This window comes from Archangium sp. Cb G35, from assembly GCF_001896145.1.
Taxonomy (GTDB): domain Bacteria; phylum Myxococcota; class Myxococcia; order Myxococcales; family Myxococcaceae; genus Archangium; species Archangium violaceum.
Map to the genome: position 1 here is coordinate 113,004 of NZ_MPOI01000005.1, position 114,309 is coordinate 227,312.

General features: G+C 69.2%; 96 protein-coding genes (2 of these 96 running past the window's edge). 42 read left to right on the top strand and 54 right to left on the bottom strand.

Going from position 1 to position 114,309, the window contains the following annotated elements; all coding sequences use genetic code 11:
- Positions 1-2,266, bottom strand: partial view of a hypothetical protein gene (locus tag BO221_RS16795; protein ID WP_073561483.1) — the 5' portion only. The gene continues 35 nt to the left of window position 1, outside the view; the window shows 2,266 of its 2,301 coding nt (coding positions 1-2,266); it begins with the start codon at positions 2,264-2,266; its stop codon lies off the left edge, out of view.
- 32 nt (positions 2,267-2,298) lie between these two features.
- Positions 2,299-4,116 (bottom strand): ATP-binding protein, encoded by a 1,818-nt coding sequence (locus BO221_RS16800; RefSeq protein ID WP_073561484.1) that lies wholly within the window; start codon positions 4,114-4,116, stop codon positions 2,299-2,301.
- 204 nt (positions 4,117-4,320) lie between these two features.
- On the opposite strand from BO221_RS16800, the gene BO221_RS16805 reads away from it, so the two are divergent.
- Positions 4,321-5,730, top strand: coding sequence for an NAD(P)/FAD-dependent oxidoreductase (locus BO221_RS16805; protein WP_073561485.1), 1,410 nt, complete (start codon positions 4,321-4,323; stop codon positions 5,728-5,730).
- Between the two features lie 22 nt (positions 5,731-5,752).
- Here the strand turns inward: BO221_RS16805 and BO221_RS16810 are convergent, their stop codons facing one another.
- The 6 genes from BO221_RS16810 to BO221_RS16835 form a co-directional block, all read right to left on the bottom strand.
- Positions 5,753-6,853: a citrate synthase gene (locus BO221_RS16810; RefSeq protein WP_073561486.1), complete on the bottom strand. Its 1,101-nt coding sequence runs from the start codon at positions 6,851-6,853 to the stop codon at positions 5,753-5,755.
- A gap of 135 nt (positions 6,854-6,988) precedes the next feature.
- Positions 6,989-7,903 carry a serine protease gene (locus tag BO221_RS16815; RefSeq protein ID WP_233166128.1) on the bottom strand — a complete coding sequence of 305 codons (915 nt, stop codon included), beginning with the start codon at positions 7,901-7,903 and terminating at the stop codon, positions 6,989-6,991.
- Between the two features lie 229 nt (positions 7,904-8,132).
- Positions 8,133-9,551: a hypothetical protein gene (locus tag BO221_RS16820; protein ID WP_073561488.1), complete on the bottom strand. Its 1,419-nt coding sequence runs from the start codon at positions 9,549-9,551 to the stop codon at positions 8,133-8,135.
- An 18-nt stretch (positions 9,552-9,569) separates the two neighbouring features.
- A complete protein-coding gene (locus BO221_RS16825; RefSeq protein ID WP_073561489.1) occupies positions 9,570-9,968 on the bottom strand; it encodes a hypothetical protein in 399 nt (132 codons plus the stop codon).
- Between the two features lie 40 nt (positions 9,969-10,008).
- Entirely contained in the window at positions 10,009-12,984 is a 2,976-nt protein-coding gene (locus BO221_RS16830; RefSeq protein ID WP_073561490.1) for a CHAT domain-containing protein, read from the bottom strand.
- A gap of 1 nt (position 12,985) precedes the next feature.
- Positions 12,986-13,507, bottom strand: a complete 522-nt coding sequence (locus BO221_RS16835) for an RNA polymerase sigma factor (protein ID WP_073561491.1) — start codon at positions 13,505-13,507, stop codon at positions 12,986-12,988.
- Between the two features lie 262 nt (positions 13,508-13,769).
- Between BO221_RS16835 and BO221_RS16840 the strand changes: the two genes are divergently transcribed.
- Genes BO221_RS16840 through BO221_RS16855 form a run of 4 tightly spaced genes read left to right on the top strand, consistent with a single transcriptional unit; the run spans position 13,770 to position 19,080 of the window.
- Positions 13,770-15,716 carry an SAVED domain-containing protein gene (locus BO221_RS16840; RefSeq protein ID WP_073561492.1) on the top strand — a complete coding sequence of 649 codons (1,947 nt, stop codon included), beginning with the start codon at positions 13,770-13,772 and terminating at the stop codon, positions 15,714-15,716.
- Between the two features lie 39 nt (positions 15,717-15,755).
- Positions 15,756-16,829, top strand: a complete 1,074-nt coding sequence (locus BO221_RS16845) for a nucleotidyltransferase (RefSeq protein WP_073561493.1) — start codon at positions 15,756-15,758, stop codon at positions 16,827-16,829.
- A gap of 5 nt (positions 16,830-16,834) precedes the next feature.
- Entirely contained in the window at positions 16,835-18,592 is a 1,758-nt protein-coding gene (locus tag BO221_RS16850) for a ThiF family adenylyltransferase (protein ID WP_073561494.1), read from the top strand.
- 5 nt (positions 18,593-18,597) lie between these two features.
- Positions 18,598-19,080 carry a Mov34/MPN/PAD-1 family protein gene (locus BO221_RS16855; RefSeq protein ID WP_233166053.1) on the top strand — a complete coding sequence of 161 codons (483 nt, stop codon included), beginning with the start codon at positions 18,598-18,600 and terminating at the stop codon, positions 19,078-19,080.
- A gap of 32 nt (positions 19,081-19,112) precedes the next feature.
- Here BO221_RS16855 and BO221_RS16860 read toward each other — a convergent pair whose 3' ends face one another.
- Entirely contained in the window at positions 19,113-20,396 is a 1,284-nt protein-coding gene (locus BO221_RS16860; RefSeq protein ID WP_073561495.1) for a DUF1444 family protein, read from the bottom strand.
- A 226-nt stretch (positions 20,397-20,622) separates the two neighbouring features.
- Here BO221_RS16860 and BO221_RS52580 point away from each other — a divergent pair, with 226 nt between their 5' ends.
- The 3 genes from BO221_RS52580 to BO221_RS16870 are packed head-to-tail and all read left to right on the top strand — an operon-like array spanning position 20,623 to position 22,617.
- Positions 20,623-21,237 (top strand): hypothetical protein, encoded by a 615-nt coding sequence (locus BO221_RS52580; protein WP_083681105.1) that lies wholly within the window; start codon positions 20,623-20,625, stop codon positions 21,235-21,237.
- A 13-nt stretch (positions 21,238-21,250) separates the two neighbouring features.
- A complete protein-coding gene (locus BO221_RS16865) occupies positions 21,251-21,865 on the top strand; it encodes a TIGR02269 family lipoprotein (RefSeq protein WP_255408474.1) in 615 nt (204 codons plus the stop codon).
- A 26-nt stretch (positions 21,866-21,891) separates the two neighbouring features.
- Complete coding sequence (locus BO221_RS16870; RefSeq protein WP_073561496.1) at positions 21,892-22,617, top strand: double-CXXCG motif protein; 726 nt, start codon at positions 21,892-21,894, stop codon at positions 22,615-22,617.
- Here the strand turns inward: BO221_RS16870 and yjjX are convergent.
- The gene (gene yjjX, locus BO221_RS16875; RefSeq protein ID WP_073561497.1) at positions 22,614-23,150 is read right to left on the bottom strand and encodes an inosine/xanthosine triphosphatase; all 537 of its coding nucleotides are present in this window, start codon (positions 23,148-23,150) and stop codon (positions 22,614-22,616) included. The two genes, BO221_RS16870 and yjjX, sit on opposite strands and share 4 nt — an antisense overlap.
- A gap of 114 nt (positions 23,151-23,264) precedes the next feature.
- Positions 23,265-24,284 (bottom strand): NAD-dependent epimerase/dehydratase family protein, encoded by a 1,020-nt coding sequence (locus tag BO221_RS16880; protein ID WP_073561498.1) that lies wholly within the window; start codon positions 24,282-24,284, stop codon positions 23,265-23,267.
- Between the two features lie 75 nt (positions 24,285-24,359).
- Here BO221_RS16880 and pcnB point away from each other — a divergent pair, with 75 nt between their 5' ends.
- Both pcnB and BO221_RS16890 read left to right on the top strand, forming a co-directional pair.
- Positions 24,360-26,042 carry a polynucleotide adenylyltransferase PcnB gene (gene pcnB / locus BO221_RS16885; protein WP_073561499.1) on the top strand — a complete coding sequence of 561 codons (1,683 nt, stop codon included), beginning with the start codon at positions 24,360-24,362 and terminating at the stop codon, positions 26,040-26,042.
- Positions 26,043-26,149: 107 nt separating this feature from the next.
- Positions 26,150-27,181: a hypothetical protein gene (locus tag BO221_RS16890; RefSeq protein WP_083681107.1), complete on the top strand. Its 1,032-nt coding sequence runs from the start codon at positions 26,150-26,152 to the stop codon at positions 27,179-27,181.
- A 21-nt stretch (positions 27,182-27,202) separates the two neighbouring features.
- Here the strand turns inward: BO221_RS16890 and BO221_RS16895 are convergent, their stop codons facing one another.
- Positions 27,203-28,417 carry a DNA polymerase IV gene (locus BO221_RS16895; protein ID WP_073561500.1) on the bottom strand — a complete coding sequence of 405 codons (1,215 nt, stop codon included), beginning with the start codon at positions 28,415-28,417 and terminating at the stop codon, positions 27,203-27,205.
- A gap of 39 nt (positions 28,418-28,456) precedes the next feature.
- Between BO221_RS16895 and BO221_RS16900 the strand changes: the two genes are divergently transcribed.
- Complete coding sequence (locus BO221_RS16900) at positions 28,457-28,870, top strand: secondary thiamine-phosphate synthase enzyme YjbQ (RefSeq protein ID WP_073561501.1); 414 nt, start codon at positions 28,457-28,459, stop codon at positions 28,868-28,870.
- A 12-nt stretch (positions 28,871-28,882) separates the two neighbouring features.
- On the opposite strand, the gene BO221_RS16905 is transcribed toward BO221_RS16900, so the two are convergent.
- Both BO221_RS16905 and BO221_RS16910 read right to left on the bottom strand, forming a co-directional pair.
- On the bottom strand, positions 28,883-29,857 hold the full coding sequence (locus tag BO221_RS16905) for an RluA family pseudouridine synthase (RefSeq protein WP_073561502.1): 975 nt from the start codon (positions 29,855-29,857) through the stop codon (positions 28,883-28,885).
- Positions 29,854-31,035 carry a serine/threonine-protein kinase gene (locus BO221_RS16910; protein ID WP_073561503.1) on the bottom strand — a complete coding sequence of 394 codons (1,182 nt, stop codon included), beginning with the start codon at positions 31,033-31,035 and terminating at the stop codon, positions 29,854-29,856. The genes BO221_RS16905 and BO221_RS16910 overlap by 4 nt, the downstream gene beginning before the upstream one ends.
- Before the next feature lie 275 nt (positions 31,036-31,310).
- Here BO221_RS16910 and BO221_RS16915 point away from each other — a divergent pair, with 275 nt between their 5' ends.
- From BO221_RS16915 to BO221_RS16945, 7 genes are all read left to right on the top strand, one after another.
- Positions 31,311-32,108 carry an isoprenyl transferase gene (locus BO221_RS16915; protein ID WP_073561504.1) on the top strand — a complete coding sequence of 266 codons (798 nt, stop codon included), beginning with the start codon at positions 31,311-31,313 and terminating at the stop codon, positions 32,106-32,108.
- Entirely contained in the window at positions 32,105-32,932 is an 828-nt protein-coding gene (locus BO221_RS16920; protein WP_073561505.1) for a phosphatidate cytidylyltransferase, read from the top strand. The genes BO221_RS16915 and BO221_RS16920 overlap by 4 nt, the downstream gene beginning before the upstream one ends.
- A gap of 82 nt (positions 32,933-33,014) precedes the next feature.
- Complete coding sequence (gene rseP / locus BO221_RS16925; RefSeq protein ID WP_073561506.1) at positions 33,015-34,646, top strand: RIP metalloprotease RseP; 1,632 nt, start codon at positions 33,015-33,017, stop codon at positions 34,644-34,646.
- 223 nt (positions 34,647-34,869) lie between these two features.
- The gene (locus BO221_RS16930) at positions 34,870-35,310 is read left to right on the top strand and encodes a septal ring lytic transglycosylase RlpA family protein (RefSeq protein WP_073561507.1); all 441 of its coding nucleotides are present in this window, start codon (positions 34,870-34,872) and stop codon (positions 35,308-35,310) included.
- A gap of 10 nt (positions 35,311-35,320) precedes the next feature.
- The gene (gene tsaB / locus BO221_RS16935) at positions 35,321-36,055 is read left to right on the top strand and encodes a tRNA (adenosine(37)-N6)-threonylcarbamoyltransferase complex dimerization subunit type 1 TsaB (RefSeq protein ID WP_073561508.1); all 735 of its coding nucleotides are present in this window, start codon (positions 35,321-35,323) and stop codon (positions 36,053-36,055) included.
- Positions 36,056-36,195: 140 nt separating this feature from the next.
- Entirely contained in the window at positions 36,196-38,466 is a 2,271-nt protein-coding gene (locus BO221_RS16940; protein ID WP_143195497.1) for a protein kinase, read from the top strand.
- 3 nt (positions 38,467-38,469) lie between these two features.
- Positions 38,470-40,656 carry a protein kinase gene (locus BO221_RS16945; RefSeq protein WP_143195498.1) on the top strand — a complete coding sequence of 729 codons (2,187 nt, stop codon included), beginning with the start codon at positions 38,470-38,472 and terminating at the stop codon, positions 40,654-40,656.
- 24 nt (positions 40,657-40,680) lie between these two features.
- Here BO221_RS16945 and BO221_RS16950 read toward each other — a convergent pair whose 3' ends face one another.
- Positions 40,681-41,742 carry a peptidylprolyl isomerase gene (locus tag BO221_RS16950; protein WP_233166057.1) on the bottom strand — a complete coding sequence of 354 codons (1,062 nt, stop codon included), beginning with the start codon at positions 41,740-41,742 and terminating at the stop codon, positions 40,681-40,683.
- 39 nt (positions 41,743-41,781) lie between these two features.
- Positions 41,782-42,981, bottom strand: coding sequence for a hypothetical protein (locus BO221_RS55470; RefSeq protein ID WP_073561511.1), 1,200 nt, complete (start codon positions 42,979-42,981; stop codon positions 41,782-41,784).
- Between the two features lie 346 nt (positions 42,982-43,327).
- On the opposite strand from BO221_RS55470, the gene BO221_RS16960 reads away from it, so the two are divergent.
- A complete protein-coding gene (locus BO221_RS16960) occupies positions 43,328-43,759 on the top strand; it encodes a hypothetical protein (protein WP_073561512.1) in 432 nt (143 codons plus the stop codon).
- Here the strand turns inward: BO221_RS16960 and BO221_RS16965 are convergent.
- The 4 genes from BO221_RS16965 to BO221_RS16980 form a co-directional block, all read right to left on the bottom strand.
- On the bottom strand, positions 43,713-44,726 hold the full coding sequence (locus tag BO221_RS16965) for a type VI immunity family protein (protein WP_083681162.1): 1,014 nt from the start codon (positions 44,724-44,726) through the stop codon (positions 43,713-43,715). The genes BO221_RS16960 and BO221_RS16965 overlap by 47 nt on opposite strands.
- Before the next feature lie 15 nt (positions 44,727-44,741).
- Positions 44,742-45,341, bottom strand: a complete 600-nt coding sequence (locus tag BO221_RS16970) for a hypothetical protein (RefSeq protein WP_083681108.1) — start codon at positions 45,339-45,341, stop codon at positions 44,742-44,744.
- Between the two features lie 233 nt (positions 45,342-45,574).
- Positions 45,575-47,473 (bottom strand): methyl-accepting chemotaxis protein, encoded by a 1,899-nt coding sequence (locus tag BO221_RS16975; protein ID WP_073561513.1) that lies wholly within the window; start codon positions 47,471-47,473, stop codon positions 45,575-45,577.
- A 4-nt stretch (positions 47,474-47,477) separates the two neighbouring features.
- The gene (locus tag BO221_RS16980; protein WP_233166059.1) at positions 47,478-48,023 is read right to left on the bottom strand and encodes a PDC sensor domain-containing protein; all 546 of its coding nucleotides are present in this window, start codon (positions 48,021-48,023) and stop codon (positions 47,478-47,480) included.
- 258 nt (positions 48,024-48,281) lie between these two features.
- Between BO221_RS16980 and BO221_RS16985 the strand changes: the two genes are divergently transcribed.
- The 5 genes from BO221_RS16985 to moaD all read left to right on the top strand — a co-directional run bounded on the left by BO221_RS16985 (position 48,282) and on the right by moaD (position 53,599).
- Entirely contained in the window at positions 48,282-49,307 is a 1,026-nt protein-coding gene (locus BO221_RS16985; RefSeq protein WP_073561515.1) for an aspartate-semialdehyde dehydrogenase, read from the top strand.
- A 128-nt stretch (positions 49,308-49,435) separates the two neighbouring features.
- Positions 49,436-50,347, top strand: coding sequence for an MXAN_2561 family MXYO-CTERM-anchored protein (locus tag BO221_RS54875; RefSeq protein WP_158079863.1), 912 nt, complete (start codon positions 49,436-49,438; stop codon positions 50,345-50,347).
- The gene (locus tag BO221_RS16995) at positions 50,344-51,069 is read left to right on the top strand and encodes an MXAN_2562 family outer membrane beta-barrel protein (RefSeq protein WP_073561517.1); all 726 of its coding nucleotides are present in this window, start codon (positions 50,344-50,346) and stop codon (positions 51,067-51,069) included. Before BO221_RS54875 ends, BO221_RS16995 begins: the two co-directional genes overlap by 4 nt.
- Before the next feature lie 7 nt (positions 51,070-51,076).
- The gene (locus BO221_RS17000) at positions 51,077-52,924 is read left to right on the top strand and encodes a PKD domain-containing protein (RefSeq protein ID WP_073561518.1); all 1,848 of its coding nucleotides are present in this window, start codon (positions 51,077-51,079) and stop codon (positions 52,922-52,924) included.
- Positions 52,925-52,930: 6 nt separating this feature from the next.
- The gene (moaD, locus tag BO221_RS57345) at positions 52,931-53,599 is read left to right on the top strand and encodes a molybdopterin converting factor subunit 1 (RefSeq protein WP_073561519.1); all 669 of its coding nucleotides are present in this window, start codon (positions 52,931-52,933) and stop codon (positions 53,597-53,599) included.
- A gap of 198 nt (positions 53,600-53,797) precedes the next feature.
- Here moaD and BO221_RS17010 read toward each other — a convergent pair whose 3' ends face one another.
- The 3 genes from BO221_RS17010 to BO221_RS17020 form a co-directional block, all read right to left on the bottom strand.
- The gene (locus BO221_RS17010; protein WP_073561520.1) at positions 53,798-54,463 is read right to left on the bottom strand and encodes a hypothetical protein; all 666 of its coding nucleotides are present in this window, start codon (positions 54,461-54,463) and stop codon (positions 53,798-53,800) included.
- Between the two features lie 112 nt (positions 54,464-54,575).
- Entirely contained in the window at positions 54,576-55,724 is a 1,149-nt protein-coding gene (locus BO221_RS17015; protein ID WP_083681109.1) for an RIP metalloprotease, read from the bottom strand.
- A gap of 16 nt (positions 55,725-55,740) precedes the next feature.
- On the bottom strand, positions 55,741-56,163 hold the full coding sequence (locus tag BO221_RS17020) for an NUDIX hydrolase (RefSeq protein ID WP_073561521.1): 423 nt from the start codon (positions 56,161-56,163) through the stop codon (positions 55,741-55,743).
- Positions 56,164-56,236: 73 nt separating this feature from the next.
- On the opposite strand from BO221_RS17020, the gene BO221_RS17025 reads away from it, so the two are divergent.
- On the top strand, positions 56,237-56,761 hold the full coding sequence (locus tag BO221_RS17025) for a hypothetical protein (RefSeq protein WP_233166061.1): 525 nt from the start codon (positions 56,237-56,239) through the stop codon (positions 56,759-56,761).
- On the opposite strand, the gene BO221_RS17030 is transcribed toward BO221_RS17025, so the two are convergent.
- From BO221_RS17030 to BO221_RS17045, 4 genes are all read right to left on the bottom strand, one after another.
- Positions 56,742-57,371, bottom strand: a complete 630-nt coding sequence (locus BO221_RS17030; RefSeq protein ID WP_073561523.1) for a hypothetical protein — start codon at positions 57,369-57,371, stop codon at positions 56,742-56,744. The genes BO221_RS17025 and BO221_RS17030 overlap by 20 nt on opposite strands.
- Positions 57,368-58,231 (bottom strand): ribonuclease HII, encoded by an 864-nt coding sequence (locus BO221_RS17035; protein ID WP_073561524.1) that lies wholly within the window; start codon positions 58,229-58,231, stop codon positions 57,368-57,370. Before BO221_RS17035 ends, BO221_RS17030 begins: the two co-directional genes overlap by 4 nt.
- 71 nt (positions 58,232-58,302) lie before the next feature.
- Positions 58,303-58,686, bottom strand: coding sequence for a hypothetical protein (locus BO221_RS17040; protein WP_073561525.1), 384 nt, complete (start codon positions 58,684-58,686; stop codon positions 58,303-58,305).
- A 44-nt stretch (positions 58,687-58,730) separates the two neighbouring features.
- Positions 58,731-60,185 carry a B-box zinc finger protein gene (locus BO221_RS17045; RefSeq protein ID WP_073561526.1) on the bottom strand — a complete coding sequence of 485 codons (1,455 nt, stop codon included), beginning with the start codon at positions 60,183-60,185 and terminating at the stop codon, positions 58,731-58,733.
- Between the two features lie 92 nt (positions 60,186-60,277).
- Between BO221_RS17045 and BO221_RS17050 the strand changes: the two genes are divergently transcribed.
- Positions 60,278-60,637, top strand: coding sequence for a hypothetical protein (locus BO221_RS17050; protein WP_073561527.1), 360 nt, complete (start codon positions 60,278-60,280; stop codon positions 60,635-60,637).
- Between the two features lie 34 nt (positions 60,638-60,671).
- Positions 60,672-61,025, top strand: a complete 354-nt coding sequence (locus BO221_RS17055; protein WP_073561528.1) for a hypothetical protein — start codon at positions 60,672-60,674, stop codon at positions 61,023-61,025.
- 15 nt (positions 61,026-61,040) lie between these two features.
- On the opposite strand, the gene BO221_RS17060 is transcribed toward BO221_RS17055, so the two are convergent.
- From BO221_RS17060 to BO221_RS17105, 10 genes are all read right to left on the bottom strand, one after another.
- Entirely contained in the window at positions 61,041-62,807 is a 1,767-nt protein-coding gene (locus tag BO221_RS17060; RefSeq protein ID WP_073561529.1) for a M61 family metallopeptidase, read from the bottom strand.
- Between the two features lie 73 nt (positions 62,808-62,880).
- Positions 62,881-64,287, bottom strand: a complete 1,407-nt coding sequence (locus BO221_RS17065) for an RsmB/NOP family class I SAM-dependent RNA methyltransferase (RefSeq protein ID WP_073561530.1) — start codon at positions 64,285-64,287, stop codon at positions 62,881-62,883.
- 138 nt (positions 64,288-64,425) lie between these two features.
- Positions 64,426-65,859, bottom strand: a complete 1,434-nt coding sequence (locus BO221_RS17070; RefSeq protein WP_073561531.1) for a metallophosphoesterase — start codon at positions 65,857-65,859, stop codon at positions 64,426-64,428.
- Between the two features lie 127 nt (positions 65,860-65,986).
- Positions 65,987-66,766 (bottom strand): DUF3396 domain-containing protein, encoded by a 780-nt coding sequence (locus BO221_RS17075; protein ID WP_233166068.1) that lies wholly within the window; start codon positions 66,764-66,766, stop codon positions 65,987-65,989.
- Between the two features lie 116 nt (positions 66,767-66,882).
- On the bottom strand, positions 66,883-67,665 hold the full coding sequence (locus BO221_RS17080) for a hypothetical protein (RefSeq protein WP_083681111.1): 783 nt from the start codon (positions 67,663-67,665) through the stop codon (positions 66,883-66,885).
- A 190-nt stretch (positions 67,666-67,855) separates the two neighbouring features.
- Positions 67,856-68,611, bottom strand: coding sequence for a hypothetical protein (locus BO221_RS17085; protein WP_073561532.1), 756 nt, complete (start codon positions 68,609-68,611; stop codon positions 67,856-67,858).
- Positions 68,608-69,318, bottom strand: a complete 711-nt coding sequence (locus tag BO221_RS17090) for a DUF4956 domain-containing protein (RefSeq protein WP_073561533.1) — start codon at positions 69,316-69,318, stop codon at positions 68,608-68,610. The genes BO221_RS17085 and BO221_RS17090 overlap by 4 nt, the downstream gene beginning before the upstream one ends.
- A gap of 16 nt (positions 69,319-69,334) precedes the next feature.
- Positions 69,335-71,041, bottom strand: coding sequence for a dTMP kinase (gene tmk, locus BO221_RS17095; protein ID WP_073561534.1), 1,707 nt, complete (start codon positions 71,039-71,041; stop codon positions 69,335-69,337).
- 6 nt (positions 71,042-71,047) lie between these two features.
- Positions 71,048-71,761, bottom strand: a complete 714-nt coding sequence (locus BO221_RS17100) for a VTC domain-containing protein (protein WP_073561535.1) — start codon at positions 71,759-71,761, stop codon at positions 71,048-71,050.
- A 17-nt stretch (positions 71,762-71,778) separates the two neighbouring features.
- Complete coding sequence (locus BO221_RS17105) at positions 71,779-73,017, bottom strand: hypothetical protein (RefSeq protein WP_073561536.1); 1,239 nt, start codon at positions 73,015-73,017, stop codon at positions 71,779-71,781.
- 521 nt (positions 73,018-73,538) lie between these two features.
- On the opposite strand from BO221_RS17105, the gene BO221_RS56210 reads away from it, so the two are divergent.
- Together BO221_RS56210 and BO221_RS17115 are read left to right on the top strand one after the other, a co-directional pair.
- Positions 73,539-74,222 carry a hypothetical protein gene (locus BO221_RS56210; RefSeq protein WP_233166070.1) on the top strand — a complete coding sequence of 228 codons (684 nt, stop codon included), beginning with the start codon at positions 73,539-73,541 and terminating at the stop codon, positions 74,220-74,222.
- Positions 74,219-75,007 (top strand): hypothetical protein, encoded by a 789-nt coding sequence (locus BO221_RS17115; protein WP_083681112.1) that lies wholly within the window; start codon positions 74,219-74,221, stop codon positions 75,005-75,007. Before BO221_RS56210 ends, BO221_RS17115 begins: the two co-directional genes overlap by 4 nt.
- 83 nt (positions 75,008-75,090) lie before the next feature.
- On the opposite strand, the gene BO221_RS17120 is transcribed toward BO221_RS17115, so the two are convergent.
- Complete coding sequence (locus BO221_RS17120; RefSeq protein ID WP_073561537.1) at positions 75,091-75,879, bottom strand: hypothetical protein; 789 nt, start codon at positions 75,877-75,879, stop codon at positions 75,091-75,093.
- Between the two features lie 117 nt (positions 75,880-75,996).
- Between BO221_RS17120 and BO221_RS17125 the strand changes: the two genes are divergently transcribed.
- Positions 75,997-78,342, top strand: coding sequence for a serine/threonine-protein kinase (locus BO221_RS17125; protein ID WP_073561538.1), 2,346 nt, complete (start codon positions 75,997-75,999; stop codon positions 78,340-78,342).
- 6 nt (positions 78,343-78,348) lie between these two features.
- Here BO221_RS17125 and BO221_RS17130 read toward each other — a convergent pair whose 3' ends face one another.
- Both BO221_RS17130 and moeB read right to left on the bottom strand, forming a co-directional pair.
- Positions 78,349-78,681: a rhodanese-like domain-containing protein gene (locus BO221_RS17130; RefSeq protein ID WP_073561539.1), complete on the bottom strand. Its 333-nt coding sequence runs from the start codon at positions 78,679-78,681 to the stop codon at positions 78,349-78,351.
- Positions 78,682-78,693: 12 nt separating this feature from the next.
- Complete coding sequence (gene moeB / locus BO221_RS17135; protein ID WP_073561540.1) at positions 78,694-79,854, bottom strand: molybdopterin-synthase adenylyltransferase MoeB; 1,161 nt, start codon at positions 79,852-79,854, stop codon at positions 78,694-78,696.
- Positions 79,855-80,055: 201 nt separating this feature from the next.
- Here moeB and BO221_RS17140 point away from each other — a divergent pair, with 201 nt between their 5' ends.
- Together BO221_RS17140 and BO221_RS52585 are read left to right on the top strand one after the other, a co-directional pair.
- On the top strand, positions 80,056-80,442 hold the full coding sequence (locus BO221_RS17140; RefSeq protein WP_073561541.1) for an iron-sulfur cluster assembly accessory protein: 387 nt from the start codon (positions 80,056-80,058) through the stop codon (positions 80,440-80,442).
- Between the two features lie 157 nt (positions 80,443-80,599).
- Positions 80,600-81,367 carry a hypothetical protein gene (locus BO221_RS52585; RefSeq protein ID WP_198956131.1) on the top strand — a complete coding sequence of 256 codons (768 nt, stop codon included), beginning with the start codon at positions 80,600-80,602 and terminating at the stop codon, positions 81,365-81,367.
- A gap of 159 nt (positions 81,368-81,526) precedes the next feature.
- Here BO221_RS52585 and BO221_RS17150 read toward each other — a convergent pair whose 3' ends face one another.
- The 4 genes from BO221_RS17150 to BO221_RS17165 form a co-directional block, all read right to left on the bottom strand.
- Positions 81,527-83,452, bottom strand: a complete 1,926-nt coding sequence (locus tag BO221_RS17150; RefSeq protein ID WP_143195500.1) for an ATP-binding protein — start codon at positions 83,450-83,452, stop codon at positions 81,527-81,529.
- A gap of 424 nt (positions 83,453-83,876) precedes the next feature.
- A complete protein-coding gene (locus BO221_RS17155) occupies positions 83,877-84,350 on the bottom strand; it encodes an acyl-CoA thioesterase (protein ID WP_073561844.1) in 474 nt (157 codons plus the stop codon).
- A gap of 64 nt (positions 84,351-84,414) precedes the next feature.
- Positions 84,415-85,185, bottom strand: coding sequence for a deoxynucleoside kinase (locus BO221_RS17160; protein WP_073561543.1), 771 nt, complete (start codon positions 85,183-85,185; stop codon positions 84,415-84,417).
- A 13-nt stretch (positions 85,186-85,198) separates the two neighbouring features.
- A complete protein-coding gene (locus BO221_RS17165) occupies positions 85,199-86,020 on the bottom strand; it encodes a glycerophosphodiester phosphodiesterase (RefSeq protein ID WP_073561544.1) in 822 nt (273 codons plus the stop codon).
- A gap of 133 nt (positions 86,021-86,153) precedes the next feature.
- Between BO221_RS17165 and BO221_RS53775 the strand changes: the two genes are divergently transcribed.
- The 3 genes from BO221_RS53775 to BO221_RS17180 all read left to right on the top strand — a co-directional run bounded on the left by BO221_RS53775 (position 86,154) and on the right by BO221_RS17180 (position 90,587).
- Positions 86,154-87,224, top strand: a complete 1,071-nt coding sequence (locus BO221_RS53775) for a hypothetical protein (RefSeq protein WP_073561545.1) — start codon at positions 86,154-86,156, stop codon at positions 87,222-87,224.
- A gap of 54 nt (positions 87,225-87,278) precedes the next feature.
- The gene (locus BO221_RS17175; protein ID WP_369865049.1) at positions 87,279-89,627 is read left to right on the top strand and encodes a serine/threonine-protein kinase; all 2,349 of its coding nucleotides are present in this window, start codon (positions 87,279-87,281) and stop codon (positions 89,625-89,627) included.
- 156 nt (positions 89,628-89,783) lie between these two features.
- Positions 89,784-90,587 carry a hypothetical protein gene (locus tag BO221_RS17180; RefSeq protein ID WP_233166072.1) on the top strand — a complete coding sequence of 268 codons (804 nt, stop codon included), beginning with the start codon at positions 89,784-89,786 and terminating at the stop codon, positions 90,585-90,587.
- A 20-nt stretch (positions 90,588-90,607) separates the two neighbouring features.
- Here BO221_RS17180 and BO221_RS17185 read toward each other — a convergent pair whose 3' ends face one another.
- Positions 90,608-91,858: a hypothetical protein gene (locus BO221_RS17185; protein WP_073561547.1), complete on the bottom strand. Its 1,251-nt coding sequence runs from the start codon at positions 91,856-91,858 to the stop codon at positions 90,608-90,610.
- A 99-nt stretch (positions 91,859-91,957) separates the two neighbouring features.
- A complete protein-coding gene (locus tag BO221_RS17190) occupies positions 91,958-93,553 on the bottom strand; it encodes a hypothetical protein (protein ID WP_073561548.1) in 1,596 nt (531 codons plus the stop codon).
- A gap of 153 nt (positions 93,554-93,706) precedes the next feature.
- Between BO221_RS17190 and BO221_RS17195 the strand changes: the two genes are divergently transcribed.
- On the top strand, positions 93,707-94,075 hold the full coding sequence (locus BO221_RS17195; protein ID WP_073561549.1) for a hypothetical protein: 369 nt from the start codon (positions 93,707-93,709) through the stop codon (positions 94,073-94,075).
- Here BO221_RS17195 and BO221_RS17200 read toward each other — a convergent pair.
- The 3 genes from BO221_RS17200 to nadA form a co-directional block, all read right to left on the bottom strand.
- Positions 94,068-94,811, bottom strand: a complete 744-nt coding sequence (locus tag BO221_RS17200; RefSeq protein WP_073561846.1) for a class I SAM-dependent methyltransferase — start codon at positions 94,809-94,811, stop codon at positions 94,068-94,070. The two genes, BO221_RS17195 and BO221_RS17200, sit on opposite strands and share 8 nt — an antisense overlap.
- Before the next feature lie 53 nt (positions 94,812-94,864).
- Entirely contained in the window at positions 94,865-95,446 is a 582-nt protein-coding gene (locus tag BO221_RS17205; RefSeq protein ID WP_073561550.1) for a hypothetical protein, read from the bottom strand.
- A gap of 100 nt (positions 95,447-95,546) precedes the next feature.
- Positions 95,547-96,479: a quinolinate synthase NadA gene (gene nadA, locus BO221_RS17210; RefSeq protein ID WP_073561551.1), complete on the bottom strand. Its 933-nt coding sequence runs from the start codon at positions 96,477-96,479 to the stop codon at positions 95,547-95,549.
- Positions 96,480-96,852: 373 nt separating this feature from the next.
- On the opposite strand from nadA, the gene BO221_RS17215 reads away from it, so the two are divergent.
- From BO221_RS17215 to BO221_RS17230, 4 genes are all read left to right on the top strand, one after another.
- Positions 96,853-99,273, top strand: coding sequence for a response regulator transcription factor (locus BO221_RS17215; RefSeq protein ID WP_073561552.1), 2,421 nt, complete (start codon positions 96,853-96,855; stop codon positions 99,271-99,273).
- A complete protein-coding gene (locus tag BO221_RS17220) occupies positions 99,270-100,061 on the top strand; it encodes a class I SAM-dependent methyltransferase (RefSeq protein ID WP_233166074.1) in 792 nt (263 codons plus the stop codon). Before BO221_RS17215 ends, BO221_RS17220 begins: the two co-directional genes overlap by 4 nt.
- Positions 100,062-100,084: 23 nt before the next feature.
- The gene (locus tag BO221_RS17225; protein WP_073561554.1) at positions 100,085-102,985 is read left to right on the top strand and encodes an ATP-binding protein; all 2,901 of its coding nucleotides are present in this window, start codon (positions 100,085-100,087) and stop codon (positions 102,983-102,985) included.
- Positions 102,986-103,086: 101 nt separating this feature from the next.
- Positions 103,087-104,481 carry a peptide MFS transporter gene (locus BO221_RS17230; protein ID WP_073561555.1) on the top strand — a complete coding sequence of 465 codons (1,395 nt, stop codon included), beginning with the start codon at positions 103,087-103,089 and terminating at the stop codon, positions 104,479-104,481.
- 207 nt (positions 104,482-104,688) lie between these two features.
- Here the strand turns inward: BO221_RS17230 and BO221_RS17235 are convergent, their stop codons facing one another.
- Both BO221_RS17235 and BO221_RS17240 read right to left on the bottom strand, forming a co-directional pair.
- A complete protein-coding gene (locus BO221_RS17235; protein WP_073561556.1) occupies positions 104,689-106,149 on the bottom strand; it encodes a POT family MFS transporter in 1,461 nt (486 codons plus the stop codon).
- A 69-nt stretch (positions 106,150-106,218) separates the two neighbouring features.
- The gene (locus BO221_RS17240; protein WP_073561557.1) at positions 106,219-107,103 is read right to left on the bottom strand and encodes a hypothetical protein; all 885 of its coding nucleotides are present in this window, start codon (positions 107,101-107,103) and stop codon (positions 106,219-106,221) included.
- A gap of 298 nt (positions 107,104-107,401) precedes the next feature.
- On the opposite strand from BO221_RS17240, the gene BO221_RS17245 reads away from it, so the two are divergent.
- Positions 107,402-108,904 carry an IS1182 family transposase gene (locus BO221_RS17245; RefSeq protein ID WP_083681114.1) on the top strand — a complete coding sequence of 501 codons (1,503 nt, stop codon included), beginning with the start codon at positions 107,402-107,404 and terminating at the stop codon, positions 108,902-108,904.
- A 110-nt stretch (positions 108,905-109,014) separates the two neighbouring features.
- On the opposite strand, the gene BO221_RS17250 is transcribed toward BO221_RS17245, so the two are convergent.
- Positions 109,015-109,818 carry a hypothetical protein gene (locus BO221_RS17250; protein ID WP_073561558.1) on the bottom strand — a complete coding sequence of 268 codons (804 nt, stop codon included), beginning with the start codon at positions 109,816-109,818 and terminating at the stop codon, positions 109,015-109,017.
- Positions 109,819-110,013: 195 nt separating this feature from the next.
- On the opposite strand from BO221_RS17250, the gene BO221_RS17255 reads away from it, so the two are divergent.
- Complete coding sequence (locus tag BO221_RS17255; RefSeq protein ID WP_083681115.1) at positions 110,014-111,300, top strand: patatin-like phospholipase family protein; 1,287 nt, start codon at positions 110,014-110,016, stop codon at positions 111,298-111,300.
- Positions 111,301-111,330: 30 nt separating this feature from the next.
- On the opposite strand, the gene BO221_RS17260 is transcribed toward BO221_RS17255, so the two are convergent.
- Complete coding sequence (locus tag BO221_RS17260; protein WP_233166076.1) at positions 111,331-114,162, bottom strand: TonB-dependent receptor; 2,832 nt, start codon at positions 114,160-114,162, stop codon at positions 111,331-111,333.
- 125 nt (positions 114,163-114,287) lie between these two features.
- Positions 114,288-114,309 carry the final stretch of a hypothetical protein gene (locus BO221_RS17265; protein WP_073561560.1) on the bottom strand. Its footprint extends 665 nt past the window's final position, so only the last 22 of its 687 coding nucleotides appear in the window; its start codon lies off the right edge, out of view; the stop codon is at positions 114,288-114,290.

Sequence of the window (114,309 nt, forward strand, 5' to 3'; positions counted from 1 at the left end):
GCTGTGCCTCCGCCTCCTGTTCCCGCCCCAGCTTCTCCAGCAGCGTGGGCCACAACACCGGATGCGGCAGTCCCTCCGCGCACCCGCGCAGGCCCGCCTCGATCTCTCCCAGGTCCGCCTCCGGCGGTACGGCCAGCAGCGCGAAGAACCCGGGCACTTCCTCACCCCCCGGGGTCATCAGCCGGTACGTGTCCGAGGTGCGCACCGACAGGCGTGCCCCGCATGCCGCCAGCGTCTCGTACATCCGCTCGATGGCCTCATCGCCCGGGCCCACGCCGTCCAGCGCGAAGACGCTGTACCTGCCCGGCCGGAGCACCTCCACGACGGGGTACAGCCAGGAGTGCTCCTCTTCCTCCCCTTCGGCGGGACCCTCGTTGAGCGGCGTGGCGTCGAAGACCACGGTGTCCCCCACGTGCTGGGCGGAATCCGGCATGGCGATGGAGACCACGCGTGCGGTGACGGGGCCGGTGCGCCGCGCCCACACCTCCGTGAAGGTTCCGTCCGGCTCGGTGTAGCGCAGCCGGCACGCCTCCCACTCCTCCTCCACCGGGCCCGAGTCCTCTTTCAGCTTGAACCCGAGCCGTGCGGCGGACGCGCGCACCACGTCCCAGCGCCCGAGCAGGGTGGCCACGAGCATCCGGTCCCAATCGTGCGGCCCGGGCTCCGTCCAGCGGGCCACGGCGTCGTCCAGCCGCGCCAGGGCTCGCTCCCGCTCGCCCGTGTCGCGCTCCAACGCCGCGAGTGTCAGGGTGGTCCCGCGCAGCTCCGGGTCGAGCTCCAGCATCGCGCGCAGCGGGGCCTTGGCGGCCGCTTTCTCTCCCGACTCGAGCGCGGCCCGGGCCCGCAGCCGGTACGCCTCCACGCGAAGGGGCGTGTCTCCGGACGCGTTCAGCACCGAGTCGATCAGGGCATGCAGTTCCGTGAATCGCCGCCGCTCGAGCAGGTTCATGCCGAGCTCCCGCACGATATCGGGAGTGGGGTGCGCGTCCGCGTCCAGCAGCGAGCGCAGCGCCACCTCCGCCTCTTCGCCGCGGCCCAGTTGCTCCAGCGCCTTCGCCTGGGCTCGCACGAGCGTTGCCCGCTCCCCGGGCCAGCGTGTCCGTGCCGCGTCGAGCAGCCGGAGCACGTCCTCGGGGCCCTTCTCCGCCTGTTCGAGCAGCGCCGCGGCTGACTCTGGCGGCTCGGGCGGACGCTCGGACGTGAGGGCCTCGGCCCGCGCCCGGAGACGGCGCAGCGTCTCGTCCGCGCCCAGGGGTTTGCGCAGCCGGGGCACGAGCGCCTCGAGCCTCGCGCATGCGTGCAATGCGGATTGCGGCTGGCCTCGCTTCAGTGCGGCCTCGGCGCGCTGCTCCTCGATGCGGACCGCTCCGCGGATGGTTCCCGTGCTCGCGAGCCGCCCGGCGAGCTCCAGCAGTGTGCGCTCCAGGTTCGCGTCGTTGCCGATGGCTCCGGCCTTCATCAGCTGGACGAGGGCGTCCGCCCAGTTGCCGTAGTGGCCAGGCGTGGCACGCACCGCGGACAGGGCGGGCAGGACCTCGAGCGCCTCGGAGGTGCGCCCCATGCGCGCGAGCACCCGCGCTTGCAGGATGCGCGCTTCCATTCGGGTGTGGTCGGACAGGGTGCTTTCCTCGCACGCCTCCGCCGCCGCGAGCGCTTCCGGCAACCGGCCCAGCGCGAGGAGCACGTCGGTGCGCTCGCCCAGGAGGTATTTGCGCTTGTGACCCTGGCCGGCCGCCACCAGGGCGGCTTCCTGCTTCTCGAGCCACGCGAGTGCCTCCTCGAAGCGCTCCTCGTCCATCAAGCCCAGGAAGTACTCGGTGGAGAGGCACGTGAAGCACGGCCAGGTGGCGTCGATACGCGAGAGTGTCTCGAGGACGACCGCCTTGCGCTCGGAGGCCCAGCCCGGGCCGTCCGCGCGCCCATAGCAACCGGCCACGTCCTGGGTGGCGCAGACGCTCTGGGGGCACTCGCGCGTCTCCTCGCGGTGGGCGAACTCCAGGAGCGAGATGGACTCGGAGAGCCACTCTCCCGGCTCGGAGCGGTGGAAGATGCGGCTCTGCAGGTTCCAGTGCCGGAAGAAGACCTCCAGCCACGGGCTCTTCGCCTGGCGGGCGAGCGCGAGCGCTTCGGGGAAGAGCGCGTCCGCCTGGGTATGGGCGTCCTCGGTGACGACGGTGGGCAGCCGGTCGATGAGCTCGGCGAGGCGGGTATTTCCCAGGCGGCGTGCTTCGGCTTCGGCTTCGTTCACCCACTTCCAGATGTCCATGACGGGTGTGTTTCCTCGTGAAGGGGGATGGGTCAGGCGGAAGGCGGGAGCAGCGCGCACAGGGCCGCGGAGATGCCTTCCAGGGCGGAGGCCACGCTCGGTGCGCCGGCGCGCTCATCGCGGTGGGAGAGGAGCGTGCACAGGCCCGAGAGCAGCCGCGCGGCCGAGCGTGCCCGGTCCTCGGGGGCCGCGAGCAGCGCTTGCAGCGTGGGGGCGTCCACGTTGAGGTAGAGGCGCGCCTGGGCGCGGGAGGAGATGGTGGCGGTGAAGCCGCGCGCCAGGGACAGCACCGCGGCGCCGATGCGCTTGTCCGCCGCGTCCGCCTCGAGCCGGGCCTTCAGCTCGGCCTCGCGGTCCGGCACCAGCACCAGCGGCAGGGCGGGCGGGGAGAAGCGGCTCGGCACCAGCTCCACGCCGTCCTCCGCGAAGAGGGCGCGCAGCCGCTCCTCCTGGGCGGGCTCCAGTTGCACGCGGGGGAAGAGGGCCGCGTTGCCCTCGCGCGTGCCGAGCTGCAGCACGGGCAGCCCCTGCCGCTCGGCCCACCTCCGGGTGAAGGGCAGCGCGGCGTAGCGGCCCGAGTCCACCACGGGCACGCCGAGCGCGCGGCAGAGCACCTCCTCGGGCCCTCCGCTCTCTCCGGTGGAGGCGTGCAGCCTGCCTCCGCTGCGCCGTCGCACGGCGGGCAGGGTGAGGTCACCCTCGGTGGTGGGCACCTTGAGCGCGTCCGCGAGCAGGGTGAAGAGCCGCTCGTCGCACAGGGCCGCGCCGAGCAGGGCCTCGTTGTGGCGCTGGAGCAGCCGCCGCCAGGTGGGCTCGTCCTCGCGGGCCAGCCGCGACAGCCCGTCGATGAGGCACTCGCGCACCTGCTCCGACGTCACGTCGAAGGCCGCGTCGCGCTGGACGTCCTCGCGGCTCGCCGTGGGGGTGAGTGCGTCCGCTTCGAGCACGCCCCCCACGAAGCCGGCCCACTCCGGGAGCAGCTCGCGCGCGTCGCGGCTCACCAGCATGCCGCGTACGAAGATGGAGAGGTTGCGGTTGTCGGAGGTGCCGAACGTGGCGCCGTCCTGCAGCCACAGCAGGCCGCTCGCACTGCCTCCGTTGCCGGGGGCCATGGGCAGCGTGCACAGCGGCTCGAAGCGCTGTTCGAAGCGCGCGGCGAAGGTCCGCTCGAGCGAGCGCCGGCGCAGGGGCGAGTGGGCCTCCGTGTCGCGCCACGGCGGCGGAGGGCGGTTGATGGCGGGCCGCTCCGGGCCGCTCACGTGGATGGCCATGGGCAGCAGGCAGCAGTAGCGCCGCAGCAGCGCCTCCAGCGCGGGAGCGTCACACAGGGGCCGGAAGCGCTCGGAGAGCTGGAGCACCACGCGCGTGCCCACCTCCTGGGCGGCGTGCGGGGCCACCGTGTAGCGCTCGCCCCCGGCGCTGGAGAAGTGCCAGCCTTCCTGGGGCGTCTGGAAGGAGGTGGTGTAGAGGTCCACCCGCGTGCTGACCACGTAGGCGGAGAGGAAGCCGATGCCGAACTGGCCGATGAGCCCCGCGTCCGCGCCCGCGGCCCGGAGGCGCCCGGTGTAGCCCGCGCCCACCGTGGCCAGGTAGCGGTCGATCTCCTCGCGGGTGAGTCCCGCTCCGTTGTCCACGATGGACAGCGTGCCCGCGGCCGCGTCCGGCACCACGAGGATGCGGCCCTCGGGGGCGGACGTGTCCTCCAGACGGCGCCGCGTGCAGCTGTCGTGCGCGTTCTGCACGAGCTCACGGACCACCACCTCGGGGGTGGAGTACATGTTGTTGGCCAGCACCCGCATCAAGCCACCCAGGTCCACCTGGGTGCGCACCAACTCGGCAACAGGACTCACGCGCTCTCCGGCAAAAAACGGAGCCCGCACGGTAAGCGAGCCCGGCGGGGAAGGGGAACGCACGCGGAGGAAGGCACCTCCCGTTGGCGATCCGCGCCCCATGGACGCGGCGGGCCGGCCCGCCTGACGGATGCCTCCAGGTCCATATTCTCCGACACGTGCCCACACGTCTGGAGATGGGAAAGGAGACTACGCTGCGCCCCCATGAGCACTTCGAATCCGCCATCCTCCGTGCCCGCGGGGTCGCACGCCATCGTCTATGGCGGCAGCATCGCCGGGTTGATGTCCGCGGGCGTCCTGTCCCGCCACTTCGAGCGCGTCACCCTGGTGGAGCGGGATGTATTCCCGGACGGGCCGATGCCGCGCAAGGGCGTCCCCCAGGCGCAGCACATCCATGGTCTGCTCACGCGGGGAATGGACATCCTCGCTGGCGTCCTGCCGGGCATCCGGGAGGACCTGGTGGCCGCCGGAGGGGAGTTCCTGGACGGGGTCGAGACCGTCGCCTCGTTCGGGGGCGGGAGCTGGCGCCCACGATTTCGCTGTGGCGTGAGCGCCGCCTCCGTGAGCCGGTTGTTGCTCGAGTGGGCGATTCGCCAGCGTCTGCGGGCCCTCGCGAACGTGCGCATCCTCGATGGCCGGGAAGCGGTGGGCTGGAAGGCGAGCGATGACCGGACGCGCATCACGGGACTCCAGCTCCAGGCGCCGGGCGGCGGTCAGGAGGAGACGCTCGAGGCCGAGCTGGTGGTGGACACCAGCGGCCGTGGTTCGCGCATGCCCCAGTGGCTGGAGGCGCTGGGTTACCCTCGTGTGGAGGAGACGCGCATCCGCGTGGACGTGGGTTACGCCACCCGTCTCTTCCGCAAGCCGCCGGGCTTCGAGCCGGGATGGCGCTCCCTGGTGCTCGCGCCCAGGCTGCCGGAGGAAAGGCGGCTCGGAATCGTCCAGGAGATTGAAAACAGACAGTGGCTGGTGACGCTGGGAGGCTGGCTGGGCGATGCGCCCGCGACGGCGGATGAGGCGGTGTTCCTCGAGTTCGCCCGGAGCCTGCCCCAACCGCACCTGTACGAGGCCATCAAGAACGCCGAGCCGCTCGGGCCCGTCCACATCTACCGCTTCCCGCACCACCAGCGCCGCCACTACGAGCGCATGCCCCGCTTCCCCGAGGGGCTCGCGGTGGTGGGTGATGCCTTCTGCTCGTTCAACCCCACCTACGGCCAGGGGATGAGCACGGGCGCCATGCAGGCCGAGGCGCTCGGAGAGAGCTTGCGCCAGGGCCTGCGCGGGGCCTCCGATCGCTACCGCCGCCGGGCAGGAGAGATCCTCCAGGGGCCCTGGGCCCTCGCGACGGCCGGAGACCTGGCCTTCCCCGAGGTGGAGGGCAAGCGCCCGCCCGGGTTCGCACTGATGACCTGGTACGGCAACCGCTTCCAACAGCTCGCGGGCTACGACGAGGAGGCGCTGACGACCTTCCTGCGGGTGCAACACATGCTCGAGTCACCCGCCGCCATGTTCTCTCCACGCATGGTGCTCAAGGTGCTCACCGTCCAGCCCGGCAAGGCCGCTCGGACCCCGGGGCCACCGCTGCTCGCCGCTCCCACCTCGCGAGCAGCCTGAGCGAGGCGGGGGCGGAGAGGCCTCATCCCGGCATCGGCCCCACGTAGCGTGAGGCGGGCCGGATGAGCCGTCCCGTCGCCCGCTGCTCGGAGATGTGCCCGAGCCACCCGGCGACGCGGCCACAGGCGAAGGTGGGCGAGAACATCGTGCGGTCGAGGCCCACCGCGTCGAGCAGCACGGCGGTGTAGAACTCCACGTTCGCGCGCAGGGGGCGGTCCGGGTAGCGCTGGCGCAGGAGGTCCTCGGCCGCGCGCTCCACCGCCCGTGCGAGGGCGAGCCGCTCGGTCCGCAGCCCCCCGCGCTCGAGCCGCTCGAGGGCCCGCTCCAGCACCGCCGCGCGGGGATCCCTCACGCGGTAGATGCGATGGCCCATGCCCATGATGCGGCGCCCGGCGCGCAGTTCCTCCTCGAGCCAGGACGTGGCCCGCTCCGGACGGGCAATGCCGTCGAGCATGTCCAGCACCGGCCCGGGTGCGCCGCCGTGCAGCGGCCCCTTCAACGCGCCGATGGCGCCCACCACCGCCGATACGGCGTCCGAGCCCGTCGAGGCAATCACTCGCGCGGTGAACGTGGAGGCATTGAGCCCGTGGTCGGAGACGGTGACCAGATAGGCGTCGAGCCCGGCGGCTCGCTCGGGATGGAGCTCACCGGTCACCATGCGCAGCAGGTCCGCCGCGTGGGACAGCGCCGGGTCCGGCGGCACCGGCGCCAGCCCGCGTCCGCGCCGCGCCCACGCTCCCGCGAACACGGCGAGGGCTCCCGTCAACAGGAGGTTCGTCGCCAGGTCCCCCTCGGAGCTCTCCGGCACGTGGGCCGCCGCGGCCCGCAGTGCGTCCATGCCGTCCTTCGCCGAGAGCGCATCTCCCAACCCGCCGAGCAGCCCGAAGGCGCGTACCCGTGCCTCGCCCAGCGCCGCCTGGAGCGAGTCCGGGAGCGCCTGCTTCGCGTAGGGTGCCCAGAGCCGTGCGCACACGTCCTCGAACGAGCTGGCTCCGGCGAGAGACTCCACATCACCGCCGGCAATCACCAGCCGCCCGCGCTCACCGTCCACTTCACTCAATCGGGTCTCGGCCACCACCACGCCTTCGAGTCCCGCCTGCACAGCCGTTTGCGTCGTGCCCATGTTCGTGCCCTCCGACGCAAGCTGTAATGAGCCGCCCACGGGTCCAAAAGTGGATTCGACAATCGACATGTTCCGGCACGGAGCGGCCCGGGGGTCCTCGCCAGCAGGCAATTCCCCATCCCCCAGCCCGTGAAGCTACAAGCTGCTGCTGTTGAGCTGAATCTGTTGCTTGATCCAAGGGATGTAGTTGGAGACCCGCGTGTAGATGCCGGGCAACCCCGGCCTCGCACAGCCAACGCCGAAGCTCGTGATGCCCTGGAGCACGTATCGGCCGTCGGCCCGCTTCATGACCAGCGGCCCGCCGCTGTCACCCTGGCACGAGTCCTTGCCTCCTTCACGATACCCAGCCCCGAGCATGGCATTCGCGTCGATGCTGATTCCCTGAGACCTGTACATATTGGCCACTTCCGCGGTGTTGATTTTGGGGACCCCCACCTGCATCAAGATGTCGGACGTATCGTATCCCCCCTCCCGCGTCAGACCCCAGCCCGCGGCGGTCATCATCGTGCCGTCTGGAACCGAAGAACCAGCGGCCGGGAGACAAACGGGTGTCGTCGTGAATCCAGACGCGAGTTGAAGGCTCAGATTGGGGCGCATGCCCAGGGAGTCGCCGCAACTCCCGGCAACGGGCTGGTTGAAGTTGATGGGCTTCTCGAGCTTGAGGATGGCGATATCGTTCATGGTCGTGTCCGGGTCGTAGCCCGGGTGATAGACCGAGCGCACCACGCGGACAGAGGTCTGCCCGGACTCAGGCCTGCTCAAGGCATGAGCCCCCGCAGTCACGGTGGCGCCGGAAAGGCCATCGTAGACACAATGAGCAGCCGTGAGGACGATATCGCTCTCCTCCCTGGCGCCGACCCTCACGAGAGAGCCACCACAAAAGTGGCTTCCATAAGACTGAATGCTGACAATCCAAGGGTGGGAGTGAGGACGGGCCTCAACCCCTCCCACTATCTCCTGGCCCATGCGGTCCACCGCATCGGCCTGGTCCAGGTCCATCTCCGGACCACCACACCCCAGCAGACCGACCGCGACGACCACTCCACTCACGAAGCGCAAGGCGTCCTCCTGTTTCAAGTGACGCGGACAATAGCAATCCGCACGCCACGTCCATCCGGAAGGCCGTCGAGGGAAGAACCTGCGCGTATCGGCGCGACAGCACGCTGTTGACACGTCATGACGTGTCAGCGGAGGTGACTCGGACTCCAGGTGTGCTGTCGCATGGACCCGGGCCTGGGGAGGGGAGGGTCCTCGGATACCTCCTCCTCCGGATTCACGCCTACCGCCGTGCGCGGTTCGAGATGGGCAGACGCACCGCCGGGTCTCCCAGCAGCACGAAGCCGGACAGGTCATGGCGTGCCATCCACAGGAGCGCGCGGTGCATCGCCTCGGGAGGGGGTTGCGTTCCCTCGAACCTGACCGCTTCGTCCTGGTGGTAGAGCAGGGCCAGTCTCGCATCGACCGTGGTGGTGGCACTGCTCAGCACGTGCAGGGCCACGCCCGCCCGGCGGTGTCTCACCATATCACCCATCACGTTGGCGAAGCGTGCCGCGTGATTCTGCCCGGTGGGCTCGTGGAAGGAGTATGTCCAGGCGAGGTCCACATGGCCGATCACCGCCAGCGGCCCCTCGGGATTGGCGAGCGCCGCCTGGGGGAGTGCCGCGACGAAGGGCCGCCCGTCCACGGGAGCCGAGGCCCGAATGGACTCGAGCTCTCTTTCCGCGCCCATGCCCCCGAGCCGTTCGAGCCATGGCGCGTACATGCTGCGCGCCGGAGTGCCCGCGCTGAAGCAGGCGAAGGAGAACCAGAGACCTCCCGGCATGAAGGAGCGCTGGGTGACATCGTCGAGCGTCAATGACCCGCCATTGCCCAGATCCATGGCTCCCTGGACCTGGCGCTGCTCCGTCGAGGAACGCCAACCACCGTGCGGGGCTCCGAGTCCATGGCTGAGTGTCAGGAGCGCGCCGGGGGTACGCTTCGCCGCGTGGGCGAAGAACTGCTGGGCCGTCCAGTCCTCCGACGTGCCCAACTCCAGCACCTCGCCCGCTGGGAGACTCCCTCGCTGGTGCGACCGATGGCAGGTCTGCAGGCTCGGGCACATCAGCAACTCATAGCCCATGTCCGTGGCGGGGGTCCGGTCATGCACGGTGAAGAAGATCGCCCGGGCCAGTTCCGCGCGAGGCGGCTCACGCTCGAACCGCAGCACCTTGTCCACATACGCGTCCAGGTCGGCGTCCCTCGCGAAGCCGAGCCGCCCCACGAAGCGGTCCACCGCCAGGTGCTGCTGGAGCTCGAACGAGACCTCATCCGCATCCCCCAGCAGGAGCAGGTAATGGGGCTGCTCTTCGTGCGGTATCTTCAGCAGCTTGCCGCGGAAATCCTCGGCGTCGCCCGCGGTCATTCCCGGTGCGATCCTGAAGACCTGGACCTCGTCTGGTTTCAGGTGCTGCTGCTCCGCCCTCCATTGGATCAGTGGCGCCGCATGCTTCAGCAACTCCTCTCCCCTGGGGCCCTCGGGCGCAACGACAGCCCAGCCCTGCTCGCGGAGATCGTTCCAGTCGCCATGCAGGTCATACAGGTGCTGCGGCTTCACCAGGGGCTGAGGCTGCGGCTCGCGGAGCACGGAGGCCAGCTCGAGTCCGTCGGGCAGCGCTGGACGGTGATCGTCAGCGCGAGAGAGCAGCAGATGAAGATGCACGGATGCCTCCAGGGGTCATCAGCTGCGGACGGGCTTGTTGCCCTTGCCGCTCTTGTCGCTGACGCGGGTACTGGTGGTCGTGGGGGTGGGGGCCTTGTCGCCCTTTATGCCGACGGGAGTGTCGCTGCTGGTGGGCGGCTTGTCGCCACCCGTCTTCGTCTCGAAGGGCGGTAGGCCGAAGGTCACGACGGCTCCTTCGCGCTCCACCTGGGCGAGGAATCGCTCCTGCTCGTCCGTCGTGGAGCCCCGGACCTGGAACACGTATCGCGGGGCCGGCTCGACGACGCCATAGGCGAGGAAGGCACCGTTCTCTTTTTTCACCACGTACACGTGGCGGCCCTTCGCGGGCTTGCCCTCGAAGAACGGAGTGCCGTCCCAGCTCGAGAAATCCAGAATCGAAGAAGCTCCTCCAGGCATATCGTCTCCTTGTCGTGCTCGGGGTTGCATTCAGGGTGGGTCACTCGAAGAGAAGGACGCTGTCCAGCCACGCGGGCTTGTTCGGGCGAGCGCGCCATTCGACACGTTCGTCGCGCAGGGCCGCTGCCGGCGAAGCGCCCTGGCGGATCCGCCCGCGGACCGCATTGAAGAACTCGGAGGCTTCCTGGTCGAGAATGGGCCAGGTCGCGGCGAGGACGGCTCGCGCACCCGCTTCGAGCAGGGCATTGGGGAGGCTGACCGGCTCGTGGAGCACCGGCGCGGTGTGGCCCCCGTGACATGCGGCGAGCACCACCAGCGGAGCGCCTTTCAGCTTCGCCCGGCGCAACTGTCGCACCCAGAGTTCGTCCGTTCCGGGATTGCCATGCTCCCGCGACAGCACCAGATAGGCGGCATCCGAAACCGGGCTCACCCTGCCATGTGTCGCCAGGTCGATCTCCGTGGCCGTCGCCATGTCGCGCAGCACCTGGCTGGGCGTTGCCAGGGCACCCTCGAGGAGGCGTGGCTCCTCGTCCGGGCCGAACTCGGCGTTCCAGTTCAGCTTCTCCAGCTTCCGCTCCGGGTCGTACTCCACGTTCTTCACCACCAGATGGATGGATTTGCCCGTCTGTGGCCGGGGTGCTTCGCGCCGTGTGCGGTAGCTCCAGGCGATATCGGGGGGAAGCAGTCCGCTGCGTCCCTGCAGTGGAGGCCGGGCCAGCACCTCCACCTTGTCGCAGGACCTGAGCGCCGCCAGCGCCTCTCCCGGAAGGAAGTTCGTCAGCTCCATGGGCAGTGGCTTGGTTCGAGCCCCGTCGTAGTACCCCCGCAGCGCACCGTCATCGCCGCGAACCACGAGCAGGCTTCGCTCACTGTCCGCAGTGATGGCAAGTACGCAGCGCTCGGGCGGCTGCAGTCCGAGCTCCTCGCCGAAGAGCTTCAAGGAGTTGTCGAAATCGTGCCCCTTGGCTGCGTCCAGGATGAGCGAGGTGTAGCTGTACGTCCGGGCGTGCTGGGCATTTTCGTCCTGGGGGCCGGCCTTCTCCGCCTCACGGATGGCGTCCCGGAGCAGTCCCTGGCCCTTCGCTCGCTCCTGCTCTACGTAAAAGCGGCCCTGGTAGTGCAAGGCCAGGGCGAATTCTCCCTTCCGCAGCGTCCCCGCCTCGGCGATTGCCTGGTCCATCAGCTCCTCGTCTCCGAGGCTCCGGCGTTGCCGGGCGATGTCAGACAGGGCTCCGGCGCCGTCCAGGGTGAGTGGCAATCCCGTGGCGCGCGCCCGGTCTATCTCCTGGCGGGCGCGGTCAAAGTCCAGCGCATGCAATTCCAGGTGCGCCAGACTCTGGTGGATGTAGCGCTCCTGGGGCGCGTCTCCCCGGATGCGTTCGAGCGATTCGTGGAGATAGGCGCGCGCGACGGGCACGTCGTTGCGCAGTCGGGCGGCCTTCGCCAGCATTTCCAGGAACTGGAGTTCCCTGCCACGCAGGCCATATCGCCGGGCGAGGACCCAGCCTTGTCGGGCATGCCGCTGCACCTCGTCCGGCAGGAGGAGCCTCGCATACAAATAGGCGAGGTCCAGCTCCAGCTCCACGCAGCGGTAGGTGACGCGGGTGTCCTCGCACAGCCGCCGCGCGTGCTGCAGTTTCCCCTCGGCGCTCCAGAAGTCGCCGCCAGCGATGAGCGCGTCCGCGCGCTTCTGGGTGGCGAGTACCTCGAACCAGGGATCCTGGCTGGTACGAGCGAGCGCCTCGAAGTCGTCCAGGTGCTCACTCACCAGGCCCGTGTGAAGGATCGCTCCGAGCGCGAGATCGTCCTCGCCCGAGCGGAGGACCTTGGAGAGGAAGGCGCGGGCCTGGGGATCCGTGCGGAAGACAGGGCGCAGCCGGGCATACTCACGCGCGAGCGGACCCCGGCGGGAGAAGTCGCGCCGGGAGATGCGGTCCACATACTGTTGGAGGACTTGCCCACCCGCCTCGGAATCGAGCTGCTCCGCCAAGGGCAACAGCAGACGGACCTCCTCGCGGGAGGTCCGGGTCCGCACCGCGTCGTAGAAGTACAGTCGAAGGATCGGCGAGCCCACCACGGGCGAGTCCTCGGGCAGGCGGCCCGAGACGACCAGTGACTCACCCGCTTCACGCATGGCCCGCCACCGGGTCTCCATCGCGCGCGCGCTGAGGACGAGCTGCCCGGCCCACGTCCCCGCTTCCCGAGCCCTGTCCTCCTGCTCCGTCCGCGCGAGATCCTGGAACTCTCGCGCGGCCAGCAACCGCAGCCCGAGCGCCTCGAAGGCGAGGGCCCGATTCCAGCGAGCCTGGGGATGCTCAGGGAAGTCCGCGAGGAGCCGTTCCAGTTGATTCAGCGCCACCTCATGGTTTCCGGCGGCGAGCTGTGTGGCGGCGAGATCATTCCGCACGTTGGGTGAGCGGAAATCCAACTTCGGCTGTTGCTGCTCCCGGTCCTTCTCCAGCAGGGCGAGTGCTTCCTGGGGCCGGTTCCATGCCACGTAGGCCGCGGCCAGTCCCAGGAGATCGTCCTGGTCCCGGAGCAGGCGGAAATCCGCGTCAGGTGGCTCTTTCTGGGCGTGTGCATCACCCATGGATTGGGGGGCCCGGGGGCGGTAGCGGTCCGCGCGTGGGTCGCTCATCCGGGGCGTGGTGAGTGCGCGGCCGTTGGGATTCCACGCGAGTTCCGAGGGCCCTGGCTTCGGGGCGACGGGCGAGCGCGAGGTGAGAACGAAGAGGGTCACCAGGATACAGGCCACGGCTCCTATCGCGACGAGGTGCCAGCGCGCGGGAGGCCGACGACGCGAGGCCGTGGCGGTGGAGGGCGGCTGCCCGTGTGGCTCCCGTTGTTCCGGCGGTCTCGCCACGTACCGCGCCGCGAGGCGTTCCAGCACGAGCAGGTTCGATAGTTGCACCTGACATCGTTGGCAGCCCGGCAGGTGCGCGCGGAAGGCCTCGGCCTCCTGCGGAGAGAGCTCACCATCCGCGAACAGCTCGATCTGGTCACAAGGAGCGGGCATGTCAGTGATCTCCAGGGCCGAGGATGGGCGCGAGCATCTTCATGAGCTTCTTCCGGGCGTCGCTCAGGCGTTTGCCCACCGTACTCGTGGTGGTGTTCTGGGCCTGGGCAATCTCGTGATAGCGGAGGCCGGCGGCACGCAGCTCGACGGTCGCGCGCAGGGTTGGACTCAGCTTCTTCATCAGTACGGCGAAGTCCTCGTCCGAGATGGTGTCGGAGAGTGGCTTCGGCTCCGATTCCTGTCCCATGGTCATCCTCTCCAGTGTCGGGTCCTGGGCCCCCTGCTTCTCGGTCGTCTGCCTGCGGCATTGATCGACGAAGCAGTTCGTCATCGTGGTGATGAGCCAGGCCTCGCAGAGGTTCTCCGAAGGCAGCGACTCCACCTTCGCGAGCGCCTTGAGGAATCGTGCGATGGCTTCCTGCACGAGATCCTCCGCATCCGTCCGGTTCTTGCTGAGGTGGAAGGCCTTGTTCAGCAGCCAGGGACGGAGCCTCACGATGAAGGGCTCGAGCCGATGGTCCACGCTCCTCCTCGTTGTGCTGGTTGGGTCGGCCATCTCGCGTTCGCTCAATCCTTAGAACGGGGGGCGGGCACTTTATTACCTGGGATTTTCTTCCGTGGGTAAGTCATCGGAATCACTGGGGTTTCCTCGCGAGGAACGTGAGTGCGGCAGGTGCCAGGTAACAAATTTCGCGTGCTCCGTATGGATGGATGGCTGACGAAAAATAATTGCTCCTCTCCTGCGTCAGGTTGGAGCACTGACCATCCCAAGAAGAGTTGTATTCATGAACTCACCCCTGGAACCGCTGGAAGTCATCCTGAGGTTCTTCCGTACGAAGAGCGACGCTCCTTCACGTGCTTTCTCCTGGACCGAGGAGGCGTACTACGTCGAGCACGATGGTGGAGATGGGGCTGTTGTGCGATTTCCCTGGCACGAGCCCCGGCTCCGGCCGGCGCTCGAGGCGCTCGACGGAGCCGAGCCCAGCCCGGAGGTACTCGAATGGCTCGGCGCGCAGCTCCGTGAGTTTCTCCGGCCCACGAACTGGGCACGTGATGCACACATCATCGAGACCGCCCTGAGCGAAGGGCGGCCCGTCCATCTCACCATCCGCTCCAATGCGGATGAACTGTATTACCTCCCTTGGGAGCTGTTGCCGTTGAGCTCCAAGAGGCGGTTCGCGGGTCTGGAGGACTGCCTGCTCCGCTATGACGTTCCGGCCAAGCATTCCCCGGTGAAGGCCCCCTTCCCGGGACGTATCCTGTTCGCCTACGCCTCTGGCGGAAGGGGTGTGCCCGCTGCTGCCCACCTCGCCGCCATTGAGGGCGCCTGTAGAAAAGCGGGTGTTCCCTTCGACCGCGAGCGGGACGTGCTCCACGAGGTATCGCGCAAGTCTCTGGCAGAGAAGCTGGATGAGACGGACCGGCCGGTCACCGCCCTTCACTTGCTCTGCCATGGTTCACAGGTGGGCGAAACGGCCTATGGGCTCTCGCTGGGGCCGGTGGACTCGGTGGGTGTTCCCGATCCGCTCTCCGCGGTGGAACTCCGGGACGTGCTCTTTTCACGTGCCCGTCAACTGCGCCTCGTGACCCTCTGTGCATGCCAGGGGGGCGATGCGGGCACCCCCGCGCACCCGCTGGGAAGTGTCGCGCGGATGTTCCACGAGCAGGGCGTTCCGGCCGTGATTGCCTCGAGAATGCCACTGTCGTGTGAGGGCTCTGTCCTCCTCACGGAGGCGCTCTACGGGGAGCTGTTCTCCGAGCGAGGCAGCCTGCGCACGGCGCTCTCCGCCGCCCGGCGGCGGCTCAAGGAGGAGTTGCGTTCCAGGGACTGGCTCTCCCTCCAGTTCTACGCGCGCGCGGGTGACGTCGCGGCGCTCTATCCGTTCAGGCCACCCCCGTCTCTTCCCGCTGACAAGCCAGGCCGGGAGCTCGTCCTCATCCGCCACGAGGCCTACAAGAAGGTCATCGAGGAGCCCGAGTCCTTCGCTGATCCAGCCTTCCTCGCAGGCCGGCGGCCCAGGTGGGTGGAGCTCGACCAGACCCAGGCGCTCGAACAGCGCGAATGGGAATGGAAGAACCTCGAAGCCGAGGTGAAGCGGCTGGCCTCTCCGGAGGGGGAGCTCCGGCGTGCCTTCTCGGAACGGGAGACCGACGTCGTGTACTACGGTTTTCCCCACGTGCCATTGGCCGTCCTCGCGGGCTACCTGTCGAAGAAGCGTCCCGTGCAGGTGTTGGAGTGCCTCTCGGATCGTTTCTCCTGGGACACGGGAGCGAGCGGCCCTCATCCTCCGCTGGAAGTCGATGAGGTGCAGCGTCGGGAGACCGGCTCCTTCGCGCGGCTGCGCTTCTCCGTGTCCGTTCCCGTCGGAATCGAGGACTGTCGGCAGGTGCTCCCCGATGAGGACGTGAAGCTGGAGCTCCACTTCCGGGTGCCATCCCCGAAGCGGGACAGCGTGCGGCGGGAAGAGCAGCTCGCTGACTACGTGCAGATCATCCGGAACACGCTCAATCAATACATCTTGAGCAATGCCACCTCATTCGAGGGCATTCACATCTTCGCCGCCGTGCCCGTCAGCCTCGCCTTCCACCTGGGACGAGAGCTGGCCGCGACGAGCTGGATGCCGAAGTGCTTTGTCTACAACTACGGCTTGCAGGAGTCGCCCCGGTACAAGTGGCGGCTGGGCTTGCACGATGCCGAACGCGGACGGCGCTCCATCAAGATTTTCAAATAGGCCAACCATCCATCCCCATTTCAGGAGGCAGAGCGAGACATGGCTGACGTCCAGACGCAGATCGTTCAGTTCGACGAGAAGATCCGACTGAGCTGGAACAATGAGGAAAAGACACTGCGTGAGAAGCGCAAGATCATCCTGGAGCGGCTGCGGGCCCAGTTCGACGCGATGCGGGAGGCAGGCGCGAAGATCCCGTCATTCAGTGACTTCAACCAGGGCAGCTACAAGATGGATACGGGCATCCATCCCGCGAAGGGTGACTACGACATCGACGTAGGGCTCCAGTTCAACTGCGCCCGCTCGGAGTACCCGAACCCCGTCACCCTGAAGGGCCTGGTGGCGGATGCATTGGAGGGACACACCCACCTGGGCACGGAGATCAAGCTCTCCTGCGTCACGGTCAAGTACATGGTCGATGGCGTGCAGGCCTACCACGTCGATCTCGCCATCTACACCTACGAGGATCCCAGGAGCGCCACGAAGCGCCTCTTCCTCGCGAAGGGCAAGCGCGGCTCGGGCGAGGATGATCGCTGGTGGGAGGAGTCGGATCCACAGGGACTCATCAACTGGGTCGAGGGACGCTTCCAGGACCCGGATCAGGAGAAGCAGTTCCTGCGGGTGATCCGCTGCCTGAAGCGCTGGAAGTCGGAGAAGTTCAAGACGGACGGCAACAATGCTCCCTCGGGCATCGGGCTGACGGTGGCCGCGGGCCAGTGGTTCCGGCCGCAGGTCTACCGTGACGCCTTCGCCGCGACGACCACCTTCGATGATCTCAAGGCGATGAAGGCCCTCGTTGACGTGATGATCTCCCGCTTCGTGCAGATTGGCTGGAAGCAGGAGGACGGCTCTGCCCTCTACCGCCTCTCGGTGCCGGTCCCGGTGGCTCCCGGTACGGACATCTTCGAGAGGATGACGGACGGCCAGATGACGACCTTCCGCAAGCACCTCCTCCAACTCCAGGACCGCCTGGACGAGGTGACGAACGAGCCCGACCCCGTTCGTGCCTGTCAGCTGATGCGGAAGGATTTTGGTGACGACTTCCCCATTCCCGAAAAGAACGTCACCGGACAGATCGGTGGTCGTGCCATCGCCTCCAGGGGAGTGTCGGCCTGAGCCTCATGTCCACGGCCCCGGTCTCGTCTTCCGCATTGCCGCACCTGGAACTCCTCGAGCGCCTGGCCCGCAGCGGGCTGCTCGAGGACTGCCAGCCGCCGATTTGGCTTCCCTCGATGGGCACCCCCTCGCCGAGGTCCGCGGTCGCCACGATCTCGGGGGGCATGTCGATCGGCGGGCATGTCTTCAAGTTGCGCGTCAAGCTCCCGAGTGCGCTGTCGCTGTACCTGCCCGAGGTCATCGTGGAGAGCGAGACTCCCCGGCTCGAGCTTCCGCACCTGCTCGGGGAGCGCAGGCTCTGCTTCGAGGCTGGAGCGAACCTGCTCGATCGGCGTGAGCCCTGGGCCATCCTGCGGGAGTCCATCCTGTACGCGCGGAAGATGTTGGAAGAGATGCTCGCTGGCAATCGCGCGCGGGAATTCGTCCAGGAAGCAGTGGCGTATTGGAGGTCGCTGGCGGAGGAGAGCATCGATTGCGTCGTTGCCGCGAGTGAGCACCCTCATCGCACCATGGCTCTCTTTGGTGGAGGGCGGTTGTGCGCTGTCGCGGATGACCCCAGCCGCTATGTCCAGTCACTGCCAGGGCGAAGCGCGGCGGGGCTGTGGCAGAAGAGCGCCATCTACCTTCCTTTGGATCCTGCCGCTGTCGATTCCTCCTTCACGCCGGGAAAGCTGAAGACGCCCGATGGTCTCCGGACGTATATCCGCGCGTTGCCCGAAGAGGATCGTCGCGCGCTCTCGCTGCTGCTGACGTCCTGCGAGGGCCAGGAGGAGTTCCTGGTGCTCGGGCTGCGGCGGCCGCACGGTGAGCGCGCGCTCCTCGGAGCCAGGCTCGTTGGAATCCAAGGAGGCCACCCGCTCGAGCATGCGCATGCCCAGGCTTGGGTCGAGCCCATCGATCTCTTGCGGCGGGACCACGCCTACCTGGCACCCCGGGGGGGAGCAGGGACCGAACTCCAGGGGCGTCGCGTGCTCCTGGCCGGATGTGGGGCGGTGGGTGGTTATCTCGCGCTCGCCCTGGCCCGGGCGGGAGTGGGAGGGCTCTCCCTGGTGGATCCCGACAGCTTCGAACTCGAGAATACCTACAGGCACGTCTGCGGGATGGCTTGGAGCGATCATCCGAAGGTCCTGGGACTCAAGGCCGAGATCGAGCGCGCCATCCCCTACATTTCCGTGAACGCCCATGAACAGCGAATCGAAGACCTGCTCACGCAGAATCCCTCCATGCTGCGCGAGCACGATCTGATCATCTCCGCTCTGGGTCATCCCACGTTCGAGTTGGAACTGAACGAGTGGATCTGGTCGCAGTCGGCACATCCTCCCGCCCTCTTCGCATGGTTGGAGCCCCTTGGCCTCGGTGGACATGTTCTCCTCACCCATGCTGGCGGCGCGGAAGGGCCGGTGCGCGGATGTCTGGAGTGTCTCCATCACCGTCCCATCGAAGGGGGTGCCCTCAAGAACCGCGCGGCCTTCGCGAAGGCCGATGCCATCTACACCCGTGACACACTGGGTTGTGGCAGCCGGTACCTGCCGTTCGCGGATCTCGATGCCCAACGTACCGCCGAGTTGGCTGCCCGCCTCGCGTTGAGAGCACTCCGGAGGGAGGTCACCGAGTCACCGCTGCTCTCCTGGAAGGGGGAACGCCAGCCCTTCGAGGCCGCAGGCTACTCCGTCACGGAGCGGTATGCCGCGGATCCAGGTCAGCTCGAAGCCCAGCGGCTCTCGTACATCCGGGACGACTGTCCCGTGTGTGCCAGGGGATGACAGTCATGGAGGGGCTGCTGCTGCGCCGTGCCCGAGGGGCCGTGGTGAAGGTCGATTCCACGGCGCTCGCACGGATGCTCGAGTACCGGCAGGAGGGCGAGAACCAGGACGAGGCCGGGGGGGTGCTGCTCGGCCGGCATATCGTGGGCTGCCGTGACGTGGTGGTCGACGAGGTGACGTGTCCGATGCCAGGAGACCTCAGGATGCTCACGGCATTCCATCGAGACCGTGAGCGCCACCAACAGGTCATCGACGAACGCTGGAGGGATTCGCAGGGCACGTGTTTGTACCTGGGAGAGTGGCACACCCACCCGGAGCCCTATCCGATGCCGTCCCTCGTGGACGTGGTGGATTGGTGTCGCCGCCTTCGTCAGGACCAATTCCATGGGGAATCGCTCTTCTTCATCATCGTGGGCATCCGGGAGGTGTGCATCTGGGAGGGATTCCGGGACTCGCTCGAACTCGTCCAGTTGCGGCCTGTCGGGTAGGGGGCGTGGGACCCTGAGCGGGTTGCTCGTCGCTACTCGAGGGCCGCGGCGCGCAGGTGCTCGAACATCTCGGGTGTGGGCCAGGCGGTGGGCCGGTAGCGGCGCGGCGACAGCGTGGGCTCGGCCACGAGCCGGTCTCCGACGATCCGCCGCACCTCCTCCCAGGGCACCAGCAGCACGTGCTCCTTCGTCTCCGGCAGCGCGATGAGGTCCACCTCGGGCAGCAGATCCCCCGGCCCCTGCTCGTCGCTCCAGACACAATAGGTGAACGTCTCCGGACTCCCCTTGGGGCTCGCGAGCATCACGTTGGCCACGAAGTAGCCTCCCTCTTCCTCTCCGCCCTTGGACTGATCCAACTGCCGCTTCTGGGCCGAGTACTCGCAGGCGGCGAGCAGCCGATGCCCCCGGCGCACCCGGTACGCCAGCTCATCCTCTTGAGGCCGCGCGTAGGGCACCACGCGCATCGCCTCGTCTACCGTGTAGAGCGCGGGGGAGGTCGCCCGGGCCGAGGCCTGGTACTCGCGCTCGGCGCTCTCGCACAGCCGCGCCACCGTCTCCGAGTGCGCGTCCCCCGCGATCCAAAGCGTGCCCCGGTCGGGCACGATGGCGATGGGCCGTCCCTCCACCTTCTTCTCGAAGGACGAGAGGAAGCCCGGCCGCAGCAGCCAGGAGCTCTCGTGGAACTGGTCGGACTCGATGCTCCAGATGGGACCGGGGTGGCGCTCGTATAGCTCGGTCGACAGAGGCACGAAGCGGGCGAGGTTGGCGTGCGCCGCGGCGAGCACCTCCTCGAAGGACACCCCCCAGGACTCGAGCTCCTCCTGCTGCAGGTAGGCCGCCCGGTCTTCGTAGTCGATGGAGATCAGCTCCCGGAGGAAGGGCAGCACTTCATGGCCCACCATCGCGTGCCCGGGCCGCGCCAGCTCCAGGCCCTGCCCGAAGGTGAGGGGGCGCAACACGGGACGCAGCCGGGGCCGGGCTTCCTCCCAGCTCAGGCGTGTCTTCTCCTCCGTCTGGCTGAGCGCAGTCAGGAAATGCTCGATGGCCTGCTCGCGCGCCTCGGGAGACAGCTCGCGCGTGTCGGCGTGGAGCCGGTGGAGGAAGAGCGACACCTCGCGCCCGGAGATGACAGCACGCAGGCCGAAGTCCTGCTCGTGGCGGGTTACGGACTGGGTTGTCTCCCGCGCGCTGAGCCGCTGCTCCACGTGCGCGAGGAAGAATTCACGCGGGTCCGTCGCGGGAGTGCTCGTGCCTGTCGATGCCGCCGGGTCCGGCGAGGAAGACTTGCGTCCGAACCATCTGCTCCAGAAGCTCATGGGACGTGCATCCTAGGCCGGAACCACCCTGGCCTCGCCGGGTGCGCCGCCCCATGCGGACAGCACCCGTCCAGCCAGCACCGTACGGAGGGCGAAACGGCCGGACCCAGTGACATTCGCAGCCTCTTGTTGAAAAATTGAATCCAGCTTGGCCGGTTTCGCGAGAAAATCCAGTCTCGCCTTCTGAACCGGGCTCCTGGAGGACTGGCACATGCGGCATCATCCGATGAGTTTCCCTCTCCCTTTCTTGTTGCTCGGCTCGTTGCTGGTGGCCTGTGGCGCCACGCCTCACGAAGAGCCAGGCCTGGAGTCGGCGGAGTCCTCGGGCGAGATCGGGTCGGCCCTATGCTCGGGCTCGGCGGTGTCTGTCCTGACGCTCGGGGGAATCAGCACCTACAACGGAGAGATGGCCGGGAGCGGAAACTGGCAGATCACCGCGCCCGCCAACGGCGTGCGCCTGGAGTACTTCATCGACAACGTCCAGCAGTCCATCGAGGACCGCCCCGGTTCCTCGGGCAGCTGGTACTTCAGCCGGGCGGGGGTGCCCTGCGGCACGCACACCTTCCAGGTGCGCGCCTATCCCATGGTCATCGACAGCTCGGGCAACCGCACCGTCTGTTTGACCAGTGGCCCCAGGTCGCTCACCCAGAGCGTGACAGAGTCATGTCCTCCCCCGCTGGGTTGCAACGCGGACAACATCTGCAACCTCTCCTGTTCGTTCGATCAGGACTGCTATGTCTGCGTTCAAGGCGCGTTCTGCACCAACGACAGTCAGTGCGGCCGTAAGGGGGTGTGCCTCAGGAGCAGTAAGTCCTGCATGTGTGTGATAGAGGATCTCTAAAGCACCGGACGACATCAGTGCGTGTGAGGAGCCTGACTCCGACCAGTGCGTCGTGCTGGCATGTGATGGTGAGGTCGGGGAGTGTGGCGTCTTCGGTTGCGAGGACGTGGACCCGCAGGCGGTGGTACGCACGCCTCTGGCTCATGGTGCGGAATTGGCGAGGGGCGGCCCCTATCGTTCGCTCGTGCGCAACCCAGGCATTTCTCGCAACTGGAGGCGCACGGGGCTTCGAGAAGGGGTGCAGCCACGCATGACCTTCCACTTCCGCTACCGCGACGGGTTTCTGCCGGCCTTCCCGCGGCTCGAGGGAAGGCTGATCAAACATCATCTGTTTCCCCATGCCTCGGATCTCTCGGTCTGGTTCAGAGCGCAGGGCATCAATCCTCACGATTGGACGATGGTCATCCCGGCGCATGTGCATCTGCGCGTCCACAGGGCTGGTGCGCGCGGTAGCCTGTGGAATCAAGCCTGGCGTGACTTCAAGAACGCCAACCAGGGCCGAGCGGTGCCGCGTGAAGAGTTGCTGGCCAAGGCCTTCGAGTTGGCCTATCGCTTCGATATCGTCGGGCCGATCGTGCCCTACGGGCACACGCTCGTAGAGCCCGGGCCTCAGTTGTTCGCGCCATGAGGGCCGGGCGAGGTGAAGAGAACCCCGTGAAGTTCTATCGGATTCAGGAAGATGAATCGTCGCAGTACACGGGCAACCTGAATGCCGTGCACAAGTGGATGCTGCCTGGCATCCAGCCTTGTTCCGGCTGTGGCCTCGGGGGAAGGAGTTCGTCAGCGCAGTATCCCTGCGTGGACCTCTCTCACCTGCCAGAGGTGGAGCAGAAGAAGCTGTCCGATCCCTGGCCTGTTCCTCGAGAGGAGTTCGTTCGCCTTCGCGAGTTGGTGCGCCCACTGGCCCCCCCGGACGCTGAATTGTTGCCGGTGACGGCATTCGGTCCGTTGACGGGGACGGCCACCGGACGCTTCGGTCAGCTCTTCATGCAGAACCCCTGGTCGCTCTGCCTGCGCCGCGAGGCGCTGGAGAAACTGCAAGCGGCCGGGGTGCGTGGCCTCCAGGGTTGTCTGCTCAACGTGCGTTTCCGGCAGAAGAGCCATCCCGAGTTGCTGGACCTTCAGCTCGCGCGGCGGGGCCAGTTCCATCCCGACGCCCTGCCGCGGGACCGCGAGCCTCCCTGCCCAACGTGTGGCGAGGACAAGGGATACAGCCTCCCTCAGCCGCCCATCCTCGCCGCCATCTCTCTTCCCGAGGACCTGGATGTGTTCCGGCTGGCCGACTGGTCCTCACTCATCATCGCCAGTGAACGCATGGTGGACGCGGTCAGGCGGCTGGAGCTGGACGGAGTGGTGTTCCAGGCGTTGGAGGTTCGCTAACCAGGAATTGGAGCAGGGTAGAGCTCCGGGTGCAGGAAGGGCATCAGCGCGCAGGCGAGTGGTCCCTGCCACATCTCGGCCCGCGTGAAGAGGCCGTTGGTCAGGATTCCCACCGCTCCCTGCTGCTTCTTGCTCTCGTTCCGGCCGGTGACCTCGTCCATCACCCGGCTGAGTTCCTCGCCTCGCAGTACCCGGGCCACCACCGCTGGCGGCAGGGGGAAGCGTACTCCCCAGGTGAGGTTCTCCCGGCCCCCGGTATCCACCACGGCCACGCAGTTGATGAGGTTTCCCTCCTCGTCCACGCCCCCCTCGAAGCCCACGCTCATTCGCGCTCCTGGGACCGCCGCGAGCGCCGCTCGGGCACGGTTGCGCGCTCCCGTCTCCGTCTGGTCCGGGCCAATGGGTTGCTCGGGCACTCCACTGGGGACCTCGACCGCGGCCACCGTGCAGCCGGGGAAGGCCCGTTCACAGATGGTTTTCGCGGCGGACGTCTTGGCCGGGTTCGTCGAGCCTACGGCAATGGTGAAGGACATGGGACTCGGTTCTCCACAGAGGGGAATACGGGGACGGGCACCCTCACCCCGTCCCTCTCCCGGGGGGAGAGGGGTTATTGGCTGGAGGGAGAGTGAGGGGCGGATGGGCGGGTTTCATCCCACGACGCCTCGGGGCTTCAGCGGGCGGTCCCTCGGGAGCATTCCTTCCTCCTGGAACCACCTCAGTGCTTCGCGGATACCGAGCCGTACCGGCCTCGGCTGATACCCCAGCTCCCGCATCGCCTTCGCCGAGGACTGGTACGCCGGCAATGGCAGCGCCTGCAGGAACGCCGTGTTCACGTATTTGAAAAGGTCCGGTGACCATCGGCCCACCCTGTCCCCCAGCCGTCCCACCGCCTGCACCACCCCGTCCGGCAGCGGAATCCTCGGTGGCGGAACTCCCGCCTCCTCCGCGCAGAGGGTCAGCAGCTCCCGGTAGGTGAGGTTCTCTCCCCCCAGGATGTAGCGCTCTCCCGGTCGGCCCTTTTCCATGATGAGCTTCAGCCCTCGTGCCACGTCCTGCGCGTTCACCACGTTGATGCCGCCGCTCGGGTACGCCACCCCCAGCCCCTTCGCCGCCAGCAGCAGCAACTCCCCCGTCGAGGGCCTCACGTCGTAGGGGCCCAGCACGAAGCTCGGATTGCCCGCCAGCACCTCCAGGCCCCTCCCCGACGCCTCCAGCGCCAGCCGCTCCGCTTCCCGCTTGGACTCGTGATACGGGTTGTCCCCCACGTAGTTGTACGCGCTGTCCTCGGTCGCCGGCTCGGCCAGCGTCCCATGGCCGACCGCCGCCACGCTCGACACCACCACGACCCGCCGCACGCCGGCCGCCAGTGCCACCTCCAGAACGTTCTTCGTCCCCAGGGCGTTGGTGCGGGAGACGTCCTCCCGCGTAAAGGGATCGAACCGGACGATGCCCGCGACGTGGTAGACCTGATTTACCCCTTTCAGCGCCCCCCGGAGCGAATCTGCATCCAGTACGTCGCCGAGCACCTCGTCATAGCGCAGCCCGCGCAGCCCCCGGCGGTCACTCCGCTCCCGGACGAGCAGGCGGGGGTGCTCCCCCTGCTCACACAGCAGGTGGGCGAGGTTGGCCCCGATCAGCCCCGTCGCTCCCGTCAACAATGTCTTCATGCGCTACTCCCTTCCGGGGCGGATGCGGTATAGGTCGCCCCTTAGAGGCGCCCCCGACTGGGCGTCAACCGCGAGATGACGCGAGACTCCACTGAAACACCGCCCGCCGGCGGACCGACGCTCCAGCCTGCGCCCGATGACGCGCGCGAGGTTGCTGCCTCCGAGGCCGGGTCCCTGGACCCCCTCGAGGTGCTGCCGGTCCCCGAAGCCGCGGAGGAGAACCCCATAGCCATGTCCGCTTTCACGGAGACTCTTTCCGAGGACACCCTCCCCGAAACCGATTTCCTCGCCCAGGCCACCCCCTCAGGCCGGCCCGCGGAGATCGATCCCGAGAAGCTCGACCCGGATGCCCTCAAAGTCATCCACCGCCTCCTGTCCCATGGCCACCAGGCCTACTTCGTGGGCGGCTGCGTGCGGGACCTGATGCTGGGCCGTAAGCCCAAGGACTTCGATATCGCCACCAGCGCCCACCCGGGCGAGGTGCGCGCCATCTTCCGCAACTGCCGCCTCATCGGCCGCCGTTTCCGGCTCGCCCACATCTACTTCAAGGGAGGGAAGATCATCGAGGTCTCCACCTTCCGCGCCAACCCCACCGAGCTCGACGCCTCCAACGGCGTGACCGCGGCCGATACCGGCGCCGAGAACGGCGAGGAGGAGGGCTCCGAGGCCGAGGAGTCGCAGGATCTCCTCATCACCCACGACAACGTCTTCGGGACCGCCGAGCAGGATGCGCGCCGCCGCGACTTCACCATGAACGGCCTGTTCTACGACGTCGCCGAGGGCCAGGTGATCGACTACGTGCGGGGCCGGCGCGACATCGACGAGCGCTACATCCGGACCATCGGCGACCCCGAAATCCGCATGCGCGAGGACCCCGTCCGCATCCTCCGCGCCGTGCGCTTCGCCGCCAAGCTGGGCCTGGACATCGAGTCGCGCACCTACGCCGCCATGGAGGGCGCCGTCGAGGATCTCCCCCGCTGCGCCCCCGCGCGCCTGCTGGAGGAGACCTTCCGCCTCATCCGCGGGGGCGTGGCCGCGCCCACCCTGCGGCTGCTCGCCGCGCTGGACGCGCTCAAGGTGCTGCTGCCGCCCGTGGCCGCGTACTTCAAGGAGAACGGCCGCCGCGGCCGGGACACCTTCTACTCCTTCGCCGAGGCGCTCGACCGGCGCGTCTCCTCCGGCGAGCCGCTGGATGACGCCATCCTGCTCGCCGCGCTGCTCGTCCCCATCGCCCAGACGTCCCCCGTCGTGGAGAGCCAGGATCCGGCGGAGCGTCCCTCCGTGGCCCAGGCCATCGAGGACCTGCTCGCCGAGTTCGTCCAGAGCGCGCGTCTGCCACGCCGCATCGCCGAGCGCTGCCGGCTGCTGCTCATCGCCCAGCGCACCCTGACGGGGGAGCGCCGCCGCCGCACCGGTGCCTTCCGCCGCCACCCGCTCTTCAACGACGCGCTCATCGTCTTCGAGATCTCCGTGGAGGCCACCGGCCAGCACCGCGAGGCGCTCGAGGCGTGGAAGCGGGGCGAGTTGCCTCCCCTCAAGTCCGCCGAGGGCGCCACCGAGGGCGGCGAGGCCCCGCGCAAGCGCCGCCGCCGCCGCCGTCGCGGTGGGCGCAAGACCGGGGCGGGGGAGGGTGCTTCCGCCACCGGGGCGCCCGTGAGCCCGGGTGGAGAGGCCGCGGAGCCGGGTGACGACTCCGAGGGGGACGACGCCGATTCCGGCGCGGACTCCGACGGTGATTCCGAGTCCGACGAGGGTTGACCCCCGGCCAGAAGGGCCTGTCGGCAGTGTGGGGCTGAACGATCGGCCGAGCGGGCCCCCCATGGCTTTCTTGCGGGCAAGCGGAGGTCTGACCACCTTTGCTCCCAATGGGCCGGAGCGCCTTCACAAAGGCGGTGCTGTTCATCGTGGCACTCGGGGCGCTCCCCTCCGGCGCGCAGATCCTGGAGCTGTCTCGGCCGCTCGCTCCCCCTCCAAGCATGCCGGAGCGTCCCGCCTTCGAGGAGCTGCTCTTCTCCTTCGCGGATCCGGATCGGGCCCTGCAGGGGGGCTTCCTCGTTCCCTCGCTCTCCCTCGCCGTGCGCTCGCGGGCCTGGGCATTCATGCCGTCGCGGAAGTACGAGCAGCGGGATGCCCTGGACACGCTTTCGCAGCCCGCGCAGGACCTGACCCTGTCCGAGCTGCCAGCGGGACGGCGCCTCGCCTCCCTGCTCGCCCTGGGCCCCGATGGGGAGCAGGTCCGGATTCGTGACCTGGGTCACCGGCTGGGCGGGCCGGACAGCCCGCTGCAGAAGGGTTTCCAATCGGCGCTCGACTCCCTGCACATCCCCAAGCCCGCGGCGCTGGTCTCCGCGGGCGTGGCGGCGCTCGGGCTCGTGTACCAGTTCGGTACCGTCCAGGTGAACGGCCTCGGGATTCCCACCTCGGCGAGCGCCACCATGCTCGGGGGGAAGCTGAACGCGTCCTTCCACCTGCACTCCGAGGCCCGGTTCCAGAACGCGCGCGCGGACACGTCCGTGCGCTTCCGGTTGCCGGAGCTGCCGCTGCCCGTCATCCGCTTCGAGCAGATTGAAGTGGGCGGCGCGGTCGCGCGCACCCCCGAGCGGATCCTGCTCGACACGCGATGGATCACCCTGCGCAGCCGGGTGTCCTGGCTCGAGATGTCCATGGGCGTCCACTCCAGCTTCGCCGAGCCGCAGCTCTGGACGGACTTCGAGACGAGTGTGCAGCGCGAGCGCTTCAGCGTCCGGGCCGTGTTCAGCCGTCAGTGGGAGACGGCGCGCTTCCGCTCCCTGGCCACGGCTACGCTGCGCACGGGCCCCGTGTTGTCCGGGCTCTTCATGGGCCTGCAGGACAACACGACGCGCACTTTCGGCCTGGTCGGCATGGGCTCGTTCTGAGCCCTCCTGAAGCGCGGGGGCTCAGTGGGGGCGCTTCGGCTTCTGGGGACGCGTGGGATCCGGCTCGACTTCCTCGTTGCCCGCGATGTCCGCCGTCGTCACCGCCTTGTTGCCGAAGCGCTCGGCGATCCGGTCCAGCGCGGCGTTCAACTTGTCGCTCTTCCTCGGCTTCTCCGGCTCGGAGAAGAGCCCCAGCTGTCTCGTCTCGCCTCCGTCCATTCCCAGCTCCTGCACCGAGACGCCCGTCAGGCGCACCGATTTGTCGTCGTGCGCTTTCTCCAGCAGTTCCTTCGCCACCCGGTAGAGCGTCTGCCCGTCATCCGTTGGAGAGGGCAGGGTGGTCCGCCGGGTGAGGAGCGTGAAGTCCGAGTACTTCAGCTTGAGCTGCACCACCCGGCCCTTCACGCCCGCGCGCCGCAGCCGGCGCGCCACCCGCAGCGCCTGCGAGTGCACGTGCGGGCTCAGGGCCTCCATGCCCGTCAGGTCCTCGTCGAAGGTGTCCTCGGCGCCCACGCTCTTGGCCTCGCGGTCCGGCACCACCTCGCGGGGATCGATTCCCTGTGCCAGTTCCCACAGCTGGCGTCCGCTCGTGCCCCACCGGGCCTCCATCCACGCCACGTCCCGCTTCGCCACGTCGCCGATCGTCTCCAGCCCCGAGCGCTTCAGCGCCTCCTCCGTCTTGGGCCCCACCCCCCACAGCCGCCCCACCGGCAGCCCCGCGAGGAATGCCACCGTCTCCTCCGCTCGCACCTCCCGCTGGCCGTTCGGTTTCGCCACGTCCGAGGCGATCTTCGCCACGAACTTCACCGCCGCGATTCCCGCCGACGACGGCAGGCCCGTCTCCGACGCGATCTCCTTGCGGATCCGCCTCGCCATGTCCGCCGGCGCCCCGAACAGCCCCACCGACGCCGTCACGTCCAGGAAGGCCTCGTCCAGCGACAGCGGCTCGATGAGCGGCGTGTACCGCTCGAAGATGGAGAACACCTGCTCGCTCGCCTCGCTGTACGCGTTGAAGCGCGGCTTCACCACGATCGCGTGCGGCGCCATCTTCATCGCCCTCGCCATGGGCATCGCGCTGCGCACCCCGTACTTGCGCACCTCGTACGAGGCCGCCACCACCACCCCGCGCCGCACGTCCCCGCCGACGATCAGCGGCTTGCCCCGCAGCTCCGGGTTGTCCCGCTGCTCCACGGACGCATAGAAGGCGTCCATGTCCACGTGGATGATGGCCCTCATCGGATTCACTGTATCGGCCCCCTCTGACGCTCAATCCCCATGAAGACCCTCACCGAATACCTCACCTTCCAGACCCGTGAACGCCGGGAGCTCGTTCGCATCACCGGCTCCGTCGCCGAGCTCGTCCGCAAGAGCGGCATCCAGGAGGGCATGGTGCTCGTTTCGGCCATGCACATCACCGCCGGTGTCTTCGTCAACGATGATGAGTCCGGTCTCCACGAGGACATCTGGGAGTGGTTGCAGACACTCGCCCCCCAGGGCCCCGACTACCGCCACCACCGCACCGGCGAGGACAACGGTGATGCCCACCTGAAGTCCCTCCTCATCCACCACCAGGTCATCCTCCCCGTCACCGCCGGGAAGCTGGACCTCGGGCCCTGGCAACAGGTGTTCTACGCCGAGTTCGACGGTCAGCGCAGGAAACGGCTCGTCATCAAAGTGATGGGCGAGTAGGGCGCGCGGGGTTCAACCCCGGGTCCGGGCACCCTCACCCCGTCCCTCTCCCGAGGGGAGAGGGATTTGATGGTTCCTGAGAACCTCGAGGAGCTCCTGGGGGAGGGGGCTTTCCACTCGCACCTGCTGCTTCGTGATGGGGTGGGTGACGCCCAGTGCCTTCGCGTGCAGGAAGAAGCGGCTCAGGCCTGGCTCTTCTCTTCCTCCGTAGAGGGTGTCTCCCACGATGGGCGCTCCCACCGCCGCCAGGTGGGCTCGAACCTGGTGCAGCACCCCCGTGTGGATCCGCACCTCCACCAGGCTGTACTCCCCCGCGCGCTCCAGCACCCGGAACTCCGAGCTCGCCTCCCGCGCTCCCTCGCCCCCGTCCAGCGCCGGCTCCACCCGGTCCGGGTGTCTCGGGTGGTGACGCAGCGGCAGATCGATTTCTCCCTCGTCCGCCAGCGGCCCCGTCACCAGCGCCCAGTAGCGCTTGTCCACCTCGCGCCCGCCGAATGCCTCGCGCACCGCGGTCCACGCCTCGCGCGTGCGCGCCGCCACCATCACCCCGGATGTCTCGATGTCCAGCCGGTGGCACAACCCGCCCTCACGCTCGTCCTCCGAGGCCTCCGCGCACTCGGGATGCCTCGCCACCAGCGCGTTGGCCACCGTGCCCGTTTCCCCCGGCTGCAACGGGTGCGAGGGCTTGCCCGCGGGCTTGTCCACGAACACCAGCGCCTCGTCCGCGTGCAGCACCGCCAGCGGCGCCTCCGGCTCCGGCACCACCTCGCGCCGCTCCTCCGGCACCACCACGGTGATCCGCTGCCCTACCGCCACCAGCAGCCCCTTCTTCGCCGGCCGGCCTCCCACCTTCACCGCGCCCGCGTCGAACAGCCGCTTCAGCTTCGCTCTCGACAGCCCCAGCGCCTCTCCGATGAAGAGGTCCACCCGCTGTCCCGCCTTGCCTTCCTCCACCACCAGCGTGTGCGTCGTCCCGGTCTCGTTCACTCGGACAGTGCCTCGTACACTTCCTCCGCCGTCTGGAGCCGGTCGTCCGGCTCCTTCCGGATGAGGCGATGCGCCACCCGCGCCAGCTGGGGATCTCCCCACTGGTTGATGGCCAGCACGGGCGGGGGCTCGGTTTCCAACACCTTGTGCCACAAGTCGACCGGCGACTTCGCGTCAAAAGGCGGCCGGCCCGTCATCAACTCGTAGAGGATGACGCCCAGGCTGTAGAGGTCCGCCCGTCCATCCAGCGGCTCCCCGAGAATCTGCTCCGGCGGCATGTAGCGGAACGTCCCCACCATCCTCCCGTCCAGCGTCATCCCCGCGTCGTCCGCCAGGAACTTCGCCAGGCCGAAGTCCATCAGCCGCACCTGCCGGTCCTCGTCCACCATGATGTTGGACGGCTTCAGGTCCCGGTGCACCAGCCCGTGCGCATGGATGTACGCCAGCGCTTCGCACACCTGGAGCAGCGCGTCCTTCAGCCGGCCCACCCGCTCCGGCCGGTTCAGCGCCTCCAGCTTCGCCGCCGACTCCCGCTTCACCGGCACCGGCTCCGGCGCCCCCACGTCGTAGGGCAGCTCGAACTCCAGCGGATCCACCTCCTCCGAGTCCGAGCCCAGCCACGGCTCCATCGGCACCGGCAGCCGCGCCGCCGAGCCGGACGTGCCAAAGCGCATCCCCCCCGAGCCGCCCGAGGCCATCTCCTCACTCGGGGCCTCCTCGGCGAAGGCCGACAGGTCGAACAGCCCGCCGTCACCGTCCTCCGAGTTCGCCTCCCGGCTCGCCGAGGCCGGAGCCTGGGGGCGCCGGAACGAGCCCGAACCCGAGCCCGGGAAAGACCCTGACGAGCCGCTCGAGGGCGACACCATCTGGTCACCCCGCAGCGACAGGTAGTCGCGCAGCGTCAGCCCCTCGATGAGCTCCATCACCAGGTAGGGCGAGCTCTGGTACACCCCGGTGTCGTACACCTTCACCACGTTGGGATGGGCCAGGTCCTCCAGGGCCTCGAACTCGCGCACCAGCCGCTTCGCCGCCCGCGAGTCCATGGCCGGTCCGCCCGACAGCAGCTTCAGGGCCACCGCCTCGTTCGACCTGTCATCCAGGGCCCGGTAGACGGTCCCGATTCCACCACTTCCGAGCGTCTCGAGGACGCGATAGGGACCGATGACTTTGGGACGCATCAAGTCATCGATCCTAGATACCCTGTCGGGTCAGGGTCAAACGCCCGCCTGGAGGAGATGGGTGTTGGATGACCGTCACCCCAGCATTCCATCTCCTCATGGGGCCCGGTAGCCAGGGTAGGGTAGGTCCGGCACTCACTGACATCCGGGGGAGTTGCCGCGGGGCGGGTCCGTGCCATTCCACCCCGGGCCGCGACCGCTCGGGCCGGTGGTGCGACCACTCCTGCACACGCCCGTGGACGTGGAGGGGTGGTGCCTCTACATTGCGCAGCCTCATGGAACGCCCTGTGTCACCTCCCTCTGTGGCTGCTCTCGAGCGACTCGTCCAGGAACGGCCCCTGCCGCGCCATGTGGGTATCATCATGGATGGCAACGGCCGCTGGGCGGAGATGCGCGGCCTGCCCCGGGAGGAGGGCCATCGCGAGGGCTCCAACAGTGTGCGCGAGGTGACCCGCTGCGCCCGGCGCGTGGGCGTCCAGGCCCTCACCCTCTACGCCTTCTCCTCGCAGAACTGGGCCCGCCCCGCCGAGGAGGTGGCCGCCCTCATGGACCTGCTGCGCGAGTACCTCGAGAGCGAGCGCACGGAAATCCTGGAGAACGGCATCCGCCTCAACGCCATTGGCGAGGTGGAGAAGCTGCCGCGCTTCGTGAAGGAGCCGCTGGACCGGCTGCGGGCGGACTCGGCGGACAACAAGGGCATGGTGCTGACGCTGGCGCTGTCCTATGGCGGACGCGAGGAGCTGGCCCATGCGGCGCGCCGCATGGCCGAGGCCGCCTGCAAGGGCGAGCTGACGCCGGCGCAACTGGACACCCAGACCTTCGAGTCCTACCTCTGGACGAACGGGCTGCCACCGCTGGACCTGGTGGTGCGCACCAGTGGTGAGCAGCGCATCTCCAACTTCCTGCTCTGGCAGCTGGCGTACGCGGAACTGTGTTTCAGCGACGTCCTCTGGCCGGACTTCAGGACCGAGGCCTTCCTGCGCTGCCTGGCTCAATACCAGCAACGCGAGCGGCGCTTCGGTCTCACCTCCGCGCAAGTGAAGCGAGAGGACTCCCACCGGGCCAAGGCGTGAACGAGAAGAACAAGAACCTCGTCATCCGGACTGTATCGGCGCTCACCCTGCTGCCGCTGGTCATCTTCCTGTTGTTCAAGGGAGGTCTCTACAGCGCGGCACTGCTGAGCGTCGCCGCCGCCATTTGCGCCAGTGAGTACTACCTCATCACCCAGAAGACGCTCTCTCCGGCGGCCTGGGTGGGGATCGTGCTCGCGGGCCTGTTGCCCGCCCTGACGTTGAAGGATCCGGAGCGCACCGGGGCGGGGGCCTTCTGGATCCTCGCCTTCTATTTGTTCTTCGCCTTCACCTACCACCTCATCCGGGGCCCCCTTCAGGACGCGCCCACGCGGGTGGCCCACCTGGTGACGGGCATGTTGTACGGCTCGGTGGGGCTCACCGCCGTGGCCGCCCTGCGGTTGATGCCGGACGGGATGGCGTGGTCCATCTCCGCGCTCGTCATCACCTGGGCCAACGATACCTCCGCCTACTTCGCCGGCCGCTTCCTGGGCCGCCACAAGCTCTACCCCGAGGTGAGCCCCAACAAGACCTGGGAGGGCTTCTTCGGCGGCATGGTGGGCTCGGTGGTGGGCATGTTCATCACCCGGGGCTTCTTCTATCCCATGCTCACGGTGACGGACTGTCTGGTGCTGGGAATCCTGGGCGGCATCCTGGGTCCCATCGGGGACCTGTGCGAGTCCATGCTCAAGCGGGCCTACGGGGTGAAGGATTCCGGTGTGGCCATCCCGGGGCACGGCGGCATCCTGGACCGGATCGACGCGCTGCTCTTCAACGCGCCGCTGGTGTTCGTCTACGTGACCTTCGTGCGCGGGCTGCTTCCGTAGCGGCCGCCGATTGTCCGGTTGGCAGGACTCCGGGCCGCGATGCGCATTGTCGGGCATGAGTCCCACGGTTAGTGTTGGCACCATGCTTCAAGGTCCCGGTCTGTTCATCGTCCTGCTCGGCGTGCTCATCACCGTCCATGAGCTGGGCCACTTCCTCGTGGCCAAGGCCTGCGGGGTGAAGGTCATCCGTTTCTCCATCGGGTTCGGGCCGAAGCTGTTCGGCTTCACCAAGGGGGAGACGGAGTATCAGGTGGCCCTGCTTCCCCTGGGCGGCTACGTGAAGATGGCCGGGGACACCCCCCACGAGGAGCTGAGCCCCGAGGACGCCCAGCGCGGCTTCCTCAACGCCGCGCCGTGGAAGCGCGCCCTCATCGTGGTGGCCGGGCCCGTCTTCAATCTGGTCTTCCCCGTCCTCATCTACTTCTTCGTCTTCTTCGGGCCGCACGAGACCATCTCCACCCGGGTGGGGTACGTGGATCCCGCCATGCCCGCGGCCGCCGCCGGCATCCGGCCCGGAGACCGCATCGTCGCGGTGGATGGCGACAAGGTGCGGACCTTCGAGGAGATGCGCGAGGCCTTCGTCGGCCGCTTCGACCGCTCCATCCCCATCACCATCGAGCGCGATGGCAAGCAGCAGATCGTCAACGTGACGCCCAACCGCATCGTCGAGTCCTCTCCGGTGGACTCGGTGGAGCGGGGGCAGATTGGCGTGGCGCACACCAACCGGCCCGCCGTGGTGGGCGTGCCCCCGGGCTCGCCGGCCGCGCAGGCCGGGCTGAAGACCTTCGACCGCGTCCTGTCCATCAACGGGGTGGCCGTCCCCGACGAGGCCGCGCTCAACGAGCAGTTGGCGAAGATGGAGGGGACGCTGGAGCTCACCGTGCAGCGGTTGGCGCCGGTGCCGGCCGGTGTGGTGACGGGGTACTCGCCCTCCGTGCACAAGGTGACGGTGCAGAAGCAGCCGGGTGCCGAGGGCTTCGCCGCCCTGGGGGCCCAGGCCGCGGACATTTACGTGGGCTCCGTGTTCCCGGGCAGCCCGGCGGAGAAGGCCGGCCTGCGGGTGGGAGATCAGCTCGTCTCCTTCAACGGTGAGCCGCTCAATTCGTTCAACGTCCTGGCCGGCAAGCTCAGCACCCTGAAGGAGCAGTCCTTCCAGCTCGGCTGGCGCTCGGCGGACGGCCAGGTGCGCACGGAAAAGATTGCCCAGGCCTCCCACACCAGTAAGGACGAGATGGGCCAGGAGTCCTCCCGGCTCGAGCTGGGCCTGCGTCCCTGGCTGCCCTCGTCGGCGGAGCTGCTGCCCACGGACAAGGTGACGGTGACGCTCGGGGTGGGCGAGGCGCTTCGCGAGGCCGCCACCGTGGTGCCCAAGATCGTCGGGCAGATGGTGAAGGTGATTGGCGGGCTCGTCACCGGCCAGGTGTCGCACAAGACGCTGGGCGGGCCGGTGATGATGTACCAGCTGGCCTCCAAGAGCGTGGACCAGGGGTTGGACTACTTCCTCAACCTGATGGCCATCATCTCCATCAACCTGGGCGTGATGAACCTGCTGCCCATCCCCATCCTCGATGGCTTCCACCTGCTGTCCGCCTTCTGGGAAGGCATCCGCCGCCGCCCCATTCCGGTGCGCGTGCGCGAGGTGGCCAACGTCGTTGGCCTCGTGCTGCTGATGGCGCTGATGGGCATGGCGTTGATCAACGACATCACCCGCTGAGTCCCTTCAGGTATGTCCGCGACAGGTGCCCCGGAGAAAAAGCGCTGACGACGTGGCTATTTCCCCTCGCCCTCCGGGAGAGGGACGGGGTGAGGGTGCCACGCATCCCGGGTTGAACCCCTTGTCCCCAAATGGGCCATGGGTTGGAGAACGGGGACAGATACCCTCACCCTGACCCTCTCCCGAGGGGAGAGGGGATATTGAACGGGATTGGTGAGGTGCGATGCGGCGACTGCTCGTGGGTTTGACGGTGGGGTTGGGGTTGCTGGCGGGCTGTGCGCCTCGTGCCACCCGGCCCACGGCCGAGGAGAAGCCGGACCGGGAGGAGGCTCGGCCGGAGAAGCCGCCCCCGGCTCGCGGCTGGCTGGAGGAGGGGCTCGCCTCGTACTACGGCCCGGGCTTCGCCGGCCGGCCCACCGCCAGCGGCGAGAAGTTCAACCCCCAGAAGCTCACCGCCGCTCACAAGAAGCTGCCCTTCGGCACGTGCCTCCGGGTGGTGAACATGGAGAACGGGCGCTCGGTGGAGGTGCGCGTCAACGACCGGGGGCCCTTCGTCAAAGGGCGCGTGGTGGATGTGTCGACCGCCGCGGCGAAGCAGCTCGGCATGATGGAGAAGGGGCTGGCCCGGGTTCGCCTCTACCGCTGCGCGGACAAGACCGGGTAGAAGCCTCCCCATGTTCCTCGCGCTCGATACCTCCACCCTCACGTTGTCGCTGGCCCTCGTGGAGCGGGAAGGGGAGGGGGTGCGTGTCCTCGAGCACCTGGTGGTGGGCCCTCCGAAGAAGCAGAGCGAGGTGCTCCCCGGCGTCGTCGGCGAGTTGCTCGCCCGGCACGGCGTGACGCTGAAGTCCCTGGAGGGCATGGCCATCGGTCTCGGCCCGGGCTCCTTCACCGGCCTGCGCATCGGCCTGTCCTGCGTGAAGGGGCTGGCGTACGCGGCGGGCCTCAAGGTGGCCGGGGCTTCCTCGCTCGCGGCCGTGGCCCTGGAAGGCCCCGAGGGTCCGCCCCTCTTCGCCCTCGCGGTGGCGCGCAAGGATGACCTCTACCTGGGGCCCTACCGGCGCGTGGGCCAGCGGGTGGAGGCCCTGGGGCCCGAGGAGGCGATGAGCCCGGAGGAGGTGGCCGCGCGCATGGCCGCCGAGCCCGAGGCGCTCGCGCTGGGCCCCGCACTGCCCGAGTACCGCGCGGCCCTGGAGGCCCAGGGCGTGGCGCCCTCGCGGTTGCTGAGCGCTCCCTTCTTCCCCTCGGCGGTGGCGCTGGCCTCGCTGGTGCGCTTCCCCGAGACGCAGACCCTGGAGGCGCTCTTCGCCCTGGAGCCGCACTACGTCCGCGCCTCCGAGCCCGAGCGCAACCCCAAGTTCCCTCCGCTGCCCGGGCCTCCGCCCACCGCGCGCCTCAAGGAGGACTGAGGGTGTACCCGAGGGGAGCCACCGCGCCGCCGGGTTAGACTGTCCCGGCCGTGAGTGCCCCTGCCCCCCGTTCCGTCTCCGACGCGTCTCCGCTCTCCCACTGTCCGCTCTGTGAAGGCGAGCTGGCGGAAGGGCGATGCGTGCGTTGCAGTGCCGCGGCCATGCCCGGAGGCTACCGGGTGCTGCGCCTCCTCTCCCAGAGTCCCCATGGGCGGCTCTACGCCGCTCGGGCGCCCGATGGCGGACAGGTGGCCCTCAAGGAGCTCGTCTTCTCGCTGGTGCCCGAGGCGCGGCAACTCGAGGACTTCGAGCGCGAGGCCCGCCTGTTGCGCCAGGTCTCCCATCCGCGCATCCCCCGCTTCGTGGACTCCTTCCAGGCGGGGAGCGGCGTCCACACGCGCCTCTACCTCGCCCAGGAGCTCATCCAGGGCACCTCCCTGCGCGACCTGCTCCACAAGCGCCGCCTGCGTGATGAAGAAGCCCTCGAGGTGGCCCGGCAGGTGCTCGATGTCCTGCGCTACCTGCACGAGCTGTCGCCGCGCATCGTCCACCGCGACGTGAAGCCCGCCAACCTCGTGCGCCGCGAGGATGGGGCCGTGTTCCTCGTGGACTTCGGCGCCGCGCGGGACCTCTTCGGCTCGGGCACGGCCGGCGCCACCATGGTGGGCACGTTCGGGTACATGCCCCCGGAGCAGCTCGGTGGGACGCTCGACGAGACGTGTGACCTCTACGCGCTGGGCGCCTCGTTGCTGCACCTGCTCAGCGGCAGGTCGCCCGAGGAGATGCTCGCGTCGGACCTCTCGCTGGACGTCGCGGCCCATGCCTTCGTCTCTCCGCGCATGGAGCGCTTCCTCCTCAAGCTCATCGCACGCGACCCGGCCCAACGCTTCCGCTCCGCGCTCGACGCGCAGCTCGCGTTGGAGTCCTCCTCGGGTGACAACCAGCCGGTGTCCCTCTGGCGCCGTGCCGCCATCCCGGTGGCCGTGCTGGGCGCCGTGGTGGGAATCGCCGCGTGGGCCGTGCTTCCGTCCTCCAGGACTCCCGAGCCCGCTCCCCAGCCGGAGGTGACCCCCGCGGTGACCGGGCCCGCCGAGGTGGAGGTGCCCCTTCCTCCTCCGTGGGAGCCACACCTGCCCCTGCTGCCGGACTTTCCTCCGCACGCACGCTGGCGCTTCGACGAGGACGACCCCGTGCTGCGCAAGACGCAGGGCGAGAACCCCGCCCTGACGCGCCTGGCGCGCGATGACCTGCGGCGCTTCGATCTCGTCACGCCCAGGGGCATGCGGGACACCGGCCTGCGGGGCAGCGCGCTCCGGCTCGGGCCTCAATCCCCGGTGGAGGTGGTCCGGGACTCCACGAACGCGAGCGCCGGGCAGCCCACCGTCCTGGAGGGACTCGAGGAGGGCTCGCTCTCCGTCTGGTTGCGGCGTGACGCCTTGCTGGACACGCTGGGAACGGTGGTTGCCTCGAAGAGTGCCTCCGGCGAAGAGAGCCCCGTGGGCGCCCACCTCGCGCTCGTCGTCAACGGCGGGCACCTGCGGTTCAGCGCCGAGGGCTCCCGGTGGCTCGAGCCACGCGTGCGGCTCGCCCCGGACGTCTTCCACCACGTCGTGGCCACCTGGGGGAGGGACGGGACGCGCCTGTACATCGGTGGCAGGCTCGTGGCCGAGGAGCCCACACCCGTCCTCGCTTCCCGCCAGGGACAGACGCTCTGGCTCGGCGGGAGCTCGACGGAGCCGGACGCGGCCGCGTTGCCGCGGGTGACCCTCGATGACCTGACCCTCTACCGCGGCGTGCTGCCCGAGGAGGCGGTGACGGCGCTCGCGGCCCTGGAGGAGGGCAGGCCCGGCGCGGCGGGCGAGTACACCCCGGGGCCGCCGCTCTTCTTCGAGGACTTCTCCCGTGGGCTCCGCCGGTGGGAGCCGCGGCCGCTCCCACAGCGCGTGGTGCAGGAGTACAAGTTCGTCGAGGAGGAGGGGAATCCCCGCCTGGCGCTCTTCCAGGCGGGTCCTGGAAAAGAGCGGGGCATCTTCCTGCTGACGCGGCCCCGGGATCACGGCATCTACCGGGCGAGCCGCTTGTGGCTCGAGCTGGACGTGAAGCTGACGCGCGGCGTGCCGGGGGCGGGCCTGGCCCTGGGGATGGAGTTCCATATGGAGTCCGTCGCTGGGACGAAGAGCCTCTTCGTGGAGCTCGGCTCCGTGCCGGAGGCATCCGTCTTCGGTGGCGGCGCCGCCACGCACTTCGTGCCGGTCCGTCCCGGCCAGTGGCAGCACGTGAAGGTGGAGCTCAGTGAGCTGCTCGCGCCGTTCAAGGCCGGGCCCATCCGGGCCGTGAAGAACATCGCGATCCTCGGGTATGGCGCGGAGGTCGAGGGCGCCATCGACAATATCTCCCTGGTGGAGGAGTAGGGCGTGAGCGCTCCCGTTGGTATGGCCCCTGGCTCGTGTGTGGCGTGTGCCCGTCCCTGCGCGGAGCCTCGCTGCTCCTTCTGTGGTGCCGCGCGGGCTCCGGGCGGGCTGCGGGTGCAGCGGGTCCTCTCGCAGAGTGTCCATGGCCGGTTGTACCTGGCGCTCGATGCCGGGGGCCGCTCCGTGGCCATCAAGGAGCTCGTTTTCGCGCACGCGCCGGACGCGGAGAAGGTGGAGGCCTTCGAGCGCGAGTCCCGCCTGCTCGAGGCGCTCTCCCATCCGAACATCCCCCGGCTCCACGCCTCCTTCACCGAGGGCGAGGGCGCCCAGGCCCGCTTCTACCTGGTGCAGGACTACGTCTCCGGCGAGTCGCTGGCGGCACGTCTGGAGCACCACCGTTTCGACGAGGCCGAGGCGCGGAAGATCGCCCGAGAGGTGCTGCGGATCCTCGGCTTCCTGCACTCGCGCCAGCCGCCCGTGCTGCACCGCGACGTCAAGCCGGCCAACCTCATCCGGCGCGAGGACGGCCACATCGTGCTGGTGGACTTCGGCTCGGCGCGGGCGCTCCGCGACGGCCGCACGCACGAGGCCACGCTCAACGGTACCTTCGGTTACATGGCTCCGGAGCAGCTCGGGGGCAGCGTCTCACCGGCGAGCGATTTGTATGCACTGGGGGCCTCGTTGCTGCACCTGCTCGGCCGGCGTCCTCCGGAGACGCTGCTCAGCGGAGACTGGGAGCTGGCCTTCACGCGGGAGATCCACGTGTCCGCGCGGTTCCAGGCCTTCCTCCGGAAGCTCGTGGCGCGCAGGCCCGAGGACCGTTTTCCCAGCGCCGCGGATGCTCTGCTGGCGCTCGATGCGCCTCCGCCGAGGACCGCGTCCCGTTGGCCCCTGGCCGCCGCCGGAGCCGCGCTGGCCGTGGGCGCCGTGGCCTTCGTGTCGGCGAAACGCGAGCCCGCGCCAGCCCCTCCCGTGGTGGCCGCGCCGCCGGAGCCGCCAAGGCCCGTGGAACCGCCCACTCCCTCGGAGCCCGGCGAGCCGGCGGTGCGGGAATCAGCGCCTCCCGGGATTCCGGCCGGGAAGGTGCTGGCCCACTGGTCCTTCGAGGACTCCGACAGGGCGCTCCTGTTCAAGAGCGCGGAGAAGGGGCCCGCGTTGAGGCCGTCGGAGGTGGACCCGATTCCAGGCGTGCGGGGACGGGCCGTGCTGCTGGGGGGCAAGGGCTCGCTCGAGGTGGTGCGGGAAGAAGGGCGCCCGGAGTTCGCGATTCCGTCCGAGGGGGCGCTGTCCCTGTTGCTCAGCCGCGAGAGGCCGGGGGCCGGTCCCGTGCTGGCGGCGTACGCGGGCATCCAGCGCACGCTCCAGCTCCGGCTGGACGAGTCGGGACGGCTGAAGTTCGGGGTGGGCCCGCGCGAGCTGGTGTCTCCCGAGCCCCTGGAGTTGGGCCGCTTCATGTACGTCGCGCTGGAGTGGGGCTCCACCGGCATGCGCCTCTGGCTGGATGGGAAGCCCGTGGCGGAGGACGTGGCGCCCGTGCCGGGGGGCGGGCTCGGTGAGGGACTCCGCATTGGCTGGGATGCCCTGGTTCCCGGAGAGCTGGCTCCGGCGATGGCCATGGATGATGTGCGGCTGCGTGCCGGCCCCCTGCCGTCCGAGACCTGGCACCGTGAGGCCGTGGACCTCGCGCGGGGCGGCCGCATCTACTCTCCCTCTCGCTCGACCTCCCCGGAGTTGGCCCGGCCGAGCCGGTCGCTCGATATTCCTTCCGTGGCGCTGCGGATGGAGACACCCGGAGACATCGAGCTCACCCCGCGTGAGCTGGCGGTGGAGAGCGCGTCCGCCTGCCTTCAGGGCGCGCGGCTCGCGCTGGAGGGGGTGGACGCCGTCACGGACGAGAAGGTGCATCTCTCCGTGTTCTTCTCCTTCAGAGCCTCCATGCGGTGCGGCTTGAGCATCCCGCTCTTCCTGGAGGAGAAGGCGGGGAGGCCGGCGAGAAACGCGCATCTCTCCTTCCACCTGAATCGCGGTGGGGCTGCGTCGCTGCTCGTCCGCCAGGAGTTCACCTTGTCCAAGGGCGAACGGTACTGCGTGCTGGGGATCGGGCGCTCCTCCTCGCCCCTCGCGAAGTTCCGGATCGACTGGGAGACGCGCAGCGTGAGGCGCATCTCCGTGGCGCCGAGGAAGCAGTGAACGGCCCGGAGGGAGCCGCGGAACTCAGGCGCCCTCGATTTGAATCTTCGCCTGACGCATGACGTGGTCGACGGCCATGAGGTGCCAGGCCACCTGATCGATCCGGGCCAGGTTGCGCGGCTCGGCGCGCAGGGCCGCCGCCATCTCCTCCATCGTCAGCCCGCCCGCGTTGGCCTGGTCCCGGAGGACCTTCTCCACCACCTGCGGCGTGAGGGTCAGGCCATCGCGCTTGCAGATGGCGCCCAGGGCGAGGCTGATGCGCAGCCGGTGCTCCACCTCGGCGCGGGTGTCCGCGTCCTTCAGCCACGCGTTGAGCGACTCCTCGCGCTCCGGGCCGTTGAACTGGAGCTCGCCGGCGGAGCGGCCCTCGCTGGCGCTCCAACGGCGGCGGATCTCCTCGTCCACCAGCGCCGTGGGAATCTCCACGTGGGTGCGCGCGGCCAGCTGGTTGAGCACCTCCTGCTGGGCCTGCACCAGGAGCAGCTGCGCGGCCTCGTCCTCCATCTGCCGCACGATGTCGCGCATGGCCTCCTGCAGCGTGTGGCCCCGGCCGAAGGCCAGCAGGAAGTCCTCGCTCTCGAAGCCGGGGTACTTCAGCTCGCGCGCGGCCTGCACCTGGACGACGAAGCGGGCCGGCGTGCCGCGCAGCGACTCGACGGGGTACTCCGCGGGCAGGGTGACCTCCACCACCACCCCGCCACCGGGCGAGCGGCCGACGAGTGCCTCATACAGGCCGGGCAGCATCGGATCCGGTTGCACGGGGAGCCAGACGTCGGTGTGCAGGCTGAAGGGGATGAGGTGGCCCTGGGAGTAGCCCGCGATGTTGAGGAGGACCTCGTCTCCCCAGGCGATCTGCTCGGTGGGGTAGCGGTAGTGCTCGGTGGCGTGGGGCCGCGCCAGCTCCAGGAAGCGCTCCTGGACCTGGTCGGCGGTGAAGCCCTGGGGGGCGGGGAGGGTGACGGACAGCCCCTCCAGGGAGGGGGCCTCCACCTGGGGCAACACCACGGGGTGACTCCGCTCGTCCCGCCAGGTGGGCGAGATCCGGGGCAATCCGAACGACTGGGAACTGGAAGCGTGGGAGCTCATGGTGCGTGCCTCTGCAAGGTGGAGACCAGGGGGAGACGACTACCAGCCGCTGAAGAAGTTCTTGATGCCCTCGCCGACCTTCTTGGCGCCCTCCTTGATGCCCTCGCCGACCTTCTTGGCGCCCTCCTTGATGGTGTCGAAGTTCTCGACGACCGTGCCGGCCACGGAGGAAGCGGTGGAGATGGCCGCGCCCACCTGCGAGACGATGGGGATGTTGGTGGCGGCCGCGATGGAGCCGGCGGCGGTGATGCCGGACGTCACCTTGGAGGCGATGCTCGCGTTGGGATCGGCGATCGTCTTGGCGGCCATGGCGGTGTCGAGGGCGGCGATGCCGATGTTGACGCCCGGGGCGAACCGGCCCGCGGCCTTGGCCGCCGTGCTCGCGCCCTTGGCGCCCAGCTTCGCCACGGACTCGGCGCCCTTGGCGGCGTCGGCGATGGCATCCCCCGTCTTGAAGGCGTTCTTCGCCGCGTCCTTCAGGCCGTGGGCGCCGCTCGCGGCGGCCTGCTGGCCCGCCTTGGCGATGCCACCCTCGAGCTTCCCAGCCAGCTTCTCGCCACCGACGGCGCGGAGCGCATCCGCGGCGCCCTGCTTCAGGGTGGTGCCGAAGTTGGCCCCGGCGCCCTTGGACTTCGCGAGCTCGCCCAGCACGTCGATGTCACGCAGCGGATTGCCGGAGAGCACGGACTCGGCGACCTTGCTGGCGATGTTTTCGGCCACCGGGCCGCTGGCCCCGAGGGCCGCCTGGGCGGCGCCCTTCAGGTTCTGGAACTCCTTGCCGGACTGGATCATGGCGGCCACGTCGAGCCCGCCCCTGACGGTGTTCAGCACGCTCTTGCCCAGCATGAGGCCGCTGTCGACGGCCTGGCTGGTGTCACCGCTCTTGATTGCGTTGGCGAGGCCCGCGGAATTGGCGCCGATGCCAGCGACACCGGCGGCGAGGCCACCGCCCGTCTTCAGCTTGCCGAACGCGCCGGCGGCGCCATTGGCGTGAGCGGCGTCGGTGGCGTTCTGCACGTACTTGCCGAGCAGGTTCTGCTTGGCGGCGGCGGCCGACGTCTTGGCGGCGGGCTCCAGGGTGTCCTGCGCGTGGAGCGGAGCGATGGAGGCGCTCTTGGGCGTGGTGAAGTGGGGCGCCGAGTTCGTCCGGGTCAGGGCCGACCTCTCGGTGGCGCCGAGCGCGGGGGCCGAGTTCGAGCGTTGCAGCGAGGGGTGGTTGTTGGCGACGGGCGTGGTCATGGGAGGCTCCTGCGGGAGTCGGGTTCGGGTGGCGCGGCGGCTTTCGCCGTGGATGTGCGCCATCCAGAGCAGGAGGTGTGCCAGGGCCCACGCGGCCCCACGGGGACGAGCGAAAGGCCCGTTTTCCCTTGGGAAACGCTCGCGAGCAGGGAAGTCCGCGAGGGATTCCGGGGGCCGGGCTGATGACCTGCCCCTGGTGACTCCCGTTTCACCTGGTGACTGCTGTCACCAGCCGGAGGAACCAGGAGCGCCGCGGATGCGGCTTGGGGCTAATCTCCTGGCTCGTTCCTCAGGAGACTCGACATGGAAGCGCATCAAGCTCCGACGCGGGCTTCGTTGTCCCCCCATGCTGCTGCGAGCGGCCTGTGTACTTCTGGTGATCGGCGCTCTGCTGCCCACGTTGGGGGTCATCTCATTCGTCTGGAACGAGCACATCGAGTTGACGCGTCTTGGCCGCTCCACCGGCGAGTTGTTCCGGGCACTCTTCTACCTGCCGGGACCGCTCACCCTGATGCTCGTGCCCTTCCTCTGGGCGCGGCGGCGCTGGGCGTGGTGGGGCTCGCTTCTCCTGCTCCCCCTGCATGGCCTCGGGCCCTTGGCGGACTTGGCGACACTTCGCCATGGCCTGCACGGGGGTGAGGTCTTCATGTTGATGCAGGGATTGGCGGCGTTCGGTGGAAGCCTCGTGGTGGGCCTCATGCTGTGGTCAGCCCGTGACGTGTTGCAGCGGCTCAGTCGAGGAAGCGCCTCCACCAACGCCGCAACTCCTCTTCGATAGAAGGGTCCGTGAAGTGGGTGAGGCGCCAGGGGAATGGCTCCAGCCAGGGCTCCAGTACCTTCGCGAACTCCCGGTACGCAGGAAGCTCCTGGCCTCGAGCCAGGTCACCGGCTTCGGGGTAGGGTCCTATCGATACGACGACGCGCTCCTCTCCCATGTCCTGCACGTTGGTCGCGGGACTCTGGAGCCGGGCTCGGAGACTCGAGGCGCCTCCCAGCTCCTTCAGCACCGGATGCCCAAGGAAGTTCAGCCAGTGGATGCCATCCACCCTGGCGCCCAGGTTGTCGTGGATGCTGGCGTTGCGGATGTCGAAGCCGGGGTGACGGAAGATCACCGGGCGAAGCCGGTCCAACTGCTCGTCCACGGGGTACCAGCTGGAGAGCGCGAGGCCAGCATGTCCCGAGGCGAAGGGCAGCCGTGAGGCCATGTCGAGTGCCAGCGCGCGAACGGTGCCCGCACCACGCTCCTCGAGATACTCCGTCGGCAGGGTGACCTGGAGCACACTCACGCTGTGGGGGGGCGGCTCGCGCCAGGGGATCCGCGCGTGATAGCTGAAGGCGTAGCCGCGATCGCCATCGGCGTAGATGCTGAAATGTGGCTCCGCACCTTCCTTCTCGGGATGGAAGGCCTCGTCGGGCGTGTAGTCGTCGAAGTACCTGCGCTCCTTGGGCCGCAGGATCTCCCGGATGAGCTCCCAACCCTGCTCGCTCAGTTCGCGTGGCTCCCAGTAGCAGCAGGTGTAGCGAGAGAGGGCTTCGGGGTGTCCTTCCACGGCGCGGAGATAGCTGTCGAGCGCGTGGGACACGTCCGCTGCGATCTGGAAGTGGTCAAAAGGGACGAAGAAGACGATACGGACCAGGTCACGGATGAGGAGCCGGTCCTCGATGCGCTCGATGGCGCCCGTCTCACGCGTCCATGCCTTGGTCCTGACCGGGCCCGAGAGCCTGATGCGAGGGGAGGGGTTCATGAGCATCGGCGGGCGCTACCGGCGATCAACGCCAAACTGAGGGGTGACGAGAGCGGGTTTGCACTGGCCACCGAGGCTTTCATACGACTTCATCTGTCTCACGGCTTCAGCGTTCCAGGGGTTGCCCACCGCGTAGCCACAAGGGAACTTGAGGTCGTAGATGCACTGAATCCGGGTGGCGTTGCGGGTGAAGTGGATGACGATATCGGGCCGGAGCGAGCCGGTACGCCTGTCGGTGAGCAGCACTTCATTCGTGAGCTCGTCCTTCCGGTAGCGCGGCTCCACGGCGAAGTTGTCGGGAAACTTCTCCGCGAGCCGCCGCTGAATACACTCGAAGGCGACCGCGTGCTTCAGCTTCCCGAGGTGTCGTGCCCAGGAGGGGGCGAGCTTGTCCTTGACGGTGGGCTCCTTCTCGCACTCCGAGTCGGGCAGGGTGCGATCCTTGCCGAAGAGCTCCTCATCCACCTGTTTGTTGGCCGCTTGGACGCATTCCTTCAACACACCCTCGACGACGCCTTTCTGGGCTTCATCGAGGAACCTGGTGACGTGGATGAATCCCTGGAGGACTTCGGCGGCCTGGACGGCTTTCTCGAACACCTGTCCGGCCCGGGACACCGCCGGCGCGAGGATCTCTCCAGTGCTCGCGTTGACCGGGGCCGCGCAGGCAGCACCGCATGACTGGTTGAACTGAGCTCGGGTGCCCGTGTGTTGCCCACCCCCATGGAGCCGGGGATGGACCATGGTGCAGGAGAGGCAGAGGAGCGCTGCCACCGGGACGGTGGCGAGGAGCCGCGAGACCGAGACCCGCCGCGCCCCGCGAGAGCTAGTGTGAGGAGAGGACATACGCACTACGCCCGGTAGGTGCGCGCCACGGACTCCATGCGCTCGGCCGCCTCGCGCAGGCTGCTCGTGGCCCGCGTGGTGGACTGCACTCCCTGCATCGTCTCCTCCATCAGCGACGACAGGTCCGACACCGCGGTGAAGATCTGCGTGATGCCCGCGTTCTGCTGGCTCACCGCCACGGCGATCTGCCGCGCCGCTCCCGCGTTGTCCTTCACGATCGACGTCAGCTCCCGGAGGCTCTCGCCGCTGGCCTTGATCTGCGACAGCCCGCCCTGCATCTGCTGCTGTCCCTTCTCCGTCATCGTCACCGTGTCCTGGATGGACTTGCCGATATCGTCCAGCAGCTCGCGCACCCGGTCCGTCGACTCGATGGACTGGTCCGCCAGGGCGCGGATTTCACGCGCCACCACGCCGAAGCCCTTGCCGTGCTCGCCCGAGCGCACCGCCTCGATGGCGGCGTTGAGCGCCAGCATGTTCGATTGGTCCGCCAGATCCTTCACCGTCTGGGCGATCTCTCCAATCTGCTGCGTGCGGTTGCCCAGCAGCAGGATGGTGCTGGCCAGGCGCCCCACCTTCTCGTGCAGCTCCTGCAGCCCCTCGATGCTCGCCCCCAGCGTCTCCTCGCCCAGGCGGCCCACCTCTTCCGCCCGCTCCGTCACCTGGAGCACCGCCCGCGAGCGCTCCTCCGCCATCTTCGATGTCTGTTGAATCTCCTGCGCGGTGACCTGCGTCTCCTGGATGGCCGCCGCCTGGCGCGAGAGGTTGCGCTCCTGGTGCTCGGCCGCCTTGCTCAGCTCCGCCACGGCGCCGGTGAGCACGCGCGTGCCCTGCTGCAGGCCCACCGTCGTCTGGCGCAGCTGCTCCATCATCCGCGAGAAGGCGTGGGCCAGCTCTCCCACCTCGTCCCGGCTGTTCACCTCCACGTGGTGCGAGAGGTCTCCCTCCTCGAGCACGTGCGTCACCGCCTCGCTCAGCGCGGAGATGGGCCGGGCGATGCCGCGCGCCAGCCACCACGCGCCCACGATGACCAGCGCCAGGAAGAACCCCATCATCCCGAGCGCCATCAGGGCCGCCTGCACCAGGGGGGCATAGGCCTCCCGCGCGTCCAGGGTGGCCACGAAGTGCCAGCCGTCCCCCACGTCCCGCACGTCCGTGCCGTTGATGGCCTCCTGGGACACGGGCGCCGCCGGGGGCTCCACATCCGGCGGACGTGAGTTGAAGAGCACCGTGCCATCCTCGCGCCGCACCTCCAGGGCGAAGCTCTCCTGGGCGCGTTCGTTGGCCCGCTTCATCGAGGCCTTCACCACGTCCCGCACCTGGCTCCAGTCATACGCGGCCAGCAGCACGCCGATGCGGGCCCCACTGGCCGGGCTCTTCACCGGCGCGGCCAGCGGCAGCACCCGCTTGCCAAAGACAGGGTCCTTCTCCCGCCCGAGCGCATCGGCGGTGAAGCGCCCCTCGAGCGCCGCCCGGTACCACTCCGACTCACGCACCTCGCGCTCGTGGCCCTGGTAGCCCTTGAGCAGCTCCTTCGAGCTCGCCGATACGGCGCGGCCCTGCTCGTCGAAGAGCACGAAGCCGCTGATGGAGGCGTGGTTCTTCGCCAGCCCCGCCAGCACCGCGTCGCTCTTGTCGAAGGTGTCGAAGAGCAACGCACCCCGCAGGATGGTGTCCTCGGACCAGCCGCGGACGTTGGCCTCGCGCTCGGCGAGGATCCGCTCCACCAGATCCTTGAGGCCCTCGGCCTCGGCCTTCAACGTGGCGTCGATCTGCTTGCCCAACGTGCGCCGGGTGATGGAGAGGCCCGACATCGTCACGGACAGGATGGCGAACGCCGAGAGCAACGCCACGGACAGGGTGATGCGGGCGCGCAGCTTGAGGCCACCCAGAAAGGGGAGAGTCATGATGTCAGAGCTCGAGCAGGGAGATGGAGACGGTGAGGGCGCCGATGACGCGGGCGCCATCCTTCACCGGTACGGACACCTGGACGACATAGGACTGGGAGGACTCGTCGAAGAAGGGTTTCTCGCGCAGCTCCCCGCCCCGGCCTCCCTTGAAGGACTCGCGCCACTTGGGCTCGTCACCCTGCCAGTAATCGGACGTGCGCCGCGTGGCGCCCACCAGCGCGCCCTGGTTGTCCATGACGAAGGCCTCGGCCACCTTCCGGCCCAGCTGCGCCCGGTGACGCTCGAGCGTCCGCGCGCACGGGCTGCCCAGCAACTGGCGCTTGAGAGGCGTGAGGGCCGGCGTCGCGCGCCACTCCTCATCCCACTGCCGGATGTTCTCCAGGGACACGCGCCGCGCGTTCTGCCGCTTCACCTCGCGCACCACCGTTGGATCCGTGGCCATGCGCCGCAGCTCCGGCATCAGCCCGTCCACCTTCTTCAATTGCGCCGCGCCGTCCGGCGGCACGTTCGCGAGCAGCAACAACGGCACGAGGGTCCACATCGACATGTCCCTCCAGTCTACCGGATGGGAACGCGTGGACCGGTCCGCGCCCGGGCCCCTGCTTCCCCTCCATGCGGACATGGCGGGAGGGCCTCCAGGCGGGCGGCCTCACTCGTCGTCGACTACGAGTCGTGTCGGTTTTTGTCCTACCCCGGTCGTAGTCAACGACGAGTGCGGGACTCGAAGGGGGCGTCATGCGTGCGTCTGCCCGAGGGGCAAGCACGGTCCGTGCGCCGGGCGAGGGGCTGGGGTAAAGGGGCCGCCATGAACGAGAATCTGCGAATCGCCGTGGTGGGCGCCACGGGCGTGGTGGGCACCGAGGTGCTCTCCACCCTCCTGCTGCGGGACTTCCCCGCCGAGCAGCTCACCGTGCTGGGCTCGGAGCGCTCCGAGGGCGAGGAGCTGGCGTACGGCGAGGAGACGCTGGAGGTGGAGACCGTGTCCGCCGAGACGCTCCGGGGCATCGGCCTGGTGCTGCTCGCCACTCCAGCGGACGCCTCGCGCACCCTGGCCCCCATGGCCCAGGCCGCGGGCGCCTGGGTGGTGGACGCGAGCTCCGCCTTCCGCGCCGAGGGCGCCGTCCCGCTGGTGCTCCCCGGCTTCAACTCCGAGGCGTTGGGCTCCTTCAAGGGCCGCATCGTGTCGCTGCCCTCGGCGGTGACGACGGCGGTGGCCAACATCGTGGAGCCGCTGCGCCAGGCCTTTGGCGTGGCCCAGGTGCAGGTGACGGCCCTCATGGGCGTGTCCTCCTCGGGCCAGCGGGGCCTCAAGGAGCTGGAGCAGCAGACGTCGGCGCTCCTGTCCGGCCGCGAGCCCGAGGCGCACGTCTTCCCCCACCGCGTGGGCTTCAACCTGGTGCCCCAGGTGGGCCCCTTCCTGGCCAACTCGCCCTGGACGGAGGAGGAGGCCGGCTGGACGCTGGAGTGCGCCCGGCTCTTCGCCAGCAAGGGCGAGGTGCCCGTGGTGGCCGGCACCGCCGTCCAGGTGCCCACCTTCTTCGGCCATGGGCTCAGCCTCCACGTGCGGCTGAAGAAGCCCGCACCGGTGGACCAGGCGCGCGCCGCCCTCAAGGGCTCGCCCGCGCTCAAGCTGTTGGATTCACCCACCGAGAAGGTCTACCCCCTGCCCAGCCTCGTCACCGCGGACCCCACCATCCATGTGGGCCGCCTGCGCTCCTTCCCCCAGGCCCCCGAGTGGCTCACCCTCTTCGCCACCGTGGACAACGCCGGCCGGGGTGCCGCCCTCAACCTGGTGGAGGCCGGTCTGCGGCTCGCCGGGTCCGACTCCTGACAATTTGGCAACGCCACCGGGCCGCTCCTGCCCATTTGACCGGGGGAGGGGGGCCCGTCCCCTACGTAACCCCTGGGAGGAGGGCCGGGTTTCTCCTGGCCTCGGGCTTGCTACCCTCCTTCCCGCCCATGCGTAACCTCCTCTTCTCCGCAGCGGTCCTCCTGTCGTCCGCGGCGTTTGGACAGTTCGGGACCCAGGTCCAGGTCACGGTCCAGTCCACGGCCAATTCGGACACCCTGAGCGTCGGTCCGAGCCAATGTGGCGGGTCGAGCTCCTTCAACTGGCGGGTGACCGGCACGCCCTGTGCCGATCTCTCCCTGTGGATCACCACCGACGAGGACTGCCGGGATTCGTCCTCCGCGCAGACGTCGGGGTCCACCCGCGGCCTGCCCTCGATTCCGCTCAGCACCATCACCTCGTCGGGTGGCGGCGCGACGGCGACCTTCCCGGTGGCCAACCTGCCCATCTTCTCCTCCACCACCACGGATGCTGGGACGGTGGCGTGCGGCGATCCGGGCGTCGAGTCCGCGATGCTGCTGTGCGCGGCGACGAAGACGTACGATGGGTTGGGCTCGTGCAGCTCCAACGTGGTGAAGGCGGCGACGCCGCTGGAGATCACCTACGACACGAAGAGCCCGGATGCGCCCTCCATCTCGGAGGTGGCCTCGCTGGACAAGGCGCTGCGGGTGGAGGTGGATGCGCCGGAGGACGCCATCCAGGTGGAGGTGGTGGCGCTGCGGGAGGGGGTCAGGGTCTCCAGCGAGAAGCAGGGCGTGAACGTGGGAGCGGTGCGGGTGAAGAACCTGCAGAACGATGTGACGTACCAGGTCGAGGCCTATGCCATCGACGTGGCGGGCAACCAGAGCCCGGCGTCGGCCACGGGGGAGGGCACGCCCACCCGGACGTATGGCTTCTATGATCGGTACCGTGATGCGGGCGGCGAGGAGACGGGGTGCGGTGCCACGGGCGGAGGTTTCGCGGGCGGAGGCATGTTGGCCGCCCTGGGGTTCTGGCTGTTCTCAAGGAGAAATCGTTCATGACTCGAGCAGTGGCCCTCGGCATCGCGGTGGTGCTCACCGCGCTTCCAGGCGAGGCGCAGGAGACGTCCGATGTGCCCACCCAGTCGCCACGCAGCGGTGCCGTGGAGTTCCGGCTCGGAGGCTACAAGCCGCAGCTCGACGCGGAGGAGGCCCTGGAGGACGGGGAGCGGCCGTATTCGCAGACGTTCGGCGGCTCCAACATGCTGCTCTTCGAGATGGAGATGCAGCGCTTCTTCTACCAGGACATCGGCACGGCGGGCGTGAGCGTGTCGCTGGGGTACGCGGAGAAGTATGCCGCCGCCCAGACGGAGGGGGGCGCGGAGACCGCGGATCGCACGGGCTTGCATGTGCTGCCCATCCGCGTGCGGGCCCTCTACAAGTTCGACTACCCCGCGTTCCACTGGGGCATTCCGCTGGTGCCCTACATCAAGCCCGGTCTCGTCCTCATGCCGTGGTGGTCCACCAAGGGCGGGGAGATTGAAACGCCGGAGGAAGGTGGCACGGGCAAGGGCATGAGGTTCGGCTGGGAGGTGGTGGGTGGCATCGCCTTCATGCTGGACGTGCTGGAGCCTCGGCTGGCGCGCGACTTCGACTCGGACCTCGGGGTGAATCACAGCTATCTCTTCGCCGAGTACACGTACGCGAAAGTGAACAACTTTGGCGGCAAGGGGTTCGATCTCTCCGACGGGTACTGGATGTTCGGACTGGCGCTGGATTACTAGGCCGTCCATGAAAGCGCATGTGCGAGCCTTTCCTCGAGCCCTGACAGTCCTCGCGGTGGTGGCCGTGGCCCTGGTGGGTCCCGGCTGCCGGAGGGCGGTGAAACCGGAGGCGGGGGGAGATCGCACGGTGGAGGCCGGCGTGCCGGTGGGCTTCGGCTCCGAGGCCCGGGGCGCGCCGGAAGTGACGTGGGACTTCGGAGACGGCTCGCCGCCCCAGCCGGGTGCGCGGGTGTCCCATGCCTTCCCGCGTGCGGGCAGCTTCCAGGTGCGCGCGCTGGAGAAGGACGAGGTGCTGGCCAGTGCCACGGTGACGGTGGTGCCGCGGCCGGTGCTGCGCGCCATGCCCGCCGACGTGGAGGTGGCTGTCTTCTTCCCCCAGCTGCGTGGAAACGTGGAGCCGCTGGTGGGCTTCTTCGCGCGGATGCTGGGCCAGGCGCAGACGCGGCAGGCGCTGGAGGACGCGCCGCTGCTGTCGCTGGTGCTGCGCGAGCTGCGGGGCGAGCCCCGGCTGGTGGACCCGGAGGAGGGCGTGGGGTTCTTCTCGCTGCCGGGCTTCGAGGGCACCGTGGCGCTGCTGGGCGTGACGGACAGCGAGGCCGCGCTGGAGGCGGTGGTGGATGAATTGCGCGCTGGAGGCGCGCGCGTCGTGGGGCGGGAGGCCGGGGGCGCCGTGCGCTTCGAGCGCGAGAGCGGGACGCAGATGCTGCTCTTCGCGGACCGGGGCTACCTGTACCTGGTGGTGCCGGACTCGCCGGAGGAGGAGGGCGGGGACGAGGAGGAACAGGCGAGCGGGCGCATCGAGAAGGTGCTGGCCCAGGAGGGCGGGACGGGGGCGGCGGAGGTGGAGCCGATCCGGGCGCGGATTACGGGAATGAGCGGACCGGGGCTGTCCGAGCAGCCGCTGCTCACCGAGCTGAGGCCGAAGGTGGGGGCGGGCAACGTGCACCTCTTCGCGCGGGCGGAGGAGGGGGAGGAGTCCGAGGGCATCCGGGGCCTCTGGGCGGCGCTGCGGGTGGAGGAGGGAAAGGCGGAGCTGGAGGGCTGGGTGGCCTCGGACAAGTCGCTGTTCGCGGGCAAGAGCGGGCCGGGCTCGGAGCTGCTGGGCAAGGCGCCCGCGGGCCCCATCGCCGCGCTGATGGTGTCCATGCCGCCGGAGGAGATGACCAAGCTCGTCTTCGGCGCGCCCGGCTCGGAGCGCCGCGAGCGGACGCTGCTGCGGCTGAAGGATCAGGGCTTCGACGCGGCCGGCACGGATGAGCTGCTGGGTGCGCTGCGCGGAGACATGACGCTGCTGGCGTACTTCGACGCGGTGGCCTTCTACCGCAACTTCTTCCTGGGCAACCGGCGGCCGGAGCCGCGCGGCACGTTGCTCTTCCAGGCGGGGCTCGTGCGCGCCGAGCCCGTGCTGGAGTGGCTCACCGGGCGGCTGAAGGAGCGTGGACAGCCCTACGAGGTATTGAAGGGCGCGGACGCCACGCGCCTGCGCACGCGGGTGATGGATCAGCCGGTGGAGTTCACCGTGTCGGCGGACCGGCTGTCGGTGAATGGCGGCGAGTCGCTGGGAGCGAGGCCCTCGGGGGACCTGGGCGTGGCCCTGCGCGAGCGTTACGGGGGCAATGCCTTCGAGCCGGGCCACGTGTCGGCCATGGTGGACGTGGGCCGGCTGCGCGCCGAGCTGGATGCTCCGAAGGAAGTGCCCGGTGTGTCGCCGCAGCAGTTGCCCGTGGCGCGCTCGCTGGTGGGCACGCTGATGGATCAGCTGCCGCCCGTGGAGAATGTCTTCATCGACTTCGCACCCGAGGAGGGCGGCGGCCGTTTCCGGGCGAGCGCCGTGCTCCGGGAGCGGAGCAGGTAGGGAGCCGTGTCCAACACCATCACCGTCCTGTATTTCGCCGCGGCGCGCGAGCGCGTGGGTCTGCCGCGTGAGCCGCTGGAGTTGCCCTCGGGAGCGCGCGTGGAGGATGTGCTGCGCCTGCTCGCCACGCGTCACCCGGCGCTGGCGCCCCTGCTGCCGCACCTGCGGGTGGCGGTGAACCAGGAGTTCTCCAGCGCGGAGACCGAGGTTCCCGCGGGAGCGGAGCTGGCCCTCATTCCACCGGTGGCGGGAGGCAGTGGTGGCCTGTTCCGCGTGGTGGACCGGCCGCTGAGGCTGGAGGAGGTGGTGGAGGCGGTGTCCGGCGAGGCGTATGGCGGGCTCGTGACCTTCTCGGGTTCGGTGCGGAACCAGACGCGGGGCAGGCGCGTGCTGAGGCTGGAGTACGAGGCCTATCCGCCCATGGCGGAGAAGAAGCTGGCGGAGATTGGCGCCGAGGTGGCGGGGAAGTTCAACGGGACGCGGCTGGCGATCGTGCACCGGGTGGGGACGTTGAAGCCGGGCGAGCTGGCCGTGGTCATCGCCGCGGCGGCGCCGCACCGGAAGGAGGCGTTCCTCGGGTGCGAGCACGCCATCGAGCGGCTCAAGCAGGACGTCCCCATCTGGAAGAAGGAGTTCTTCGAGGATGGAGAGGTCTGGGTGGGCCTGGGGCCCTGAGCCTCTTCAACACCCCCCAATATCCCCTCTCCCCTCGGGAGAGGGTCAGGGTGAGGGTTCCCGGGCCCGTTCTCCAACCCGTGGACCCCAGTGGGGACAACGGGTTCAACCCGTGATGCGTGGCACCCTCACCCCGTCCCTCTCCCGGAGGGCGAGGGGAGATGGGCGCGTTGTCAGCGCGGTACTCAGGGGCACACTTCAGTGGACGCCGAGGTTGGCGGGCAGTGTCTTCACGCCCGCATCGGGCTTCTGTGCGTCCGGCGAGATGGGCCGGGCGGGCTGGTCCACTCCGAGCCGCTTGCGCTCGGCCTCCTCGCGCTCACGTGCCGCCTTGAGGGCGCGGGCGTTGGACTCGGCCATCTTCTCGGCAGACGGCCCCGCGAAGAGGAAACCCACCGGCAGGCTGAGGAAGAGGGCGGCACCCATCGCCACCCAGCCGAGGTCACGCAGCCGCACGCTCGCCTCGCGCTTGCCCGCGACGGAGTGGGTGAGGTGCAGGGCGAGCTCCCCCTCGCGCAGGCGCAACCGGTCGTCCCGCACGAGCTCCACCGAGATGCGGTCCCCGTTCCGTTGCATCTCCGCCTCCGGCACGGGGCGGAAGGCATCGCCGCGCCGGCTGCGCTCGACGCGCGAGGCGGGAGGCACGAAGACGCGGTAACCCTTCTCGGTGCGCTCGGCGAGCAGGAAGGGCTCCTCCGGCAGGGTGAAGCCGTAGAGGGGCAGGGCCGTCTTCTCATCCTGCGCGGCCAGCACTTGCGTCTGCTCGGGGGCGAAGCTCCACACCTCGTTGCGGGTGGTGCCCCAGAAGAGCTCGCAGAACAGGCCGTCGTGCTTCGCCTCGGTGCTCTTCGCCTCGGTGCTCATGGGAGGGCGAGCATAGGGCCTTCCCGGAGCCTTGGCGCCTCCTTCAGACGGGCGAGCGTCGTCCGGGGGGCACTTCCGGCCGGGCGGACAGCGGCGGGCCGGGCGTGGACACTCATTCGCCGAGCCCGCCCGCTCGCAGAGGCAGGCCGCCGTCGGAGGCCGCCGGAGCGGGCACGGTCGCCGCCGCCGGGCTCGTGGAACCGGCGTCGGGCAGGGCCACGGAGGCGGTGCGGGAGCGCCGGATGTGCTGGCGCAGGTCCGCGAGCGCCACCGTCAGCACCACGCCCAGCAGCACGAGGAAGCCCATCGCATGCACCACCGTCTCCACGCGCGGTGGCACCTTGCGGCGGCTCACCGTCTCGATGAGGACGAAGAGCATCCGTCCCCCATCCAGCGAGGGCAGGGGCAGCAGGTGGAAGAGGGCGAGCGCCACCGAGAGGCTCACCATCACGCGCAGGAAGGAGCCCAGGCCACTGCCCGCCGCGCCCGAGGACTGCTTCACGAGGCCCACGGGGTTGGCGTTCGCCATGCTCCGCCGTCCCTGGAGCAGGCCGCCGAGCATCCGTGAGCCCTCGGTCACCAGGTTGCCCGTGTGGGCCACGGCCTGCAGCAGCGCCTGGCCCGGGCCGTGGACGCGGTACACGTACTGCTGGCTCACCCCGATGCGGCCCTCGCCCCGCTCGTCCGGACGCGGGCGCACCGTCACCTCGCGCGGCTCGCCCTGACGCTCGACGCCCAGCTTCAGCTCGCGGCCCGTGTTCTGGGCGATGAGCTCCACGAAGCCGCTCCAGTTCTCCAGCGGCTGGCCCTCCACGCTGACGAGCCTGTCCCCTGGCAGCAACTGGGCGCGCGCGGCCTCGGAGCCGGGGGTGATGGTGCCCACCGTGAGGGGCACCACCACGTGCGTGCCCGAGGTGTAGAGCGCGAGGAGGACGCCCAGGGCGAACAGCCAGTTGGCCAGCGGCCCCGCCAGCAGCACCAGCAGCCGCTTCAAGGGGCGTTGGGCGGAGAAGTTCGTGGGATCCGCCGCGTCCACTCCTGGCTCGTGGGGGTTCATCCCATGGATGCGGGTGGAGCCCCCGAGCGGGACGGCACCCAGGACGAACTCGATGCCTCGGAACTTCCAGGTGAAGACGGCCGGGCCGAAACCGAGCGTGTACCGGTCCACCCGGACGCCGAGCAGCCGGGCGGCCACGAGGTGTCCCAGCTCGTGCAGCGCGACGAGGAAGCCGAGGGTGAAGAGGAGAGGGAGATAGTGCATCCGGGAGTGCCGTGCCTCAGAGCTTCCGCCGCTGGCCCGTCCGCTTGTAGGCCAGGTAGTCGGCGAGGATGGTGCCGTGGTCGAAACACAGATCCGCGGGCAGGCCATCCACGGGGAAGGCCCGGGCCTCGGCGGCGTCGTCCGAGCCCGTGGGCTCTCCCTGGGCCCGGCACAGGTAGACGGTGGAGGCGGTGTGCTTGCGCGGATCCCTCGACGGGTCCGAGTAGGTGAAGAACTGCTCCACGACCTCCACGTCCAGGCCGGTTTCCTCCTTGGCCTCCCGCGCCGCGGCGAGGTCGAACCGCTCGCCCTCGTCCACGAAGCCGCCGGGCAGGGCCCAACCGAGGGGCGGGTTCTTGCGGCGGATGAGTACGAGGCGCTCCCCCGGCAGCTCGATGATGCAATCCACCGTGGGGATGGGGTTCTTGTACGTGGCCATGGAGCGGGCAGTCTAGCCGCTGGTCCCGCCATTGCACCCTGCACGTGTGCGCTGGCTGAGCTAGCCTGCACGCGTGGCCGCTACCCGACTGTTCCGTCCGCTCCTGATGTCCGCCCTGGCGCTCGCCTCTGGCCTGGGCTGCACCAACGCCTACCTCCAGAACGAGGGCCCCTATGAGTTCACGGCCACGGAGGTGATCCGCGACGACTGCGGACTGCTCTCCGCGTCCTCGGTGCAGGACAGCTGGGACACGGGCGAGCTCATCATCACCGGTGAAGTGGTCCGCATGAACTACGAGCTGATGGACATGCAGCTCATCGGCGCCTTCCTGGAGGGAGGTTTGACGGAGGACGATGGCTTCATGCTCGACGGCAGCGTGGCCAATGCGCCGCTGACGGCCAAGGGGACGCAGTGCACGGTGGAGCAGGTGGCGGTGCACCTGGAGGGCACGACCCGGTGCGCCACGCAGTTCGACGGCGTGCTGCGCGTGCGCTACGAGCCGCGGATCGAGCAGCCCCAGTGCGCCTGCCAGGTGTGGATGAGCTATCGGGCCGTTCAGAACGGCCGCCCCTGCAACTTCACCGCTCCAGGTGGGTGATGCCCGCCTCGAGCAGCGCGGCCACGCCTCGCCGGGCCACGTGCACCACCTTGTGCTTATGGGGCGTGCCCGGCTGCGTGTAGTGGCTGCTCACCTTGTGGTGCAGCTCCGTGGCGCCCCAGACGAGCACCAGGTCTCCCCACTCCAAATCACTCTGTGCCTTCACCGCCGTGCGCCGCTCGGTGCCGTCCACCATGCGCAGCTCGATGCGTCCGCCGAGCTTGTCCTCCAGCTCCTCGCGCACCGCCGGCGAGCCGCCCACCACCACCACCCGGCTCACCCCATGGCGCTCACACGCCTCCAGGAAGGCCGTCTCCGCGCGCCGGTTGTTCGAGCCTCCGCAGTGCTCACAGTGGCTGCGCGGCTCCACCAGCAGCGGTTCCCGGCCACTCGCCCGCGCCACCTGCTGGCACGCCGCCGCCGCGCACACCCGGTAGAAGCGCTCCGCCAGCACCTGCTCGGCCCTCGGTAGTTTGGGCTCGCTGATGCGCACCTTGCGCGCGCTCGTGAGCCCCACTTCCTCCAGCGTGGCCCGGGCTCGGGCGCGTGACTCAGATGAGGTGATGCCCCGTTCGCCCAGCCATCCGTCGATGTCCTTGTCCGCGCTCACCGCTCACTGTTCTCCGAGAAGAGATCACCCTGGATGGGCCCCGCCACCTGCACGGTCACGCTGAGCCCGAGCACCTCCCGCACCGGTCCGAAGCTGCGGCGGTGGATGGGGAGCACCCCCTTCTCCCGGATGCACTGCACGTGCTCGGCCGTCGGATAGCCCTTGTGATCGGCCAGCCCATATCCCGGGTACTGCACGTCCAAATCCCGCATCAGCCGGTCCCGCGTCGTCTTCGCCAGCACCGACGCCGCGGCGATGCTCAGCGAGAGCGAGTCTCCCTTGATGATGCCGCGCTGGGGCAGGGTGCACTCGGGAATCGTGAAGGCGTCCAGCAGCACGTAGTCCGGTTGGATGCCCAGCCCCTGCACCGCCCGGTGCATGGCCAGCAGACTCGCCCGGCGGATGTTGATCCGATCGATCTCCTCCGAATCCGCCAGGCCCACCGCCCACGCCACCGCCTCCCGCTTGATGGACTCGGCCAGCTCATCGCGGCGCGCCTCGTCGGCGATCTTCTTCGAGTCGTCCAACCCCTCCAGCTTCCAGCCCCTGGGCAGGATGGCCGCCGCGGCGACGACCGGGCCAGCGAGCGGGCCTCGGCCCGCCTCGTCCACCCCGGCGATGTGGGTGTGGCCCTGCTCCCACAGCTCGTTCTCGAAGCGCAGCAGGTGGCGCAGGCGCTGGCCCTCGGCGCGGTTCTTCCCCTTCTGGCCTCGAATGCGGCGGGCGAGTGCCTTCGCCCCCTGGCGTGGATCCGCGTCCAGCGCCTCCAGAAAGCCCGTGGGCACGGCGCGGGACTGGGTCACGAAGCGCTCGGTCAGCTCCGTCAAGGAGCACCGGAGGAGGTCTTCCACACTCGACATGGCGCCCTCAACCTAGCGAGTCGGGACGCGCGGGACAAACGCCGAGTGAGGAGGCAGCCGCCCGGAGGCGCTTACGGGTTGAGTTGGAGCTGTACCGAGGTGGGCTCGGGGTGGCAGTGGCACTCGTCGCACGTCCAGGCCACCTCGGCCGGGGTGCTCACCTTCGAGCCCGCGGTGGCCGTCAGCCGCACCGGGCCCTCTCCGATGTCCTCGTTCACCGCCGTGGTGACGCCCCGGTCCCCCGTGGTGCCGGTGATGGTGCGACCCGTGACCACGTGGGTGGCCGTCACGATGGCGTCCGGTACTGGAGTTCCCTGTGCGTTCACCACCTCCACCCGCAGTGTGATGAGTTTCTCGGTGCAGGGGTCTCCCTGCCGGTTCACCCGCAGGCCCCCGTCACACGACACGAGGGGTGCGAGTCCCAGCAGAAGCAGCAGTTGGCGTGCCCGAAGCATGCGGAGGGATTGCGCACGGCCCCTCCCCGAGGCAACGCCGGATGTCAGCTGGTGGGCGGAAGGCGGCCCTGGGCGAAGCGGGAAGCCTCCGTATCCGGGTACCGGTCAACGATGTACCGGTAGACATCCTCGGCGCGCATCTGCTCCTGCATGCGCTCACTCAGCACACGGGCCAGCAGGACGAGGGCGCGCGGGGCCAGTGGATCATCCGGCGCCGAGTCCGCCACGGACTCCAACGCCCGCACCGCCAGGCCGTTGTCCCCTTGCGCGGCCGACGCCTGCCCGACGAAGAGGTGCACCGCCGGAGGAATGCGGGCCTTCGGCAGGAAGCTCAGCGCGGTGTAGAGCGCGAGCGCCTGGGGGACGTCGCGAGCCTGGACCGCCGTGGAGAGCTCCCGTAGCCGGACCTCGGGGTCGGGGAGGGCTGCTTCCTCCGGGGTGGGGGCCGGGAGCGAGCTGGGGTCCGCGCGCAACGTGGTCCTCGGCGTGGCCTCCGCCGGTATCACCGGGGCGAGGTAGTCTCTCGGAGCACCGTACTCGAGGGCATCTCCGCGCGTGTGGATGAGCAGCCCGAGCACCCGGGCCATCGCGAAGACCACCAGACACTCGAGCGCCTGGGCGAGCCAGCGCGAGATGATGAGCTCGAAGGGGATTTCCCGCAGGCTGGAGCTGACGACGCGGACGGCGAAGTAGACGAAGCCCAGGATGAACAGGGTGACCACGGCCACTGCGTAGTCCCGGCCGAGGCGGAGCATGCCGCGCACGGCCGCCACCGGGTTGATCGTGTCCAGGAGGCTGTTGCTCGTCACCGCCATCATCAGCGCCATGGGCAGGTAGGTGAGGCTGGCGAGCCCCAGTGCCCACGCGAGGGGATCTTCGAGGAGCCGCTCGGTGGGGAGCGAGTGGAACCTGCCGGTCATGTAGAACATCGAATCGCTCAGCAGGCGATCCAGGTACTCGGAGACGTCCCAGCCCCCGGCGAACGCGAGGTAGAGCAGGAAGGTGAGCCACACCACGCTGGTGGCCAGCAGGCCCCGCAGCGCGGGGAGGAGCCAGTCGTTGAAGATGTCGCCGTAGTCCGGGACGGGCACCTCGTTCTCGCCGCGCACGCTGGCGCGCATGATGGAGAAGAAGGCACCCCAGAAGAGGCCGGCGCCGATCGCCGCGGGAGCCAGCCGCGCCACGATGAGCGTGACCTGCGTCATGAAATCGACGAAGGCCATGACGGCCCCGAGCCCCGCCGCCACCATCAGCCCTTGCCTGGTGAAGGGATAGCGCCACACCTGGCGCAGCCGCTCCGGGACGGAGGCCAGCTCCGCGCGGTGCACGAGGATCGTGTCGGCCCGGCCACCGCACGCGCGGCAGAAGAGCAGGTCCACCGTCTGCATGCGCCGGGCCTCCACGCACTCGGGGCAGAGCGGGGCCGCACAGTCGGTACAACGCCAGCCGGCGGTGGCGGTGGGGTGACGTTTGCAGCGGGCGAGGCGTCTGGGCGGCATGGCGCTCCTCTGGAGCGGGAGCCTATCCGGTCGGCTGGCGGGGGTGTACCGGCTGGGGGGCGTGCACCGGCTCGTGTAGACTCCGCTCCACGATGTCCGAGAACACCACGGAAGAACTGGTCGAAGACCCCGATTCCGACTCCGATTCAGATTCCGATTCCGACTCCGAGAACCAGGACTCGACGGCGCGTATCCTGGTGCACGCGTTCGTGTTGGGCGCGCTCGCCGTGTTGGCGATGGCCGTCTCGAGTACCCCCTCCAACCCCGGGTCCATGCTGCCCCTGGGTGGTCTGGTCGATTTGGTGGTGTGGATCGGCTTCGCGGTGTACGCGCTGATCTCCAGCATCGGGATCAGCTGCTGGCGCAGTTGGGGCGCCTTCGTCGGCGTGCATGTGGCGGCGGGGGTGCTCGCGCTCCCCGCGGCGGGCTTCCTGCTCGCGCTGTTTGCCTAGCCTTCTGCGCGTCGGTGGTAGACTCCGCTCCACGATGTCCGAGAACACCACGAAAGAACTGGCCGGAGACTCCGACTCCCATTCCGAGAATCAGGACCTGAAGGAGCGTGTCCTGGTGCATCGGGTGCTGTGGGCCGTGGTCCTCATGTTGGCGGTGATCGCTTCGTTCTCGCTCCGGTCCACGGGGGGAGCCACGATCGACCTGAATGGGGTGGCCTTGGCGCTGATGTGGTGCTGCGTCGCGGCGTACATGGGACTCTCCAGCCGCGGCCTCCGCAGCGAGAGCATGTCCAGCCTTCTCAAGACGCACGGACTGGCGTTGGTGCTCGCGGTCCCCGCGGGGCTCGTCCTGGTCATCCTGGTGTCCTTTCTGCTGGGCGGGTTCTAGGCGGCGTCCCGTCAGCTACCCGGGCTCCTCCCAGGGGGCGCCGAGCCAGGCCTGATAGGCGGCCTTCTGCGCGTCGGTGGGCTTCTCCACCCGGGCCAGCCACACCGCGTCCGCGGGCTTCTGGCCCAGCGTCACCGGCACCTCCACCAGCCGATCCCGGCGGAACACCGTGAGGCGCACCGTGTCCCCCGGGGACTTGTCCTCGGTGCGCGACAGCAGCCCCGCCGCATCCACCCGCCAGCCGTCGAGCGCCACGAGCTCGTCGTCCACGTACAGTCCGGCCTCCTGCGCGGGCGAGCCGTCCAGCACCATGGCGATGGTGGCGCTGCCCTTGGTGGTGACGCCCAGCCAGCCCTTTGGTTTGGGTTCGCCCTTTACCCGCGGCGGGGGCGAGCCGCCCTTGTCGCCCGGGGACTCGCGCGGACGGAAGCGCACCTCCAGGCCCACGTGCGAGAAGACGGAGTAGTCCAGCTCCTCCGTGCTGCGCACCGACCGGTCGAAGAAGGCGCCGAGATCCTTGCCCGCCACCTCCGAGGCCGCCGCCTCCACTCCGTCCTCGGGCACCCCGGACTCGTCGCCGTAGCGCTGCCACAGCAGGCGCATCAGGTCGTCCAGGCTCCGCGCGTCGTCCGTGGCGCGGCGCAGCTCCAGGTCCAGCAGTGCGGCCACCACCTCGCCCTTGAGGTAGTAGGAGATGGCGCTGTTGGGCGAGTGCTCGTCCGGGCGGTAGTGCTTCACCCAGCTCACCAGCGAGGCCTCGGCCAGCGTCTGCGTCTTGCGGCCCGGCGTGGCGTGCAGCGTGGAGAGCGTCTCGCCCAGGCGCGTGAGGTAGCGGTTGTCGCTCATCAGCCCCGCGCGCAGCACGAAGAGGTTGTCGTAGTAGGACGTGCCTCCCTCGAAGGCCCACAGCAGCGAGGTGTAGTTCTCCTGCGAGTAGTCGAAGGGCACGAGCGCCTTCGGCTTCACCCGCTTGACGTTCCACAGGTGGAAGTACTCGTGGGCGGCCAGCGTGAGGAAGTCCTCCCAGCCCCGAGAGTTCTGCAGCCCCGCGCGCGGAAAGAGGAGCGCCGTGGACGCCTTGTGCTCCAGCCCTCCGCGGCCCTTGTCCGTGAGGTAGACGAGGAAGAGGTAGCGCCGCATCGGCAGGCCGCCATACATCCTCGCCTGCGCCTCGACGATTCGCTGCAGGTCCGAGCACAGCCGGCTCGCGTCCGGCACCGTGTCCCCCCAGACCACCACCTCGTGCAGCACGCCCGCGGCGGTGAAGGTGTGCGGCGTGTGGGGCCCCACCTCGAAGGGGCTGTCCACCAGCTCGTCGTAGTCCTTCGCGACGAAGGACTCGCCCCGGCGCTCCAGCGCAGCGAAGGCCCTCCAGCCCGCGGGCGCATCCACGGTGACGAGGTGCTCCTGTCCGCGCGTGGCCTCGGTGTAGAGGAAGAGGGTGGCGCCGTTGAAGTAGCCATGGCTGCCATCCAGGTGGCTGGTGCGCACGGTGAGCTCGTTGGCGTAGACGCGGTAGCGCAGCGTCACCGGGCGCCCCTTCGCCTGGACGCGCCAGGCGCGCTTGTCCACGCGCTGCACCACGAGGGGCTCGCCTCCCGGGCCCATGGCGCTCAGGTCCTGCACGTGCCGGGCGAACTCGCGCACCAGGTAGCTGCCGGGAGTCCACACCGGAAGCAGGGCATCGAGCACGTCCGGGCCCGCGGGGAAGGTGGCCTCGACCTCGAAGAGGTGCGAGTGCGGGCGGAGCATCGAGACGCGATAGTGGACCGCTTCCGGCATTCCGAGCCCTCCAGAGGGCGAGAGGGGGACAGCATCGCCAGGGGACGGAGCGGGTCCGCCCCCAGCGCACAGGCTACTTCGCGCGCACGAGGATGGCTCCGAAGAATCCATCCGTGCCGTGCAGGTGTGGGGCGAGCCGCAGGAAGGGCCCCGGGCCCACCTTGGCGCCCAGCTCCGGCCCGAGCTCCTCGGCCACCGGACGTACCGAGTAGTCCGGATGCTTCGCGAGGAAGTCCTCCACCACCTGCTCGTTCTCCTCGCGCAGTACGCTGCACGTGCCGTAGATGAGCCGGCCGCCCGGCTTCACCATCTGGGAGAAGCGCTCCAGCAGCCGCTTCTGCCGCGCCACATGGTCCGCGAGCATCTCGGGCGTGAGGCGGTAGCGCGCGTCCGGCTTGCGGCGGAAGGTGCCCGTGCCGCTGCACGGCGCGTCCACCAGCACCCGGTCCGCCTTGCCCTTGAGGGGGGTGATGGCCTCGTCGGCCTCGGAGCCCTCGGGGGGGATGACCAGGGTGCGCACGTTGTGCACCCCGGCCCGGCGGGCGCGCTTGCGCAGCTCCTCAATCCGCCACTCCTCCACGTCCAGCGCGTGCAGATCGCCCCGGTTCTTCATCTGCACGGCGAGCTGCAGTGTCTTGCCGCCAGCGCCCGCGCACGCGTCCACCACTCTCGTGGGCGGCGCGTCCACCAGCATGCCGAGCAACTGGCTGCCCTCGTCCTGCAGCTCGAACCAGCCGTCGCGGAAGGCGTCCAGCGAGAAGGCGTTGGTGCGCGTGTCCAGGATGAGGCCGAGCGGGGACAGCGGGGTGGGGGAGGACTGCACGTCCTGCTGCTCCAGGAGCGTGCGCAGCTGCTCGCGGGAGCCCTTGAAGCCGTTGACGCGGGCGGCGAGGGGGGCGCGCTCGTTCATGGCCTCGGCGGCGCGCTCGGCGTCGTCGCCGAAGACGGCGCGGAAGTGCGCGGCGAGGAAGTCCGGCAGCGAGGCGGCGATGGGGAAGCGCTTGTCGCGGGGGAGTGCCTCCAGCGCCCGGGCGGCCTCGGGGAGGGCGGCGAGCGCGTCGGCGTCCGTGCCCGTCAGCACCGAGGTACGGGACACCGCGTCGATGGACTCGCCGTGGAGGATGCGCGAGGCGGCCAGACGCAGCACGTCCTGACGCGTCTTGTCGAGGCGCGGGAAACCGCGGTGGGCGCGCTCGAGGAGGAAGTCCACCGTGAGCTGGCGGCGCAGCAGGGCGTACACCCGCTCGGCCACGGCGCGGCGCTCGTTGGAGTAGAGGTTGCGCTTGTGGCGGAGGGTGAAGTCCAGGGCCCGGTCGGCGAGGCGGCCCTCGTGGCGGATGAAGCCGTAGGCCTCGAGGCTGGCCTGGAGGACGAGGTCCTCGCGCAGCGGGCGGGCCACGCGCGACGCCTCGGACTCGGAGGAGGGCGGCTCACGTCGGGACTTGGGTGCCCGGGCGGGCGGGCGAGGGTTCTTCTTCATGAAAAGCTCCGGGGGGCCCGGGAGGCGGGCCTGCTCTATCGGCAGGCGAGCGAATCGCATCCTGGGCGCTCAATGACAAGGGTGGAGGCGCCTCCTGCCGTTTCCAGGGCGCCTCCGGCCCCTCCCCCGGCCTGCCAGCTAGCGGCGGCGGCGGCGGCGCAGGGCCCCGGCCAGCACCAGCGCGCCCGCGGGGAGCAGCGCCATCGCCGGGCTCGTCGAGCAGCCCGGGGCGTTGGGGCCCAGGCCGTCCGCGTCCTCCTCGTCCTCCGGGCCGCCGGGCAGTCCGGGGTCCCCGGTGACGGTCCCCGGGGAGGAGGGAGTGCTCGGCTGCGTGGGGTTCGGCTGCTCGACGGCCGGGGGCGACCCGGGGTCGGCCGTCACGGGAGGCTCCTCCTGCGGGGCAGGGGGGAGGTCCTTGGTGAGGGTGAAGCTGTCGATCAGCTTGCCCGAGGGCGTCAGCACCTGGGCGGAGAGGGTGCCTTCCTCCACCCTGACGTCGAGGTACCCGTGGTCCTGGTCATTGCGCACCACGGTCCACGAGGGCTTGCTGGTCTCGAAGGGGCGCAGGGACGCGCCGCCGCCGCCCACCACGAGGTAGGTGGGGTTGCGCTCGCTCGAGGGCCCCACCGCGTTGCCCTTCATGGGCTGGCTGCGCTCGTAGTGGTGATCGTGCCCGGTGAGGACGAGATCCACGCCGTACTTCTCGAAGAGGGGGGTGAACTCGCGGCGGATGAGGGGCTGGGAGCCGTGCTCGCCGCTGCTCCAGGGCGGGTAGTGGAGGAAGACGACCTTCCAGGGTGCGTCGCTGGCGGCGAGATCCTGCTCCAGCCACTTGCGCTGCGAGGCCAGCGAGCAGCGGTCCTGCGAGGCCATGCCCATGGCGCAGTTGGCGTCCAGCCCGACGAAGTGCACGTGGCCCCAGTCGAAGGAGTAGTAGTGCTCGCCGCCGGTGGAGCTGGTGGGCAGGTAGAGGTTGTCGAAGTAGGGCTGGGCGCGGTTGGTGACGTACTCGTGGTTGCCGGGGACGGCAACGGAGGGCACCTGCGCGAGCAGCGGGGCCATGGGGCCGAAGAGGTTGTTCTGGAACTCGGCCTCGGTGCCCGAATCGTAGGCGTTGTCGCCGAGCATCAGGAAGAGCTCCGGCTTGCGGGCGAGCATGGCATTGGCCACGGCGCGCTGATCGGCGTTGTTCATGCCGAAGTCACCCACGGCGGTGAAGTGGATGCTGCGGGTGCCGGGGACGGGGGCGGTGGAGAAGCGCACGGGGTTGGTGCGCGCACCACAGGCCTCGACGAGGTAGGTGTACTCGGTGCCGGGCTGGAGGCCGGAGAGGACGACGGCGTGGGTGCGGCCGGCGTCCGCGGACTGGGCGGATTGATGGGTGGAGCCTTGGGTGCCGTAGCGCACGGCGGGGACACAGTTGCCATCGAGCCGGAAGGCGATGGTGGCGGTGTCCGGGCCCACGCGCTGGAGATAGGGCTGACGGGTCAGGCTCGCGGCGCTGGCGCTGCTCGCGGTGAAGGTGAGCGCCGCGGCCACCGCGCCGAACGCCAGGGAATACAGTCGGTGCATGGTGTCTCCTGTCCGAGCCATTCGGACCGGGAGTGCAACCGTCCACCGTTGGACATCCATCCAATTTTCGAGGCCCGCCCGCCCGCTCCACGGCGAGCAGGCGAGGGGTCGTCAGGCATTGCCCGGGTCAGTCGAGGAAGCGCCGTTCCCAGCGGCGTGTTTCCTCGGAGGTGCGGGGAGCGGGCCCCCGGTAGAGCCAGGGCTCCAGCACGCGTGCCAGTTCCCGATAGGCGGGCAGAGTGTTGCCCTGCTCCATGTCACCGGCTTCCGGCCAGCGGCCCAGGGTGATGACGGCCCGCTCGCCCTCCATCTCCTGCACGGTGGTTCCAGGCGAGGACAGCCGCGAGCGCAGCCCCGTTGCACCGCCCAGCTCGCCCAGTACCGGTTGGCCCAGGAAGGTCTGCCAGGAGATTTCCCGGATCTTCGTGCCGATTCTCAACGTGGCCATATCCAGGCCAGGAATGTCCATCCCCGGGTAGCGGAAGCCGTGCTTGAGAACCTCCTGCTTTACGCCCAACATGCTGATGTCGCAGTTGAAAGCGAGACCGGCATGGCCCGAGCAGAAGGGCAGGGGCGTTGCCAACTCCAGTGCCAGTTCCCGCACCCGCCCCGGGCCGTGTTCCTCCAGGAACTCGGTGGGCAGCCAGAAGCTCACCACGGACACCACCCCTGGAGCGTCGGGGAAGACGACATCTGAAGGGGGCCTGCCACGGTAGTCGACCTGGTAGCGGTTCTCTCTTCCGGAAGCATCCGCCAGAGAGACATGGGCCCAATCAGGATCCAACAACTCGTTCCGGATGCGCGCCCAACTCGTATCATCGAGATTCTGCCAGTAGCCCTCCTGGTCCGCGTACACACCCAATGCATTCGGTCCGACTGCCTGCAGATATGCGTCCAAGGAACGCATGACCGCTGATGCCACCTCAGCGTGAGGGCGGCGCATGTAGAAAGTGATGCTCAGGCTATCGCGTATCAGAAGGGTGCCGTTCTCCGCATGGATACGGATTCTCGGGTAGTGCTCACTCATCGAATCACCCCCAACCTGGGCATGATGCGTGCGACAGCCGATTTGAAAGCCATTTCGTACATCGTTCCTTGATCGTAACCAGAATAAGGATGTCCCTTGGGGTACTTGTTCCACACGGGAGCCTTATCCGTGTTCACGCACGGAAACTTGAAGTCGTAGACGGCTTGCACATCGAGGAGGGAGCCCGAGTGGAGGACCACATCGGGCTTCAGGGTTCCCTTCAACTCGCCTTGGTTTCCCGACGCTATCAAGGCTCGTTCCTCCGCGGCGCCGACCGGCTTCTTGTGTCCTGTTTGCATGTCATACCGGTAGCGCTGCTCCAGGCTGAAGCCTCCGGGCCGCAGCTTGTTGAGCTCCTCTTCGGCGCACTGCCGGGCAACCTCGTGCATTTCCGTTCCGAGCCGCATGGCCCATGTCACGTTCCTTCCCTGTGCATCCACCGTCTCCTGGTTGCACTCGTTGGCATCAGGAGCGGGGCCCTTGAACGTCGTTGGATAGCGCAGAAGGATTTCTGAACGGGCGAACTCAGCGCAATCCGTGAGCGCTCGCTCGATGGAGACTCTTGTCTCGTTGTCCAACACGGCCAGGACGGCGGCCATGGATGCTATGGCTGTTCCCGCCTCACGGATGGGTTCGTAGGCCGCTTCCTTCCCCGACAGGGCCACGCAGTTGGCAGGGTTCTGCCGGCAGGCGGCCGAGGCGGAGTTGTCGTAGCTGTAGCTGTTACCGCGTTGCGCTCCCATGGGCGCGGTGCACGCGGTCAGGAGCGCGAGTGCCATCCAGGCCACTCGTAGGCAGGGAAGACGGCGGGACATGCCACACCTCGCGGAACCACGTGGGCCGGAGACCGTTGCCCCCGCAGTTCATGGAAGTGTTGGTGCTTGCGTCAATCCATTGGATGACGAAATGGGCGGAGGATGTCGAAGGGCATACAGCCCCTCATCCTCCGCCCACGACTGCTCCCATGGCTCAGGGCTTCTTCACATCGTAGGAGACGAGCTCCTCCAGTCGCTCGCCATCCTCCTTCACCTTGCCGATGCCGGGAGCCAGCCAGTACGTGCGCTCCTGGTTCTCCTTGTCCCCGCGCTCGCGCTTGATGCGGATGACATTCGTGAAGGTGCCCGCGGGCGTGACGACGGTCTCGTTCACCGCCTCCACGCGCCAGATGTATGTCTTGTCCTTGTCCTCCGTCGAGCCATCCCCCAGGCGCGTCAGCTCACGGATGTCCGAGTCGTAGCGCCACCCCACCGGGCGCTCCGTCGCGATGGACTTCACCGTCGCGGGACTCCAGGTCGTCACCCGCGCCAGGGTCGCTCCCTTGCGGTCCTCCTCGCGCAGGCGCACCACCACCCCGTTCACCTCGAGCTGCCAGGACAGCTCCTCCAGGTGCGGCTGCGTGCTGCGCACCGCGATGGCCCTCATGCTCGTCTCCGGCACCGCCTGCTCGCCCAGCACCTCCACCCGTTTCTCGAAGGTGCCCTTCACCGGATCCGTGATGCGGTACGTCCACGTGGAGCCCACCGTGAGCGGCCAGAGACTCGTGAACGGGGCCGGTTGCTCGGGGTCCGATGGCGTCTGCCCCGTGCCGGGAGGAATGTCCGGCAGGTCCACCGTCCCATCCTGGTTCGTGGACGGCCCCTGGCCTCCCGTGGGCAGGCTCCCGCCCTCACCGCACCCCGCCCAACACATCGCCGCCGCCAGTGCGGCCCATCCCCAACGCCTCATCCCCGCTCCTCCCAGGCCCCTTTATTCGAGGGCATCTCCGACCACCTCAGTCCCCGGAGCGGGCCTCCCGCCGAGCGGCTCAGCGCCGTCGCGATCATCCCCGGCTCCTTCTCCTCCACCTCGAGCTCCAGCCGCCGCCCGTCGAAGTCCAGCGCGCAGCTGCGCACCAGCACATTCCGCTCGCCGAGCCGCTGCCTCAGCCACGCCTCCGCGCCCGCCAGGTCATCCGCCTGGGCCGACACCAGCACCCGCTGCTTCGCCGCCACGGGCTCCTTCTTCTCGAAGAAGTCCAGCACCAGCAGCAGCGCGGCGACGAACGCCGTGCCCACCCCGGCCAGCTCCAGGCTGCCGTGTCCGCACGCCATGCCCAGGCCGATCATCAGGAAGAGGATGGCCGCGTCACGCGGATCCTTCAGCCCCGAGCGGAAGCGCACGAAGCTGCCCAGGCCCACCAGCCCGAAGGCCTTGGCCGTGCTGTCGCCGATGACGGCGGTGATGACGGCGGCCGCGGTGCATAGCAGCACCTGTGCCTGCATCATCTCCGCCTTGGGCAGCGGCCTGCGTGTCACCAGGCGCCACGGCCGCAGCGCGAGCACCGTGCCGATGAGCACCGCCGCCATCAGGCGGGGCAACATCTCCCCCGCCCCGGGATGGGACACGCTGGACACCGAATCTTGATGGAAGAGTCCCGAGAACAGCCCGTCCATGGCCCGTCCTTTCCGTTCAGAGCGCCGGCTGCGGGGCTTCGTCCCCGGCCATCCGATGCGAGGTGCGCTCCGAGGGGAGCGCGGCCAGGTGCGAGGCGGCCACGAGGCGGTAGGCGTTGCGCAGTACCGGCAGGCGGCCGGCGGTCAGCTCCAGTGCGCGCAGCATGAGGGTCTCGGCCCGCTCCGTCAGGGGCAGTCCCTCCATCGAGGACACCACCGTGGCCGGCCAGCGCGACACGAAGGCCTCGCGCAGCCTCCAGGCCCGTGGATCATCCATTCCGTCCAGCGAGTCGAGCGCCTCCTTCGTCAACGGAGCGCCTCGCTCGCGCAGGGCGAAGGCCTCGTCGGTGGACAGCCCGGACAGCGAGCGCAGCACCAGCTTCAGGGCCTTGTCCTCCAGCGCCACGCGAAGTTGCCGGGCGAAGGGCGTGTCCAGTCCATTCACACTGCGCAACACCGCCAGCCGGTCATGGCCGAGCAGGCTCTCGCGCAGGGCGTCCGCCCGGGCCGAGTCCAGGCCGGTGAGGCTGCGCGCCACGTCCGCGTACAGCCCCCGGCGCACGCCCTGCTCCCGCGCCGCCCAGGCCGGCTCGTCGTCCACCCCGGCCAGCCCGCAGAGCACCTCGCTCAACCGCCCCTCGCGCAGGGCGTGCTCGCGCAGGGCCCATGCCTCGGGTGAGCCATTGAGCTTGAGGCCGGCGAGCACGTCCTCGGGCGCGTGGGAATAGAGGCGCTCGCGCAGGGCCATGGCCTGTGGGGACGGGTTGATGCCGAGGCTCATGGCCACGTCCTGGGGCACCACCTCCGCCAGCAACTCGCGCAGGGCCCGGGCCGGCTCGTCGTCCAGTCCCGTGAGGCTGCGCACCGTCAGCCCCGGGAATCGCTCCACGTACCCCAGCCGCCGCTGGTGCGCGGGGAAGCCGGGAATGCCGCCCAGCAGCCACACCGCCAACTGCGGCTCGCGCACCTCCAGCCCGTCCAGCACGCGGAAGAAGTGCTCCTCCACCTCGTCCACCGTCGACGGCACCTGCACCGGCGTGGGGCTCGGCGGCGTCATCCGCTGCGCCGGCAAGTCCCGGCCCTCCAGCCGCGCCACCACCGCCTCCACCAGGCGCTGCTCCAGCACGTGCAGCGGTTGATCATTGTTCTCGATGACGAGCCAGCGCGAGGGATCCTTCCGCGCCAGGGTGAGGAAGGCCTCCCGCATCCGTACCGCCAGGCCCGCGCCGGCCAGTCCCTTGCGGCTGTCCGAGTCCGGCACCCGCTCGCCCTTGCTCTTCCCGAGCCGCTTGCGCAGCCGGGCCAGCTCCGGCTCCACGTCCACCAGGATGACCAGGTCCGGCCACAGCCCCTGCGAGGCCAGCTCGCACGCCGGCTCGAGCGCGGACCCGGGCAGCCCGCGCCCGCCGCCGCTCAGCGCGAGCTGCGAGTACAGGTAGCGATCGCTGATGCACACCTCGCCCCGGGCCAGCGCGGGGGCGATGACCTCCTCGAGCTGCTGCGCGTCGCGGGCGAGGTTGAGGAAGAACTCGGTGCGCGGCGACATCTCCAGCAGCTTCGAGTCGCGGGTGAGCTCGCGGATGCGCCGGGCGATGGGCGAGCGCAGCTCTCCTCCCTCGCGCGCGTGCGCCACCCGGTAGCCCATCCGCCTCAGGCGCTCGGCCAGGAGGTTGGACAGGGTCGTCTTGCCGCTGCCGTCGATGCCTTCGAAGTCGATGAACACGGTTGCTCAGCCCCCCAGAATCCCGTCCGCGACGAAGTCGTGGACCCTCGCCATCCCCTCGGCGAACTTGCTGTACGCCGGCTTCCTCCCGGGGTTGAGCGCCGCCAGCCACTCGGGCAGCTCCTCCCCCAGGTGCTTCACCTCCACCACCACCCGCTCGTCCATCGCCAGCGGCTCACCCAGCCGCTCCGCGCTCAGCGTCGTCTCGGAGAGCGCCAGCTCCGGCGTAATCCCGTGGAAGCCGATGTCCCGGTCCACCGTCACCCGCCACGCCTGCGAGCACTGGTACACGTGCCGCCGGTACGTCACCGCCAGCACCGGCATGAGGCTTCCCCCGGCGATGAGCGGCAGCAGCCGCACGCCACCGCGCAGCACGTGGCCCAACTGCGCGCGCGGCACCCACACCCGGCGCTTCTGGGTGAGGCCGTTGCGCTCGCGTTTCACCTCCAGCACCACGCGCTGCACGCCCCCGGCGCCCACGTCCGGCGAGTACTCCTTGGTACGCACCTTGAGGCAGTCCTGGGGCGTGTCCAGCGAGCGCTTCGTCAGCGGATAGCCCGGCTTGTCGAAGTAGACGGAGGTGATGCTCGTGGGGGGCGACAGGTAGCCGCCCAGCGACGCGGACAGCCGCGTGCACAGCGCGAGCGCCGCGTCCCTGCCCAGCACCAGCTTGAATTCCCGGCGCAGCCTGGTGACTTCTCCTTCCGCGAACTGGAGCATGGTCTCTCTCTCCGTTCCTAGAAGCGGGTGGCGAGCTGCAGCGAGTACTCGAAGCCCGCCGCCACATCGCCGGGACGCAGCGCGTGCTCGGCCTGCAACTGGGCCTTGAAGTGCTCGGAGTAGAGGACGTTGATGCCGCCCACGAAGGCATAGCCACGGGCCTTCAGCGGGCCGAGCAACTGCATCATCTCGGCGCCCGCCACCGGCTGCACCGCGAGGCCCTCCAGGAGCAGCGGCACCGTATAGCTGGCCAGCCCCATCTGCGCGGCGAAGGGCCCCGTGGGCAGGTGCCCGTTGACGTACTCGCCCGTGACCTGCAGCCCTCCCAGCTTCAGTGCCGCGTCCGCGGCCAGCGCGTAGGTGCGCGCGCCCTCGAAGGCCTGCGCGAAGTAGGTGCTCGCCCCGAGGGTGAGAATCTTGATGGGGCGCACGGTGGCCCGCAGCGCGGCGTCCTCGCTGGCGCGGATGCCCGTGTCGTCGTCCTTGGTGCCCTGGAAGACGCCTCCGGACACCTTCAGCTTCCACGCCTCCTTGAGGCTCACCTCGCCCATGAGCCCCAGCCGCCGGCCGCCCAGGTTGTGCGTGTCCTCCAGGTAGTCCGCCACCAGCCCGCGGTGGATGACCGGCAGCCGCCAGGCGGACTCGAGCTCGCGCGCCAGGAAGGGCGCCTTGAACTGGCCGCCGTAGAGGCGCAGCCGCTTCTGCTCATCGGCCACCCGCACGAAGGCGTCCTTGAGCAGCGATTTGGACGACAGGTCCGCCGTCACCTCCGCTTCCACATGCGGCAGCGACGCGGCCAGGCCCACGCGCGCCGACTCAATGGACAGCGAGCGGGCGTACTGCTCGCGCTCATCCGCGCTCACCCGGGCGAAGACGCGCCCGAAGGGAACGACCCGCAGTCCTCCCGTCCCCTCGCGGTTGGCCGCGGTGCCCTCACCGCCCTCCGAGAGCGGCTCCTCCAGCTTCGGCTTCGGCTCCTTCTTCTTCTCCGGCTTGGGGACCTCCACCTGCGCGGGCGTGGGCATGTCCAGATCGGGGGTCAGCGCGGCCACCTCCTCGGGCTCGGGCTGGGCCGCCGCGATTGCCTCGGGCTGGGCTGCCGCGCCCGCCCCGGGTTGGGCCGCGTCCACCTCGGGCTGCCACGCCTCCGCTTCCGGTTCCGGTGCGGGCTCCGCGGCCAACACCGGCATGCTCAAAAGGAGGACCGAGGCGAGAAGCCCTCGCCTTTCCTTCCCGAACCCTCGCCGCTCGCCCATGTACTCCTCCCCGCCCGGTCCGGGAGGGTGGCTTGCAACCGGGGTGCCCGGGAGGAGGTTGTCCGGAGGCCGACAGCCGGTTTGTCTCGGCGTGCGAAAGCCACCGGCACAAGGGCGTCACATGGCCGTTACAGGGAAGGAAAGTTCCACCCGAGGGAGAGGGAGCGCCTGTCGAAGTTACTGCTCCGGGGGAGGCGTGTTTTCAGTCTCCACCGGCGTGGACGCGCGATCAGGGCAGAGCACACCCTCGCTTTCCGATGCCGGGAAGGAGCTGAACGCTCCGAGCCCGGGGACCTCTTGTTGTCGGCTTCAAGTGATTCGCTGGCCGAGCGGACCGTGGCTTGTGGGAACTCAACGAAGTGGGTGGAAGGTCCGCAGCGCCCGTCACTCGTAGTCGACTACGAGTGACGGCCGATTGCCCCCCTCGCGCCCGGAAAGTCGTCGCCCCTGCCCGGGCGCCCGGAGGGCTGGAAGTTTCGAGATCGCCGTGGGCGGGGCTTTCAGCGAAAGTCGGCGCCCCGATGCCGACGCCCGAAGCTGCTGCCCGCGAGAACATTGACGCAGCGCTCCAGAGCGCTGTCATGAACATCAGAGCGATGGTGCGGAAGCTCATGGCGTTGAGCTTGGGGCTTCTCCTTGGCTCCTGTAGCGCCACCGGGCCGATGGTCGCGGGCCCATCCGGGCCGCGGGACCTGTCCAGGTATGTGCTCGTCATCGAGAAGACGGCAGATGGGCAGGCGACCCACACCTGGAAACCCGCCAAGGACTTCGACCTGATGGCGTCCCGGAGTCTGGCGAGCGTCCCGGCCCACGAGGGCCGTATCGTCCGGGTGTCACTCAATGCGGCGGAATGCGAACGCCAGTATGAGATTTGCGTTCCGGAGTGCCAGGCCAGCACGAGAATCCATCAGGTCGACAAATACATCTACGATCCCAAGCAGTACGGTCCCTGGCGAACTGGGAAATGGAACTACTGCAGGACCGCTTGCATGAAACAGCTCGCCAACTGCCAGGGAGAGGCGGGCCGTGAGCCTGTGAAGTTCGAAGCCATCGGCACCGCGGTCGGTTGGCTCGAGCGCCACCAGGATGAGCTCGCGCTCGGAGCCGTTGTCGTCATCGCGGGAGTGGCTTTCCATGTTGCCGTCTGCGCTGGAGGCATCGTGCTGCTCGCTCCCGTCCTGCTCGTCGCCGAGGTGCCACGATGACGATAGGGGAGATCATCAGCTTCGAGGCGCCACGGATCATCGGAAGGTACCGGACGGAGCAGACCTCTCCCGAGGAGAGCGAGCTGCTCCTGGTGGCCAGAGATGCCTTGTTGTTCATCTCCGAGTTGGGGCAGGACTACCGCTTCGAGGACTATCGCCGGAGCCTCGGTGCCTCTCTTCCGCCCTCCGAGGGAAAGACTTCCATCGAGACGCTCCTGAGTGAAGCGGCGGGGCTCATGGTCCGGATCCGAGGAGAGCTCCACCTGCCGGAGGAGAAGGAGCTGGCGTCGGTCATCATCGACGCACTCCACTTCATCGCCTCGACCGGCCAGCACACGGCGTTCGAGGCGTTTCGCCGCGATGCTCTTGCCCCCCGCCCGCCGCACGTCTTCGCCTCGTTCAGGACGCGCGAGGAGGCGGAGGCCTGGCTCTACCATCAGCCCGAGCCGCCGGCTCAAGGACAGGTGTTGGTCGCCGGTGAGTACTATCAGTTCTATTATTTCCGCGAGCTGAACCGCAGGGGGCTCCTGCCGCAGTTCACCGTGGAGATGCTCATCCGGCTATTGATGGAGGAGGGGCCTCCCGCCACCGTGGCCTCCTTCGTCTCTCATGATGAGGCAGAGGACTGGCTGGCGAAGCAGCTCGCGCCACCGACGCATGCCTTCATCTCGATTGGCGGGGAGTACCACCTCGCGGTCTTCCACGAGAACCTCCACCACCGCGCCATCCATCCCGTCTCCATCGTCGAGAGGCTCGAGAAGTGGGAGCGGGAGCAGAGGCCGTAAGGCAGGTGTCCTCCCTGAACGAGCCTGGTTCGGGTGGCTTGGAGGGAGGTCTCCTCCGGGCGGAGCGAGCGGCCAGAGGTTGATCAGGCGGGCGGCTCCTCCTCGGACGTCTTCGGAGCGGAGTCCGGAGGTTGCGCCCCGGCATCAACCGGCGTGGCCGTGGATTCGCCACCGGGCGGTGCATCGCCCCCGGGGAGGGTGGACTGTGCCGCGGCGGGAGTCTCCGGTGCCGGGGCCGGGGCGGTCTCCGCCGCAGGGGCCGAGGCGGTCTCCGCTGCGGGAGCCGGAGGCATCTCCGTGGCGGGGGCCGGAGGCGTCTCCACGACCGGGGCCGGAGACGTATCCGGGGGCAGGGGGCGCTCCTCCGCCCGCTCGCCCTTCAGGATGCCGCGCACCGTGTATCCGAGCAGCGCCAGGCACCCGAGTCCGAGCACGGCCCACCCGAGCTTCAGGGGCAGCCGGGACTCTCGCACCTGGAAGGACGCATGGAGCACCTTGTGCCGGGTGGTCCGGAAGCTCACATCGACCCGGTGGGGGCCGTCGTTCTCGGGAGTGAAGGTGGCCTGCCAGTGCAGCGCGTCCTTCTTCACGGTGACGCTCTGCCCGTGGGTGGCCCCCTCCTCTCGCAGGGTGAGAATGAGCGGGCCCTCGAAGTCATCCCCCTCGAAGCTGCCCACCTGGAGGTTGATCTGGAGGGGCTCGCCCGCGCGGGGGGCGGCGGGGCGGATGCTGCCCCGGAGCCGTTCCTCGGTGTCCGACCAGGAGAGCGTCAGCATGTCCTCCCGCGTCTCCACGCCGATCCGATCCGGGGGTTCCAGGGCCAGGGGAGGGGGGGCGGCCCCGGCGGCCGAGGCCAGCCACAGGCCGGCCATCAGAGGGAGCCAGCGGTTTCCTGCGGGCCGTCTTTGCCTCGCCCCGGCCCGTCGCCTAAGATGAGCCGCTCTGATGTCTTCCACTTCGCGCTTGCTCCCCCCGGCGAGCAACCCGGGATGAACCCTCAACTCTTCGGGAAATATCAGCTCCTCAAGAAGCTCGCCACCGGCGGCATGGCCGAGGTGTGGCTTGCGCGCCAGAAGGGCATTGAGGGTTTCGCCAAGAACGTCGTGGTGAAGCGGATCCTCCCGCACCTGGCGGAGGATCAAGAATTCGTGAGCATGTTCGGCAACGAGGCGCGCATCGCCGCGCGCTTCAACCACCCGAACATCGCCCAGGTGTACGAATTCGGCGAGGCCAACGGCACCTACTTCATCGCCATGGAGTTCATCCACGGCGAGGACCTGGGCCGGGTGATGCGCAAGGCGTACAACGCGGGCGGGTGGATCGCCCGGCCGCTGGCCATCCGCATCGTCGCCTCGGCGTGCGAGGGCCTCTACTACGCCCACGCGCGCACGGACGACAACGGCAAGCCCCTCAAGGTGGTGCACCGCGACATCTCGCCGCAGAACATCCTCATCAGCTTCGACGGCTCGGTGAAGCTGGTGGACTTCGGCATCGCCAAGGCGGCGGACCAGGCCACGGCGACGAAGTCGGGCGCCATCAAGGGCAAGTTCGCGTACATGGCGCCGGAGCAGGCCGCGGGCAAGCCGTTGGATCACCGCGCGGACATCTTCGCCATCGGCCTGGTGCTCTACGAGCTGCTCACCGGCACGCGCCCGCTCAAGCGGGAGTCGGAGCTGGGCACGCTGCAGGCCGCCATGGAGTGCAACATCCTGCCGCCCTCTCAGGTGGCGGATGTGCCGCCGGAGCTGGATGAAGTGGTGATGCGCGCGCTGGCCAAGGCCGCGGATGACCGCTACCGGGACGCGCGCCAGTTGCAGCTCGCGCTGGAGGAGTTCCTCGTTGGCCAGCGGTGGGTGGCCGGCTCGGTGCAGATCTCCGAGCTGATGGAGACGCTCTTCGCGGACCGGCTGGACGAGGAGAAGCGCAGCGGCAATCCGGAGCCTCGCAGCGAGGAGTCGATGTCCGCGATGCCCGTGCCGCCGGAGCCTCCGCCCGAGGAGCCGCCGCCGCCGCGGAGCAGCTCGCGGATGGAGCCGCGCACCAGCACCCAGACGACGAACGCCGCCGAGATGAACTGGGAGGCGCCGCCGGGCGAGATGCAGCAGCGGCGCACGGGGACGCGCGCGGGGGTGGTCAACAAGCGCACGGAGTCCAGCACCCAGCCCATGGGGGACGTGCCGGAAGTGCAGGAGTGGGAGGCGCCTCCGGCCACGGAAGTGCCCCGCCGCCGCACGAGCAACGAGGCCCCGCGCCGCAACACCCAGATGGGCTCCACGTCCGTGGGGCGCATGCCCAGCCGTCAGGACGTGACCCGGGCCAGCATCGAGATGCCCTCTCCGAGGCGGGGCACCGAGTCCTCCTCCGTTCGCCGCTCGGGCGTCATGCGCGCCACCGAGCCGGTGGAGGACGAGGACGTGCCGCAGCCGCGGCCCTCGCGCAGCTCCGTGTCCGTCAACGCGCGGGCCCAGCAGTACGACGACGACGAGGATCCCGAGCGCACGATGTTGCCTCCGCCTCCGGAGCCGGTGCGTGCGCCGGAGCCGGTGCGCCGGCGCACCGGGATGGCTCCGTCCTCCCAGCAGCAGCAGCCCGAGCCGGCGCCCAGGCCGCGCCGCGCCAACAGCCGCGTGGAGATGTCCGACGCGCCCGAGCCGCCTCGCCGGCGCTCCGCCCTGCATTCGGTGGAGGAAGACGATGCCAGCCTCCCGAGCGCGAAGAAGCCCGCGGCACGGACCCGGTCACTCCCCCCGCTGAAGAACCTGCTCGGGGTGTTCGTGGCGCTGTCCGTGGTGGGCCTGGCCGTCATCTTCCACAAGCCGCTGCTGGAGATGCTCGGCAGCACGGCCATGGATGGGCAGGGCATCTACATCTCCCTGGACTCCAACCAGCCCGTCGAAGTCTCCGTGAAGCACAACCCGATGCGCTGCCGGAGCTCGGAGCCCGTCACCGTGCTCGGCTCGACGCCCTTGAGGAAGGTCTCGGGTGCCCACCTGCAGGACACGCTCGTCCTGGAGAACAAGCAGCTGGGCATCTTCAGGGAGATCGAGGTGCCCTTTGGCGAGCCCAATGAGCACAAGACGCTGCCTCCGGTGGAGTTCAAGTCGGGCACCGTCCGGCTCACGCTGAAGCCCAAGAACATCCTCGGCATCGAGATCTACCGGGATGGCCAGACGCTCGGTACCTACCAGCCCGGGCTGAGCCTGGAGCTGGTGGAGGGCAAGCATCACCTGGTCCTGCAGGGCACGGCGCTCCTGGAGCCGGTACCGGTGGATGTCGAAGTGAAGGGCCGGGACATCACCAACAAGGCGGTGGACCTGTCGCCCTACCTCCGGTAGCGCGCGTCAGTAGCGCGGCAGGTTCGGGTCCACGGCGCGGGAGTAGAGGTCGATCCCCCCGCGCAGGGACATCGCGTCGAAGCCGCGCGCGAGCAGGTAGGCGGCACCGTCCAGGCTGCGCACGCCGTGGTGGCAGTAGACGACGACGCGCTTGCCGCGGAAGGGCTCCAGCTCCTCGTGGCGCTCGTCCAGCTCGGGCAGGGGGATGAGCACCGAGTCTGGGAGCGCCACCCAGGCGTTCTCCTGGGGGAAGCGCACGTCGAGCAGCACGGGCCGCGCCTCGGGCGGGCCGGAGAGCTGCTGGGCGAGGGTGGCGGGATCGATCTCCGGGATGGGCACGAGGGGACTCCTTCAGGCGGACGAGGCGCAGAACTGCTCGTAGTCGATGAGCTCCACGCGGGCGCCGGGCGCGCACACGGGGCACTTGGGATCCTTGCGCAGCTTGAGCTCCTGGAAGCGGGTGCCGAGCGCGTCGAAGGTGAGCAGGCGGCCCACGAGCGGCTCGCCCACGCCGAGCAGGAGCTTGAGGGCCTCATTGGCCTGGAAGAGGCCGATGATGCCGGGGAGCACGCCGAGCACTCCGGCCTCGGCACAGGAGGGCGCGAGCTCGGGAGGAGGCGGGGCGGGGTAGAGGCAGCGGTAGCAGGGGCCCTGGCCGGGGACGAAGGTGGTGACCTGGCCCTCGAAGCGGAAGATGGAGCCGTGGAGGTTGGGCTTGCCCTGGATGAGGCACGCGTCGTTGAGCAGGTAGCGGGTGGGGAAGTTGTCCCCGCCGTCGAGCACCAGATCGAAGCCCTCGAGGATGCGCAGGACGTTGTCCGAGGTGAGGCGCTCCTGGAAGGGCACCACTTTCACGTCGGGGTTGAGGGCCTCGAGGGCGGCACGGGCGCTCTGCACCTTGGGCTGGCCGGCGCGCTCCTGGGTGTGGAGCACCTGGCGCTGGAGGTTGCTGAGGTCCACCACGTCCGCGTCGACGATGCCCAGGGTGCCCACGCCCGCGGCGGCGAGGTAGAGCGCGGCCGGAGAGCCCAGCCCGCCCGCGCCCAGCAGCAGCACCCTGGAGGCGAGGAGCTTCGCCTGCCCCTCCTCGCCGACCTCGGGGAGGATGAGGTGGCGGCGGTAGCGCTCCTTCTGGGCGGGGGTGAGCACCACGGGCTTTTCCACCGGGTAGTGGGCGTCGCTCCAGCGGTTGAAGCCACCGGCCAGCGAGGCCACGCGCGTGTAGCCCATGTGCTGAAGGGTGCGGGCCGCCAGGGCCGAGCGGGTGCCGCCCGCGCAGTAGAGGACGAGTTCTTCATCCCGGGAGGCTTTGTCCTCGATGCGCAGTTCGAGGTAGCCCCGGGGGATGTGCACCGCGCCGGGCAGGCGGCCACCCGCGTACTCGTCGCCCTCGCGCACGTCGATGAGCTTCACGGGGGAGCGCGCGTCCAGCAGGCGCTTGACGTCCTCGGTGGAGACCTCGCGGATCTCCTTCTTCGTGGCGGACAGCAGCTCGCGGAAGGTGGCGGACATGTGGGCACGTATAACCCGGGCGGGGGCGTCCGGGGGCGGGCGCTCGCATTCCTGGCATGGGGGCGGGCGGAGGGGCTGGCACCCGCATCCACGAGGGGGCAGATTCAGACAGTGGAGGGGAGCCGTACCCGTGGAGCAGGTGGAGCAGATGGAAATTCTGGCGCCGGGCGTTATAAGGCGCTTGTAAGGAGAGCAACCTACATGGACACGACCACCACCCCCGCTTCCAACACCTCTGTTGCCCCGCAGGGCGAGCCTTCGAGCCCGGTGCGGCTCACCGCGGCCGCCGTGACCCAGGTGAAGAAGGTCATCCAGGACCAGGGCTTCCAGGACTACTTCTTCTCCATCCGGGTGGTACCGGCCGGCTGCAGCGGGCTGGGTTACGACCTGAACCTGGTGCGCGAGATGAAGGCGGGCGATCTGACCTGGGAGCAGGACGGGGTGAAGATCGCGACGGATGCGCTGAGCAACAAGTACCTGTCGGGCACGGAGATCGACTTCGTGTCGAGCGTGACGGGCGCGGGCTTCAAGTTCAACAACCCGAACGCGAAGTCCTCCTGCGGCTGCGGGACGTCGTTCTCGACCTGATCCAGCGTCGCAGCACCATGCTTACTCCTCCTCTCCCCTCGGGAGAGGGTCGGGGTGAGGGTGCCCGTCCCGGTGTTCCAACCCGTGGCGGTGAATCCGGGGTGAGGGAAGCCGCTCCACCGAGCGCCCCTCGCCCCTTTTTCTTCATGGGGGTCCCATGCGCCGGCTGACCTTCCCCACCGTCATGCCGTATCAGCAGTACGAGTGCGTGGTGGAGTTTCCGGCCACGCGGGACGTGCTGAGTCCCCTGGGGGAGCCGGGCTTCATCGAGGACGATCCCACCCGCACCGCGGGCGGCCGTGAGCTGTTCTGGGCCTTCGAGATGGAGGACGGGCTGCGCCTGGAGGTGGTGTGGTTCGAGCCCATCCAGCACGCCGAAGTGGTCGCCGATCCACCCGAGGCGCAGCGGGCGCTCCTGGCCTTGCGCGAGCTCGGAGTGGAGGCGGACTTCAAGACGCGTGAGCTCCCCGAGGGATCCTCTCCCTTGCGGCGTAGCCACGCACGAGGAGCCGTATGGCTCTTCACGGGCGAGGGCTCCGCACAGCCGACGGCGGTCTTCTCGCGCAAGCAGCTCGCGGATGCCTGGCTGGCCAGGACACGCTTCTCCGGGACGCTCGTTCCGTATCCGATCGACATATCCCGCTACGAGCATGACAGGAACTGGGGGCCGGTCTCCCTGCCACCGTCCGACCCCGAGGCGGCCCAGCGGTACGTAGGCAACGTGGGGGAGCGCTACGAGTACTTCGAGGGCCGGCAGCTTCCGGACAACGCGCGCTGGCAGCTGTGGCGGCAGGATGACAACGGTACCCGCTTCCTGGTGGACGCTTTCAGCAGCCGGGCCGAGGCGCTGAAGGTCCTCCAGAAGATGGAGAGTGCCGTCCACAAGCAGGGCTATTGGCTGGAGCTCCAGCAGGGCGCGAAGTGACCCCGAGGAGGGAGCCCTCCGGGCACGGTCTCGCCCAACTTGTCCAACAGTTGGACAAGTTCGTGAAGAGCGCGCCCGGGAGGCGGGCTGAACGCCAGGGCATGACTTGCGTAGGCGGTACGGACACTCCCGCCTCTGAAAGGACCTTGTTCCGATGGCTCAGGCAGCGCCCTGCGATGGGACGGGCTGGAGGGGCAGTTCCACGGTGAAGGTGGCGCCCTGGGCGGGCGTGCTCTCGGCCGTCACCGTGCCGCCCATCGCGGCGAGGATCTGCCGCGTCACGTACAGGCCCAGGCCCAGCCCCCCGTAGTGCCGCTCCGACACGCCGCGCTCGAAGCGGTTGAAGATGCGCCCCATGGCCTCGGGGTGGATGCCGATGCCCTCGTCCCGGACCACGAGCCGGGCCCGGTCCTCGCGCTGTTCGACGTGGAGGTGGACGGGCTTGCCGGCCCCGTACTTGAGGGCATTGGACAGCAGGTTCGTCAGCACCTGCTCCAGCCGGAGCCGGTCCCACTGGCCAGACACCGGCCCGTCCGTGTCGAGGATGAGCGCGCACCTGGCGTGTTGCGCCTCGGATTGGAAGCGGGCCAGGACCTCGCGTGTCACCTCCGTGAGTTCCACCTCCTCGAGCAACAGCTTCATGCGGCCGGTGGTGATGCGCGACACATCCAGGAGCCCGTTCACCAGGTCCGACAGGCGCTTCACCTGCCGGCGCATCACATCCACCTCCTTGCCCAGACGCGCCGCCAGGGGGGAGCCCGGCTCGGCCCGGATGCTCCGCTCGAGTCCCTGGAGCCGGAGGCTCAGCGGGGTCAGCGGCGTCCTCAGCTCATGGCTGGCGACGGAGAGGAACTCGTCGCGGAGGCGCACCGCCTCTCGAAGCTCGACCAGGAGGCGCTCGCGCTCGGCCTGCTTGCGCTGGTCCTCGGTGGTGTCCCTCAGTTCGATGACGAGCCCCGTTGCCCTGTCCCCTTCGAGGATGGGGCTCGCTGTGAAGGCGACGGGGTAGAAGCCGCCATCCTTGTGGACGAAGACGTCGTGTCCCCGCTCCTGGCACCGGGTCGCCAGCGCCCGGTCGATGGGGCACTCCGAGATGGGGTAGGGCGTCCCATCCGGCCGGGTGTGGTGGATGCAGTCATGGAGCGGTTGGCCCCGCAGCTCCTCCAGGGTGAAGCCGGTGAGCTGCTCGGCCGAGGGGTTCATGAAGACGCAGTGTTGCCGGTCGTCCATCATGATGAGACCCAGCGTGGCGTTGTGGGTGATGGTCGCGAGGCGCCGCTCGGTGCGCTCGAGGCCGCGCCGTGCCAGCACCTGCTCGGTCACCTCGAAGCCGAAGACCATCACCCCGTCCGGCCTTCCGTCCCGCCCGGGCATGGGCTGGTAGACGAAGTTGAAGTAGCCGGTGCGCGGATGCGTGGGGTCTCCCACGTTGGCGAGGGCCTCCTTGCCGTAGATGGGCTCTCCCGTCTGGTACACCCGGTCCAGCAGCTCGTAGAAACCCTGGCCCTCCAGTTCGGGCTGGGCCTGCCTCACGGTCCTGCCCAGCAGTTCCCGGCCGCCGAGCAACTGCGCATGGACGGGGTTGCTGAACTCGAAGACGTGCTCGGGTCCGCGGTGGATGGCGATGATGGCCGGAGCCCGCATGAAGAGGGTGTGGAGCCGTTCGCGCTGGGCCTCGGCGTCGGCCTGGGCGGCCCGCGTGTGCACGTTCAGCCGGATGATGAGGGTGGAGATGGCGAGGAAGAGGGAGACCGACAGCAGGTCCTCCGGGCGCCAGGAGAATGCGAACCGTGGGGGCAGGAAGAAGTAGCTGGCCGCCACGGCGGAGAGGCCAGCACTCAAGAGGCCGGGCCCCCACCCACCGTTCCACGCCGAGAGCATCACCGCGCCGAAGAAGAGGAGGAACGGCGTGGCCCTGACATAGGGGTACAGCACGAACTGGAGCAGCAGGGCCGCGGCCGTCACCAGGAGGGCGAAGCCATGGCTCATCAGCGAGGAGTTGTTCCACCCGCCGCCGCCCAGACGGGAGTCACCCGTCGCGTCCATCCGGTGCTGCGACTCCAGTGGCACTTCTCCTTCCGTCACGTCTCCCTGCGTAACAGACCGGGGAGTCAACCGCACCCGGGTCGTAGCGCTGGAACCGGTTCTGAACAGCTCGCGGGGCTCCACCTGACGGGAGACAAACGACCGGGGCGCTCATCCGCGTGCACCTGCCTGCTTCCGGACGCTTCCGGTGCTTCAGGACGACGAGGGGGCGAGGTGTAGACACGCCCCACGCAGGGCTCGGGGGCCGCGGGCATGTCAGAGGTGGCGGGTATACCGGAGGCACCCTCGGTCGACAGGCGCATCCCCGGTCGCGGTGTTCGGCGGACCACCGGTGCTCGAGGATTGTTGACCCCTCCGCGTCAGCGGGGCGTAACGGTCGTCCGAAGGGCCCGCGGGCCCCGTGCTTTGGGAGAGGCACGGGGTTCGCGGGAGCTGTTTTGTTCCTGTTTTGTTCCGGTGCGTCTCAGCCCCCGGCGCCGGGCCGGATGACCTTCTGCCAGGCGAGGCTCGTCTGCTTGCGCGCGAGCCGCTCCTTGCGCCGCTCCTCGGCCTCGCGGAAGGCCGCGCGCTCCGCGTCCGTCTCCAGCTTGAGCGGCGGCACCGGAATCCGCTGCCCGGTGGACGAGACCGCCACGAAGGTGAGCAGGGCGCTCGTGGCCATGTGCTTCTCGCCGGTGAGCGGGTTCTCCGCCGTCACCGTCACGCCCACCTCCATCGACGTGCGGAACGTGGCGATGACTCGCGAGTGCAGCGTCACCGTCCAGCCCACCTTGATGGGGGCGTGGAAGTGCAGGTCGTCCATGGAGGCGGTGACCACCACCTGCCGGCAGTGGCGCTGGGCGGCCACGGCGCAGCAGATGTCGATCCACTCCATCACCTTGCCGCCGAACGCGCTGTTCACCGCGTTGGCGTCCGAGGGGAGGATCATCTGCGTCATCACCACTTCGGACTCGCGGGCGCTCTTGGCGGGGAGCTCGGACTGCTCGGACACGGCGGAAACCTCAGGCGAGGAAGGTGGAGACCCGGTCGAGGAACTCCTCGCGTCCCCGGCCGGTGCGGATGTCCTGGGTCGTCACGTCCAGCACCAGGCAGTCCACACCGTACTTGTTCTGCAGCACCATGGGGAACGTGGCGTAGTACCCGTTGAGCCCGCGCAGGAAGCCCTTCTGGATTCCCTTCTCCTCCTCGCGGCCTCGCTGGCGGATGCGTCCCAGCAGCACGTCCACCGTGGGCACGTCGAAGCAGATGATCCGGTCCGGGTGCACGATGTTGCGCGTCAGCCGCTGGAAGTACTCGAAGTACAAGTCCAGCTCCGCGTTCGTCATGTGCCCCAGTCCGTGCAGGTACTTGGCGAAGATCTCCGGGTCCTCGTACAGCGTGCGGTCCTGCACGCAGCTCTTCTTCACCGAGTGGATGAGCTCGTGGTGCTCGACGCGCCGGATGAGGAACTCCAGCTGCAGGGTGAAGGACCACCGCCCCATGTTGGCGTAGTAGTCCTTGAGGAAACGGTTGTCGATGACGGGCTCGTCGAAGAGCTCGAAGCCGAAGGTCTGGCTGATGATCTTCGCGGCCGTCGTCTTGCCCGCGCCGATGTTGCCGGCCAGCGCCACGAAGCGCTTGGCGCGCGGCGCACGCACGCGGCGCACCGTGTTGCGCGCCGGGGCCTCGGGAGGGGACTCGGGCGCCGGATCCTCGGGCGCGGCCTGGGGCAGGACGGTGTTGGGGGCTGTCGCGGCCTTCGGAGCGCGCTTGCGCGTGGGGGAGCGGGGCATACGGGCCATGGGCTTAACGCGGCTTTGGCTGCTCGTCCAAGACTCGGCGCAGAAGGTCCGGTCTGTCCGTCATGATACCCCCGATGCCCTCGGCCACGAGCCGGCGCATCTCCTCCGGGTCATCCACCGTCCACACGTTGCACCACTTCTCGTGCGCGTCCACCGCGCGCAGCAGGGCCTCGTCCACCAGGCGGACGTCTCCGAAGTAGAGGGGCATGTCCAGCACCGTGTAGCGCCGCTCGTCCGGTGGCTGCTCGCCCGCCCGCACCGAGAGCACGAAGGCCGTCAGCGCGTCGCGCGGGTAGAAGTGGCAGGCGTCCGGCATCACCCGCGCCAGCCGCTCGCCCACCGCGTCCTGCTCGCTGCCGATACAGACATGTTCCAGCGCGCCTTCCTCGCGCAGCACCTGGAAGAAGGCGTCCTCGATGCCCGGTACGTCCGGCTTCACCTCGATGTTGATGCGCAGGCCCCGGAAGGCGCGCAGCAGCTCGCGCAGGGTGGACAGCTGCACGCCCTGGCCCCGGAAGGGGAAGGTGCGGCCCCCGTCCGGGGTGAAGTGGTAGCCCGCGTCCAGCCGCCGCAGCTCGGCCAGCGTGTGGGCCGCGAGGGGGCCTTCACCGTTGGTGCACCGCTCCAGGGTGTCGTCGTGGAACACCATCAGCTCGCCGTCGCGGGTGAGGTGGACGTCCGTTTCCAGCATCTGCGTGTGGTAGCGCTCCACCGCCATGCGGAAGGCGGGCAGGGTGTTCTCCGGCGCCAGCAGCGAGCCTCCCCGGTGGGAGATGTGCAGGGTGGGGGTGAGGCCACGGAAGTAGGGGTGTCTGGGGGGCGGCATGGGAGGGAGTCTCCGGGCGGGGCATGGTTCCTTGCCGGGGTTCGTGACCCGCCGCTATAAGGCCGGCAGAAAGAGGCCGGAAGCGCGGGATTCCTTGAACTTCCGCGCGGGCTCATCCACAGGAGACGCCACCATGATTCCCGTGCGCAAGAACTTCGGCGCGGCGGCCCTGGTCGCGGCCGCGGCAGTGTTGGCTCCCGGCTGCGGAGATGGGCCGAACCCCTTCAGGTGGGACGCGGGCGGCATGCCCGGTTGCACCGGGGTATGCAGCGAGGACGGCGGCTTCCCGTGGGATGCGGGCTCCCCGGCCGATGGCGGCTCCCAGGCCGACGCGGGCGCGGGGTCCGCTCCCGTGGTGATGACCATTTCCGAGGCCCGCGAGCTCTCCGCCGCCGACAGCGAGACGCGGGTTCTCCTCGAGCGCGTCGTCATCCACACGCTCGACCGCGTGGATCGCCGCACCGAGGGCGCCGAGGAGCAGGTGCGGGCCTGGTTCTGGGTGGTGGATCCCGCGCGTCCCACCCAGGGGCTCTGGGTCCACAAGGACTGGACGGACCCGCCCGTGGGCTTCGTTCCCCAGGTGGGGCAGCGCCTGGACCTCACGGGCTCGATCCAGATGGAGTCCGCTTTCGAACAGTTCCATGGCTACCGGACGGGCCTCGCCCGGGTGGAGCTCCGGCTGCTCGGCAGGTTCATGGTGCCCGCCGACAACTTCGTGTTCCCGGGCTTCGGCGACGCGGAGGGCGGGGCCGCCCGTCCCAACCCGGAGCTCCTCGGCACGCGGGTGTTCGTGCCCGGGCCTCTCGTCGTGACCGACCCCTCGCCCCCGGCCTTCCGCTACTCCTCCGGCTTCGAGGTCTCGGGCGGAATCCTGGTGAGTACCCGGTACCTCTCCGGGACCGGCGCTTCGGACGGCGGCCCGGGAGGGTGCGAGGGTCTGCCCCTCTTCCTCACAGATGGGGGCACCGGGGTTTTCTTCCCCATGGGCCTCCGGGGCGTGTGGGATACCTACACCCATGTGCCTTGCGAGGACGGGGGCACCGGCGGGACGTGTGTGCCGGACCCGGAGGGTGGCCGGGTGCCCGGGACGGAATCGCTGGACGGTGGGCCCGGCAACCCCTTCACCCATGTCCTCCATCCCCGGAGTTGCGGCTGGGACCTGGGGAGTGGGTGGGACGCTGGGAGTGCGGGCTCGGGCGGGTAGCCGAACGGGCGTCAGGTCTGCTATCCCACATCCGGTTCGCGCCCCACCACGGAGGTGGGGATTGCGGGTAAGCTCGGAAACAAGCTCAGCGTTTCACGTCGACGACTCCTGGGGGCTCCCATTCCCGAGAACGCGCCACAGACTGCCACCCCCTTTGGCAAGTACCTCCTCATCAAGCGGCTCGCGATGGGGGGAATGGCGGAGCTCTTCCTCGCGCAGGAGCCCCCCAGTCCAGAATTGTTGGTGATCAAACGGATCCTCCCGTACCTGTCGGAGGAGCCGGAGTTCGTCCAGATGTTCCTGGACGAGGCGCGCATCGCCGCGCAGTTGCATCACCCCAACATCGTCCAGCTCTTCGGGCTGGGGAAGATTGGCGAGAGCATCTTCATCGCCATGGAGTACCTGGAGGGAGTGGACCTCCGGCGCATCCTCGCGGAGGAGGCGAAGTTCACCGCGTCGGTGCCGTACGCGGTGGCCGCGCGCATCTGCGCCCAGGTGGCCTCGGGGCTCGAGTACGCCCACAACTCCAAGGGCGTGGACGGACGTCCCCTGGGGCTCATCCACCGGGACGTGAGCCCGCAGAACGTGATGGTGACGTACAACGGCGCGGTGAAGCTGGTGGACTTCGGCATCGCCAAGGCCGAGGCCATCGCCGAGCGCAGCAAGCCGGGCGTCATCAAGGGCAAGTTCCTCTACCTCTCGCCCGAGCAGGTGATGCAGGAGCGGTTGGATCACCGCTCGGACATCTTCGCGCTGGGGGTGATGCTCTATGAAATCACCACCGGGCGCTCGCCCTACGCGCGGCCCACGACGGAGGGCATCCTCTACGCCATCCGCTTCGAGAACCCGTCCCCGCCGCACCTCATCCGCGACGACTACCCGGAAGCGCTGTCGCGCATCGTGATGAAGTGTCTGGTGAAGGATCGCAACCAGCGCTACCAGCGGGCGGCGCAGGTGCAGGCGGACCTGGAGGGGCTGCTCAACTCGGGGCTGCTGCGGCAGAGCGACGACGTGGCGGCCTACATCGCGCGGCTGCTCGGGGAGGAGGAGGAGCGCACCATGCTCCATGTCCCCATCCCCAAGCCGGGCGGGCGCAAGGACTCCTCGGTGCAGCACGCCGCGGGCCTCGCCGCGCGCCCCACGCGCCGGCCCAGCGCGCAGAACGTGCCCTCGGCGGTGGATCCCAACGAGGCCGAGCTCGCCACGGAGATGGCCCGTCCGCGCGACATGCTCGCCGCCGTGGCCCTGGGGGACGAGGAGGACGACGAGCCCACCGCCCTGGGCACCGTGCCCGGACGTGCCTCCTCTCTTCCCGGGACTCCACGCGCCGCCACGGGCGAGTCCACGTTGCAGGATCGGCCCGCGCGCACGCCCGCCGCCGCGGCCCGGCGTCCCACGCCCGTGCGCAAGCCCGCCGTCTCCGGCTCCGTGGCCGCGTTGGATCGCCGCCGCGCGGCACCGCCCGTGCCCGACGAGGACGAGGACGAGGGCGCGCGCTCCGTCTCCGTCACGTCCTCCACGGTGAATGAGCGCGGGGGCGCGTACGACGACGATGACTCCCAGCCCGACTCCCTCGCTGACGAGTTCTCGCAGACGCATGATCTGCCGAGCCCTCCGCCGCGCCGCCCCGTGCGGGCCCAGGACGACGACGACGACGGCGAGTCCACCGCCGGCTACGACCACAGCTTCGTCACCCAGTCGGAGACATCCCGTCCCAAGTCCGCCGGCAAGCCGCGCGGCCTGCGCCTGGTGGTGGCCGCGCTGGTGACCCTGCTCGTGGTGAGCGCGGTTGGAATCGCATGGCTGTTCCTGGGGCCCAAGCCGGAGCCCGTGCCCGCGCCGCGCAGGCCCGTCACCTCCACCCGGGATGAGGTTCCGCCGGAGACCGGGGACGCTCCCTCGACCGGGACCGGAACCGCTTCGGACACCGCGGGCTCCTCCGCCACCGGGACGGGCACGGGCACGGGCGCCACTTCCGCCACCCCCGAGACGGGCACGGGCACGGGCGCCACCGCGGCCGACCTGGGTGCGACCGGGACTTCCACGGGAGCAGGTTCGACTACCTCCGTCACCGAGCAGGGGAGCGAGACTCCGGAGCCCTCCGCGTTGGCGGCGGGTGGGACGCCGGCCGAGGAACCCGCCGGGACTCTGGCCCCCGAGTCCCCCGCCGAGGTTCGCGTGCAGTTCAAGGCACCCGCACGGACGGTGATGAAAGTGGCGGATAGAACCGTGCGTCCCAACGGGGTCCTGCCCCTGCCTCCCGGAACCATCGAGGTCACCTATAAGTGCGCGAATCGAGGCCCTTGGAAGAGCAAGGAATTCGAGGTTCCCGGGGATTCGGACGAGCCGGTCGTCTTCAGCCTGAGCAAGCGGGATTGCAGCCCCCAGAAGACCCGACGGTAAGGGTCCTCGGGGGGGACATATGCGGTGGGCTCCCCCTCCAGCGGACAAGTGGGCGAGGGTACGCGGGAGTGGATATAAGCCGTTGGAATTCCAGGGGATTTGCTCCGCTCATCTCGTTTACACGTGTCAGACGGGTCTTTAGAATCCGGCCCGTCTATGGCGCGCGCGAAGAAGAAGAACCTGGCGAAGAAGCGGAGCTCGCCGGCGGGGCGGATCGCCCGTGAGCAGCAGTCCGTCGCACCCGAGCCCAACCGACTGCTGAAGGTATGGCGGCGAGTGCTCGAGCGGCGGCTGCGCACGCGGCTGCGGGCCCCAGTAGCGGTGGAGGTCCACGACAACACACACACGATGCTCACGTTCCAGCGGCACCGGGCGCTGTGGCGGCTGAGGCTGCACCACATGTTCCTGGCGGCGCCGGACGAGGTCATCCACGCGCTGGCGGACTACGTGCGCACCGGCGACGCGGAAGCGAGCGTGCTGCTCGACAAGTTCATCGAGCGCAACAAGGCCTACATCCGCCGCGTGTCGCCGGCGCAGATGCGCAAGCGCCTGCGCATGGAGCCGGTGGGGCAGCACCATGATCTGGGCCGCATCTTCGAGCGGCTCAACGAGCGCTACTTCCGGGGCCGCATCGACGCGGCCATTACGTTCGGGCCGGCGCCGCGCGTCACCCAGCCGCGCAAGAGCATCAAGATGGGCTCCTACTCGGCGGACTCGCGCGTCATCCGCATCCACCCGGCGTTGGATCAGCCGGTGGTGCCGCGCTACTTCGTGGAGTGGATCGTCTTCCACGAGATGCTGCACCACGTGTACCGGACGCGCCGGGGCGAGGACGGGCGGCGCTGCATCCACCCGCCCGAGTTCCTCGAGCACGAGAAGCGCTTCCACGACTACTCGCGCGCCCAGGCCTGGGAGATGGAGAACCTGGACCTGTTGCTGCGGGCGCGGGTGTCGGCGTGAGCAGGGCCTCCCCTGAAGTCTCAGGGGAGGATGATGCCACCGGGGCTGCGCCGCTCCGTGTCGGCTGAAGAGGCCCGCTGCTGCTCGGCGGCACGGGCCCTCGCCCGGACCTCGGCGGGGTCTCTCGCCTCCGGCGCGGCGCGCTGCGCCATGGTGACGAGCAGGGCCTTCTCGAAGAGGCGCTCGGCGTAGCGCGAGGGCGGTTCGGTGACGCCATGCGCGAGCCTGCGGGCCTCGGCGCGGGCGAGGCGGGCCGCTTGCTCCTTGCCGATGCGCTCGAAGTGGAGCGCCATCTCCCACAGCCGGCTCGAGTAGAGCTGTCGCATGGCCGGGGTGGTGAAGAAGGCATGGGCCTGGGTGTGGGCCGCCTGGATGATCTCCTCGTTGCGCTGGGCCATGGTGAGCGCGAGCGGGCTCGCCTCGATCTCGTCCACCGTGCGGGCCAGCCGCTCCAGCTCGGCCACGGGGGGCAGCCAGCCACGCATCTCCGGCTCCTCGTGGAGCTTGTGGCCCTCGTAGGCGATCCGCTCGTCCTCCGGCTCCGGCGGAGGAATCTCCAGGGGCACGTCCCGCGCCTGCACGCCCAGGTGCCGCAGCACCGTGTCGAGCCCCTGGGGGAAGGGCGTGTGCGTGCGCAGGTTGAGCCCCGCGGCGGCGGCGAGGCGCTCCAGGGCCTCGGCGTGAGGGAGCTCCACGGCGGCATCATCTCCGGGGCTGGTCGCCTGCTTCACCACGCGCCGGTAGTCGCCGCGGTTGAGCTCCGTCACCTGGAGGCGCAGCACGCCCTGCTCGTCCGAGTAGAGGAACTGGGTGGCCTCCACACCCCCGCCGCGCAGGGGACGGGCGATCTCCAGCACGCGCTCACCGGTGCCGTCGATGCTGGTGAGGAGCGCGGGCAGCGGCTCCGGGCCCGCCGCCACCACGGGGCGCGAGGCCTCGGGGGCGGAGGGGCGGGGCGTTTCAGCGACTTCGATGCCACGGGAGCGCAGCCGGTAGAGCGCCTTCCTGGCCGCCTTGGCGAGCCCCTTGTTGCCAGAGGCCGCGAGCGCCTCGGCGAGTGCGGGCTGGCCGGCGAGCACGGAGCCCTCGAGCAGGGCGAGCGCGAGGGGCTCGGGGAGGGCCTCGACGCCGGCGGGCGGTGCGGAGGCGGGCTCGGCCGCGAACGAGCGGGCGCGCTCCACGGCGTCGGAGGGGAGGCCGGGCACCGGCGTGCCGGCGCGCAGAGCGTCCAGCAGCGGACGCGGATCGGCCAGAGGGCTCTTGGTGGGCATGCACGGACAGGTAAGGCACCGTCCGCGGCGCGGTGAGGTGGGCGGGGGCCGGGCGTGCCGGGTGACGACCACTGGCCCACACTTGCCTGGCCCGAGCGTTCAGCGGCGGCGCACCAGCCAGCTGTTGCCCGATTCGGCGGCCACGGCGAGCTCCTGGCGGAGCCGCTCGCCGAAGATGCGCGAGGGGTGGACGCCGCGCACGAGGAAGTGGTCGTACGCGGGGCCCTGGGTGGCGTAGTCGAAGTCCTGGGGCCGCCACTCGGAGGGGAAGGTGGGAGGAGGCGTGCCGCGGTAGCGCAGGGGGGAGTGGGGGGTGAGGGCGAAGCTGAAGTTGGTGCCACCGCCGCGCGCGCGGGCCAGCTCGGCGGCGCCGTGGAGGAAGACGGGGTGGCGCACCACGCGCGAGCCGCTGTCGAAGATGAGCCCCATCACGCGGGGCCTGGGCGCGGTGGCCTCCGCGAGCACATCCCACTCGGCGGCCTCGCGGGAGAAGGCGCGGAAGCCCTGGCCCAGCACGAGCGCCAGCACCAGGGAGCAGACGGCGCTGGCCCATAGCAGCGGGCGGCGGAGCGCGGGTTGCGTCATGGGGAGGCTCGCCACGGCGAGCACGGCGGCGAGCTGCGCGTAACGGGTGTTCAGGTAGTAGATGTAGCCACGGATGTCGAAGGGGAGCAGGAAGTAGAAGCCGAGCGCGATCAGCACGAGCCCTGGCAGGCGCCAGCGGGCCACGGGGCCCTCGCCGCTGGAGTCACCCCGCACCACGCCGAGCACGAGGGCGCACGCGGCCACGGCGCCCACGGCGTACAGCGGCAGGCGATCCGAACCATCCCGGAGCAGGTTGGCGAGCACCTCGAGGAGCTCGGCGCGGTTCTGCGCGAAGCTCTTCCAGGCGAGGTTCCGCGGCGACAGCATGGGGCCCCAGGCCTTCCAGGGCGCTCCCGTCTCGACCTCGGAGGGCTGGCCCAGGCGCAGCACCACCCACGACAGGAAGAGCACGACACCGGGTGTCACGCCGAGGAGCGCGGGAAGCCGGGGCCGCAGCCGGGCCTGGAAACCGCGGGTGCTGGCGTCCTCGGGGACGGGCGTGGTGAGGAGCAACCAGGGCAGGGCGAGCCCGAGGAAGGCGAAGGCCTGCACGTGGAAGAGGAGGACGGCGACGAGGCTCGCGGCGAGCCCGGAGGCCCAGAGGGGGCGCTGGCCCGCGCGGGTGAGGGCGTGGACGAAGAAGCCGCAGCAGAGCAGGGCGAGTGGCAGCGCGGCGAGGTAGTTGATGAAGCCCCAGCCGAAGTTGTCGCCATAGGCGAGCGGCAGGGCGAGCAGCGAGGGCCACAGGGGGCGCCCGAGTCCGCGCAGCAGGAAGGCGAGCGACAGGGGCAGGCCCACCACGTAGGCGGAGAGGAAGAGGCGGTTGGCCAGGTCGAGCGGGAGCAGCCAGTTGAGGAGGCTGACGGCGTAGTAGTAGCCGAGGTAGGGCGTGAGCTCGTGCCGCGCGGCGAAGAGCTGGGGGTAGAGGGTGGTGGGGTCGTCCAGCCGGTGGAGGACGGAGATGAGGTGGAGGTGTTGCGGCAGGTCCACCATGGGCAGATGCGAGGACACCCACAGGGGCAGGGCGCCCAGCACGAGGGCGGCGATGTAGACGAGGCGATCGGTTCGCGCGGACACGGGTGGGCCGGACTGTACGTGGCGCCTCCGCATGTCGCGAGCGCTCCGAGCGCTTCGAGGTGCCTGCTCGCGGGGCGGCCCTGCGGGAGACGGGTGTGCCGAGCGGACCCCCGGGTTTGGACAGGGGGAAACCGGTGGGATATAGCCTGGAAGGATTCGGGTCTGTCACCCGGGAGGACCGTCGAGATGAAGCACATCGGGATGACGCTGGCGGCGGTGGTGGTGGGCGGCGTGCTGCTCACGGCGGGACAGGCGGAGGCGTGTGAGGGTCACCGCGCCAAGGCCGTGCCCGTGCCCGCGCCGGTGGAGCCCGGCAAGCAGGAGGCGGCCGCCACGGCGAAGCAGGACGCGGCGAAGAAGGACAAGGCGGACGAGGTGCACGCCGCGAAGTGCCGGTGCTCGAGCGCGGCGGACTGCACGTGCAAGAAGGGCTCGTGCGAGTGCCCCAAGTGCAAGAAGCCCCGTCAGGACGTGGTGCCGGCGCTCGAGGCCCGGGACACCACCCACGAGGTGCGCAAGGTTCGCCTGGACGCCTCGGCGGGCGTCTTCATCTGACGGGCTTCTCGGCCTTCACCACGAGCAGGGGAGGCAGCCGCAGCCGCGCGAAGCCCGCGAGTCCCACGGCGGACAGGGCATCGCGGAGCTCGTCCTCCTCGCGAGGGTGGAGGCCGGCGCGGCGCTGGACGAAGGCGGAGGCCCTGCCCGGGGGCAACCAGGTGCTGGCCACGAAGCGGCCGCCCGGACGCAGCACCCGCGCCACCTCCAGCAGCAACCGGCCCACGTCGGAGATGAAGTGCAGCGAGTGGGACAGCAGCACCGCTCCCAGCGAGTCATCCTGGAAGGGCAGGTAGGGCGCCTCGGCGCGGAGGAAGTCCACGTGGATGCCGGCCTCGCGGCCCTGGGCCACGGCCTCCTCGAGCATCGCCCGGGACAGGTCCATTCCCACCACGGTGGGCAGCTCCGGCTCGCGCGCCAGTCGCCGGGCGAAGAGTCCGGTTCCCGTGCCCAGGTCCAACACGGGCGCCTCCGGACGGCCCAGCAGCGAGCGGTACAGCAGGTACTCGCTGTCCCTGTCCAGGGGAGGCGCCGAGAGGGCGCGCTGCAGGGCGGGGCGCACGTAGCGCTCGTAGGAGCGGGCGATGAGCCGTTGCTCCATGCCGCGCTGGGCCAGGGCCGAGGACGCTGGTTGGTGCGCCAGGTCCGCCACGCCCTCGGTCACCGGGAAGCTCGCGTGGCACTCGGGACAGTGCAGGGGCCCGAAGACGAGCTGGGGAGTATCCTGGTCCGGCATCAGCTTGCCGCGCCGGCACCGGGGGCAGCGCAGCAACTGGAAGAGGGTGCGATTCAGCCGCTGATCTCCTCGGTGGACACGAGGATGGGCCAGCCGCGGGCCATGGCCTCGCGGAAGAAGCCGGCCAGCTCGTGCCGGGCGCTGTTCACCGCGCCGAGGAACGGGTCGATGAGGGACTCCTCGCCCAGGCTGCGCCCGGGGTTGAGCTCCACCGGGTGGCCGCAGCGCTCGCAGCGGATGGAGACGGAGCGGGCCAGCGCCACGGGCACCGCGTAGCGTGCGCTGCACTCGGTGCACTTCCACACGAGTGCCCGCTCGCCCGCGTCGCGCCGGGCCAGGGACTCCAGCTCATCCGCCAGCCGCAGCAGCGCGGGCAGATCCTGCGGGGGCTGGGCGAACACGGCGGACGGACCGAAGCCCGACCCGGGGCTGCCCAGGCTGGGGGGCTTGTCCCCCTTGAGCAGGGCGCGCAGGCGGTCCTTCGCCTTCACGTCCCGGAACTCGGCGCTCGCGAAGGCTCGCTCCACCGCTTCATGCAGCGGCGGAAGCTCCGGCTCGAGCCGCTCGTCCGAGGGCAGGGACTGGGGATGCGCCACCAAGCGGTGGCCAGGGATGGCGACGAATCGGAAACCCACGGGCTTCAGATCGCACCGCGCCGCGTCCGGTGCAAGGCACGAATATGGGGCGATGCTGAAATTGCCACGCCCGCGACAGACGGCGCGGCGCGTCAAGCCCTCACTGTGACCATTCGAGCATCCGCTGCAGCGGTGCCAGTGCCGCGGCCTGCAGGTCCGCCGGCAGCGTCAACTCCGGCGTCTTGTCCTTCATGCACCGGTAGAGCTTCTCCATCGTGTTCAGCCGCATGTAGGGACATTCATTGCAGGAGCAACCATTGTCCGGGGGCGCGGGGATGAAGGTCTTCTCCGGGGCGCCGCGCTTCATCTGGTGGAGGATGCCGGCCTCGGTCACCACGATGAACTCGCGCTTGGGGCTCTTGAGGACGTGGTCCAGCAGGCCCTTGGTCGAGCCGATGTAATCGGCGTGCCGCAGCACGGCCTCCTCGCACTCCGGGTGCGCCACCACCTCGGCCTCGGGATGCTGGACCTTGAGCTGCACCAGCCGCTTCTCGCTGAAGATCTCGTGGACGATGCAGCTGCCCGGCCACAGGACCATGTCCCGGCCGGTCTGCTTCATCACGTAGCGGCCCAGGTGCTGGTCCGGGGCGAAGAGGATGCGCCGGTCCTTGGGGACCTGGTTGACGATCTTCACCGCGTTGGAGGACGTACAGATGACGTCGCTCATGGCCTTCACGGCGGCGGAGCTGTTGACGTAGCTCACCACGAAGTGGTCCGGGTGCTTCTCCTTGAAGGCCCGGAAGGCCGCCGGGGGGCAGCGGTCGGACAACGAGCAGCCGGCCTTCAGGTCCGGCAGCAGCACCAGCTTTCCGGGATTGAGGATCTTCGCCGTCTCGGCCATGAAGTGGACGCCGCAGAAGACGATGACGTCCGCCTTCGTCTTCGCCGCCGCCTGGGCCAGCGCCAGGCTGTCCCCGACGAAATCCGCCACATCCTGGATCTCGCTCTCCTGGTAGTAGTGCGCGAGGATGACGGCGTTGAGTTTCCGCTTCAGTTCCTGGATTTCCCGCTCGTAGTCCACTTCGGCGCCCATCGCGTCTCCCTTCCGGTTCATTTAACCGGCGGTCCGGATGGGGGCAAAGGACGAATACCCCGGGAGCGGCTCATGGCGGCTCCGGTGACGTCCGGCCAGACGAGCGCCCTCCTGGTTCACAGGACGGCACGCCCGGAGCGATCCCCCATGGACACTTGACGCCAACCATCCCAGGAACCGCTAAGATATTCCCGGGACCGCATTGGCTGCGGATGAAGCCCGATCACCTGGTGTCCTGGATGCTGGACGTTGGAAGAGGCTTTCTCGTGGCACGATCGGTAGGGGGAGGGGCGGCACGGGCACGTGGTCCGCACCCGGAAGAGCGTTCGACTTGCGCCGGGTACGGTTGAGCCTGCCTGCTGAGGAGGGGTCCATGAGTGTCCCGATTCGAGACGTCCTGGTGGTACATCCGAACGCAGGCAGGCGGGCCGCGCTGGCCTCGGCTCTTCCCTCGTACCGGGTGGTGGCGGTGGAGTCGAAGGTGGAGGCGGCCTTCAAGATGGCGGATGCGGCTCCGGCCCTCATCATCGCCCCTCCAGATGATGCCCGGCACTTCCTGCGCCAGGTGGCCAATACGGCCCCTGACGCGCTGCGTGTCTTCATCTGTTCCAAGTCCGATCCCGCCGGCCTGGCGGAGTTGATGCAGAGCGCCGCCGAGGGCCACGTCTTCAGCGTGCTCGACGACGCGCTGTCCGGCCCGGAGCTGGGCCGCACCATCTCGCACCTGTTGCAGCACCAGGGCTCCGCCTTCGCCGCGGTGCCGTCCGCCCTGTATTCGGTGGCCTTCGAGTGCAACGAGCAGAGCTACTCGGCCCGGTGCGTGGAGATCGGCAACTTCGGGGCCACGCTGCTGTTGCCGGAAGACGTGCCCGCCGCGGGCTTCCCCCCGGGCACCACGCTCGAGGCGCTGCGCGTCGAGCGCGACGGGCGGCTGCTCTTCAAGACCCCCTGGGCTCACGTGCAGCGGGCGCAGCCCGCGACGGACGAGCTCGGCACCCACCTGCGCCTGGGCATCTCCTGGGCCACGGCCATGCACCCTCCGCCGCCGGTGCCCGGCGTGACCATGGAGGAGCAGTCCGAGGTGGTGGCCACGTTGCGCAAGGGGTTGCGGCGCGAGGCCGTGCTCTGGATGCAGCGCGCCAACGACTCCTCCGTGCAACTGCGCCTGGAGGATCCCGTCGTGGAGCTGCTGGACGGGGTGGCCGTGCTGCGCTGCCGCTCCGCCGGCATGCTGGAGTGCTCCAGCGGCGACGAGGTGGACCTCTTCTTCGAGATGGGCGGGCAGAGCTACTCGGGGGTGGCCCAGCTCCTCTCCCTGGAAGCCGACGGGAGGCTGACGGTGCGGGTGCCGCGCGCGCTCGTCATCCGAAACTGGCGCAGCCTGCCGCGCTTCAAGCCGGATCCCGACAACCGCTTCCTCGTCTCCTTCCTGGCTCCCATCACCGGCCAGCCCACCACCCGGGCCCCGTTGGATTTGAGCGTCGGCGGGCTCTCCTTCCCCTTCGACGCCTCCAGCGAGATCATCCCCGCGGGCTCGCGGCTCGACGCCACGCTGCTGCTGCCGGACGGCTCCTCCACCCAATGCCAGCTCGAGGTGCGCTCCATTCACGCGCTCCCCTCGGATGGCCGGCAGGATGGGGGCTTGCGGCCCTTTCGCGCCGGGGCCCGCTTCTCGGGGCTCGCCCAGAACGCCCGGGACGCCATCCTCCGGGCCTTCATGCACTCGCGCTGCTCGGCCATCGCCGATGGCAGCGATGTTCCCTTCGAGGACATCTGGCGCCTGATGGAGGAGGCCCGCTACCGCTTCCATCCGGACTACCCCTTCGGCGATGAAGCGACGTTGGAACTGCTTCAGGACACCCACCAGAAGGTGTACTCCAAGGGAGACCTGGGCCGCTGCCTCGTCTATTCCAACCCGCAGGGCCTGCAGGGGCAGATCGCCGCCCTGCGCGTCCACTCCCGCACGTGGATGGTCCAGCAGCTCGCCGTGCGGCCCGGGGTTCGCCGCAACGAGCAGATCTCCTACGAGCTGAGCAACCTCGTCGTCGAGCTGGGCGAGGTGCAGCACGACGTCGAGTTCATCCGCTACTGCTGGCGCAAGGACAACCGGTGGCCGAGCCGCCGCATGGGCTGGTTGGCGCGCGCCATGGAGACGCCGGGCCTGAGCATGTTGCAGCACTTCTGCTACATGCGCCTGCCGCTGGGTTCCGAGCCCCGTGTCCCGCCCGAGGGGTTGCCGCGCGTGCGCGAGGGCGTGCGCACCGACTTCGTGTGGATCGAGCTGCACCTGCGCGACCGCGGGGAGCTGGTCCGCGTCTTGTGCGAGGACCTGCTCACGGACGAGGTGGATCTGCGCGTGGTGAGCGAGCGCTTCCGGGCGCAGGGGCTGCACCGCGCCCGCCGCGTCTTCGTCGTCGACGGGGAGTATGGGCCGCTGGCCATCGCCCTCTCCGAGGAGGGCACCCCGGGGTTGTGCCTCATCGAGAAGACCAACTCCTTCTCCCTCCTCGTTCCCAACCGCAACCATCCCCAGGCACGCGCCGCCGTCCAGGCGCTCATCCAGCGCTGCATCGAGCAGTCCCAGGAGCGGGGCCGTCCCTCCGCCATCGCCCTGGTGGACGAGGAGGACACCGAGCTCCTCCAGCAGGCGGGGTTCGAGCACCTGGGCCGCTTTTCCGAATGGATCTTCCACCGCTCGATGATCCGCCGTGGCTGTGAGCTGTGGCGCTCCGTTTTCGAACGGCTGGGGGGGGCTGTTAATCTCGAATGGACAACCGAGGAGACCGGGGAGTGAGATACCTGATGGAGTCTACGGACGAGACGCGCCGGCTTCTCGTCCAGGAAAGAACGGGCAACGCCCGCGAGGCGTTGCTGCTATCGGGACTCAAGCCCGGAGACCGGGTGCTCGATGCTGGCTGTGGTCCGGGTGGCATCTCGGAGGTGATCGCCGAGCTGGTGGGGCCCACCGGCCATGTCACCGGGGTGGACCTCAGTGAGGAGCGGCTGGCGGAGGCGCGGCAGATCAACCGCCGCCGCTCGAACATGCGCTTCCAGCATGGGGACGTGCGCCGCACGGGCCTGCCGGACGCCTCGTTCGACTTCACCTGGTGCCAGTTCGTCGTGCAGTACCTGCCGGACCGGCACCTGGCGCTCCAGGAGTTCATGCGCGTCACGCGTCCGGGCGGCCGGGTGGTCATCTCCGAGTTCGATGCGTTCGGCCTGCAGAACTGGCCCTTCCCCGAGGACCTGCGCGAGTGGTGCCACCGCTTCGTCGACGCGGTGCTGCGCGTCACGGGCTTCGACATCAACGTCGGCCGGAAGATCTTCACCGAGATGCGCCAGATGGGGCTGGGCAATGTGCGCGTGCATCTGCTGCCGTACTACATCATCGCGGGTACGGCGAGCCCGGAGATGATCCTGGACTGGCAGACGCGCTTCTCCACGCTGGAGCCGGTGGTGGCGCCCGCGCTCGGCGGCCTGGAGGCCTACCGGGCCATGTGCCAGAAGTACCTGGAGTTACTGGCGGATCCGGACGCTTTGAAGTACTCGCCTCTGTTGGTGACAGAAGGAACGAGACCTTGAACCCATTGGTAGCCGAGAGTGGGATGGAGCCCCGTCCGGACAATGCTCCGGAGGTGAGCGTCCGGGTCACGTCCGTCCTGTTGCTCCACTTCGAGCGGCAGTACGGCGCCACCCGGCTCGCGGAAGTCTTCCGCAACCACCCCTTCAGCCTCTCTCTCAGCTACCTGCGGACCCCCACCAACTTCATCTCCCTGGGCTTCCTGGAGCGTCTGGCCGACGTGCTGGTGAAGGAGTCGGGGGATCCCCAGTTCATGCGCAAGGCGGGCATCTCCATCGCCGCCAGCCCCGAGGCGCTCGGATTCGTGTACTACATGATCCGCGCCTTCGGCTCGTTGGAGATCTGCTTCCGCAAGACGGTGGAGCACAGCTCCAGCTACAACCGGGTGGGCCGGTTCGAGATCGAGAAGCTCGAGCGCGAGCGGCTGGTGCTCTCCTACCGCAGCGCGGTGCCCGAGACCAGCCGGCACGTCTGCGAGCTGCGCATGGGCCAGTTCGCCTCGTTTCCCACCATCTGGGGGCAGCCGCCCGCGGACGTGAGCGAGAGCCAGTGCCAGGTGCAGGGGGCGGACTGCTGCCGCTACCACCTGCGGTGGATGGATCCGCTGCCCATGTGGGGCCGCTACTCGGGGCTGGCGCTGGGCGCGCTGAGCGGGGTGGGGGCCAGCATGCTGGGCATGGGCCATCCCGCCTTCACCGTGACGTCCCTGTCGCTGGCCGGCGTGTCGCTGGGCAGCTGGGTGGACCTGCGCCGCGAGATGCGCCGCAAGGACGAGGCGCTCAACGAGCAGGCCCAGGGCATGATGGGCTCGCTCGAGGAGCTCCAGCAGCGCTACGACGAGATGTTCCGCATCAACGTCGCACTGGAGGACCGGGTGGCCGCGCGCACGCGCGAGCTGACCGAGACGAACGTGCGGCTGGAGGCGGCGCTCGCCAAGCAGAAGGAGCTGGACCGGCTCAAGAGCGAGTTCTTCGACAACGTCAGCCACGAGCTGCGCACGCCCCTCACGCTCATCCTCCTCACGCTGGACTCGCTGCTGCAGCGGGGCCCGGAGGAGTTCGCCCCGCCGGTGCGCCAGCACCTGCAGACGATGAACCGCAGCGCCGCGCGCCTGCTGCGCCTCATCAACAACCTGCTCGACTTGACGAAGCTGGAGGCGGGCAAGACGAAGCTGCGCTACGAGCCGTTGGATCTCCAGGGCTTCCTCTCCTCGCTGCTGGTGCCCTTCGAGGTGCTGGCGGACAGGAAGGGCGTGGTGCTCGAGCTGGAAGGGAACGTGACCACCGCGGTGCACGTGGACGTGGCGCACCTGGAGAACGTCTTCCAGAACCTCATCTCCAACGCCCTCAAGTTCACCACGCAGGGCACGGTGACGGTGCGCCTGCGCGAGGACGAGCAGTGGGTGCACGTGGAGGTGATCGACACGGGCGTGGGCATCGCCACGCAGGATCTGTCGGTCATCTTCGACCGTTTCGCCCAGGCGGACTCGAGCGGCACGCGGCGCTTTGGCGGCACGGGCATCGGCCTGGCGCTGGTGAAGGAGACGCTGGAGCTGCACAAGGGCGGCATCGAGGTGTCCAGCGAGCTGGGCAAGGGCTCCAACTTCCACGTGCGGCTGCCCAAGGGCACCGCGCACGTGAGCGAGGATATGCGCGAGGGCAACGGGGAGCCGGCGTTCCGGCCCACGCGCCGCTCGGCGGACATGGCGGCGCTGGTGGAGCCGGACGGTCCTGGCGCCATCGACACGCCGGCGGTGGAGGCGCTGCCGCTGCCCTCGCCGGACGCCGTGGCGGGCCCGGATGCGCCGCGCGTGCTGATCGTCGAGGACGAGCCGGAGATCCGCGCCTTCCTGCGCCAGGTGCTCAAGCCCTACTACCGGCTGCTGGAGGCCACCAACGGCGAGGAGGGCCTGAAGGCGGCGCAGAAGGAGCGGCCGGATCTGATCGTCTCGGACGTGATGATGCCGGTGATGTCGGGCATCCAGATGCTCGCGGCGCTGCGCGGCTCGCCGGAGACGGTGGACATGCCCATCATCATGCTCACCGCGCGCCAGGAGGTGGACGCCAAGGTGGAGGGCCTGTCCATGGGCGCCAACGACTACCTGGGCAAGCCCTTCTCGCCGAGGGAGATGCTGGCGCGCATCGAGGCGCAGCTGCGCCTGCGGGACGCGGCGGTGCGCGCGGCGGAGAACGAGCGGCTGGCGGCCACGGGCCTGCTCACCTCGGGCTTCGCTCACGAGGTGCGCAACCCCCTCAACGGCCTGATGAACGCGCTGCTGCCGCTGCGCGAGAGCCTCACCAGCGCCAACCCCGACACCGCCATGGCCGTGGCGATGTTGGACCTCATCGAGGAGTGCGGGCATCGCATCCGCGGCCTGGCCGAGGGCCTGCTGTCCTTCGTGCGCACGGGCAGCAAGGCGGTGGCGGTGGACCTGGGCGCGTCGCTGGACGCCAGCGTGCAGGCGCTCTCGTGGCGGCTGCCGCCCGGCATGAAGGTGGAGCGCGACTACCAGTTGCCCGAGCCGGTGTGGGGAGATCCGGGCTCGCTCAACCAGGTGTGGGTGAACCTGTTGGACAACGCGGTGCGCGCCATCGGGCCGGACGGGGTCGTGAAGGTGGCCACGGCGCGCGATGGTGAGGACGCGGTGGTGTCCATCATCGACAACGGCGTGGGCATCAAGCCCGAGCACATGGAGCGGCTCTTCCAGCCCTTCTTCTCCACCCGGGACGCGGGCGAGGGGACGGGCCTCGGGCTGGCGCTCTGCCAGCGCATCGTCCTGCGTCAGGGCGGGCGCATCCGCGTCTTCAGCGAGTTGGGCAAGGGCACCCGCGTGGAGGTCCGGCTGCCGCTGGAGGCCAATCCGGATCGGATCCTCCCGCCGCTGATGGCCGAGGGGAAGGCCGTGCAGCCGCACTGGCGCACGTAGGCTCGGCGGGCGTGCGTCACCGTTCTTACGGGTAGGGCGGGCTTCTGGTACAACCAGGAGCCTTTTTTCTTTTCTCCCCCAACCCGCCAGGAAACCTTCGCATGGCACAGAGCACGGCCGCCTCGGCCCCGACCCGGGGTCACCCCAAGGGCCTTTATCTGCTGTTCACCACCGAGATGTGGGAGCGCATGAGCTATTACGGCATGCGCGCCCTGTTGGTGCTCTACATGGTGGGCGCCACCGACAAGGGCGGCTTTGGCTGGAGCCAGTCCAGGGCGCTGCAGATCTACGGTCTGTACACGGGCCTGGTGTACGCCACGCCGGTGATTGGCGGATACCTGGCGGACCGGTACCTGGGACAGCGGCTGTCGGTGACGCTGGGCGGCATCCTGATGATGCTGGGCCAGTTCGTGCTGGCGATGCCTGGAAACTCCGAGACGCTCTTCTTCGCGGGCCTGGGCCTGCTGGTGGTGGGCAACGGCTTCTTCAAGCCGAACATCTCGACGATGGTGGGCGGGCTGTACGCGCCGGGAGATCCGCGCCGGGATGGCGCCTTCACCATCTTCTACATCGGCATCAACGTGGGCGCGTTCATGGCGTCGGCGGTGTGCGGCACGCTGGGTGAGAAGTTCGGCTGGATGTACGGCTTCGGCTCGGCGGGCGTGGGCATGGGCCTGGGCGTGCTGGTGTTCCTGGCCTTTGGCAAGAAGTTGCTGGGCGACGTGGGCCTGGCGCCGAAGCCGGTGGATCACAAGGCGAGTGCGGTGGCGGCTCCGGCACAGGCGCTGACCCGGCAGGAGTGGGATCGCGTGATCGTGATCCTGGTGCTGGCGCTCTTCGTCGTCTTCTTCTGGGCGGCGTTCGAGCAGGCGGGTGGTCTGATGAACCTCTACACGGACGCGAAGGTGGACCGGAACGTGTTCGGCTTCGAGGTGCCCACGACGTGGATGCAGGCGGTGAACCCGCTGTTCATCATGCTGCTGGGACCGATCTTCGCGGAGATGTGGACGGGGCTGGGCCGGAAGAACAAGGATCCGTCGATTCCGGCGAAGATGGCGATGGGCCTGTTGCTGCTCTCGTTCGGCTTCGTGTTCATGCTGGGTGCGTCCAAGCAGAGCGAGGCGGCGGGCGGCAAGGCGGCGCTGATGTGGGTAGTGGCGGCCTACTTCTTCCACACGGCGGGAGAGCTGTGCCTGTCGCCGGTGGGCCTGTCGATGGTGACGAAGCTGGCGCCGGCGCGGTTCGCCTCGCTGCTGATGGGGGTGTGGTTCATCGCGAACGCGGTGGCCAACTACCTGGCGGGTCTGATTGGTGGCTACGCGGAGAAGCTGGGCGAGTTCGACCTGTTCCTGGCGATCACGGTGGCGACGGCGGTGGCGGGAGTGGTGCTGCTGGCGATCTCTCCGTTCCTGAAGCGGATGATGCACGGGGCGGACGAGACGAAGCCGATGGCGGCGGAGCAGCCGGACTCGGAGCCGCAGCCGAAGATGGCGTAACACCCTCTCCCGCTGGGAGAGGGCAGGGGTGAGGGATTGCCCAAAGAGAAGGGCCCCGGTGAAAAACCCGGGGCCCTTTGCTTTTCATGGTCCAACCCCGAGCGCCAACCTCGCGAGCCAACCCCTCTCCCTCCGGGAGAGGGACGGGGTGAGGGTATCGAGGACCCCGGGTTGCCCCGAGCGCCTCCCCCCGTGGGCCAGGGCCAGCTACTTGCTCGCGCTCGCGAGAGGAGGCTGGGCGCGGTCTGGCACGGGGCCGGAGGTATCCACCTGGTAGTAGTCGCGGACCTCGAACTTCCGGGCCATGAGGGCCATGCCCACGGCGGCGGCGAGCGCGAGGCCGCCATAGAAGAAGAACTGGCCGGAGCCGGTGAAGACATTGAGAGCGGAGGCGATGGCCACGGCGATGTTGGCGAGCGAGGAGGTCAGGAGCCAGACGCTCTGCATGATGCCCTTCATCTCACGAGGGGCCTGGGTGTAGGCGAACTCGAGGCCGGTGGTGGAGACGAGGACCTCCGAGAGCGTGAGGACGATGTAGGGCAGCAACTGCCAGGCGATGTTGAGCGTGGTGCCGCCCTCGATGACCACCTGGTAGTAGCCGGCGATGGCGTACGAGAGCGCGCCCACGGCGAGGCCCAGGGGCATGCGGCGCAGGGGGGTGAGCTCCCAGCCGGCGCGCTGGAAGGCGGGGTACACCACGCCCACGAGGATGGGGATGAGGATCATCACCAGCGCGGGGTTGACGAACTGCATCTGGCTGGGCTGGAAGGTGACGGGGCCGACCTGCGGATCCATGGCGCGCGCCTGGATGACCCAGGTGGAGGCCTTCTGGTCGAAGAGCATCCAGAAGAAGGGGATGGTGGGCAGCAGGAGGGCGCTGATGCGGAAGACGGCCTTGGCGCCCTCGACGGCCTCGGCGGGGTGCTCCTTGGTGGCGCCGTCGAGCCAGTGCGAGCCCTGCCCGCGGTGGCGCAGCGCGGAGCCGACCACCTTGAGGAAGGAGTGGGGGTTGGGGCCGGTGGGGGGCACCATCACGTAGTGGCGGCGGCCGGCCCAGAAGATGGCGGTGGCGATGAACATCAGGATGCCGGGGATGCCGAAGGCCACCGCGGGGCCGTAGTGCTTGAGGGTGAGGGGGATGGTCAGCGAGGCGAAGAAGGACCCGAAGTTGATGGTCCAGTAGAAGATGGCGAAGACCTTCTTCACCAGGTGCTTGTTGGACTCGTTGAACTGGTCGCCGACCATGGCGCTCACGCACGGCTTGATGCCGCCGCTGCCCAGGGAGATGAGGACGAGGCCGGCGTAGAAGCCGGTGGCGTTGTTCTCGAAGATGGCCAGACAGGCGTGGCCCAGGCAGTAGACGAGGCTCAGCGAGAGGATGACCTTGTACTTCCCCAGCCAGCGGTCCGCGAGGTAGCCGCCGAGCAGGGGGCAGAAGTACACGCCCGCCATGAAGAGGTGCATCAGGCTCTTGGCCTGGGCGGAGCGGGCGCCCTCGTCGGGCACGGCGTTGCGCAGCAGGTAGTCGATGAGGAACACCGTGAGGATGTTCCGCATCCCGTAGAAGCTGAAGCGCTCGCAGGCCTCGTTCCCGATGATGAAGGGAATCTGGGGGGGGAAACGGGCGCTGGACGTCGCGGGGGGGGCGGCGGTGGACGGACTGGCCATGGACGGGAGGGTTACTCCAGCGGTGGCCCCGAGCACAACCCACGGTGTGAGGGATTCCCTCGTAACGGCTCAGGGCGTCAGCGCCACGCCGACGTAGGGGCCCGTGAAGAAGTCCCGGTTGGGCGGGCTGTTGGGGTCCAGGCGGCCCTGGTCGTCCAGGTAGGTGGCGCGGTAGCCCCCTCGCAGCCGGACCGGGCCGAGCGCCAGCGCCAGTCCGGCTTCGCCGCTCAGCTGGGTGAAGGGCAGGGGCGTCCAGTGGGCACTCGCCTCGAGCTTGAGCGGACCCGCCACGCGCATCAGCGTGCTCGCGCCCAGCCCCGGTCCCACGAAGATGGCGTCCGGGGCGAAGGCCAGGTCCACGCCGGCCAGCAGGCGCACGCGCAGGTCCTCGCGCGACACCAGGACCACGCCCGGCTTGAGCGACAGCAGCGTGAGGGTATCCCGGCCCGGCGAGCCATCATCCGTGGCCAGGTTGAAGACGTTCAGCCGCGAGCCGAAGGCGAGCTGCTCTCCATCCACCTGGAGTCCCAGCCCCATCGCGTAGCCCTGCGAGACGAAGCCCGCGTCCGCCGTGAGGTCCACCCGGGTGGGCATCGAGGGCTGGCTGGGAACCGCTGGTGCGCTCGGAGGAGGCATCATCCGGCGCCGCCACGCCAGGTCGTAGTACCTGCCGTAGACGAACGGGCGGCCCGGTCCCATGTACGGCCAGGCCCAGGCGGGGTCGTAGTAGTACCGGGCCCAGGGGTTTCCGTAGAACCCGTAGTACCCGGGCCCGTAATACGGGTTGTAACCAGGCCTGCCCACGCCGCCGCTCGGATGAGAGGGGCGCGGCGACGAGGGAGACGAAGGAGAGGATGGCGAGGAGCGTGGGCGCTTGCCGAAGCGCGCCTCGGCGCTCTCGGAGCCGAGTCCCATCAGGAGCGCGGCCAGGACCGCGAAGCCTTGTTTCCACATGGTCCTACTCCCGTGCAACCGGTGGTGAAGTGGGAGGTCCGGTTGCCCTTGCACGCAGTGCAACACGCGCCGGGACAAGATACTCCCGGCGGGTGCCGCGTGCAGGGGGACCCTCCGGGCCCGGTCTCTGAGAACTTGTCCAACTGTTGGACAAGTTCGTGAAGAGCGTGCCCGGGAGGGTGGCCTCTCGGGCACGCCTAGGAGCTTGTCGGAGTATCCCACCGTAGAGGGTGGAGTAGAGGGGTGACGCCCCAGGTGGTCCTTCAGAGGGGAGGCGAGTTCTGGTTGAAGGTGGAGGGTGAGCACCACCTCGACGAAGAAGCCAGAGCAGGCCGCCCTGTTGGACGTAGTCGCCAGCGAGAAGCCGGAGCGGGAGGAGCAAGCGAAGAGCTCTGCCCGCTACGCCTCGCCGAGGCCATTCCGGGAGTGGACGCCGGAGCAGGGGCAGTTGCTGCCGCAGTACGCGAGGGAGGTGCTGGGAGAGGGGCACCTGGCGTGCTTCTTCGTTGAGGTGCGCAAGGCGCTGGACTTCAGCCCCATACTGAAGGCGTACACCCAGGAGCGAGGCCAGCCGCCCTATCACCCGGTGATGATGACGCTGCTGCTCATGTACGCGTACGCGCGGGGCATTACGAGCAGCCGGGAGATTGAGAGGCGGTGCGAGACGGACATCGCCTTCCGTTACCTGACGGGAGGAGAGCGGCCCGACCACGACACGGTGTGCACCTTCCGGGTGAGGCACCTGGAAGCCTTCCGAGCGCTCTTCGTGGACACGCTGAGGCTGGCGCGCAGCTCGGGGCTCAAGAAGCTGGGGCACCTGGCGGTGGACGGCTCGAAATGGAAGGCCAACGCCAGCAAGCACAAGGCGATGAGCTACGGACGGATGGAGGAGGCCATGAAGAAGCTGGACGAGCAGATTGACAGGCTGCTGCAAGAGGCTGAGGCGCTGGATGCCGAGGAGGACAAGCGCTACGGCAAGGGGCAGCGCGGGGATGAGCTGCCCGAGGAGATGAAGGACCCCAACAAGCGCGCCGAGCGGCTGCGGCAGGCCGCGCGCCAGTTGGAGGCGGAGAAGAAGCTGGAGCTTGCGGTGGAGAAGGAGAAGAGGCGGGAGAAGATTGGCAAGGCCAAGGAGGACTTGGAGAAGGAGGCCAGGGAGAAGGCCGAGGCCAGGGGAGACGACCCCGAGAAGGCCAGGCCCTCCGAGAAGGCGCAGCGCAATTTCACCGACCCGGACTCGAGAATCATGCCCCGGGCAGGTGCTTTCCAGCAGTCCTACAACGCGCAGGTGGCGGCGGACGCGGACACACAACTGATAGTGGCCCAGGAAGTGGGGCAGAGCACCAGTGATGCACGCCAGCTCGCGCCGATGGTGGAGCAGGTGGAAGCCAACACGGGACTGCTGCCCGTGGAGCTGAGTGCGGACACGGGCTACCTGAGCCAGCAGGATGTAGAGAAGGTGGAGGACAAGGGCGTGGAGTGCTTTGTGGCCACCGGGCGCAGCAAGCATGGAGAGGAAGCTCCGCCAGCTCCTCGCGGACGCCCGCCGGCGGGGCTGAGCTTCAAGGAGCGCATGAAGCGCAAGATTTTGACGAAGCGGGGACGCAAGGCGTACGCGCGGCGCAAGGTGACAGCCGAGCCTGTCATTGGGCAGGTGAAGAACACAGTCCTGCCACGCTTCTCGCTGAGGGGCCTCACCAAGGTGCAAGGGGAATTCTCGCTGGCGTGCGCCGTCCACAACCTGAAGAAGTTGTGGAAGCTGGGGTGGGAACTGCCCAGCCTGGCCGCGCAGGCGGCGTAGCCGAGCAGGTCGCTGCACGGCGGTCGCGGCTCCACGGCATCTGCACCTGGGGCGCCCATATGGCTCCCTCTACGCGCTACCGTACCTCTGGCCGATTCGCCGACACGCTCCTAGCGCAGCAGCGCGAGCGCGATGGGCGGCAGCGCCAGCACGGCCACGAACAGACCGCCCCACACGAACGCCTGCTGGTTGCGCGCGCCATCCAGCGCGTCCATCACGCGCTCGTCGAGCTTCTCCTCGGCGAGATCCTGGAGCCTCTCGAGTGTCAGCTCCACGGTGTTCCGGTCGCGCGTCTCCTCGCCGATGAGCTCGATGATCTTCGTCTCGATGTGGCGGCACACCTTCAGCTTGAGGCGCCGGAACATGGAACGGGAGAAGCCTCCGAGGCCCGACTCGTCATCATCGCTCGTGGCGTACGCGGTGATGGCGCGGCTCAGCACGTCCCGCAGCTTCTGGATGGGCAGGGGCTTGCGGAGGATCTCCGGCGTGTTCACACCCTCCACGAGGCCCTCGGCCCGCTCGAAGACGCGCGCGACGATGCGCTGGCAGAGCTTGTGCTGCTCCACGAGGTTCATCGCCACGCGGCCGATGCCGCGCCACAACCCCGCGGTCCCGAGCCCGATGGCCCCCGCGGCCATGTAGACGAGCAGCAGGCCGTAGACGAGCACACCCCAGCGCTCGGACGGATGATCCAGCAGGCCGGTGCCCTTCTCGACGAAGAAGCCCACGATTCCGAGCACGAAGCCGGCCGCGCCGAGCCCGAGCGCCCGGGAGCCGACGGTGGCCGCGGCCGAGGCGATGGCGCCGGTGATGGGACCCATGTCCCTCAACGAGCGGCGCGGCGCGGCGGCGGCGGCCCTGCGGCGCGTGTCCGAGTACTCGATCTGCTCGTTCTGGATGGGTGCGTTGCTCACCGTTTTTCCCCCTGGGATACCGACGTCGAAAGAGGGCGCCACGATAGGTCGGTGTGTGCCGGGCGCTCAACGCCCCCCGGCTGCCCGATGGGACTTCCACGGTCATGCGGTCCGGGTTGTGGGCTCCTGTAGGCAGGGGCGCCCTCGCTGTCACGCGGCATCCGCCGTAGACTCCCTCCCAGAGAGGTGATCGCCATGATGTCCGGACTGAAGACGGGTCTGGTGCTCGGGGGAGGGGCCGCGCGAGGGGCCTATGAGGCCGGAGTTCTCTCCTACCTGCGCGAGGAGTTGGAGCCGGAACTTGGCCGGCCGCTGAGGCTCGACATCCTCGCGGGCACGTCGGTGGGCGCCATCCACGCCTGCTACCTCGCGGCGACGAGCGACCAGCCAGCCTTGCAGGGCCGGGGCATGCGGGCGCACTGGACGGGCATGAAGGTGGAGGAGGTGCTCCGGGTGGGCGTGGGAGACGTCTTCCGGGTGCTGCGCGAGGCGCTCGGCAAACCGGCGCCCCATCCGCGCGATCTCCAGTACGGCGGGCTGGTGGATCCCCGAGGACTGCGGACCATCGTGAGCCGAGGCATTCCCTGGCTGGGGATCGCCCGCAACATGCGCAGGGGCCATATCGACGCGCTCGCGGTGAGCGCCACGCACGTGGGCAGCGGACGGGCCTCGGTGTTCGTCCAGCGGCGCGAGGGCGGAATCCCCACGTGGGGCAATGATCCCTCGTACCAGGCCGAGGCCACGCGCATCACCCCGCACCATGCCCTGGCCTCGGCGGCCATCCCGGTCGTCTTCCCGGCGGTGCGCCTGCGCGGCGGGCTGCACGTGGATGGAGGGCTGCGGCTCAACGTCCCCATGAGCCCGGCGCTGCGGCTGGGAGCGCAGCGGGTGATCGTCATCTCGCTGCGGCACGAGGCCCTGCGCGCCCAGAAGGCCATCGGCACGCAGGAGAGCACCGAGCAGGAGCGCGAGCAGGCCCTGGCGACCGCGCCCTTCCTCGCGGGCAAGATGCTCAACACGCTGATGATGGACCGCACGGACCAGGATCTCGGCCGGCTGCGGCGGCTCAACGCCATCCTCGAGGCGGGAACGGTGGCCTACGGGCCGGACTTCGCGCGGACGCTCAGCGGCGTGCTGGGACACCACCGCAGCCAGCCCCTGCGCTACGTGCGGGAGCTGCTGGTGCGGCCCTCGAAGGACATCGGCGCGCTGGCCGCCGAGTACGTCCGCACGCCCGACTTCCGCCGCCGCAGCAATGGCCTGGCGCACAAGGCGATCCTCCGGCTGGTGGACCGGGATGCCGCGCACGAGGCGGACCTGGCCTCGTACCTGCTCTTCGATGGTGGCTTCGCGGACATCCTCATCGACCTGGGCCGGCAGGACGCCCGGGCGCTGCGCGACGAGTGGCTGCGCTTCTGGTCGGACGAGCCGCAGACCGTGGCGGAGCGGGCCACGCACCCCCCCGCGGCGAGCGCCGCCTGAGTCCCTGGTGCCGCGCGACCGCCGCGTGGCTCAGAACGTGTAGCGCAGGCCGATGCGCACCTGCCGTGGGGCCTGATACTGGATGGGCTTCTTGAACTCCGGGTTGAGCGCGCTGGGTGAGAGGGGCCGGCCGACGACGTCACGGACCATGTCCGGAGTGAGTTGTCCGGCTTCCACCTGTGCTTCGAGCGGCAACACGTCGCCGTAGGTGTAGTGCTCGTTCACGCGCGTCACCTCCTGGAAGTTGAACAGGTTGAAGGCCTCCAGGCCGAGGGACACCACCTTGTCCCTCGCCACCCGGTAGCTCACCCCGAGGTGGGTATCGATGGTGTGGACCCACGGGGTTCGCTCGCCCGTGGAGCCGCGCGGCAATACGAAGGTCTCACCCATGCCCGCGAGCGGGTGGCCGCCCAAGTAGTTGATGGGGGTGCCCGACTGGCCCCGGTAGGACAGGCCGAGGTTGGCGGACAGTGCTCGGGTGAGGGCGAACGCCTTGGCGCCAAAGACCCTGACGGTGTGCGTGCGGTCGTTCGGCAGCGGACCCGAACGATTCGCCTGCTGGGTGGGGAACTGGATGTCGGACTGGATCGACGGCTCCCTCCAGTCGGCGACGGGCCGGAAGCTGCCCGCATGGTTTCCGTGCAGGCGCGACCAGGTGTAGCTTGCCTGGGCCAGCCAGCCCCAGTCGAAGGACCGGTTCAGTGCCACCGTCATCGCATCGTAGGTGCGCTCCGCCTTCTGGAAGTGGCTGGCGATTCCCAGGCCCGGATTGCCCAGGAATTCGCTGGGAGTGATGTGGTCGCCGCGGTCCAGGTTCTCGATGACCGAGTCCAGTGAGCGGTGGGTATAGGTGGCGAGCAACCGGAATTGTGGCAGGACCTCGTATTCGGCGCCCGCGACGAGCTCGCTGGACGACGGGGGAACGAGGCGGGGGTCCACGAACTCGACATCCGAGTAGGAAGGGAAGACCCCATTCAACATCTCGAGAGGCAGCTGGCCGCTGTACTTCGCGTAGTGGGCGAAGAGCTTCATCTGGCCCGTGTTCAGCGGATCCACCACCAGCCCCACGCGCGGCGAGAACTGCTGGCCCAGCCCGAAGGTCCGCGGGTTCTCGAACGTGTGCAACCGCTGCGCGTCGTAGCGGACTCCCGCGTTCACCGTGAGCCGTTGGAGGAACGTCCAACTGTCCTGCACGAAGCCACCGAGGGTGTCGCGGTCATACCGGAGCGTCTGGTTGAACGAGTACTGCTCGCCGTCCCAGAAGCGGCTTCGGGCCCGCTCGTACGAGAGGAGCTCCGCGTCCAGGCCAGCCTTCACCACGTGGCGGCCGAGGAACTCCGCCAGCCAGGTGACCTGGGCGTTGGCCTGGTAGCGGTCCACCGTGTCCAGGGACATGAACTCCTCGCCATCCTCCCCGTAGTACTGGACGGGACATTTCTCGAGCTGCTCGGCCACGCTGGAGCCGCAGTAGCGCACCATGTCCGGCGCGGAGGGCTCGTGGAGCACCACGGTACTCCTCGCTGGGCGCATCCCGTCGGAGAGACCTGTGAGATGGGGCGTGCTGGAGGCCGTCTGGCGGGACCAGGCGAGGTTGGCCTCGACGCGCAGCCGGTAGTCCGGGCTCGCGCCGTTGTACTTGAAGGCGGCCGTCGTGAAGTCGCCGCCGAGCTCACGATGGAGCAGGGACGTGGGATGGGCGTTGATGAACTCCCGGACGCCGCCGGTCAGCGGGTCCACGGTGAGCGAGTCCCGTCCACCGGAGCGGGCGGGCGTGGTGATGACCGACAGCGACATGAAGTGCCGCTCGTTGAGCAGGTAGGTCAGTTTGCCCATCGCCTGGAGGCTGCGCTCCTCGGCCTGGAAGAAGCGCGAGGTGCCGGGAATCGGCGTGTTGACGAGGGCTCCGTCCGGGCCGGGGCCGCGAGCGCTGAGGGCGCGCGTGTGCTCCACGCGGGTGAAGGCGGGTGCCACCCCGGCGAAGAACCACAGCCGGTCCTTCAGGAGGGGGCCTCCCAGGGTGGCTCCGGCATCACCCTGGAGGCGGAGCGTGTTCTGCCCCGTGATGGTCCAGGTGGGCCCGGAGGCGGGCGTGGACGTCCCCCCCAGGAAACCGGGGACCCAGTTGCCGAAGACCGAGCCGTGGAATTCGTTGGAGCCCGTCCGGGTCGTTGCCTGGATGATGCCTCCGGTGGCGCGGCCGTGCTCCGCCATGGCTCCTCCAGTGAAGAGCGAGATGTCCTGGAGGAACTCGACACTCAGCGGCAGGGCGTTGACGCCCAGGAGCGGATCCGTGGTGGAGAGTCCGTCCACCAGGTACGCGTTCTCGAAGGGAGAGGCCCCGTTGATGGACACGCCGTACGCCTCGCTCCGCGCACCCGGGACCAGCTCGACGAGACCCTCGAAGGTGCGTGCCGCGCCGCGCTTGTCCATCGGCCGGTTCAGCGCGAGGCGTTGGGTGAAGTCCTGCTCGACGTACATCCCCGTGCTCGAGGAGCTCACATCGACGGTGGGCCCCCCGCAGGCCAGGATGGGCAGGTCCGCATCAGGCTCGGGGGACAGAGCCACCGTCACCCGGACGGTCCGCTCCGGGCGAAGCAGGATGTCCGTCCGTGAGAACGGCTTGAACGCCTCCTTGTAGAAGTGCAGGGTGTAGATGCCCGGTGGGATGTCGGGGATGCTGAACCGGCCCTCTGCGTCCGCGACGACGGCCTTCTCGCCCTGCATGCCGGGGGTGGTCGCGACCACGACCACGTCGAGGACCGGCTCGTTCGTCTCGGCGTTGCTCACCGTCCCGATGATGGCGGTGTCCGCCCGTGCCGTTGTCGCGAAGCACAGGCTCACGGCCACCAGTGCTCCGGTCATCCGGAGCATTCGTTCCCGGCCCACGTCAGGCATTCCCCTCATGGGGGAGAAGATGCCACGAGCCCGATGCCCGTTGGCTCACGGTTTCATCATGGCATCCTCATGCGGCCTTCTCAGTGCGGGGCCTACTGCTTGTACTCGTACTCT

Coding starts and splice junctions, on each gene's coding strand:
- BO221_RS16805 (WP_073561485.1), top strand. CDS start 4,321: ATGAGCACTTCGAATCCGCCATCCTCCGTGCCCGCGGGGTCGCACGCC.
- BO221_RS16810 (WP_073561486.1), bottom strand. CDS start 6,853: ATGGGCACGACGCAAACGGCTGTGCAGGCGGGACTCGAAGGCGTGGTG.
- BO221_RS16825 (WP_073561489.1), bottom strand. CDS start 9,968: ATGCCTGGAGGAGCTTCTTCGATTCTGGATTTCTCGAGCTGGGACGGC.
- BO221_RS16830 (WP_073561490.1), bottom strand. CDS start 12,984: ATGCCCGCTCCTTGTGACCAGATCGAGCTGTTCGCGGATGGTGAGCTC.
- BO221_RS16840 (WP_073561492.1), top strand. CDS start 13,770: ATGAACTCACCCCTGGAACCGCTGGAAGTCATCCTGAGGTTCTTCCGT.
- BO221_RS16845 (WP_073561493.1), top strand. CDS start 15,756: ATGGCTGACGTCCAGACGCAGATCGTTCAGTTCGACGAGAAGATCCGA.
- BO221_RS16850 (WP_073561494.1), top strand. CDS start 16,835: ATGTCCACGGCCCCGGTCTCGTCTTCCGCATTGCCGCACCTGGAACTC.
- BO221_RS16855 (WP_233166053.1), top strand. CDS start 18,598: ATGGAGGGGCTGCTGCTGCGCCGTGCCCGAGGGGCCGTGGTGAAGGTC.
- BO221_RS16860 (WP_073561495.1), bottom strand. CDS start 20,396: ATGAGCTTCTGGAGCAGATGGTTCGGACGCAAGTCTTCCTCGCCGGAC.
- BO221_RS52580 (WP_083681105.1), top strand. CDS start 20,623: ATGAGTTTCCCTCTCCCTTTCTTGTTGCTCGGCTCGTTGCTGGTGGCC.
- yjjX (WP_073561497.1), bottom strand. CDS start 23,150: ATGTCCTTCACCATTGCCGTAGGCTCGACGAACCCGGCCAAGACGTCC.
- BO221_RS16880 (WP_073561498.1), bottom strand. CDS start 24,284: ATGAAGACATTGTTGACGGGAGCGACGGGGCTGATCGGGGCCAACCTC.
- pcnB (WP_073561499.1), top strand. CDS start 24,360: ATGACGCGAGACTCCACTGAAACACCGCCCGCCGGCGGACCGACGCTC.
- BO221_RS16890 (WP_083681107.1), top strand. CDS start 26,150: ATGGGCCGGAGCGCCTTCACAAAGGCGGTGCTGTTCATCGTGGCACTC.
- BO221_RS16895 (WP_073561500.1), bottom strand. CDS start 28,417: ATGAGGGCCATCATCCACGTGGACATGGACGCCTTCTATGCGTCCGTG.
- BO221_RS16900 (WP_073561501.1), top strand. CDS start 28,457: ATGAAGACCCTCACCGAATACCTCACCTTCCAGACCCGTGAACGCCGG.
- BO221_RS16910 (WP_073561503.1), bottom strand. CDS start 31,035: ATGCGTCCCAAAGTCATCGGTCCCTATCGCGTCCTCGAGACGCTCGGA.
- BO221_RS16915 (WP_073561504.1), top strand. CDS start 31,311: ATGGAACGCCCTGTGTCACCTCCCTCTGTGGCTGCTCTCGAGCGACTC.
- rseP (WP_073561506.1), top strand. CDS start 33,015: ATGCTTCAAGGTCCCGGTCTGTTCATCGTCCTGCTCGGCGTGCTCATC.
- BO221_RS16930 (WP_073561507.1), top strand. CDS start 34,870: ATGCGGCGACTGCTCGTGGGTTTGACGGTGGGGTTGGGGTTGCTGGCG.
- tsaB (WP_073561508.1), top strand. CDS start 35,321: ATGTTCCTCGCGCTCGATACCTCCACCCTCACGTTGTCGCTGGCCCTC.
- BO221_RS16950 (WP_233166057.1), bottom strand. CDS start 41,742: ATGAGCTCCCACGCTTCCAGTTCCCAGTCGTTCGGATTGCCCCGGATC.
- BO221_RS55470 (WP_073561511.1), bottom strand. CDS start 42,981: ATGACCACGCCCGTCGCCAACAACCACCCCTCGCTGCAACGCTCGAAC.
- BO221_RS16960 (WP_073561512.1), top strand. CDS start 43,328: ATGCTGCTGCGAGCGGCCTGTGTACTTCTGGTGATCGGCGCTCTGCTG.
- BO221_RS16965 (WP_083681162.1), bottom strand. CDS start 44,726: ATGAACCCCTCCCCTCGCATCAGGCTCTCGGGCCCGGTCAGGACCAAG.
- BO221_RS16975 (WP_073561513.1), bottom strand. CDS start 47,473: ATGACTCTCCCCTTTCTGGGTGGCCTCAAGCTGCGCGCCCGCATCACC.
- BO221_RS16980 (WP_233166059.1), bottom strand. CDS start 48,023: ATGTCGATGTGGACCCTCGTGCCGTTGTTGCTGCTCGCGAACGTGCCG.
- BO221_RS16985 (WP_073561515.1), top strand. CDS start 48,282: ATGAACGAGAATCTGCGAATCGCCGTGGTGGGCGCCACGGGCGTGGTG.
- BO221_RS54875 (WP_158079863.1), top strand. CDS start 49,436: ATGCGTAACCTCCTCTTCTCCGCAGCGGTCCTCCTGTCGTCCGCGGCG.
- BO221_RS16995 (WP_073561517.1), top strand. CDS start 50,344: ATGACTCGAGCAGTGGCCCTCGGCATCGCGGTGGTGCTCACCGCGCTT.
- BO221_RS17000 (WP_073561518.1), top strand. CDS start 51,077: ATGAAAGCGCATGTGCGAGCCTTTCCTCGAGCCCTGACAGTCCTCGCG.
- BO221_RS17010 (WP_073561520.1), bottom strand. CDS start 54,463: ATGAGCACCGAGGCGAAGAGCACCGAGGCGAAGCACGACGGCCTGTTC.
- BO221_RS17015 (WP_083681109.1), bottom strand. CDS start 55,724: ATGCACTATCTCCCTCTCCTCTTCACCCTCGGCTTCCTCGTCGCGCTG.
- BO221_RS17020 (WP_073561521.1), bottom strand. CDS start 56,163: ATGGCCACGTACAAGAACCCCATCCCCACGGTGGATTGCATCATCGAG.
- BO221_RS17035 (WP_073561524.1), bottom strand. CDS start 58,231: ATGTCGAGTGTGGAAGACCTCCTCCGGTGCTCCTTGACGGAGCTGACC.
- BO221_RS17040 (WP_073561525.1), bottom strand. CDS start 58,686: ATGCTTCGGGCACGCCAACTGCTGCTTCTGCTGGGACTCGCACCCCTC.
- BO221_RS17045 (WP_073561526.1), bottom strand. CDS start 60,185: ATGCCGCCCAGACGCCTCGCCCGCTGCAAACGTCACCCCACCGCCACC.
- BO221_RS17050 (WP_073561527.1), top strand. CDS start 60,278: ATGTCCGAGAACACCACGGAAGAACTGGTCGAAGACCCCGATTCCGAC.
- BO221_RS17055 (WP_073561528.1), top strand. CDS start 60,672: ATGTCCGAGAACACCACGAAAGAACTGGCCGGAGACTCCGACTCCCAT.
- BO221_RS17060 (WP_073561529.1), bottom strand. CDS start 62,807: ATGCCGGAAGCGGTCCACTATCGCGTCTCGATGCTCCGCCCGCACTCG.
- BO221_RS17065 (WP_073561530.1), bottom strand. CDS start 64,287: ATGAAGAAGAACCCTCGCCCGCCCGCCCGGGCACCCAAGTCCCGACGT.
- BO221_RS17070 (WP_073561531.1), bottom strand. CDS start 65,859: ATGCACCGACTGTATTCCCTGGCGTTCGGCGCGGTGGCCGCGGCGCTC.
- BO221_RS17075 (WP_233166068.1), bottom strand. CDS start 66,766: ATGCGTTCCTTGGACGCATATCTGCAGGCAGTCGGACCGAATGCATTG.
- BO221_RS17080 (WP_083681111.1), bottom strand. CDS start 67,665: ATGGCACTCGCGCTCCTGACCGCGTGCACCGCGCCCATGGGAGCGCAA.
- BO221_RS17085 (WP_073561532.1), bottom strand. CDS start 68,611: ATGAGGCGTTGGGGATGGGCCGCACTGGCGGCGGCGATGTGTTGGGCG.
- BO221_RS17090 (WP_073561533.1), bottom strand. CDS start 69,318: ATGGACGGGCTGTTCTCGGGACTCTTCCATCAAGATTCGGTGTCCAGC.
- BO221_RS17100 (WP_073561535.1), bottom strand. CDS start 71,761: ATGCTCCAGTTCGCGGAAGGAGAAGTCACCAGGCTGCGCCGGGAATTC.
- BO221_RS17105 (WP_073561536.1), bottom strand. CDS start 73,017: ATGGGCGAGCGGCGAGGGTTCGGGAAGGAAAGGCGAGGGCTTCTCGCC.
- BO221_RS56210 (WP_233166070.1), top strand. CDS start 73,539: ATGCCGACGCCCGAAGCTGCTGCCCGCGAGAACATTGACGCAGCGCTC.
- BO221_RS17115 (WP_083681112.1), top strand. CDS start 74,219: ATGACGATAGGGGAGATCATCAGCTTCGAGGCGCCACGGATCATCGGA.
- BO221_RS17120 (WP_073561537.1), bottom strand. CDS start 75,879: ATGGCCGGCCTGTGGCTGGCCTCGGCCGCCGGGGCCGCCCCCCCTCCC.
- BO221_RS17125 (WP_073561538.1), top strand. CDS start 75,997: ATGAACCCTCAACTCTTCGGGAAATATCAGCTCCTCAAGAAGCTCGCC.
- moeB (WP_073561540.1), bottom strand. CDS start 79,854: ATGTCCGCCACCTTCCGCGAGCTGCTGTCCGCCACGAAGAAGGAGATC.
- BO221_RS17140 (WP_073561541.1), top strand. CDS start 80,056: ATGGACACGACCACCACCCCCGCTTCCAACACCTCTGTTGCCCCGCAG.
- BO221_RS52585 (WP_198956131.1), top strand. CDS start 80,600: ATGCGCCGGCTGACCTTCCCCACCGTCATGCCGTATCAGCAGTACGAG.
- BO221_RS17155 (WP_073561844.1), bottom strand. CDS start 84,350: ATGACGCAGATGATCCTCCCCTCGGACGCCAACGCGGTGAACAGCGCG.
- BO221_RS17160 (WP_073561543.1), bottom strand. CDS start 85,185: ATGCCCCGCTCCCCCACGCGCAAGCGCGCTCCGAAGGCCGCGACAGCC.
- BO221_RS17165 (WP_073561544.1), bottom strand. CDS start 86,020: ATGCCGCCCCCCAGACACCCCTACTTCCGTGGCCTCACCCCCACCCTG.
- BO221_RS53775 (WP_073561545.1), top strand. CDS start 86,154: ATGATTCCCGTGCGCAAGAACTTCGGCGCGGCGGCCCTGGTCGCGGCC.
- BO221_RS17180 (WP_233166072.1), top strand. CDS start 89,784: ATGGCGCGCGCGAAGAAGAAGAACCTGGCGAAGAAGCGGAGCTCGCCG.
- BO221_RS17185 (WP_073561547.1), bottom strand. CDS start 91,858: ATGCCCACCAAGAGCCCTCTGGCCGATCCGCGTCCGCTGCTGGACGCT.
- BO221_RS17190 (WP_073561548.1), bottom strand. CDS start 93,553: ATGCGGAGGCGCCACGTACAGTCCGGCCCACCCGTGTCCGCGCGAACC.
- BO221_RS17195 (WP_073561549.1), top strand. CDS start 93,707: ATGAAGCACATCGGGATGACGCTGGCGGCGGTGGTGGTGGGCGGCGTG.
- BO221_RS17200 (WP_073561846.1), bottom strand. CDS start 94,811: ATGCCGGACCAGGATACTCCCCAGCTCGTCTTCGGGCCCCTGCACTGT.
- nadA (WP_073561551.1), bottom strand. CDS start 96,479: ATGGGCGCCGAAGTGGACTACGAGCGGGAAATCCAGGAACTGAAGCGG.
- BO221_RS17215 (WP_073561552.1), top strand. CDS start 96,853: ATGAGTGTCCCGATTCGAGACGTCCTGGTGGTACATCCGAACGCAGGC.
- BO221_RS17225 (WP_073561554.1), top strand. CDS start 100,085: ATGGAGCCCCGTCCGGACAATGCTCCGGAGGTGAGCGTCCGGGTCACG.
- BO221_RS17230 (WP_073561555.1), top strand. CDS start 103,087: ATGGCACAGAGCACGGCCGCCTCGGCCCCGACCCGGGGTCACCCCAAG.
- BO221_RS17235 (WP_073561556.1), bottom strand. CDS start 106,149: ATGGCCAGTCCGTCCACCGCCGCCCCCCCCGCGACGTCCAGCGCCCGT.
- BO221_RS17240 (WP_073561557.1), bottom strand. CDS start 107,103: ATGTGGAAACAAGGCTTCGCGGTCCTGGCCGCGCTCCTGATGGGACTC.
- BO221_RS17255 (WP_083681115.1), top strand. CDS start 110,014: ATGATGTCCGGACTGAAGACGGGTCTGGTGCTCGGGGGAGGGGCCGCG.
- BO221_RS17260 (WP_233166076.1), bottom strand. CDS start 114,162: ATGACCGGAGCACTGGTGGCCGTGAGCCTGTGCTTCGCGACAACGGCA.